The 115,343-nt window shown below is 71.8% G+C and carries 98 protein-coding genes and 2 riboswitches (2 of these 100 cut by a window edge); of the genes, 62 read left to right on the forward strand and 36 right to left on the reverse strand.

What is annotated here, in order from left to right:
• Positions 1-1,344: the 3' portion of an aminotransferase class V-fold PLP-dependent enzyme gene (locus tag ABIA33_RS08395; protein WP_370078813.1), read on the forward strand. 30 nt of this gene lie to the left of the window's left edge; 1,344 of the gene's 1,374 nt are visible here — the last part of the coding sequence; the start codon falls outside the window, past its left edge; its stop codon occupies positions 1,342-1,344.
• A 33-nt stretch (positions 1,345-1,377) separates the two neighbouring features.
• On the opposite strand, the gene ABIA33_RS08400 is transcribed toward ABIA33_RS08395, so the two are convergent.
• Positions 1,378-1,659 carry an Lrp/AsnC family transcriptional regulator gene (locus ABIA33_RS08400; protein ID WP_370078815.1) on the reverse strand — a complete coding sequence of 94 codons (282 nt, stop codon included), beginning with the start codon at positions 1,657-1,659 and terminating at the stop codon, positions 1,378-1,380.
• Entirely contained in the window at positions 1,656-2,459 is an 804-nt protein-coding gene (locus tag ABIA33_RS08405) for a rhomboid family intramembrane serine protease (protein WP_370078817.1), read from the reverse strand. The genes ABIA33_RS08400 and ABIA33_RS08405 overlap by 4 nt, the downstream gene beginning before the upstream one ends.
• A 188-nt stretch (positions 2,460-2,647) precedes the next feature.
• Here ABIA33_RS08405 and ABIA33_RS08410 point away from each other — a divergent pair, with 188 nt between their 5' ends.
• From ABIA33_RS08410 to ABIA33_RS08435, 6 genes are all read left to right on the forward strand, one after another.
• Positions 2,648-2,920 carry a hypothetical protein gene (locus ABIA33_RS08410; RefSeq protein ID WP_370078819.1) on the forward strand — a complete coding sequence of 91 codons (273 nt, stop codon included), beginning with the start codon at positions 2,648-2,650 and terminating at the stop codon, positions 2,918-2,920.
• Between the two features lie 770 nt (positions 2,921-3,690).
• The gene (locus ABIA33_RS08415) at positions 3,691-4,923 is read left to right on the forward strand and encodes an NYN domain-containing protein (protein WP_370078821.1); all 1,233 of its coding nucleotides are present in this window, start codon (positions 3,691-3,693) and stop codon (positions 4,921-4,923) included.
• A 282-nt stretch (positions 4,924-5,205) separates the two neighbouring features.
• Positions 5,206-6,219, forward strand: coding sequence for an NlpC/P60 family protein (locus tag ABIA33_RS08420; RefSeq protein ID WP_370078823.1), 1,014 nt, complete (start codon positions 5,206-5,208; stop codon positions 6,217-6,219).
• 311 nt (positions 6,220-6,530) lie between these two features.
• Positions 6,531-6,676, forward strand: a riboswitch (cyclic di-AMP (ydaO/yuaA leader).
• A 10-nt stretch (positions 6,677-6,686) separates the two neighbouring features.
• Positions 6,687-7,748: an NlpC/P60 family protein gene (locus ABIA33_RS08425; RefSeq protein ID WP_370078824.1), complete on the forward strand. Its 1,062-nt coding sequence runs from the start codon at positions 6,687-6,689 to the stop codon at positions 7,746-7,748.
• A gap of 314 nt (positions 7,749-8,062) precedes the next feature.
• On the forward strand, positions 8,063-9,142 hold the full coding sequence (locus ABIA33_RS08430; RefSeq protein WP_370078826.1) for an NlpC/P60 family protein: 1,080 nt from the start codon (positions 8,063-8,065) through the stop codon (positions 9,140-9,142).
• An 82-nt stretch (positions 9,143-9,224) separates the two neighbouring features.
• A complete protein-coding gene (locus ABIA33_RS08435; protein WP_370078828.1) occupies positions 9,225-10,523 on the forward strand; it encodes a hypothetical protein in 1,299 nt (432 codons plus the stop codon).
• On the opposite strand, the gene ABIA33_RS08440 is transcribed toward ABIA33_RS08435, so the two are convergent.
• Positions 10,507-11,757 carry a glycosyltransferase 87 family protein gene (locus tag ABIA33_RS08440; RefSeq protein ID WP_370078830.1) on the reverse strand — a complete coding sequence of 417 codons (1,251 nt, stop codon included), beginning with the start codon at positions 11,755-11,757 and terminating at the stop codon, positions 10,507-10,509. The two genes, ABIA33_RS08435 and ABIA33_RS08440, sit on opposite strands and share 17 nt — an antisense overlap.
• Before the next feature lie 237 nt (positions 11,758-11,994).
• Between ABIA33_RS08440 and ABIA33_RS08445 the strand changes: the two genes are divergently transcribed.
• Entirely contained in the window at positions 11,995-13,125 is a 1,131-nt protein-coding gene (locus tag ABIA33_RS08445; RefSeq protein WP_370078832.1) for a glycosyltransferase family 4 protein, read from the forward strand.
• A 116-nt stretch (positions 13,126-13,241) separates the two neighbouring features.
• Here the strand turns inward: ABIA33_RS08445 and ABIA33_RS08450 are convergent, their stop codons facing one another.
• On the reverse strand, positions 13,242-15,038 hold the full coding sequence (locus tag ABIA33_RS08450) for a long-chain fatty acid--CoA ligase (RefSeq protein WP_370078834.1): 1,797 nt from the start codon (positions 15,036-15,038) through the stop codon (positions 13,242-13,244).
• 241 nt (positions 15,039-15,279) lie between these two features.
• Between ABIA33_RS08450 and ABIA33_RS08455 the strand changes: the two genes are divergently transcribed.
• From ABIA33_RS08455 to ABIA33_RS08480, 6 genes are all read left to right on the forward strand, one after another.
• Positions 15,280-16,047, forward strand: a complete 768-nt coding sequence (locus ABIA33_RS08455; RefSeq protein ID WP_370078836.1) for a metallophosphoesterase — start codon at positions 15,280-15,282, stop codon at positions 16,045-16,047.
• 52 nt (positions 16,048-16,099) lie between these two features.
• A complete protein-coding gene (locus ABIA33_RS08460; protein ID WP_370078838.1) occupies positions 16,100-16,579 on the forward strand; it encodes an SRPBCC family protein in 480 nt (159 codons plus the stop codon).
• Positions 16,579-17,787 carry an ArsA family ATPase gene (locus tag ABIA33_RS08465; protein ID WP_370078840.1) on the forward strand — a complete coding sequence of 403 codons (1,209 nt, stop codon included), beginning with the start codon at positions 16,579-16,581 and terminating at the stop codon, positions 17,785-17,787. Before ABIA33_RS08460 ends, ABIA33_RS08465 begins: the two co-directional genes overlap by 1 nt.
• Before the next feature lie 98 nt (positions 17,788-17,885).
• Complete coding sequence (locus ABIA33_RS08470) at positions 17,886-18,287, forward strand: DUF5304 family protein (protein WP_370078842.1); 402 nt, start codon at positions 17,886-17,888, stop codon at positions 18,285-18,287.
• A gap of 135 nt (positions 18,288-18,422) precedes the next feature.
• Positions 18,423-19,364 carry an ROK family glucokinase gene (locus ABIA33_RS08475; RefSeq protein ID WP_370078844.1) on the forward strand — a complete coding sequence of 314 codons (942 nt, stop codon included), beginning with the start codon at positions 18,423-18,425 and terminating at the stop codon, positions 19,362-19,364.
• A 115-nt stretch (positions 19,365-19,479) separates the two neighbouring features.
• On the forward strand, positions 19,480-20,349 hold the full coding sequence (locus tag ABIA33_RS08480) for an endonuclease/exonuclease/phosphatase family protein (protein ID WP_370078846.1): 870 nt from the start codon (positions 19,480-19,482) through the stop codon (positions 20,347-20,349).
• Here the strand turns inward: ABIA33_RS08480 and ABIA33_RS08485 are convergent.
• Both ABIA33_RS08485 and ABIA33_RS08490 read right to left on the reverse strand, forming a co-directional pair.
• Positions 20,346-20,918, reverse strand: coding sequence for a hypothetical protein (locus ABIA33_RS08485; RefSeq protein WP_370078848.1), 573 nt, complete (start codon positions 20,916-20,918; stop codon positions 20,346-20,348). The two genes, ABIA33_RS08480 and ABIA33_RS08485, sit on opposite strands and share 4 nt — an antisense overlap.
• Positions 20,919-20,923: 5 nt before the next feature.
• Positions 20,924-21,682: an alpha/beta hydrolase gene (locus ABIA33_RS08490; RefSeq protein WP_370078850.1), complete on the reverse strand. Its 759-nt coding sequence runs from the start codon at positions 21,680-21,682 to the stop codon at positions 20,924-20,926.
• 167 nt (positions 21,683-21,849) lie between these two features.
• On the opposite strand from ABIA33_RS08490, the gene ABIA33_RS08495 reads away from it, so the two are divergent.
• The 4 genes from ABIA33_RS08495 to ABIA33_RS08510 all read left to right on the forward strand — a co-directional run bounded on the left by ABIA33_RS08495 (position 21,850) and on the right by ABIA33_RS08510 (position 25,685).
• Complete coding sequence (locus ABIA33_RS08495; RefSeq protein WP_370078852.1) at positions 21,850-22,644, forward strand: lysophospholipid acyltransferase family protein; 795 nt, start codon at positions 21,850-21,852, stop codon at positions 22,642-22,644.
• Between the two features lie 24 nt (positions 22,645-22,668).
• Entirely contained in the window at positions 22,669-23,868 is a 1,200-nt protein-coding gene (gene macS, locus ABIA33_RS08500) for a MacS family sensor histidine kinase (protein ID WP_370078854.1), read from the forward strand.
• Between the two features lie 6 nt (positions 23,869-23,874).
• Positions 23,875-24,573 carry a response regulator gene (locus ABIA33_RS08505; protein ID WP_370078856.1) on the forward strand — a complete coding sequence of 233 codons (699 nt, stop codon included), beginning with the start codon at positions 23,875-23,877 and terminating at the stop codon, positions 24,571-24,573.
• Positions 24,574-24,659: 86 nt separating this feature from the next.
• The gene (locus ABIA33_RS08510; protein WP_370078858.1) at positions 24,660-25,685 is read left to right on the forward strand and encodes a 6-phosphofructokinase; all 1,026 of its coding nucleotides are present in this window, start codon (positions 24,660-24,662) and stop codon (positions 25,683-25,685) included.
• Positions 25,686-25,781: 96 nt separating this feature from the next.
• Here ABIA33_RS08510 and ABIA33_RS08515 read toward each other — a convergent pair whose 3' ends face one another.
• Entirely contained in the window at positions 25,782-27,293 is a 1,512-nt protein-coding gene (locus tag ABIA33_RS08515) for a sensor histidine kinase (protein WP_370078860.1), read from the reverse strand.
• A 10-nt stretch (positions 27,294-27,303) separates the two neighbouring features.
• A complete protein-coding gene (locus tag ABIA33_RS08520) occupies positions 27,304-28,062 on the reverse strand; it encodes a response regulator transcription factor (RefSeq protein WP_370078862.1) in 759 nt (252 codons plus the stop codon).
• A 182-nt stretch (positions 28,063-28,244) separates the two neighbouring features.
• Here ABIA33_RS08520 and ABIA33_RS08525 point away from each other — a divergent pair, with 182 nt between their 5' ends.
• Positions 28,245-29,636, forward strand: a complete 1,392-nt coding sequence (locus ABIA33_RS08525) for a ferric reductase-like transmembrane domain-containing protein (RefSeq protein ID WP_370078864.1) — start codon at positions 28,245-28,247, stop codon at positions 29,634-29,636.
• Positions 29,637-29,650: 14 nt separating this feature from the next.
• Complete coding sequence (locus ABIA33_RS08530; RefSeq protein WP_370078866.1) at positions 29,651-30,109, forward strand: FMN-binding protein; 459 nt, start codon at positions 29,651-29,653, stop codon at positions 30,107-30,109.
• 164 nt (positions 30,110-30,273) lie between these two features.
• Here the strand turns inward: ABIA33_RS08530 and ABIA33_RS08535 are convergent, their stop codons facing one another.
• Entirely contained in the window at positions 30,274-32,202 is a 1,929-nt protein-coding gene (locus ABIA33_RS08535; RefSeq protein WP_370078868.1) for an anthranilate synthase family protein, read from the reverse strand.
• 338 nt (positions 32,203-32,540) lie between these two features.
• On the opposite strand from ABIA33_RS08535, the gene ABIA33_RS08540 reads away from it, so the two are divergent.
• Positions 32,541-33,881: a class II 3-deoxy-7-phosphoheptulonate synthase gene (locus tag ABIA33_RS08540; RefSeq protein WP_370079064.1), complete on the forward strand. Its 1,341-nt coding sequence runs from the start codon at positions 32,541-32,543 to the stop codon at positions 33,879-33,881.
• A gap of 156 nt (positions 33,882-34,037) precedes the next feature.
• On the forward strand, positions 34,038-34,256 hold the full coding sequence (locus ABIA33_RS08545) for a bacterioferritin-associated ferredoxin (RefSeq protein ID WP_370078870.1): 219 nt from the start codon (positions 34,038-34,040) through the stop codon (positions 34,254-34,256).
• 145 nt (positions 34,257-34,401) lie between these two features.
• Here ABIA33_RS08545 and bfr read toward each other — a convergent pair whose 3' ends face one another.
• The gene (gene bfr / locus ABIA33_RS08550; protein WP_370078872.1) at positions 34,402-34,881 is read right to left on the reverse strand and encodes a bacterioferritin; all 480 of its coding nucleotides are present in this window, start codon (positions 34,879-34,881) and stop codon (positions 34,402-34,404) included.
• A 158-nt stretch (positions 34,882-35,039) separates the two neighbouring features.
• On the opposite strand from bfr, the gene ABIA33_RS08555 reads away from it, so the two are divergent.
• A complete protein-coding gene (locus tag ABIA33_RS08555; protein ID WP_370078874.1) occupies positions 35,040-35,690 on the forward strand; it encodes a sulfite oxidase-like oxidoreductase in 651 nt (216 codons plus the stop codon).
• A 31-nt stretch (positions 35,691-35,721) separates the two neighbouring features.
• On the opposite strand, the gene ABIA33_RS08560 is transcribed toward ABIA33_RS08555, so the two are convergent.
• The 5 genes from ABIA33_RS08560 to thiO all read right to left on the reverse strand — a co-directional run bounded on the left by ABIA33_RS08560 (position 35,722) and on the right by thiO (position 40,740).
• Positions 35,722-36,426 carry a nitroreductase family protein gene (locus ABIA33_RS08560; protein ID WP_370078876.1) on the reverse strand — a complete coding sequence of 235 codons (705 nt, stop codon included), beginning with the start codon at positions 36,424-36,426 and terminating at the stop codon, positions 35,722-35,724.
• An 86-nt stretch (positions 36,427-36,512) separates the two neighbouring features.
• On the reverse strand, positions 36,513-38,450 hold the full coding sequence (gene pknB, locus ABIA33_RS08565; protein WP_370078878.1) for a Stk1 family PASTA domain-containing Ser/Thr kinase: 1,938 nt from the start codon (positions 38,448-38,450) through the stop codon (positions 36,513-36,515).
• A gap of 128 nt (positions 38,451-38,578) precedes the next feature.
• Complete coding sequence (locus ABIA33_RS08570) at positions 38,579-39,373, reverse strand: thiazole synthase (protein WP_370078880.1); 795 nt, start codon at positions 39,371-39,373, stop codon at positions 38,579-38,581.
• A gap of 9 nt (positions 39,374-39,382) precedes the next feature.
• Positions 39,383-39,595, reverse strand: coding sequence for a sulfur carrier protein ThiS (thiS, locus tag ABIA33_RS08575; RefSeq protein WP_370078882.1), 213 nt, complete (start codon positions 39,593-39,595; stop codon positions 39,383-39,385).
• Positions 39,592-40,740, reverse strand: a complete 1,149-nt coding sequence (thiO, locus tag ABIA33_RS08580; protein WP_370079066.1) for a glycine oxidase ThiO — start codon at positions 40,738-40,740, stop codon at positions 39,592-39,594. Before thiO ends, thiS begins: the two co-directional genes overlap by 4 nt.
• Positions 40,741-40,845: 105 nt before the next feature.
• Positions 40,846-40,931, reverse strand: a riboswitch (TPP riboswitch).
• Between the two features lie 252 nt (positions 40,932-41,183).
• Here thiO and ABIA33_RS08585 point away from each other — a divergent pair.
• The 3 genes from ABIA33_RS08585 to thiE all read left to right on the forward strand — a co-directional run bounded on the left by ABIA33_RS08585 (position 41,184) and on the right by thiE (position 43,559).
• The gene (locus ABIA33_RS08585; protein WP_370078884.1) at positions 41,184-42,458 is read left to right on the forward strand and encodes an NAD(P)/FAD-dependent oxidoreductase; all 1,275 of its coding nucleotides are present in this window, start codon (positions 41,184-41,186) and stop codon (positions 42,456-42,458) included.
• Between the two features lie 64 nt (positions 42,459-42,522).
• Positions 42,523-42,888: an Rv2175c family DNA-binding protein gene (locus ABIA33_RS08590; protein WP_370078886.1), complete on the forward strand. Its 366-nt coding sequence runs from the start codon at positions 42,523-42,525 to the stop codon at positions 42,886-42,888.
• Positions 42,885-43,559, forward strand: coding sequence for a thiamine phosphate synthase (gene thiE / locus ABIA33_RS08595; protein WP_370078888.1), 675 nt, complete (start codon positions 42,885-42,887; stop codon positions 43,557-43,559). The genes ABIA33_RS08590 and thiE overlap by 4 nt, the downstream gene beginning before the upstream one ends.
• A 55-nt stretch (positions 43,560-43,614) precedes the next feature.
• Here thiE and ABIA33_RS08600 read toward each other — a convergent pair whose 3' ends face one another.
• Positions 43,615-44,751, reverse strand: coding sequence for a polyprenyl synthetase family protein (locus ABIA33_RS08600; protein WP_370078890.1), 1,137 nt, complete (start codon positions 44,749-44,751; stop codon positions 43,615-43,617).
• Between the two features lie 140 nt (positions 44,752-44,891).
• On the opposite strand from ABIA33_RS08600, the gene metF reads away from it, so the two are divergent.
• Positions 44,892-45,809: a methylenetetrahydrofolate reductase [NAD(P)H] gene (gene metF / locus ABIA33_RS08605; protein ID WP_370078892.1), complete on the forward strand. Its 918-nt coding sequence runs from the start codon at positions 44,892-44,894 to the stop codon at positions 45,807-45,809.
• Positions 45,810-45,899: 90 nt separating this feature from the next.
• Positions 45,900-46,811 carry a hypothetical protein gene (locus ABIA33_RS08610; protein WP_370078894.1) on the forward strand — a complete coding sequence of 304 codons (912 nt, stop codon included), beginning with the start codon at positions 45,900-45,902 and terminating at the stop codon, positions 46,809-46,811.
• 48 nt (positions 46,812-46,859) lie between these two features.
• Here ABIA33_RS08610 and ABIA33_RS08615 read toward each other — a convergent pair whose 3' ends face one another.
• Both ABIA33_RS08615 and ABIA33_RS08620 read right to left on the reverse strand, forming a co-directional pair.
• Positions 46,860-48,356 carry a phytoene desaturase family protein gene (locus tag ABIA33_RS08615; RefSeq protein ID WP_370078896.1) on the reverse strand — a complete coding sequence of 499 codons (1,497 nt, stop codon included), beginning with the start codon at positions 48,354-48,356 and terminating at the stop codon, positions 46,860-46,862.
• A 27-nt stretch (positions 48,357-48,383) separates the two neighbouring features.
• Positions 48,384-48,974: a TetR/AcrR family transcriptional regulator gene (locus ABIA33_RS08620; RefSeq protein ID WP_370078898.1), complete on the reverse strand. Its 591-nt coding sequence runs from the start codon at positions 48,972-48,974 to the stop codon at positions 48,384-48,386.
• A 110-nt stretch (positions 48,975-49,084) separates the two neighbouring features.
• On the opposite strand from ABIA33_RS08620, the gene ABIA33_RS08625 reads away from it, so the two are divergent.
• Positions 49,085-50,578, forward strand: a complete 1,494-nt coding sequence (locus ABIA33_RS08625; protein WP_370078900.1) for an MFS transporter — start codon at positions 49,085-49,087, stop codon at positions 50,576-50,578.
• Here the strand turns inward: ABIA33_RS08625 and ABIA33_RS08630 are convergent.
• Positions 50,538-51,161 (reverse strand): DUF4126 domain-containing protein, encoded by a 624-nt coding sequence (locus tag ABIA33_RS08630; protein ID WP_370078902.1) that lies wholly within the window; start codon positions 51,159-51,161, stop codon positions 50,538-50,540. The genes ABIA33_RS08625 and ABIA33_RS08630 overlap by 41 nt on opposite strands.
• A 566-nt stretch (positions 51,162-51,727) precedes the next feature.
• Positions 51,728-53,182 (reverse strand): PLP-dependent aminotransferase family protein, encoded by a 1,455-nt coding sequence (locus tag ABIA33_RS08635; RefSeq protein ID WP_370078904.1) that lies wholly within the window; start codon positions 53,180-53,182, stop codon positions 51,728-51,730.
• A gap of 125 nt (positions 53,183-53,307) precedes the next feature.
• Between ABIA33_RS08635 and ABIA33_RS08640 the strand changes: the two genes are divergently transcribed.
• Entirely contained in the window at positions 53,308-54,030 is a 723-nt protein-coding gene (locus ABIA33_RS08640) for a YitT family protein (protein ID WP_370078906.1), read from the forward strand.
• Here ABIA33_RS08640 and ABIA33_RS08645 read toward each other — a convergent pair.
• From ABIA33_RS08645 to ABIA33_RS08660, 4 genes are all read right to left on the reverse strand, one after another.
• Complete coding sequence (locus tag ABIA33_RS08645; protein ID WP_370078908.1) at positions 53,996-54,583, reverse strand: TetR/AcrR family transcriptional regulator; 588 nt, start codon at positions 54,581-54,583, stop codon at positions 53,996-53,998. The two genes, ABIA33_RS08640 and ABIA33_RS08645, sit on opposite strands and share 35 nt — an antisense overlap.
• Before the next feature lie 41 nt (positions 54,584-54,624).
• Positions 54,625-56,856 (reverse strand): YhgE/Pip family protein, encoded by a 2,232-nt coding sequence (locus tag ABIA33_RS08650; protein ID WP_370078910.1) that lies wholly within the window; start codon positions 56,854-56,856, stop codon positions 54,625-54,627.
• On the reverse strand, positions 56,843-57,514 hold the full coding sequence (locus tag ABIA33_RS08655) for an ATP-binding cassette domain-containing protein (RefSeq protein ID WP_370078912.1): 672 nt from the start codon (positions 57,512-57,514) through the stop codon (positions 56,843-56,845). Before ABIA33_RS08655 ends, ABIA33_RS08650 begins: the two co-directional genes overlap by 14 nt.
• A 149-nt stretch (positions 57,515-57,663) precedes the next feature.
• Entirely contained in the window at positions 57,664-59,178 is a 1,515-nt protein-coding gene (locus tag ABIA33_RS08660) for an aminotransferase class I/II-fold pyridoxal phosphate-dependent enzyme (RefSeq protein ID WP_370078914.1), read from the reverse strand.
• A 78-nt stretch (positions 59,179-59,256) separates the two neighbouring features.
• On the opposite strand from ABIA33_RS08660, the gene ABIA33_RS08665 reads away from it, so the two are divergent.
• The 5 genes from ABIA33_RS08665 (at position 59,257) to ABIA33_RS08685 (ending at position 62,776) form a co-directional block, all read left to right on the forward strand.
• Positions 59,257-60,168: a LysR family transcriptional regulator gene (locus tag ABIA33_RS08665; RefSeq protein WP_370078917.1), complete on the forward strand. Its 912-nt coding sequence runs from the start codon at positions 59,257-59,259 to the stop codon at positions 60,166-60,168.
• Between the two features lie 164 nt (positions 60,169-60,332).
• Positions 60,333-60,638, forward strand: a complete 306-nt coding sequence (locus ABIA33_RS08670) for a DUF6504 family protein (RefSeq protein WP_370078919.1) — start codon at positions 60,333-60,335, stop codon at positions 60,636-60,638.
• A 32-nt stretch (positions 60,639-60,670) separates the two neighbouring features.
• Positions 60,671-61,237 carry an SAV_6107 family HEPN domain-containing protein gene (locus ABIA33_RS08675; RefSeq protein ID WP_370078921.1) on the forward strand — a complete coding sequence of 189 codons (567 nt, stop codon included), beginning with the start codon at positions 60,671-60,673 and terminating at the stop codon, positions 61,235-61,237.
• A 90-nt stretch (positions 61,238-61,327) separates the two neighbouring features.
• Positions 61,328-62,080, forward strand: coding sequence for a methyltransferase domain-containing protein (locus ABIA33_RS08680; RefSeq protein WP_370078923.1), 753 nt, complete (start codon positions 61,328-61,330; stop codon positions 62,078-62,080).
• Positions 62,081-62,389: 309 nt separating this feature from the next.
• Positions 62,390-62,776, forward strand: a complete 387-nt coding sequence (locus ABIA33_RS08685; protein ID WP_370078925.1) for a DUF3040 domain-containing protein — start codon at positions 62,390-62,392, stop codon at positions 62,774-62,776.
• A gap of 99 nt (positions 62,777-62,875) precedes the next feature.
• Here ABIA33_RS08685 and ABIA33_RS08690 read toward each other — a convergent pair whose 3' ends face one another.
• The 5 genes from ABIA33_RS08690 to ABIA33_RS08710 form a co-directional block, all read right to left on the reverse strand.
• Positions 62,876-65,254, reverse strand: a complete 2,379-nt coding sequence (locus tag ABIA33_RS08690) for a transglutaminaseTgpA domain-containing protein (protein WP_370078927.1) — start codon at positions 65,252-65,254, stop codon at positions 62,876-62,878.
• Positions 65,251-66,597, reverse strand: a complete 1,347-nt coding sequence (locus tag ABIA33_RS08695; protein ID WP_370078929.1) for a DUF58 domain-containing protein — start codon at positions 66,595-66,597, stop codon at positions 65,251-65,253. The genes ABIA33_RS08690 and ABIA33_RS08695 overlap by 4 nt, the downstream gene beginning before the upstream one ends.
• A gap of 1 nt (position 66,598) precedes the next feature.
• Positions 66,599-67,582 carry an AAA family ATPase gene (locus ABIA33_RS08700; RefSeq protein ID WP_370079068.1) on the reverse strand — a complete coding sequence of 328 codons (984 nt, stop codon included), beginning with the start codon at positions 67,580-67,582 and terminating at the stop codon, positions 66,599-66,601.
• 214 nt (positions 67,583-67,796) lie between these two features.
• Positions 67,797-68,396, reverse strand: a complete 600-nt coding sequence (locus ABIA33_RS08705) for a HutD family protein (RefSeq protein ID WP_370078931.1) — start codon at positions 68,394-68,396, stop codon at positions 67,797-67,799.
• Entirely contained in the window at positions 68,396-68,944 is a 549-nt protein-coding gene (locus ABIA33_RS08710) for a beta-class carbonic anhydrase (protein WP_370078933.1), read from the reverse strand. The genes ABIA33_RS08705 and ABIA33_RS08710 overlap by 1 nt, the downstream gene beginning before the upstream one ends.
• A 541-nt stretch (positions 68,945-69,485) precedes the next feature.
• On the opposite strand from ABIA33_RS08710, the gene rsmH reads away from it, so the two are divergent.
• The 16 genes from rsmH (at position 69,486) to ABIA33_RS08790 (ending at position 87,754) form a co-directional block, all read left to right on the forward strand.
• Complete coding sequence (rsmH, locus tag ABIA33_RS08715; protein WP_370078935.1) at positions 69,486-70,451, forward strand: 16S rRNA (cytosine(1402)-N(4))-methyltransferase RsmH; 966 nt, start codon at positions 69,486-69,488, stop codon at positions 70,449-70,451.
• 103 nt (positions 70,452-70,554) lie between these two features.
• The gene (locus tag ABIA33_RS08720) at positions 70,555-71,181 is read left to right on the forward strand and encodes a hypothetical protein (RefSeq protein ID WP_370078937.1); all 627 of its coding nucleotides are present in this window, start codon (positions 70,555-70,557) and stop codon (positions 71,179-71,181) included.
• 16 nt (positions 71,182-71,197) lie between these two features.
• Entirely contained in the window at positions 71,198-73,204 is a 2,007-nt protein-coding gene (locus ABIA33_RS08725; RefSeq protein WP_370078939.1) for a peptidoglycan D,D-transpeptidase FtsI family protein, read from the forward strand.
• 15 nt (positions 73,205-73,219) lie between these two features.
• Positions 73,220-74,929: a UDP-N-acetylmuramoyl-L-alanyl-D-glutamate--2,6-diaminopimelate ligase gene (locus ABIA33_RS08730; protein ID WP_370078941.1), complete on the forward strand. Its 1,710-nt coding sequence runs from the start codon at positions 73,220-73,222 to the stop codon at positions 74,927-74,929.
• A 7-nt stretch (positions 74,930-74,936) separates the two neighbouring features.
• Positions 74,937-76,361, forward strand: a complete 1,425-nt coding sequence (murF, locus tag ABIA33_RS08735; RefSeq protein WP_370078944.1) for a UDP-N-acetylmuramoyl-tripeptide--D-alanyl-D-alanine ligase — start codon at positions 74,937-74,939, stop codon at positions 76,359-76,361.
• Positions 76,362-76,420: 59 nt separating this feature from the next.
• Positions 76,421-77,482: a phospho-N-acetylmuramoyl-pentapeptide-transferase gene (gene mraY / locus ABIA33_RS08740; RefSeq protein WP_370079070.1), complete on the forward strand. Its 1,062-nt coding sequence runs from the start codon at positions 76,421-76,423 to the stop codon at positions 77,480-77,482.
• Positions 77,479-78,924: a UDP-N-acetylmuramoyl-L-alanine--D-glutamate ligase gene (gene murD, locus ABIA33_RS08745; protein WP_370078946.1), complete on the forward strand. Its 1,446-nt coding sequence runs from the start codon at positions 77,479-77,481 to the stop codon at positions 78,922-78,924. The genes mraY and murD overlap by 4 nt, the downstream gene beginning before the upstream one ends.
• Positions 78,925-78,949: 25 nt before the next feature.
• A complete protein-coding gene (gene ftsW, locus ABIA33_RS08750; protein WP_370078948.1) occupies positions 78,950-80,356 on the forward strand; it encodes a putative lipid II flippase FtsW in 1,407 nt (468 codons plus the stop codon).
• 6 nt (positions 80,357-80,362) lie between these two features.
• Entirely contained in the window at positions 80,363-81,457 is a 1,095-nt protein-coding gene (gene murG, locus ABIA33_RS08755; protein WP_370078950.1) for an undecaprenyldiphospho-muramoylpentapeptide beta-N-acetylglucosaminyltransferase, read from the forward strand.
• On the forward strand, positions 81,450-82,325 hold the full coding sequence (locus tag ABIA33_RS08760) for a cell division protein FtsQ/DivIB (protein ID WP_370078952.1): 876 nt from the start codon (positions 81,450-81,452) through the stop codon (positions 82,323-82,325). Before murG ends, ABIA33_RS08760 begins: the two co-directional genes overlap by 8 nt.
• 295 nt (positions 82,326-82,620) lie before the next feature.
• Complete coding sequence (gene ftsZ / locus ABIA33_RS08765) at positions 82,621-83,835, forward strand: cell division protein FtsZ (protein WP_370078954.1); 1,215 nt, start codon at positions 82,621-82,623, stop codon at positions 83,833-83,835.
• Between the two features lie 41 nt (positions 83,836-83,876).
• Complete coding sequence (gene pgeF / locus ABIA33_RS08770) at positions 83,877-84,620, forward strand: peptidoglycan editing factor PgeF (RefSeq protein WP_370078956.1); 744 nt, start codon at positions 83,877-83,879, stop codon at positions 84,618-84,620.
• The gene (locus ABIA33_RS08775; protein WP_370078958.1) at positions 84,617-85,381 is read left to right on the forward strand and encodes a YggS family pyridoxal phosphate-dependent enzyme; all 765 of its coding nucleotides are present in this window, start codon (positions 84,617-84,619) and stop codon (positions 85,379-85,381) included. The genes pgeF and ABIA33_RS08775 overlap by 4 nt, the downstream gene beginning before the upstream one ends.
• Before the next feature lie 155 nt (positions 85,382-85,536).
• Positions 85,537-86,115 (forward strand): cell division protein SepF, encoded by a 579-nt coding sequence (locus tag ABIA33_RS08780; protein WP_370078960.1) that lies wholly within the window; start codon positions 85,537-85,539, stop codon positions 86,113-86,115.
• A 96-nt stretch (positions 86,116-86,211) separates the two neighbouring features.
• Complete coding sequence (locus tag ABIA33_RS08785; RefSeq protein WP_370078962.1) at positions 86,212-86,496, forward strand: YggT family protein; 285 nt, start codon at positions 86,212-86,214, stop codon at positions 86,494-86,496.
• Positions 86,497-86,542: 46 nt separating this feature from the next.
• Positions 86,543-87,754 (forward strand): DivIVA domain-containing protein, encoded by a 1,212-nt coding sequence (locus ABIA33_RS08790; protein WP_370078964.1) that lies wholly within the window; start codon positions 86,543-86,545, stop codon positions 87,752-87,754.
• A gap of 387 nt (positions 87,755-88,141) precedes the next feature.
• Here ABIA33_RS08790 and ileS read toward each other — a convergent pair whose 3' ends face one another.
• The gene (gene ileS, locus ABIA33_RS08795) at positions 88,142-91,279 is read right to left on the reverse strand and encodes an isoleucine--tRNA ligase (RefSeq protein ID WP_370079072.1); all 3,138 of its coding nucleotides are present in this window, start codon (positions 91,277-91,279) and stop codon (positions 88,142-88,144) included.
• A gap of 576 nt (positions 91,280-91,855) precedes the next feature.
• Here ileS and ABIA33_RS08800 point away from each other — a divergent pair.
• The 8 genes from ABIA33_RS08800 to ABIA33_RS08835 all read left to right on the forward strand — a co-directional run bounded on the left by ABIA33_RS08800 (position 91,856) and on the right by ABIA33_RS08835 (position 103,218).
• Positions 91,856-92,410 (forward strand): TraR/DksA family transcriptional regulator, encoded by a 555-nt coding sequence (locus ABIA33_RS08800; RefSeq protein ID WP_370078966.1) that lies wholly within the window; start codon positions 91,856-91,858, stop codon positions 92,408-92,410.
• A gap of 191 nt (positions 92,411-92,601) precedes the next feature.
• On the forward strand, positions 92,602-93,231 hold the full coding sequence (gene lspA / locus ABIA33_RS08805) for a signal peptidase II (protein ID WP_370079074.1): 630 nt from the start codon (positions 92,602-92,604) through the stop codon (positions 93,229-93,231).
• Between the two features lie 38 nt (positions 93,232-93,269).
• Positions 93,270-94,208, forward strand: coding sequence for an RluA family pseudouridine synthase (locus ABIA33_RS08810; protein ID WP_370078968.1), 939 nt, complete (start codon positions 93,270-93,272; stop codon positions 94,206-94,208).
• Between the two features lie 40 nt (positions 94,209-94,248).
• Complete coding sequence (locus tag ABIA33_RS08815; RefSeq protein ID WP_370079076.1) at positions 94,249-94,674, forward strand: GNAT family N-acetyltransferase; 426 nt, start codon at positions 94,249-94,251, stop codon at positions 94,672-94,674.
• 75 nt (positions 94,675-94,749) lie between these two features.
• Positions 94,750-96,345: a Na+/H+ antiporter gene (locus ABIA33_RS08820; RefSeq protein ID WP_370078970.1), complete on the forward strand. Its 1,596-nt coding sequence runs from the start codon at positions 94,750-94,752 to the stop codon at positions 96,343-96,345.
• Between the two features lie 967 nt (positions 96,346-97,312).
• Complete coding sequence (locus ABIA33_RS08825; protein ID WP_370078972.1) at positions 97,313-101,302, forward strand: Pls/PosA family non-ribosomal peptide synthetase; 3,990 nt, start codon at positions 97,313-97,315, stop codon at positions 101,300-101,302.
• Positions 101,292-102,605 (forward strand): M1 family metallopeptidase, encoded by a 1,314-nt coding sequence (locus tag ABIA33_RS08830; protein ID WP_370078974.1) that lies wholly within the window; start codon positions 101,292-101,294, stop codon positions 102,603-102,605. Before ABIA33_RS08825 ends, ABIA33_RS08830 begins: the two co-directional genes overlap by 11 nt.
• A 49-nt stretch (positions 102,606-102,654) precedes the next feature.
• On the forward strand, positions 102,655-103,218 hold the full coding sequence (locus ABIA33_RS08835; RefSeq protein WP_370078976.1) for a Uma2 family endonuclease: 564 nt from the start codon (positions 102,655-102,657) through the stop codon (positions 103,216-103,218).
• A 55-nt stretch (positions 103,219-103,273) separates the two neighbouring features.
• On the opposite strand, the gene dnaE is transcribed toward ABIA33_RS08835, so the two are convergent.
• The 5 genes from dnaE to ABIA33_RS08860 form a co-directional block, all read right to left on the reverse strand.
• The gene (gene dnaE, locus ABIA33_RS08840) at positions 103,274-106,822 is read right to left on the reverse strand and encodes a DNA polymerase III subunit alpha (protein ID WP_370078978.1); all 3,549 of its coding nucleotides are present in this window, start codon (positions 106,820-106,822) and stop codon (positions 103,274-103,276) included.
• 59 nt (positions 106,823-106,881) lie between these two features.
• Complete coding sequence (locus ABIA33_RS08845; protein WP_370078980.1) at positions 106,882-107,484, reverse strand: hypothetical protein; 603 nt, start codon at positions 107,482-107,484, stop codon at positions 106,882-106,884.
• A 38-nt stretch (positions 107,485-107,522) separates the two neighbouring features.
• A complete protein-coding gene (locus tag ABIA33_RS08850; protein WP_370078982.1) occupies positions 107,523-108,311 on the reverse strand; it encodes an ABC transporter permease in 789 nt (262 codons plus the stop codon).
• Positions 108,308-109,246: an ABC transporter ATP-binding protein gene (locus tag ABIA33_RS08855; RefSeq protein WP_370079078.1), complete on the reverse strand. Its 939-nt coding sequence runs from the start codon at positions 109,244-109,246 to the stop codon at positions 108,308-108,310. The genes ABIA33_RS08850 and ABIA33_RS08855 overlap by 4 nt, the downstream gene beginning before the upstream one ends.
• Positions 109,247-109,858: 612 nt before the next feature.
• Entirely contained in the window at positions 109,859-111,028 is a 1,170-nt protein-coding gene (locus tag ABIA33_RS08860; protein ID WP_370078984.1) for an NYN domain-containing protein, read from the reverse strand.
• Positions 111,029-111,219: 191 nt separating this feature from the next.
• On the opposite strand from ABIA33_RS08860, the gene ABIA33_RS08865 reads away from it, so the two are divergent.
• Positions 111,220-111,978: a hypothetical protein gene (locus tag ABIA33_RS08865; RefSeq protein WP_370078986.1), complete on the forward strand. Its 759-nt coding sequence runs from the start codon at positions 111,220-111,222 to the stop codon at positions 111,976-111,978.
• A 47-nt stretch (positions 111,979-112,025) separates the two neighbouring features.
• On the opposite strand, the gene ABIA33_RS08870 is transcribed toward ABIA33_RS08865, so the two are convergent.
• Positions 112,026-112,736 (reverse strand): LON peptidase substrate-binding domain-containing protein, encoded by a 711-nt coding sequence (locus ABIA33_RS08870; protein ID WP_370078988.1) that lies wholly within the window; start codon positions 112,734-112,736, stop codon positions 112,026-112,028.
• A gap of 296 nt (positions 112,737-113,032) precedes the next feature.
• Between ABIA33_RS08870 and hisD the strand changes: the two genes are divergently transcribed.
• Both hisD and ABIA33_RS08880 read left to right on the forward strand, forming a co-directional pair.
• Entirely contained in the window at positions 113,033-114,340 is a 1,308-nt protein-coding gene (hisD, locus tag ABIA33_RS08875; RefSeq protein ID WP_370078990.1) for a histidinol dehydrogenase, read from the forward strand.
• A protein-coding gene (locus ABIA33_RS08880; protein ID WP_370078992.1) for a histidinol-phosphate transaminase crosses the window boundary here: on the forward strand, positions 114,337-115,343 show its 5' portion. It continues 106 nt past the right edge of the window; 1,007 of the gene's 1,113 nt are visible here — the first part of the coding sequence; it begins with the start codon at positions 114,337-114,339; its stop codon lies beyond the right edge, outside the window. Before hisD ends, ABIA33_RS08880 begins: the two co-directional genes overlap by 4 nt.

Below are 115,343 nucleotides of genomic sequence, written 5' to 3' on the forward strand. Positions count from 1 at the left end.
TGCCGACCGCTCGCGGTTCTCGGTCGTGACGTCGAGGTCCCCCTCGTCAGCGGGGCGAAGGTCAGCTACGCCGCGCTTGACTACGCCGCCAGCGCCCCCGCCCTGCAGCGCGTCTGGGACGACGTCGCCGCGTACGCCCCTTACTACGGCAGCGTGCACCGGGGCGCCGGGTACCTCTCGCAGCTCTCGACGGACCTGTTCGAGCAGAGCAGGGTCACCGTCGCCGAGTTTCTCGACCTGCGCGAGGGCGACCAGGTCGTCTTCACCCGCGCCACCACCGACTCGCTGAACCTGCTGGCGAGCGTGCTGCCGGCCGGCACCCGGGTGTACGCCTTCGAGACCGAGCACCACGCCTCGCTGCTGCCCTGGCGCCGCGAGGACCTGTCTGTCACCTACCTGCGGGCGCCGCGCTCCCCGCAGGAGGCCGTCGCGGCGCTGGAGTCGGCGCTGGCCGAGGGAACGGCGGGGCCGCGTCTGGTGTGCGTCACCGGCGCGTCCAACGTCACCGGGGAGATCTGGCCGGTCCGCGAGCTGGCCGAGGCCGCCCACCGCCACGGCGCCCGGATCGTCCTGGACGCGGCGCAGTTCGCCCCGCACCACCCGGTGTCGGTCCGCGAGTTGGACGTCGACTGGGTCGCTTTCTCCGGCCACAAGCTCTACGCGCCCTTCGGCGCGGGCGTCCTCGCCGGGCGCGCCGACTGGCTGGACGCCGCCGAGCCGTACCTCGCCGGCGGCGGCGCGAGCCGCACCGTGGCGCGGGAGACCGACGGCTCGGTCGCGGTGGAGTGGCACCAGGGTCCCTCGCGGCACGAGGCGGGGTCGCCCAACGTCATCGGCGCCTACGCGATCGCCTCCGCCTGCCGGGCCTTGGCCGAGGCCGGGTTCGAGCAGTTGGTCGCGCGCGAGCAGTATCTGATCGACCGGCTGCGCGCGGGGCTTGCCGAGATCCCGCAGGTGAAGGTGCTGACCCTGTTCGGCGAGGACCACCCGAGGGTGGGCGTGCTGTCCTTCGTGGTCCAGGACTGGAACAGCTCGCACTTCTCGGCCGCACTGTCCGCCGAGTACGGCATCGGTGTCCGCGACGGCCTGTTCTGTGCGCACCCGCTGGTGCGCACGCTGCTGGGCGGCCAGGAGACGACGCCGTCCGAGTGCGGGGCGCCGGAGGCGTCGCTGCCGGGGGAGCGGAGCCTCAACGCCATCCGGGTCAGTTTCGGCGCCGGCACCCCGGAGGAGCACGTGGACCGCTTCGTCGCGGCCGTGCGGGAGCTTGTCACCGAGGGCGCGCAGTGGGCCTACCGTACCGAGGGCGGCCGCTGCGTGCCGGACACCCGCCGGACCGGCTGAGACCGGTCGGTCCAGGCCTCCGAGCGACGGGTCCTACTCGTCCAGGCCGAGGGCGAAGGCGGCGTCCAGGTCGACCTTGGAGTAGGTGCGGAACGCGATGTGCGTCTCCGTGTGCTCCACCCCGGGCACCTTGTTGACCTGGCCGGGGATGACGTCGGCCAGGTCGTCGTGGGCGCGCACGCGGATCATCGCCACCAGGTCGAAGGCGCCGGAGACGGAGTACACCTCGCTGACGCCGTCCAGGGCCGCGATCGTCTCGGCGATCTCGGGGATCCGGTCGACGTTGGTCTTGATGAGCACGATCGCGGTGATCAAGGGAGGTCTCCTGGAAGGACAGCGGCACTGTTGCGGCCAGAGTATCCGCGCCTGCGGCAGTAGAGCAGCCAGGCGAAGAGGAAGCCGCCGAGGAAGCCGATGAGATGGGCCACGTACGCCACGCCGGTGACGGCGGCCGAGGCGGCGTGCACCGACCTCCACTGGATGGCGAACCACACCCCCAGCACCAGCCACGCGGGGAAGCGCAGCGGGAGGAACAGCAGGAAGGGGAGCAGGCTGGTCACCCGCGCCCGCGGGTACAGCCGCAGGTACGCGCCCAACACGCCTGCGATCGCGCCCGACGCCCCCACCAGGGTCTGGCCCGCGCTGTTGGCATGGGCCTCGAACAGCGCGTAGCCGTAGGTCGCGAAGTAGCCGAGGGCGACGTAGCTGAGCAGGAACGGCAACCGTCCCATGCGCTCCTCGACCATCGCGCCGAAGACATAGAGGAAGAGCATGTTGCCGAACAGGTGCAGCCAGCCGCCGTGCACGAACATCGCCGTGAGCACGGACAGCGCCGGGACCTTGGGGAAGTGGGCGGGCGCGGGGCAGCCGGCGGTCCGGAAGGACCGCAGCGGCTGGTTGTCCAGCAGTTCGCTCGGAATCACGCCCCAGTGCTGGTAGTACGTCAGTTCCGCGCAGGCGCGTCCGGCCCCGGTGCCGTACAGCGGGTCGAGGCCGGACACCGGGCCGACCAGGAAGACCACCACGCACGCGGCGATCAGCGTGAAGGTCACCACGGGGACGTATGGCAGCGAGACGTACGGATCTGGCTTATCGTCACGAACCAGGGTCACCATCTACCAAGCATTCCTTGGCGGGACAAATCTGACACTGCGGAGCTGGGACGGATGGGGACGGTGTCCCGGGATATCAGCGAGGCCATAGGGTTCTGGGGTAGGCGTAGCCGAGAACCGCGCTGCTCCGGGCGGCTCCGGGCTCCAGAGCCCGATGCCGGACCCGGTGCCCCGAGCCGAGAGGACCACCCATGTCTGTCCCCCTGCCCACCGAGGGGACCCGGTGGCGCTGCACCCAGTGCGGCAACCTGACCCGCTTCGACGTGACCCGTTCCTCGCGCGTGGTCGAGTTCGTCCACCTGGACCTGGCGGGGGAACCGCGCGTGGAGGAGCGTGAGGTGCTCAGCGAGACGGTGGAGTCCGTACGCTGCCGCTGGTGCAACGCCGTGGACCAGGTGGAGCTGGTCGACCGGCCCGGCGCTGAGGCCGAGGCGGCGGCGCAGGTGGGACGCGCCGACGGCTGACGGCTGGGGCGGTGTGTGTGGCGTAGTGACGAGTAGGGGGCGCAGCGGGCGAGAATGGTCTTCCGGGCGGTAGGGCCTGGGGCCGGATCGGAGCACAGGACGTGGTGGAGAGAGACAGGGCGGACGCCGCCGAGGACCCGCTGGGGTCCGACGACGCGGCGGTGTCCGCGGTGCCCGCTTCCACCGCGCCCGTCTCCCAGCCCGAGCCTTTCTCCCTGCGCGAGGCTGAGGCAGAGCCCGAGCCCGCCTCCGGGTCCGAGCCCGTTCCCGTTCCCGGGTCTGCGCCCGCCCCCGGGTCTGAGTCCGCCTCCAGGTCTGCGCCCGCCCCCGGGTCTGAGCCTGAGTCCGCCCCCGGGTCTGAGCCTGAGCTCGTTTCTGGGTCTGAGCCCGAGTCCGTTTCCGGGTCTGAGCCTGAGTCCGTTTCCGGGTCTGAGCCTGAGCTCGTTTCCGGGTCTGAGTCCGTCTCCGGGTCTGAGCCCGAGTCCGTTTCTGGGTCTGAGCCTGAGCTCGTTTCCGGGCCTGAGTCCGTCTCCGGGTCTGAGCCTGAGTCCGTCTCCGGGTCTGAGCCCGAGTCCGTCTCTGGGTCTGAGCCCGAGTCCGTCTCTGGGTCTGAGCCTGAGCTCGATTCTGGGCCTGAGCCTGAGTCCGTCTCCGGGCCTGAGCCCGGGTCCGGGCTCGTCGCGGAGGAGTCCGCCGAGTGGCTGGACCGGCCGCTGCCGGAAGGGGTCCGGCGGCGGGTCGTCGGCATCGCCGCCGACGCCCTGACTGCCATGCCCGCCGCCGAGCTCCCGCACCGGCTCCGCCCGTATGCCAAGTTCACCCCGGTCCAGCGGGCCCGGCGGGGTGCCACGGCCATCGCGGCCGCGCTGGAGACCGAGCCGGGTTTCCGGGCGCGGATAGCGGAGCGGGTCCGACAGGGCCAACCTGACCTGGTCAGCGCGCTGGAAGCCGGGCGGGTGCCGGCTGCCGCCGACCCCCAGGACGTCGCCGCGGTGGCGTACCTGCTGCGTCCCGCCGGCTGGAGCAAGCTGGTCGGCGACGCGGGCGAGGAGGTGGAGCGGGCCGAGTCCGAGGGCGCGGCCGCAGAGGCCACCAGGCTCGTCGAGAAGCTGCAGGTGGAGCTGGCCGCGCTACGCGACTCCACCCGGGCCGACGCCGAGCGGGGCCGGATCGAGCTGGACACGGTCAAGAAGGAGCGGGACTCGCTGCGCCGCAAGCTGCGCAGCCTGGAGGCCGACACCAAGCGCGCCGAGGCGGCCACCCGCAAGGTCGCCGCCGAACTCGAGGCGCTGCGCTCGACCGGGGCCACCGAGCGAGGTGCGGTCGACAGCGAGGTCCGCAGGCTGAAGCACCGGCTCGCCGAGGCCGAGTCCGCCGTGGAGGCGTCCAAGCGCGCCTCCCGGGAGGGGCGCAGTGCTGAGGAGATCCGGCTGCGGCTGCTGCTGGACGTGGTGGTCCAGGGGGCGCAGGGGCTGCAGCGGGAGCTTGGCCTGCCGCCGCTGTCGGGCCGTCCGGCCGACACCGTGGAGGCGGTCTCGCCGACCACCGCGTCGCCGCACGACGTGGCCAGGCGGGCGCTGGACGCCGACGACCCGGCGCTGCTGGACCAGCTGCTGGCGCTGCCGCAGGCGCATCTGGTGGTCGACGGCTACAACGTGACCAAGAGCGGCTATCCGACGCTGCCGTTGGAGAAGCAGCGAGCGCGGCTGCTGAACGGGCTGTCGATGCTGGCCGCGCACAGCGGCGCGGAGATCACCTGCGTCTTCGACGGCAAGGATCTGGACGCACCGGTGCCGATGGCCCCGCCGCGCGGGGTGCGGGTGCTGTTCAGCCGGTCGGGGGAGACCGCGGACGAGCTGATCCGCCGTCTGGTGCGGGCGGAGCCCGAGGGCCGTCCGGTGGTCGTGGTGTCGACGGACCGGGAGGTGGCGGAGGGCGTGCGGAAGGCGGGTGCGCGTCCGGTGCCGTCGGCGATGCTGCTGAAGCGGCTCATCCGCACTTGAGCGGCCACACCCGAGCATCCGCACCCGAGTTGAAGCGCAAACTCGACATTGCGCTCAAATCTGCTCGGACTTCTCCGCGAGGGCGACAAGTTCACATCACTCTCACTAGTCTCTGCCTTCGAACCTCTGTCCTGCTGATCGCCCGTCCGGGCGATACGGAGGTTTCCGCTGTCTCCAGGGCCGCGCAATTCGGGGGTGCCGCCTGTTGGACGGCGGCCGCCCGAAGGGAACTCAGCCCCTGTGGTCTCGCACCGTCGCCTCAAGCAGCCCAGCCGTGCCCGCGTGTCGATTCTCACCGCGGCCGCCGCGACGGCCGTCGCGCTCTCGGCGCAGTCCGCTGCCCACGCGGACCCCAAGCTGACCACCGATCAGGCCAAGTCCCAGGTGGACGCGGACCGCAAGGCGGCCGCCGCGGCGACGGAGCAGTACAACGGCGCGCAGCTCCAGCAGCAGGCGCTGCAGCGGAAGGTGAACCTCCTGCAGGACGAGATAGCCCGCCAGCAGGGCCAGGTCAACAAGGAGGTCTCGCAGCTCGGCGCCATGGCGAGCGCCCAGTACCGGGAGGGCGGGGTGGACCCGACGGTGGCCCTGATGCTTGCTTCCGACCCCACTGACTACCTCACCCAAGCGTCCACCCAGAGCGAGCTCAACAGCAGCGAGGCGACCGTTCTGGCGCAGCTCCAGGTGCAGGAGCAGACGCTGGCCCGGGAGAAGGCCCAGGCCGCACAGGAGCTCGGCGCCCAGCAGGCGCTGCTGACCCAGATGCAGAAGGCCAAGGCCTCAGCTCAGGCCCGGCTCAACCACGCGCAGTCCGTGCTGAACGCGCTGACCCCGGCCCAGCAGAAGCAGGTGAACGCCGGCGGCGGCGGGGGTAACAACTACGGCTCCGCCGGAACCGTCGACAACCACATGACCGTGAGTCAGATCAACCTGTCCGGCATCTCGTCGGCGGCCCGCACCGCGATGCTGGCGGCGATGAGCAAGGTCGGCATAGCCCCCTACTCGATGGGCGGAGCGGGCCCGAACGAGTTCGACTGCTCGGGCCTGGTGATGTGGTCCTACGCCCACGCGGGTGTGAGTCTGCCGCACTACTCGTACTCGGACGAGACGGTGGGCAGCCCGGTGGCGTCGCTGGCGGACGCGAAGGTCGGCGACATCATCGTGCTCGAGGGCGGTGCCCATGTGGGGCTCTACGCGGGCAACGGGATGCTGCTGAACGCTCCCCAGTACGGCTACACGGTCTCGATTCAGCCGCTGAGCTACTTCGGCTCGATCGTGGCCATCCGCAGGTTCTGACGAACCGAAGGGAAAGAGCTGACCTCGTGTTGTGACTCACGTCACTCGCGTCTCAGTCCTCCAGGGGCGATGACCGTTTTGACCGCCATGTCGTCGTCAGATGGTCATACTCCAACTACGTTCGGTTGATGTTCTGACACGGCATCGCAACCTTAGAGAGTTTTTACTTACAAGGATTTGAACGGATCACGGTTGGGTCACTAGTGTCAGCCACCGAACCACCGCGAAGTCGATCACCCAACCGGGTGGCAGCGGGGGTTTCCGCCGAGTCCGACCGCACGGCAGGACGTCCCCAACCGGGGGGCGCCCACAGGGGATAGCCGTCAGTCTCGGAGCCGGGGAACCATGTTCCTCGGGGTGAATCGACGCCAGGCCGGTCCGCCGGTGAAGCGTTGTAGGGCACGTCTTCCAGCCCGAACCCGTCAGCTCACCCGGTAGGCGGCCGTAGGAAGAAGGAGCTCGCCTTCGTGGCGTCCCATCGTCGTCCCAAAGCCCCCAGCCGCGCTCGGATATCCGTGCTGACCGCAGCTGCCGCCACCACCGTCGCACTCACCGCGACGGCGACCCAGTCGGCCCAGGCGGCGCCGCAGCAGACCACCGCTCAGCTCAAGGCGCAGATCGACCAGCTGAACCAGGACGCCGACACCGCCGTCCAGAAGTACGACGCCGCGCAGGCCCAGCAGCAGCAGCTGCAGAGGCAGACCAGCACCCTGCAGGACCAGGTGGCGCGCCAGCAGGCCGCGGTGAACGCCAAGGCGTCCGCCCTCGGCGCCATAGCCAGCGCCCAGTACCGCGCCGGCACGATCGACCCCACGGTCGCGCTGATGCTCGCGTCGAACCCCACGGACTACCTGAACAAGGCGTCCGCGGCGCAGCAGGTCGGCAGCAGCCAGGCGAGCCTGCTGGCTCAGCTGCAGAGCGAGCAGACCCAGCTCGGCAAGGAGAAGGCCGAGGCAGAGAGCAAGCTCCAGGCCCTCGACGCCACCAGCAAGCAGCTGGCCGCGTCCAAGAGCGCCGTGCAGCAGAAGCTCGCCGCCGCCAAGGCCAAGCTGGACTCCCTCACCGCCTCGCAGCAGGCAGCCCTCGCCGCCGCGAACAACGCCAGCTCGAACAGTGGTAGCGGCACTGCCAGCCGTGGCAGCAGCGGCCGGGTGAACCTCGGTTCGTCCAAGGCCGGCGACTCGGCCGAGGCGACCGCTTTCGCCGCCGCGCAGACCAAGCTCGGCGACACCTATGTCTACGGCGCCACCGGCCCCAACGAGTTCGACTGCTCGGGTCTGACCGAGTGGGCCTACGCGCAGGCCGGCATCTCGATCGGGCGTACCACCTACGACCAGATCAACGCGGGCACCGCGGTCGCCTCCACGGCCGACCTGCAGGTCGGCGACCTGGTCTTCTTCAACGGTGACTCGCACGTCGGCTTCTATGCCGGCAACAACATGATCCTGCACGCGCCGCACACCGGCACCGTGGTCAAGTACGAGCCCATGGGCCAGATCGGCTCGATCTACGCGATGCGCCACATCTGAGCCGCAGCTGACTCCCAGTGAGCCGCCGACAGCGGGCTGGGAACCGCTGAGGCCACCCGGACGGCCGTACGGGCCCGACCCCTAACGAGGGGTCGGGCCCTTCGCGTTGTCCGGGATGACCCCCGGCGACATGGCGTTTCATCAGCACATGCGTCATTCGATCGCATTTTCGCCATGCTGGGTGTTTGGACTCGATGTGTCCGACTCGCTAACGTCTGCTGCTCGGCCCTCCGCGTCGTCGACCGCCCTCCTGGGCGGCAACGGAGGACCGCCGGACCGCCGGGCCCGGCAACGGACGAATGGAGCTCGCCCACGTGGCGTCCCACCGACGAGCCCGACCCCTGGGCCAGTACTCCGCCATGGCGGCGCTCTCCCGGACGGCCGCGAGCGTCGCGGCCGCGACGGCTGCCGTCCTCGCGGCCGGAGGCAGCGCCCTCGCCGACCCCGGCGGGCCCGGCACCGGCGCCCCGGTCACCGCCGACGGCGTACGGCAGCAGCTCGACACCCTCTACGCGCAGGCGGAGGTCGCCGGACAGCAGTACGACGGCGCACGCGAGCAGGAGCGTGCGCTGCTGCACCAGGCCGCCCTGCTGCAGCAGCGGGTCGCGGACGAGCAGCAGCATGTCAACACGCTGGTCCAGTCGGTGGGTTCGCTCGCCGGGGCCGAGTACCGGCAGGGCGGCGGTCTCGACCCGCTGATGCAGATGCTGTTCAGCGCCCGCCCGGACCAGTACCTGGACCGGGCCACCACGCTCGACCAGGCGAACTCCTCGGCGGCCCTGACCCTGAACGAGATCCGGTCGGACCAGCGGCAGCTCACCCAGGACCGGGCCGAAGCCCTGTCGGAGCTGTCCCAGTTGGAGACCGTGCGACGGACCATCGCCGGCAGCAAGGCCCAGGTCCAGCAGCGCCTCGGCCACGCCCAGGCCCTGCTCGGCGGGCTCACCGCGCGGCAGCGCGACACGCTGAGCCGGGACGAGAGCGACGCCGCAGGTGCCGCGGCCCAGCTCGCGGACGCGGCGCTCCCGCCCGACCAGGGCCCCGCGTCGAGCCGGGCCGCCGCCGCGCTCGCCGCCGCCCGAAGCGTCCTGGGAAAGCCCTACGTCTACGGAGCGACCGGCCCGGGCGCGTTCGACTGCTCGGGCCTGATGTACTGGTCCTGGCGGCACGCCGGGGTCGACCTGCCCCGAACCTCGCAGGAGCAGGCGTACGCGGGGCGTCGGATCCCGCTCGGCGAGGCCAGGCCGGGGGATCTTGTGATCTACTACGGCGACATGCACCACGTCGGGATGTACGCGGGCAACGACATGGTCATCCACGCCCCCTACCCGGGGGCCAGGGTCCGCTACGAGCGGGTCGGTTCCATGCCCGTCGCCGAGGTGGTCCGGATCTGACGCCTAGGAGGGTGCGAGCCCGGCCTAGATCTTCAGCACCCTCCGGGTGCGGGATGTCTGACATGACGGTGGCTCTGAACTAATGGATGCGGGCAGAAGAGGTGTCCTCGCGGCCGGGGCCGCCCTGGTCGCGGCGGGCGGCCTCGGCGGCGCGGTCTGGCGCGGCGGTCACCACCACGCGCCGGGGACTGCCTCAGCCGGGGCTGACGCAGAGGTGCGGCGAGCGATCCAGGACGCCCTGGACCGCCGCGCCGCCGCTGTCCGCGCCCGCGACCAGGGCGCACTGGCGGCAACCCTGCTACCCGGCGCACAGGCCCTGCGCAGCAGCCAGTCCACCATGCTGCGGAACCTCGCCCAGGTACCGACAGCCGCCTGGGACTACCAACTGCAGGCCCTGGACGCTTTCCCGCTGCCGCCCACGCTCGACCCGGCCGAGCGCCGCGCGGTCCGGGTCCAGCTGGCCTACCGCCTCGCGGGCTTCGACACCCAGCCGGTCACGGCGACCCAGTACCTGACCTTCACCCGCCAGGGCGGCAGCTGGCTGCTCAGCTCGGACAGCGACCGCGCCGGGGATGCGGAGCTGTGGGACCTCGGCCCCGTGAACGCCGTGCACGGCCGCTACTGCCTGGTCCTCGGCCTGCGCGGGGCGGACGCGCTGCGGGCCTTCGCCGTCGAGGCCGACCGCGCCGTGCCCGCCGTGAGCGCCGTGTGGGGCGACTCCTGGGGACAGCGGACGGTCCTGCAGGTCCCGCTGGGCCTGGACCAGTTCGGCCGCCTGTTGGGCGCGGACCCGCTCGGCTACGCCTCCATCGCCGCCGTCACCACTGGTGAACTCGGCCCCGCCGAGGCCGGCCGCACCGAGCGGATCACCGTGAACCCGCAGGTCTGGGACGGGCTCAACGCCCTCGGCCGACGGGTTGTCACCACGCACGAGACCACCCATGTGGCCACCCGCGCGGTCACCGAGCAGTGGACGCCGCGCTGGCTGTCCGAGGGCGTCGCGAACTGGACCGGCTACCTGGGCACCGGTCGCTCGCCGCAGCAGATCGCGCCGGAGTTGATCGTCGACCTCGCGGCGGGGCGCGTCCCCGACCACCTGCCCGCCGACGACGCTTTCGACGGCTCGGCCCCCGGGCTGCCGCAGGCGTACGAGCAGGCATGGTTCGCGTGCCGCAGCGTCGTCCTCAGGCACGGCCAGCCCCGGCTGGTGGCGCTCTACCACGCGCTCGCCGCCACTGGCGGGCGCGGCGGGCCGGACGCCGCCGTCGACTCGGCTCTGCGGCAGACCATCGGCACCGGCCTGACTGCCTTCACCGCCCAGTGGCGGTCCGACCTGTCCGGAATGGTCAGGGCCGGGGCAGCCGTCACGGGCCCCGGCTGACCGTCTGCAGCCAGAGCCTGCGGCAGGAGACCACCGCTGCCGCCAGCAGCAGCAGGTTCCGGGCGAACAGCACGCAGACGCCCAGCGGCCGGAACGCCGCGAGGTCGCCGAAGCACAGCGGGAACTCCAGCACGGTGAACACGCTCGCTGCGGCTACCAGCCAGGCCACCGGCCGCTGCGTCGTCCGACGCGACGTCAGACACACCGCGGCCGTGCCGATCAGCCACACCAGGTACTGCGGGCTGATCACCCTGCTGGTCACCGTGAACAGCAGCAGCGCCGCCAGCGCCGCGTCGAACGGTGTCGCCGCGCTCCAGCGCCGCGACCGTACCCGCCACAGCAGCAGCCAGCCGAACGCGCCCAGCGACAGCGCCAGCAGCAGCCCGCCCGCGAGCCGGACACCCGAGCCCAGGAACTCCATCGAGCCGTAGTGCATCTCGGCGTGGCCGCCCCAGCCCAGCAGGTGCGCGAGGTAGAACGGCAGCGCCCCCAGCGACTCGACCTCCACCCCCCGGTTCTGCTGGAAGTCCAGGAAGGAGAAGGCCCCGACCATGGTCACGGCGCAGCAGAAGGACAGCGCCAGCGCCGAGAGCACCAGGGCGGTCCAGACGTCCCTGGTCCGGTGTCCGCGCGGCGTGCCGAGGACGGTCAGCACCGGCCACACCTTCAGCAGCGCACCCAGCCCGGCGAGCGCTCCGCCCAGCCTGGGCCTGGCCGTCGTCGCCAGCAGCCCGGTGACGGCGACGGTAGTGACCACCAGGTCGAAACGGCAGTAGACGGTCGGTCCGAGCAGCGGAACCGCGAGCACCCACAGCCAGGCGCCCGACCGGCTGCCGTCGCTTCGCCGCGAGGCCGCCCGCAACAGCAGGCCCAGCACCAGCGCGTCACCGCATGCGACGAGGACCAGGAAACCGGTGAAGTAGGACCACGGCAGCCAGCTCGGCAGCACCATCACCAGTGCGGCCAGGGGAGGATACTGCCAGGTCACGTCGTCGAGAGGGAACGTCCCGGTCTGCAGGACCTGCGCCCAGCCCTGGTAGATGACCTTCACGTCGCTGCTCACCGCCTGGCTGCCGAGCGGCACCAGGCCGAGCACTCCGAGCAGCAGGAGCGTGCGCGTCGCCGCCCAGCACAGTCCGAGGACCGCCGGCGCGCGCCAGGCTTCGCGCGACCCCGCCGCCCAGCCGCCGGACCGCAGGTCGGACCCCGGATCGGACCCCGGATCAGCCCCCACGTCGGACGGCCGGGCAGGCCGTACCGAGGATCGGGCGAGCGGGCTCGGCGGAGTGGTGATGGAATCCTCGCCCGTGAACTGAGAGGGAAACGGGACAGCGCGCGCCGGAACACACCATGGCCGTCCGGATGCCCGTGCCGTCGCAGCGCTGCCCTATCGTACGGATCAAGCACCGCCGTACCGAGGACGCCGTACCGAGGACGTCGCGCCGAACCTGGAAGGGCCAGTCGCAGGACCATGAACAAGACGCTCGTCGTCACCAACGACTTCCCGCCGCGCCCCGGCGGGATCCAGACCTTCGTCCACAACATGGCCGTTCGGATGCCCGCTGAGCAGATCGTCGTCTACGCCTCCACCTGGCGGGACGGCAGTGAGGTCGCCCGGTTCGACGCCGAGCAGCCGTTCCAGGTGATCCGTGACCGCACCACGATGCTGCTGCCCACGCCCAGGGTCAGCCGGCGGGCCGCCGAGATCCTCAAGGCCGAGGGCTGCGGCTCGGTCTGGTTCGGCGCGGCGGCCCCGCTGGGGCTGATGGCGCCCGCGCTTCGCAGGGCCGGGGCGTCCCGCCTGCTCGGCATGACGCACGGTCACGAGGCCGCGTGGGCCCAGCTCCCCGCCTCCCGGCAACTGCTGCGGCGCATCGGCGCGGGCACGGACACCCTCACCTACCTGGGCGAGTACACCCGCTCGCGGATCGCCGCCGCCGTCGGACCCGAGGCGGCGGCCCGGATGGCGCAGGTCCCTCCGGGCGTGGACGAGAAGACCTTCCACCCCGACTCGGGGGGCGCGGAGGTCCGCGCCCGGCTCGGACTCAGCTCGCGCCCGGTCATCGTCTGCGTCTCGCGGCTGGTGCGCCGCAAGGGCCAGGACACGCTGATCCGCGCGCTGCCCCGGATCCTCGCTGCGGAGCCGGACACCGTGCTGCTGATCGTCGGCGGCGGCCCGTACCGCGCGGACCTGGAGCGGCTGGCGGCCGACACCGGCGTCGCCGCCTCGGTCCGCTTCACCGGCGCCGTCCCCTGGGCCGAGCTCCCCGCCCACTACGGCGCGGGCGACGTCTACGCGATGCCCTGCCGGACCCGGCGCGGTGGCCTGGACGTGGAGGGGCTCGGCATCGTCTACCTGGAGGCCTCCGCCACCGGACTGCCTGTCGTCGCGGGCGACTCCGGCGGTGCCCCCGACGCCGTCCTGGAGGGCGAGACCGGCTTTGTTGTCCCAGGCCACGGCCTGGACGCCCTCACCGACCGTCTGCTGACGCTGCTCCAGGACCCGGCCCTGCGCGCCCGCCTGGGCGCGCGGGGCAGGGCCTGGGTCGAGCAGAGCTGGCGCTGGGACCTGCTGGCCGACCGCTTGGCCGCGCTGCTCTGAGGCTGCGCCGGCAAAGGAAGGGCGGAGGAACTGAGCTGCCGACCGTGCACCTCGTGGGCCGTTGGTCGCGCACGCGTTCAATCAAGCGGAGCCTCGCGCCCCTTGCTGTGGTGCCGCTAGCGGGAGGTGTAGAGGGCTTCTATCTCCGCCGAGAAGTCCTTGAGGACCATGGCGCGCTTGAGCTTCAGGGAGGGGGTGAGGTGGCCCGAGTCCTCGGAGAGGACGGTGTCGAGGATGTGGAACTTCTTCACGGCCTCGGCGTGGGAGACCGCCGCGTTGCCGTCGTCCACCGCGGACTGGACGGCGGCGATCAGGTCGGCGTCCCCGAGCAGGTCGGTCACGGTGGCCGAGTCCGGCTTGTTGTTGAGCTTCTTCCAGGTGGGGAAGAACTCCGGGTCGACGGTGATCAGACAGGCGATGAAGGGCTTGCGGTCGCCGACCACCATGCACTCGCCGATCAGCGGGTGGGCCCGGATCCGGTCCTCGATCACGGCCGGGGCGACGTTCTTGCCGCCGGCGGTGACGATGATCTCCTTCTTGCGGCCGGTGATGGTGAGGTAGCCGTCGGCATCCAGCTGGCCGATATCGCCGGTGGCGAACCAACCGTCCTTCAGGGCCTCGGCGGTGGCGTCGGGGTTCTGCCAGTAGCCGGTGAACACCTGCGGGCCCTTGAGCAGCACCTCGCCGTCGTCGGCGATGCGGATCGCGGAGCCGGGCAGGGGCTGGCCGACGCTGCCGATGCGCGGCTCGTCGTGCGGGTTGAAGGCGGTGGCCGCACAGGTCTCGGTGAGGCCGTAGCCCTCCAGGACGGTGAAGCCGATGCCGCGGTAGAAGTGCCCCAGGCGCTCGCCGAGCGGCGCGCCGCCGGAGATCGCGTGGGTGGCCCGGCCACCGAGGGCCGCGCGGAGCTTGCTGTAGACGAGGGCGTCGAACATCCTGTGCCGCAGCTTGAGGCCGATCGAGGCGCCTCCGTTGTCCAGGGCGCGGCTGTACGCGATGGCGGTGTCAGCGGCCCGGTCGAAGATCTTGACCTTGCCCTCGGCCTGGGCCTTGGCACGAGCCGAGTTGTAGACCTTCTCGAAGACCCGCGGGACGCCGAGGATCAGCGTCGGCTTGAACGCGCTGAGCTCGGCCACGACCTCCTTGATGTCCGGGAGGTGCCCGATCTTGATCGGCGCGAGCACGGCGGAGATCTCCGCGATCCGGCCCAGGACGTGCGCCTCCGGGAGGAAGAGCAGGACGGAGGAGTCGCCGGTGCGGAACAGCGGCTGCAGCCGGGCGACGATGTTGCCCAGCTCGCTCATGAAGTTGGAGTGGGTGAGCTGGCAGCCCTTGGGGCGTCCGGTGGTACCCGAGGTGTAGACGATGGTGGCGAGGGTGTCGGGGCCGAGGGCGGAGCGGCGCTCGTCCACGGTCTCGTCGGGGACGTCCTTGCCGGATCTCGCCAGGTCCCCAAGTGCTCCGGACTCGATCTGCCACACCTGCTTGAGCTCCGGGAGTCGCTCGCGCACCTCGCCGATCACCCGCTCGTGGCGGGGCAGCTCCGCGATGCACGCGACCGCGCCGGAGTTGCCGAGTATCCATTCGACCTGCTCGGCGGACGAGGTCTCGTAGACCGGGACGGTGACCGCTCCGGCGCACCAGATCGCGAAGTCGAGCAGCGTCCACTCGTAGCGGGTGCGGGACATCAGCCCGACCCGGTCGCCGGGGCCGACGCCGGAGGCGATCAGGCCCTTGGCGGCGGCGCGCACCTCGGCCAGGAACTCAACGGCCGTGAGGTCCTCCCACTGCCCGTCGACCTTGCGGCTCACCACGGCGACCGCCGGATGCCGCTCGGCGTTGCGGTGGATCAGGTCGGTGAGGTTTGCGCCGCTCGGCACCTCGTAAAGAGCCGGAAGGCTGAACTCGCGCAAGACTGCTCCTCGGTCTGCGACGCTGCGGGACGCCAGGACGTTACTGCTCAGTAGCAGGGGTCCGGTAGGGGCGGAGGCGAATATGTTTCCTGTGTCACATTCCCGTGAGCGGCAGGTTTCCGGATTGTGGCGTGTCGTCAGACCCGGATCGGCCGCACATTCCTCACGTATCCCTTCGGCCGAAGACTACGCCAGCGCAGGCATGACCCGCCGGTAACCAGCTGGTCGATAGGGTGACTGCATGCGGGTGCATGTGGTCAGTGACGTACACGGCAACGGCGAGGCGCTGGCTCGGGCCGGGGACGGGGCGGACGCCCTGCTCTGTCTCGGCGACCTCATCCTCTTCCTTGACTACGCGGACCACTCACGCGGAATCTTCCCGGACCTGTTCGGCGCCGAGAACGCGACGAAGATCGTCGCGCTGCGCAACGCCCGGCGCTTCCAGGAGGCGAAGGAGTTCTCCCGGACCCTGTGGGCGAACCTGGACGTCGACCGCGAGCAGGCCACCGAGCAGGCCGTGCGCCGCCAGTACGCGGAGCTCTTCGCGGCCTTCCCCACCCCCACCTACGCCACCTACGGCAATGTCGACATGCCGAGGCTGTGGCCGGAGTACGCGAGGGACGGTGTGAGCGTCCTCGACGGCCAGGTCGTCGAAATCGGCGGACGCACCTTCGGCTTCGTCGGCGGCGGGCTGCCCACTCCGATGCGCACCCCGTACGAGATCGACGAGGAGACCTACGCCGCCAAGGTCGCTGCCCTCGGCCGGGTCGACGTGCTGTGCAGCCACATCCCGCCCGCCGTCCCCGAGCTCACCTACGACACGGTGGCCCGGCGCTTCGAGCGCGGCAGCGAGGCGATCCTCGACGCGATCCACGCGACCAGGCCCGGACACGTCCTCTTCGGACACGTCCACCAGCCGCTCGCGCGGCGGATGCGGATCGGTCGCAGCGAGTGCGTCAACGTCGGTCACTTCCGTTCCACCGGGCGGCCCTGGGTGCTTGAGTGGTGAGGCGATAGCCTTCCTGCTGTCAGCTGCAAGTCGAGACGCGGAGGCCACCCCGATGGCGGAGCACACCAGGTCGAGCACCACGATCGAGGCGACCCCGACCCAGATCATGGCGGTGATCGCGGACTTCGCCGCCTATCCGGCGTGGACCGGCGAGGTCAAGGAGATCGAGGTGCTGGCGCCGGGCGTGGACGGCCGCGCCGAGCAGGTGCGCCTCCTCCTGGACGCGGGCGCCATCAAGGACGAGCACGTCCTCGCCTACACCTGGGACGGCGACCGGCAGGTCAGCTGGACCCTGGTGAAGAGCCAGATGCTGAAGGCCCTGGACGGCTCCTACACACTGGCCGCGACCAGCGGCGGAACCGAGGTCACCTACCAGCTGGCCGTGGACGTCAAGATCCCGATGCTCGGAATGATCAAGCGCAAGGCCGAGAAGGTCATCATCGACCGGGCCCTGGCCGGGCTGAAGAAGCGCGTCGAGTCCCAGCCGGAGGTCACCGGCGGGGCGCAGAGCGACTCCGGCGTAGAGGTCTGATGACCGTCGAGGCGCCGCGCGTCGTGCTGGTCAGTGGCAACGGCGGCGGTGGGCGCACCACGCTCGCCGCCGCGACCGCCCGGCACGCCGCCGCGACCGGCAGGCGCACCCTGCTGCTCGCAGCCGACGACCCGCACCGCACGCTCGACCGGCTGCTGGAGGCCGAGCTCGAACCCGCTCCGCAGGAGCTGCATCCCGGCCTCTCCGTCGCACGGCTCGACCAGCAGAGCGCGTTCAGGGACGCCGCCGCCCGCCTGCTCGGTCGCGCGAAGCCGCTGTTCGACCTGCTCGGCGTGGACCCGCTGGAGCGCGACGAGCTCAGCGCCCTGCCCGGCTCCGCCCACCTCGCCCTGCTGGACGCGCTGCGCACCTACGGGGCGTCGGGCCGCTGGGACGTGGTGGTGGTGGACGCGCCCCCGGTCGCCGAGCTGCTCGCCGCGCTCGCGCTGCCCGAACAGCTGGACCGTTACCTGGGACGGCTCGTCCCCGAAAATCGCCAGGCCGCCCGCGCGCTTCGCCCGGTGCTGGCGGCCGTCGCCGGAGTGCCGATGCCCGCCGACTGGATCTTCGAGGCGCGAGGCTGGGCCGCCGCCGAGCTCGCCGAGGTCCGCGCGATCACCGGTGCGCCCGGCACCACGGTTCGGCTGGTGGTCGACGCCCCGGCCGGACCGCTGGCCGTGGCCGCGCTGCGGCACGCCCGCGCCGGCCTGGCGCTGCACGGCCAGCGGGTGGAGTCCGTGCTGGTCAATCGCCTGGTTCCGGACGGTGCCACCCCCTTCCTCGCCTCGCTGCACCGGGAGCAGCGACACCAGCTCGCCGCCCTCCGCGCGGACTGGGACGCACCGGTGCACGGGGTGCCGCACGCCGGTCGGGAGCCGCACGGATACGCGGACCTGGCCGAGCTCGCCGACGGAGACGCGCTCACGGTGGGAGCGGCCGAGGCACCGTCCGCGGGCTGGGTCGTGGACGACCTGCTGGACACCGACGAGCGCGTGCTGGTGTGGCGGATCCCGCTGCCCGGAGCGCAGCGCCGCGATCTGGACCTGGTCCGGCGCGGCGACGACCTGGTGCTCGGCGTCGGCCCCTACCGGCGCACGCTGACCCTGCCCTCGGCCCTGCGCCGCTGCTCGGTCGCCGGCGCGGCGCTGCGCGAGGGCGTGCTCGCGGTGCGGTTCGCACCCGACCCGCAGCTCTGGCCCCGCCGTTAGGCACCCTCCTTAGCGCGTTGCGTCAGAACACCGACGTACCAGGCAGCTTCGGGTAGCGTCGGTGAAGTCCCCTCGGAGCTTGTAGAAGGAGCAGCACCATGACGACTGCCGACGATCGCCACGACGAGGACGTCTGGGCCGAGGCCGTGGCGGAGGACGCCAAGGAGCAGGCGAAGGGCGAGCAGGTCAAGGCCGAGCCGTCCTCGCCGGCGGACCTCTTCGGTCCCGAACTGACGCCCCTGGTCGAGGAGGTCCGCAAGTTCGCGACCAGCCTCGGTGAGAAGGTGACCGCGGCCTCCTCCGCGGTGAGCGGCGGCGACAGCCTCGGCGCGCTGCAGAACCTCGCCGCCCCGCTGCGCAGCAAGCACCCCGAGGTGTACGGGCACCTCATCGCGGCCGGCGGCGAGTTGCTCGCCGCGTACCGTGCGGCGGTGTCCGCCTCGGAGCGCCGATGGACGGCCGAGAAGCCGGCGTCCACGGAGCACATCGACCTCGACTGACTACGACTTCTGAAGGGTCGGCGCCCTCACTCAAACACCTTGTCTTCGGCTAATGTACGCACAGGTGTGTACCTGACCCTGCGCGGGCGGGTACGGTACCGGCCAACGGGGAAGCCAGCGGAGACTGAGGGACACATGGGACTGACCATCGGCGTCGACGTCGGGGGTACCAAGATCGCGGCCGGGGTCGTCGATGAGAACGGCGAGATCCTGGCCCGCACCCGGGTACCCACCCCCGCCGATCCGCAATGGGCGGTCGGCGCCATCGCGGACGCCATCAAGGAGTTGCAGGCGCAGCACGAGATCACGGCGGTGGGCGTGGGCGCGCCCGGCTACATCGACCGCGCTCGCTCCACCGTGCTCATGGCTCCCAACATCAACTGGGAGAACGAGCCGCTCAAGGCCCGGATCGAGGACCTGGTCCTGCTGCCCACGGTCATCGAGAACGACGCGAACGCCGCCGCCTGGGGCGAGTTCCGCTTCGGCGCGGCGGCCCCGCACAACGACATGATCATGATCACGGTGGGCACCGGCATCGGCGGCGGCATCGTCCTCGACGGCCGGATGTACCGGGGCAGCTTCGGCGTGGCCGGGGAGATCGGCCACCTCAATATGGTTCCGGACGGCCTTCCCTGCGGCTGCGGATCCAAGGGCTGCTGGGAGCAGTACGCCTCGGGCCGCGCGCTGCGCCGCTACGGCCGCGAGCGCGCCGCCGTCGAACCCGTCCTCGCCAAGCGCCTGCTGGAGCTCAACGAGGGCATCGCCGACACCATCACCGGCAGCCAGATCACCCAGGCGGCGGAGGAGGGCGACCCGCTCGCCCTGGAGGTCTACGACGAGCTCGCGGACTGGCTCGGACGCGGCATGAGCGACCTCGCCTCGCTGTTCGACCCGGCCGTGTTCGTGCTCGGCGGCGGGGTCTCCGACTCCGGCAGCCTGCTGCTCGACCCGGTGGCCAAGGCGTTCGAGAAGTTTCTGATCGGCGGGGTCCACCGGCCGCGCGCCGAGGTGGTACTCGCGTCGCTCGGATCGGCGGCCGGCATCGTCGGCGCGGGCGACCTGGCCCGCCAGGTCTGAGCCTGCGGGTTCGCGGAGTCGTCGGCCCGCTCGGGGCATGCCCATCACCCGCCACGTCGGGCCGGCCGGCCCCGGCATCCTGTCCGCGGCCGGGTCGCGATGCCAGACTCGGCCCATGGACGCCGACGATCTCCCCGCCTCAGGACCGCAGCCCGACGGCTCCGAAGTGGTCCGGTTGCTCAGCTACAACATCCGTTCACTCCGTGACGACCGTACGGCGCTGGTCCGCGTGATCCGCGCCTGTGCGCCCGACCTGGTGTGCGTGCAGGAGTCGCCGCGCTTCTGGTTCCCCCGGCAGCAGGCCGCCTGGTTGGCGCGGTCCACCGGACTGATGGTGCTCTCGGGGGGCCCGAGCGCCTCGGGTCCGCTGCTGCTCGGGCGGCTGCGGGTGATGCCGTTGTCGGTCCACGACGTGCTGCTGCCCCGGATGCCCGGACTGCACCAGCGGGGGTTCGCGACCGCGGTCGTGCGCATCGGCGGGGCCGCGCCGTTCTCGCTGACGAGTTGTCATCTCTCGCTGAAGGCGGAGGAGCGGTACCTGGAGTGCCGGCTGCTGCTGGAGCAGTTGGACGGGCTGGCCGAACACCCGGAGGCGAACGGCGGGGTGAAGGGCGGGGCGAACGGCGCAGCGGTCGGCGCGGTGGTCGGCGGGGACTTCAATGAGCACCCCGGCGATCCCGGCTGGGAACTGCTGGCCGGACGTCTCCAGGACGGCTGGGCCACCGCCCCCTGGGGGTCCCAGTTCACGGCGGGGCCCGGGAAGCCGTACCAGCGGATCGACGCGGTCTTCGCCACACCGAACGTGCAGGTGCTGGCCTGCGGGGTCCCGGACCGGCTGCCGGGCGTTCGGGAGGCCGACCTCGCCGTCGCGACGGACCATCTGCCGGTGCTCGCGGTGCTGCGGATTCCTCAGGCCGGAGGGCCCCGGACCGGTGGGTCCGGGATCGGTGGGTCCGGGATCGACGGCTCCCAGCCCCTCTCCTAGACCACCGCGCCGTTGTGCGGGTCGTCGTCGTCCTCCTCGTCGTCCCGCATTCGGGAGATCAGGGTGGCGACCCCGCCCACGAACAGGCCCACGCCCAGGAACGCGGCCATGCCCGGCAGTTGGCCGATGCCAGCTACCAGGGTCAGGATCACGCCGCCCACCACGGCGGCGACGGCCAGCCGGGTGGCGGTCTCGGTGCGGGGCAGCGGCGGTGGCGGCGGCGGGACGAAGTGGTCGTCGTCCGGGTCCTCCTCCGGTGTCCAGGCGCGCGGGTCCACCGGCGGGATGGCCCGCACCACCGGCAGCGGGTTGATCATCGGTCGCGGACGCGGCTGCGGCGCGAGATCGGCCACGTCCTCGGCCGCCGGCCAGGACCGCGAATCGGCGTCGACCGGAGTGTCGAAGTCCGCGACGAGCCGCGCGAACAGCTCGTCGTCGCTGGCACGCTCCATCGCCGGGCCGCTCTGGACCGTATCGGACTGCGCGGAGTCGGCCTGGGCGGGATCGCCCTGCCCCGGGCGCTCCTCGGGAACGTCCGGGCGCTCGGGGACCTCCGGCAGCTCGGGCACGGCGGTCACCCCTTCGCCGCGGGCGCGAGACGCCGAACGAAGTCGAGGCTGCCCTCGAAGATCATCTCGGCGTCGTGGTCCAGGGTCGCCACGTGGAAGCTCTGCTCGCACAACCGCTCCTCCACGTCCGTGGAGGAGACTCTGGAGAGCAGCAGCCGGGAGCTGTCCGGCGGGACCACATGGTCCTGCGGGCTGCGGAACAGCAGCAGTGGTTGGGTGACCTGCGGCAGTTCGGACTGGACCATGCGGGCCAGCTGCGCCATGGAGTGCGCCGCGTGCAGCGGCGTGCGGTCGTAGCCGCCCTCGCTGACCCCCGGCTTGGCGATGTCGTTGGCGATCCCCGGCAGGCTGGGCACCAGGTGCCGCGCCAGCGGCAGCGCGTGGTGCGAGCGTCCGGGCATCTTCACCAGCGGGTTCACCAGGACGAGGCCGGACACGGCCGTCCCCTTCTGTGCTGCGAGGTGCAGGCAGAGGGCGCCGCCCATCGAGAGGGCGAAGAGGAAGACCTGATCGCACTCCTTCGCCAGTAGATCGAACTCGCGCTCGACCGTGGCGTACCAGTCCTGCCAGCGGGTGATGTTGAGGTCACGCCACTGCGTACCGTGGCCGGGAAGCAGCGGCAGGGACACGCTGAGGCCCTCCGCGGCGGCGGCCTCGGCCCAGGGCCGCATCGAGACCGGTGAGCCGGTGAACCCGTGGCACACCAGGACTCCGACCGGTCCGCCGTGGTGGCGGTACGGCTCGGCACCGGGCATGAGCGGCATCGCGGCTCCTTCCGAACGGCAACGCAAGACAAGGGGGTGACCGGCATCGTCCCATGCGCCCCCGGCAGCCGTACAGTTTCGGGAGGTCGGGGTCGCCCCCTGGCAAGCACAGTAGTCGAGCACGAGCGGCTAAGGTTCTGGGTGGTTCGTGAATCTGGAGGCCAGGGTTGTTCTACCGACTGATGAAGATGATCGTCGCTCCACTGCTGAAGATCTTCTTCCGTCCGTGGGTCGAGGGGATGGACAACATCCCCGCAGACGGCCCTGCCATCCTGGCCAGCAACCACCTCTCCTTCTCCGACTCGTTCTTCCTGCCCGCGCTGATGAAGCGCCGGGTGACCTTCATCGCGAAGTCGGAGTACTTCACCGGCACGGGCGTGAAAGGCAAGTTGACGGCCGCGTTCTTCCGCGGCGTCGGCCAGCTCCCGGTGGACCGGTCCGGCGTGCGCGGCGCGGGTGAGGCGGCGATCCGCAGCGGTATCGAGGTGATCGAGCGGGGCGAGCTGTTCGGTGTGTACCCGGAGGGGACGCGCTCGCCCGACGGCAAGCTCTATCGCGGCAAGGTCGGCGGGCTGGCCCGGATCGCCCTGGCCACCGGCGCGCCGGTGATCCCGGTCGCCATGATCGACACCGAGAAGCTGCAGCCGCCCGGCCAGGTCAAGCCGAACTTCGGCGTCCGGCCCGGCATCCGCATCGGCACGCCGATGGACTTCTCCCGCTACCACGGCATGGAGAACGACCGCTTCATCCTGCGCTCGGTGACCGACGAGGTCATGTACGAGATCATGCGGCTCTCCGGCCAGGAGTACGTGGACATCTACGCGACGGCGGCCAAGCGCCAGATCCAGGACGCGAAGAAGCAGGCCGACGCCGAGCGCAGGGCTGCCGCGAGGCAGCTGGCGCAGAAGCAGGCCGAAGAGAAGAAGCAGGCCGAAGAGAAGAAGCAGAGCGAAGACAAGTAGACCGACCGGGGCAGGGGGGTCAGGGTGGGGACGAAGGAACGATCCGCCGCGGGGGTGTTCTCCGTGGAGCAGCCGCTGTGGCGGGCCGTGTCGGCGTTCCGCCTGCTCACCATGCTGTACGCGGTCGGCCGCTACGCCGGTGACGCGCACTACTACCGCTACCCGCTCGGGGCCTGGCTCTACATGGGCGTGCTCGCCGCGTGGACCCTGGCGACGATGCGGCAGTTCTCCACCAAGGCGCGTTGCGACTGGCGCTGGCTGTACGGCGACCTGGTGCTGATCGTCATCGGAATCCTGCTGACCAGGGCGTTCGACTCGACCGTGAACGTCGACTCGGGCGCCGTGACGCTGCCGACCATCCGCGCAGCCGCCACCGTGCTGGGTTTCGCCGTGATGGGCGGCTGGCGCCCCGCCGCCCTGTCGGGGCTCGTGGTCGGCCTCGCCAACATCGGCGAACGCGGCGCGGTCACCTCGGGCAACGTCCACAACATCGTGCTGCTGATGCTCGCCGGCATTGCCATCGGCTACGTCGTCGAGCTGGCCCGCGCCAGCGAGCAGGCCCTCGCCAGGGCTCTGGAGATCCAGGCCGCAACCCGCGAGCGGGAGCGGCTGGCCCGCGACATCCACGACGGGGTGCTGCAGGTCCTGGCGATGGTCCAGCGGCGCGGAACCGAACTCGGTGGGGAGGCGGAGGAGATCGGCCGGATGGCGGGGGAGCAGGAGATCGCGCTGCGGGCCCTGATCGCCGAAGGCCTGGTGCCCAACCCCTCCTACGAGGCCCCGCGTCGTGCCGTCAGCGCTCCCGAGCCGGGCACCCCGCAGGATCTGCGTTCGCTGCTGGCGCCGTTCGCCGGTTCCCGGGTGACGGTGTCCGCTCCGGGCACCCCGGTGCTGCTTCCCGGACGTGCCGCTTCCGAGCTGAGCGCCGCTGTCGGTGCCGCGTTGGACAATGTGCGCAAGCACGCGGGGGAGCAGGCGCAGACCTGGATCCTGGTCGAGGAGGAGCCGGACGCGGTGGTGGTGAGCGTCCGCGACGACGGTCCCGGGTTCGGGAAGGAGCGGTTGGGCGAGGCCGAGCGGGAGGGACGCCTCGGCGTGTCCCAGTCCATCCGGGGGCGGCTGCGGGATCTGGGCGGCAGTGCGGAGATCAGCTCGGCGGCGGGTCAGGGCACCGAGGTGGAACTGCGCGTGCCGAGGCTGCCCGGGCAACGAGAGGCCGGGTAGACGGAAATGGCGGAGAGGGAGCCGGATGTGACGGCCGATCAGCAGGTGATCAGAGTAATGGTGGTGGACGACCACCCGATGTGGCGGGAGGCCGTGGCCCGTGACCTCGCCGACGCGGGCTGCCATGTCGTCGCCACAGCCGGCGACGGCAGGGAGGCGGTGCGCCGCGCACCGGCGGCTGCCGCGCAGGTCGTGGTCCTGGACCTGAACCTGCCCGACCTGCCGGGCGTGGAGGTCTGCCGGCAGCTGATGGCGCACCAGCCCACGCCCCGGGTGCTGGTGCTCTCCGCGAGCGGCGAGCACGCGGACGTCCTGGAGGCGGTGAAGTCCGGCGCCACCGGCTACCTGGTCAAGTCCGCCAGCCGCGAGGAACTGCTGGACGCGGTGCGCCGGACCGCCGTCGGCGACCCGGTGTTCACGCCGGGACTGGCCGGACTGGTGCTCGGGGAGTACCGCCGCCTGGCGGCCGAGCCCGCGCCGACCGACGCGCGGACCCCGGCCGCCCCGCAGCTGACCGAGCGGGAGACGGAGGTGCTGCGGCTGGTGGCCAAGGGCCTGTCCTACAAGCAGATCGCCGACCGCCTGGTGCTGTCCCACCGCACCGTGCAGAACCACGTCCAGAACACTCTCGGCAAGCTCCAGCTGCACAACCGGGTGGAGCTGGTCCGCTACGCCATAGAGAGCGGGCTGGACGAGGAGCAGTAGGTCCCGCAACGCACGCCGGGGTGCAGCCGTCCCGCACGCCGCTACCGTGAACTGACAGTTCGTCACGCTCATGGGAGGGGACGGATATGCGGATCGGAGTGCTCACCGGCGGGGGAGACTGCCCCGGGCTCAACGCGGTGATCAGGGGGATCGTTCGCAAGGGAGTGCAGGTCTACGACTACGAGTTCACCGGCTTCAGGGACGGCTGGCGCGGGCCGCTCGAAGGAGCCACCAGCACCCTCGGCATTCCCGAGGTGCGTGGCATCCTGCCCCGCGGCGGCACCATCCTCGGCTCGTCGCGGACCAATCCGCTCAAGGTCGTCGACGGCATCCGCAAGGTCAAGGAGAACCTCGACAAGTACGAGGTGGACGCGCTCATCGCGATCGGCGGCGAGGACACCCTCGGCGTCGCGTCCACCCTGCACGAGCACGGCGTCAACATCGTCGGCGTACCCAAGACCATTGACAACGACCTCAACGCGACCGACTACACCTTCGGCTTCGACACCGCCGTCAACATCGCGACCGAGGCGATCGACCGCCTGCACACGACCGCCGAATCCCACCGCCGGGTCCTCGTCATCGAGGTGATGGGCCGCCATGCCGGGTGGATAGCACTGCACTCGGGCATCGCCGGCGGTGCCAACGTCATCCTCATCCCCGAGCAGCGCTTCGACATGGCCAAGGTCTGCGCCTGGGTCGAGCAGCGCTTTCGGATCAACTACGCCCCCATCGTCGTCGTCGCCGAGGGCGCGATGCCAATCGAGGGCCAGATGGTGGTCAAGGACGACTCCACCGACGCCTTCGGGCACGTGCGGCTGTCCGGCATCGGCGAGTGGCTGGCCCATGAGATCGAGGCCCGTACCGGCAAGGAGGCCAGGACCACGGTCCTCGGCCACATCCAGCGCGGCGGCACCCCCAGTGCCTTCGACCGCTGGCTGGCCACCCGTTTCGGCCTGCACGCCGTCGACGCTGTCCACGACGGCGCGTACGGGACGATGGTGGCCCTGCGCGGCACCGACATCGTGCGGGTGCCGTTGGCGGAGGCGACCGTCCGGATCAAGACCGTCCATCCCGGCCTCTACTCCGAGTTCGACGTCTTCTTCGGCTGAGCTGAGCTGAGCTGAACTGCGCCGGCGCGGGGGTGGGAGGTTGAACCGGTCCCCGCGCATGGCGTCGCGAGCCCGGCCTAGACCTTCAGCGCCCTCCTACGCCACCGGGTCCGTGTCCGCCACCTGGTCGGACTGCTCTGAGCGGGCCGGCACGCCGGACCGGCCTCCCGGTTCGGACGGCAGTTCCATGCTGAACTCGGTGTGGCCCGGGCGGCTCCGCACCGTCAGGCTCCCCGCGTGCGCGGAGACCACGGCGTGGGCGATGGCCAGTCCCAGGCCGCTGCCGCCGTCCGCCCGCGAGCGACCGCCGCCGCCGCGGGTGAAGCGCTCGAACAGCTCGCCGCGGAGCTGCTCGGGGATGCCCGGGCCGTCGTCGGTGACGGTCAGCCGGACCAGGTCCTGGGAGCTGGACAGACGCACCGTCACCGTGGTGCCTGCAGGAGTGTGGATGCGTGCGTTGGCGAGAAGGTTGCCCAGCACCTGGTGCAGCCGGTCCCGGTCGCCGGTGACGGTGACCGGGACCTCGGGCAGCTCCAGCGCCCACCGGTGGTCCGGCCCGGCGACCCGGGCGTCGGAGGCGGCGTCGATCACCAGCACGGTGAGGTCCACCTCCTGCCGGTCCAGCGGGCGGCCCGCGTCCAGCCGCGCCAGCAGCAGCAGGTCGTCCACGATCGCGCCCATCCGCACCGACTCCGCCTGCACCCGCTCCAGGGCCCGCGCCACCTCGGGGGCCTGCGGCTGCGGATGCAGCCGGGCCAGCTCGGCGTGGCCGCGGACCGCGGCCAGCGGGGTCCGCAGCTCGTGCCCGGCGTCGGCGGCGAAGCGCCGCAGCCGCTCCTCCGAGGCGTGGCGGCGGGCCAGAGCGTCCTCGACATGGCCCAGCATCCGGTTGAAAGCCGCGCCGACCTGGCCCACCTCGGTGCCCGGATCGGTGTCCGGCACCCGCGTCGGCAGGGCCACCGCTCCGCTCGCCAACGGCAGTTCGGTGACCCGTACGGCCGTGGCGGCCACCCGGTCGAGCGGGCGCAGTGCGAGCCGGACCCACAGCGCCCCGGCGACACCCGTGGCGACCATGGCCACCCCGAAGACCGTCAGCTCGACCATCACCAGGCGGTGGACCGCGTCCTCCACCCCGGCCAGCGGCATCCCCGTGACCAGGACGTCGCCGTCCAGGCCCGGCTCGGCCCGCACCCGGTAGCCACCGAATCCGCTCAGTTCGAGGTCGTGGACGCTACCGTCCACCGGCAGGGCCCTCAGCTTGCGCTGCTCGTCGGCGGAAAGGTGGACGGTGTCAGCGGTGCTGTTCACGTCGTCCGCGTCACCGTCGACGACGGCGGACTGGGTCACCACGCCGCCGGCCAGACGGGCACCGAAGGTTCCGACGGACTGGCCCCGGGTGTCCGCGGGCATGGCGCCCGACCCGCCGTGCTCCAGGCTCGCCGCGTAGCGGCTACCCGACTGCACCAGCTGCTGGTCCACCTTGGAGACCAGGAAGCCGTGCAACGCCACCGTCGTCGCCGTCCCCACCGCCGCGCACGCCAGCGCGAGCAGCAGGAGCAGCCCGGCGATCAACCGGGCCCGCAGAGTGCGGGGCAGGAACCGCCTCATCGGAACCGCCTCATCGCGGTTCCCGGATCACGTAGCCGACCCCGCGCACGGTGTGGATCAGCGGTGCCCGCCCGGCGTCGACCTTCTTCCGCAGATAGCTGATGTACAGCTCCACCACATGCGCCTGTACGCCGAAGTCGTAGGACCACACGGCCTCCAGGATCTGCGCCTTGCTCAGCACCCGGCGCGGGTTGCGCATCAGGTAGCGGAGCAGTTCGAACTCGGTCCGGCTGAGCTCCACCGGACTGCCCGCCCGGAGCACCTCCCGGCTGGCCTCGAACAGCTCCAGGTCGCCCAGCGCCAGCCGCGGGCCGCGCTCGGCATCGTCGTCGGCGGCCGGGCCCAGACCCGCCCGCCGCAGCAGCCCGCGCAGCCGGGCGGCGACCTCCTCCAGGCTGAAGGGCTTGGTCACGTAGTCGTCGCCGCCTGCGGTGATCCCTGCGATCCGGTCCTCGACCGCGTCCCTGGCTGTGAGGAAGAGCACACAGATGGTGGGTTGGTCAGCCCGGAGCAGCCGCAGCACCTCGAAGCCGTCGATGTCCGGCAGCATCACGTCCAGTACCACCGCGTCCGGGCGGAACTCGCGGGCCGTCGCGACCGCCGCCGCACCGTCCGCCGCCGTCCGTACCTCCCAACCGTCGTAGGTCAGGGCCTGCGCCAGCACCTCGGTCAGATCGGGTTCGTCGTCGACCACGAGCGCACGCGGAACGCCGCCGGGTGTCTCCGGCTGTGGGTCCTGGGGCGTGCCGCCGGGGTTCGCAGTAGGCATGGCTTCCCATGATGCACCAGGAGGTACGCCGCTCCGGCCGTTGATTCACAGGGAATCCACTGAGAGGCGACACATTCAGAGGGAACTCAGAGGAGCCGATGGCAGGGTGTGTGTGCGGGGCATTCCGCCCGTTGCCCAGAACCCGCCGGGACATCCCCCGCCGAGACATCCCGAGGAGACGCATGACGAGCACGGTCGGAGCGCGCCCCGGCGCCACCGCGCGCCATGGCGCGCCGCCTCCGGAAACCCGCAACGGCGCCCCGCTGCTCGCCGGAGCGCTGCTGGCCGCCATCGGCCTGGGGGCGGCCGTGGTGATGCTGCTGTGGTGGAACAACACCGGGTCCGTGGTCACCCAGGCCGCCTGGATCACCAACGCGGGACGGCTCTGCGGCCTGCTGGCCGGATACGCCGCCCCCGTACTGGTGCTGCTGATGGCCCGGATACCCGTCCTCGACCGCACCCTCGGCAGCGACCGCCTGGCCCGCTGGCACGCGATGGGCGGACGCTACATGGTCGGGCTGGTCATCGCGCACGTCCTGCTCATCATCTGGGGCTACGCCCTCACCGACCACAACGGCCTGGTCCACCAGACCGCCCAACTGGTCTTCCACTACCCGGACATGCTCAAGGCCACCATCGGCACGGTGCTGCTGCTCGGCGTCGGCGCGGTGTCCGCGCGCGCCGCGCGGCGCAGGCTCAGCTACGAGACCTGGTACTACCTGCACCTCGCCACCTATGTCGCGATCTTCCTCACCTTCTTCCACCAGCTCAGCAACGGCGCGGAGTTCGTCCTGGACAAGAAGGCCCAGCTGCTCTGGTACGGCCTCTACCTCGGTTCCGCGGCGCTGATCCTCTGGTTCCGCTTCCTGGTCCCGGCCCTGCTGGCGCTCCGGCACCGGCTGAAGGTCGTCGAGGTGCGGCCCGAGGGCCCGGGAGTCTTCTCGGTGTTCATCACCGGTCGGCGCCTGGACGAACTGGCGACGGCGACCGAGCCCGGCCAGTTCTTCCGCTGGCGCTTCCTGGAACGCGGACTGCTGCTCGCGGGCAACCCCTACTCGCTGTCCGCGCCGCCGAACTCCTCGTACCTCCGCATCACGGTCAAGGACCTGGGCGGCCACAGCAGGGCGCTCGCCCGGTTGCGTCCCGGCACCCGGGTGTTCGCCGAGGGCCCGTACGGCGCGTTCACCGCCGCGAGGCGCAGCCGGCGCAAGGTGCTGCTGCTCGCGGCAGGCGTCGGGATCACCCCGCTGCGCGCGCTGTTCGAGTCCCTTCCCGCCCGGCGGGGCGAGCTCACCCTGATGTACCGGGCCAGCCGCGCCGAGGACCTGATCTTCCGCAAGGAACTGGAGTCCATCGCGGCCCGGCGCGGCGCCAAGCTGTACTACCTGGTCGGATCGCGTGCGGAGGTCGGCGAGCCGCTGCAGGCCAGGACGCTTCTGGGGATGCTCCCCGATCTGCGCGAGCACGACGTCTACCTCTGCGGCCCCGACGGCATGACCCGCACCGCGCGCGAGGTACTGGAAGCGGTGGGTGTGCCGCGGAGCCGGGTCCACCACGAGTCCTTCGAGTTCTGAGAGAAGCTGCCCCGATGCGTCGCATAGCCCTGACCGCAGGAGGCACCGCCCTGGGTGTCGTGCTGCTGCTGGCCGCCAAACCGCACCACACGGTCTCGGTGGCGGTCCCGGTCGTCGCCGCGCCCAACCCGTCCGGGTCGGCTCCGGCGGCTTCCGGCTCGGGCGGCGGTTCGAGTTCCACACCGGCCAAGACCGGGGTCCGTTCGATCACCGGTGGCGCGGTGGACACCCGCTGGGGCCCGGTGCAGGTCAAGGTCACCTTCAACGGCTCGAAGATCACCGCCGTCGACGTGGTGCAGCAGCCCGACGGCAACCCCAGGGACCAGGAGATCAACTCCCAGGCCATCCCGATCCTGACGCAGGAGGCGCTGGCCGCGCAGAGCGCGAAGATCGACGCCGTCTCCGGTGCCAGCTACACCAGCGAGGGCTACATCAGCTCCCTCCAGAGCGCGCTGGACGCCGCCGCGAAGTGACCCCGGCGGCGTGGGTCCGTGGGCGGGCGTTGGTGGGCGGGGTCAGGCGTTCTGCGGGGTGAGGGCGCGGAGTGGGTCGGCGACGATGATGTGTCTGTTCCGGGGGCCACCCCCGGACCCCGGGTGCGTGGGGGTCCGTGGGGGGCTGGCGTTGGTGGGCGGGGTCAGGCGTTCTGGGGGGCGAGGGCGCGGAGTAGGTCGGCGACGATCGTGACGCCGTCGAGTGTCAGCACGGACTCCGGGTGGAACTGGACGCCGGCGAAGCCTGGGCCGGCGAGGGCGAAGACGTCGCCCGTCGCCGGGTCGCGGCTGACCTCGACGCCGCGGGCGGCGAGGCGCAGGGCGTCCGCGTCGTCGCAGACGGCGGTGAAGGTGTTGTAGAAGCCCACCGTCTCCGCGCGCCCGAACAGGTCGATCCGCTCCTGCGCGCCCTGGTACGGAGTGGCCTTGCGCCGCAGCGGCAACCCCAGCGCCGCACACAGGAACTGGTGGCTGAGGCACACCGCGAGCAGCCCGCCGGGCCGCCCGGTGGCCATCAGCTCGCCGACGACCCCCTGCATCCTGCGCATCTTCGGATCGGTCAGGTCGGCCGGGTCACCGGGGCCCGGGCCCAGCACCAGCGGGCCCTCGTGTCCGGCGACCGCCTCGGCCAGACCGGGGAGGTCGTAACGTCGGACGGTGACCCGGTGGCCGAGCGAGCGCAGCAGATGCGCCAGCATCGAGGTGAAGGTGTCCTCGCAGTCGATCACCAGGACGTGCGGCTGCTGCTCCGCCGCCGGCGTCTGCGCCGCCGTCTGCAGCCGCAGCCAGAACGGCGCGAGGTTGCTGCGGCGGGCGTCCAGGGCCGCCTGGACCCGGTGGTTCTCGGCGAGCCGCGGGCGCGCTTCGGGCCGCTCGGAGCGCGGGCGTGACGGCAGCGCGCCGATCGCGGTGAGCACCCCGGCAGCCTTGGCATGCGTCTCGGCCACCTCGGCGGCCGGATCGGAGTGGCGCACCAGCGTCGCGCCGACCCGGACCGCGAGCCGGCCGGTCGCCGGGTCGATGTCGGCGGTGCGGATCAGGATGGGGGAGTCGAGCGTCTGGCCGCCGCCCGCCGTGCGGCCGACCAGCGCCAGCGCGCCGGCGTAGTAGCCGCGCCCGCTGGCCTCGTAGCGGGAGATCACGCGGGTGGCGTTCTGCAGCGGGCTGCCGGTCACGGTCGCGGCGAACATGGTCTCCCGCAGCACCTCCCGTACGTCCATCGTGGTGCGCCCGCGCAGCTCGTACTCGGTGTGCGCGAGGTGCGCCATCTCCTTCAGCCGGGGCCCCAGCACTTGGCCGCCCAGATCTCCGACCGCGCACATCATCTTGAGCTCCTCGTCGACGACCATGGTGAGCTCCTCCAGCTCCTTGGGGTCGTTGAGGAACGCCAGCAGCGAGTCCAAGGTCGGACCGGACGCGGGATAGCGGTAAGTGCCCGAGATCGGGTTCATCACCACGGTTCCGCCGGTCTGCCGCACATGGACCTCGGGACTGGCCCCGACCAGCACCCTCTCCCCGGTGTGCACGAGGAAGGTCCAGTACGCGCCGCGCTCCTGCTCCAGCAGGCGGCGGAACAGCGTCAGCGCCAGCGCGGGGGAGAAGTCCCGCAGCGTCCCGGTGAAGTCGCGGCGGATCACGAAGTTGGCGCCCTCGCCACGGCCGATCTCGTCCTCGATCACCCGCCGGACGATCTCCGCGTACTGCTCGTCGTCGATGTCGAAGCTGCCGCCGTCGAGCCGCACCGGCAGCAGCGGCAGTGCCGCCCGCAGCTCGGCCAGTGGCAGCGCGTGCGACTCGCGCACCCGCAGCGCCTGCAGCGGGGTGCCGTCGTCGCGGGCGTCGAATCCCCGCTCGCGCAGCTGCCGGTACGGGACGAGCGCGAGCAGGTCGTGCACGGGCCGGCCCGCAGCGCCCTCCTGCACCGGCAGTTCGGCCAGCGTCTCGTACGTGCCGACCTCGCCGAAGAGCACCTCGACGGTGTCCGGGGCCAGGCGTGGGGCACGGCGGTGTAGCAGCGCGAAGGGCTCGCGGGCCTCGGCGAGCCGGGCGATCAGTGCGGTGGTGTCGGTCACAGCGGTGGACCTTCCAGGGAGCGGGGAGCGGAGCGGCGGGAGGGCGGTGCCGGTCGGCTCGGGGCGGTCTCCGCTGGAAACGCAGAACGGCCGCCCCGAGGGGCGGCCGTTGAGTCTGCGTGGGAACGCGCGATCAATGGGCCGCCTCGGGGACGGTCCACCACCAGGAGCTGGCGTGCTGCATGGTCTGCGGGTTCGGAGTCACGGGGCAGACCCTAGCGGATCCGCACGCCGCGTGGCGGCAGGTCCACCACGTGTCTCACCCACCGGGCGTCCGGGACATTTCGTTTGCGTGACCCCGTAGCCTTGGCTGCGTGACCGTGAACGTTGAAACCCCGATCGAGGGCAACTCCAGCCAGGAGTACTCCTGGCAGTCCCTTCCCGCGGCGCAGCAGCCCGAATGGCCGGACCCCGAGGCTCTGCGCAAGTCCCTTGCCGACCTCGCGTCGTATCCGCCTCTCGTCTTCGCCGGCGAGTGCGACCAGCTGCGTACCCGGCTTGCCGCCGTGGCCCGGGGTGAGGCGTTCCTGCTCCAGGGCGGCGACTGCGCCGAGGCGTTCGACGGCGTGTCCGCGGACCAGATCCGCAACAAGCTGAAGACGCTGCTGCAGATGGCCGTGGTGCTCACCTACGCGGCGTCCGTCCCCGTGGTCAAGATCGGCCGGATCGCCGGGCAGTACTCCAAGCCCCGCTCCAAGTCGACCGAGACCCGTGACGGTGTGACCCTGCCGGTCTACCGGGGCGACTCGGTGAACGGTTTCGCGTTCACGCCCGAGTCCCGCATCCCGGACCCGGAGCGGCTCAAGCGGATGTACAACGCGTCCGCGTCGACGCTCAACCTGGTCCGCGCCTTCACCACCGGTGGTTACGCCGACCTGCGCCAGGTCCACGCCTGGAACCAGGACTTCGTCCGCAACTCGCCCTCCGGCCAGCGCTACGAGCGACTCGCCAAGGAGATCGACAGTGCGCTGTCCTTCATGAACGCCTGCGGGGTGGACCCGGAGGAGTTCCGGACGGTCGAGTTCTACGCGTCGCACGAGGCGCTGGTGCTGGACTACGAGACGGCGATGACCCGCACCGACTCCCGTACCGGCCACCTGTACGACGTGTCGGGCCACATGGTCTGGATCGGCGAGCGCACGCGGCAGCTGGACCACGCGCACATCGAGTTCGCGTCCCAGATCCGCAACCCCATCGGGGTGAAGCTCGGCCCGACCACGACCGTGGACGAGGCGCTGACGCTGATCGACCGGCTGGACCCGGACCGCGAGCCCGGACGGCTCACCTTCATCACCCGGATGGGTGCAGGCAAGGTCCGCGACCGGCTGCCGGAGCTGGTGGAGAAGGTCACCGCGAGCGGTGCGAAGGTCGTGTGGATCTGCGACCCCATGCACGGCAACACCTACGAGGCGGAGACCGGGCACAAGACCCGTCGCTTCGACGATGTCCTGGACGAGGTCAAGGGCTTCTTCGAGGTGCACCGCGCGCTGGGCACCCACCCGGGCGGCATCCATGTGGAGCTGACCGGCGACGACGTCACCGAGTGCGTCGGCGGCGGCGACGAGGTCTTCGTGGACGACCTGCACCAGCGCTACGAGACGGCCTGCGACCCGCGGCTCAACCGCAGCCAGTCGCTGGACCTGGCGTTCCTGGTCGCAGAGATGTACCGAGGCGTGTGACTCGGGCAGTCTGACCCCGGCAGTGTGACGAACGCCCCTCTCGGATCCAGCAAACGGAACCGAGGGGGGCTTTTCGCGTTCGCCTGCGATTCGGTAAGGTTAGCCTTAGCTGAACCCGACCCCGCCGAACCGACCCCGAGGCCAGGAGCGACCGCCATGTACGTGTGTCTGTGCCATGCGGTCACCGAGGAGCGCGTCCGCGAGGAGATCGCCGCCGGCGCGACCACGCCCCGCCAGGTCGCGGGCGGCTGCAAGGCCGGCACCGACTGCGGGTCCTGCGTCCGCCGGATACAGGCGCTGCTCGGGCACGAGGGGGCGCGCCCGTGCCCGACCGCCCGCCTCGCCGCGCGGCTGGGCCTCGCCGACGCCGCTTAGGGGCGTTGAGCAACCACAAAGCAACCACAGCAGGGGCGCGGGGAACCGCGCTGCCAGCCGTATGCCTCCGTAGCTGGTTGGCAGCGCAGTTCCCCGCGCCCCTGGCTGTGCATGGTCGCTCGCTTGCCTCTGCTGCCGGCGCAGCCTAGCTCTCCGGCTGCTCGATCAGCTGCGCGATGTACAGCGGCTCCCCCAGCTTCGCCAGCAGTTCCAGCTGCGTGTCGAGGTAGTCGATGTGGTGCTCCTCGTCCTCCAGGATGTGCTCGAAGATGTTCGCCGAGGTGACGTCCCCCTTGGCGCGCATCACCACGATGCCGCGCCGCAGCCGGTCGATGGCCTCGACCTCGATCTGCCGGTCGGCCTGGAACATCTCCCCGACGGTCTGCCCGATCCGCAGGTGGAAGAGCCGCTGGTAGTTCGGCAGCCCGTCCAGGAAGAGGATGCGGTCGGTGAGGACTTCGGCGTGCTTCATCTCGTCGATGGACTCCGAGCGGGTGAACTTCGCCAGCTTCGTCCAGCCGAAGTTCTCCTGCATCTTGTAGTGCAGGAAATACTGGTTGATCGCGGTCAGCTCGGCGGTCAGCTGCTCGTTGAGGAACTCGAGGACCTCGGGGTCGCCCTGCATGAGTCGCGCCCTTTCTGTGCCGTTCAGTACGGTTTTGCGAATCGTTCCACCGGCGCCGAACGAGATCCAGTAAGGTCACACTCGCCTGCGCCCTCGGGCTGCGCTCCCCGAGATACCCCGTGCGCGCTGCTGCGGGGACGATCTGTCACCATGGACACATGGGTCAGTCCGAGAACGAGCAGGCCACGGCCCAGGCTGAAGCACCGGAGCCACAGTCAGGAGCCCTCCCGCCCGGCCAGCGACTGCAACGTGGATGGCCCGTGCTCCACTACGGCCCGGTCCCCCGGTTCAAGCCGCAGACCTGGGAGTTCCAGGTGTTCGGCGCAACCGCCTCCGGCGACAAGCAGAGCTGGGACCACCAGGGCTTCATGACCCTCCCGCGCACCACCGTCACGGCCGACCTGCACTGCGTCACCCGCTTCAGCATGCTCGGCAGCCGTTGGGGCGGAGTCGCCACCACCACCATCCTGGAACTGGCACCTCCCGCGCCCGAGGTCACCCATGTGATGGTCTGGGCCGAGTACGGCTTCAGCTCCAACCTCCGCCTCGCGGACTTCGCCGACCCCTCCTGCCTCTTCGCCACCGACCGCAACGGCGACCCGCTCACGGTCGAGCACGGCTTCCCGGTCCGCCTCGTCGTCCCCCACCTCTACGCCTGGAAGGGCCCCAAGTGGGTCCGCGGCGTCGAGTACATGACCGCCGACCGCCGTGGCTTCTGGGAGGAGCGCGGCTACCACAACGTCGGCGACCCCTGGTCCGAGCAGCGCTACTCCTACCAGGAACAGCCCGGCGACGGCCCCGAACTCTGACGACCGGGGAAGCGACCTGGGCGCGTGCCGCCTACCAGCGGTCGCGGTGGAGCACGTCGGCGACGGGTCGGCGGCGGACCGGGCCGAAGTTGCCGAGCGGCCAGCCGATCGGGATGACGGCGAAGGTGTGGACGTCCGAGGGGATGCCCAGGGCGGCCTTCCACTCGCGCTCCAGCATCAGGTGCCAGATCGTCAGATTGGCGCCCAGGCCGAGAGCTCGGGCGGCCAGCAGCAGGTTCTGGACGCCCGGGTAGACGCTGGACGCCTCTCCCAGGAGGCTGAACCGGCCGCCCCGAGCCGCGAGCCGTCCCAGCCCGGCGGTGCCCAGCTGGGCGACCATGCCGCGCAGGCCGTCCAGGTCCGCGTTGACCTTCGGGGCCCGGTAGCAGGGGATGACCAGCGCCGGGGTCTCGGCGAAGTGGTCCCGCTGGTACTCGATCGCGGCGCGCATCCGCTCGAACGCGGCGTCGTCCATCGCCGCCGGGGTGGTGCGGCCTGCCGAGGCCAGATAGGCGTCCACGCAGCGGGTCCACAGCGGCGCGAGCGTCGCGACCACCTGGCGGTCCGTCACCAGGACGTACTGGTAGTCCTGCGCGTTGGACCCGCTCGGCCCGTACACGGCGGCCTGGACGAGCCGTTCGAGCAGCTCGTCCGGCACCGGGTCGGCGCTGAGCCGCCGCATGGCCCGCATGGTGGCCATGGTGTCGAAAAGGTCCGCTGACACAGGTGGGGTCATGCGCAAGGAGTGTACGGAGCACTCCCTGAACGCACGGCGGCGGGTGCCTCCTGGAAGGGGGGCGCCCCGCTCCGGGCTGTCAGCTGTCAGAGCAGGGTGATGGTCACCGTGCTGCCCTGCGGGGCCTGCTGGCCGCCATTGGGGCTCTCGATGTGGACGGTGGGGTTGCCGAACGGATTGAGCTTGATCGCCTGCACCTTGAAGCCGGCAGCCTGCAGGATCTTCTTGGCCTCGCGTTCGTTCTTGCCCGTCACATCCGGCACGGACAGCAGTTGCTGGCCCTTGGACACGGTCAGCGTCACCGTCGATCCCTGCCCGGCCTTCGCCCCGTTGGGGCTCTGGTTGACCACGGAGCCGGCGTCGATGGTGGACGAGAACACCTGGTCGGGGTTCACCTGGACGGTGAAGCCCGCATCCCTCAGGTCCGAGGTGGCCTGGTCCACCGGCTCCCCGACGACGTTGGGCAGGTCGGTGGGCGCCTGACCGTTGCTGACGACCAGGTCGACCGGGGTGTTCGGCTGCTGCTGGGTGCCGCTGCCGGGGTTCGTGCTGATCACGTCGCCCTGCGGCACGGTGTCGCTGCCGGCCTGGGTGACCTGACCGATCGCCAGGCCCGCGTCCTTGATCGCCTGTTCGGCGTCCGCCTGCGACTTGCCCGACACGTCCGGCACGGTCGGCCGGTTCGGTCCCTTGGACACGTCCAGGGTGACCGTCGCGTCCTTGCGGATCCGCGCGCCCGCACCGGGATCACTGCTGATCACTTTGCCCTTGCCGACGGTCGCGCTGAAGTCCTGCTGCAGGGCGACGGTCAGACCGTCGCCCTGCAGTGTCTGCACCGCGGTGCCCTGCGGCTGGCCGAGCACACTCGGCATCTGCATGTACAGGCCGTTGAGCGCCCAGGTCGCGCCGGCGGCGACCAGGCCGATGACCAGCAGCACGGTGACCGGGAGCAGCCACCCCCGGCGGCGGCGACGCGGACGCCCGGCGGCGGTGCGCGGCTGCGGCTGGAACTGCCGCTCGTCGGGTTCCGCTCGGCGCGGCATGACCAGGTCGGGGGGCAACTGCATCACGCTGGTGCGCTCGACCGGCGGACCGGACGGCATCGCCGTCGTCGGGTCCGCGCCGGGGAACGCCGCCGACTGCGCGGCGGCGGCCGGCTCCGCGTCCAGTTGCGCGGGGGCCAGCCCCCGTCGGATCTGCTGGAGCGTCGCCAGCAGTTCGACGGCGTCCGCGGGGCGGCGGTTGGCGTCACGCGCGGTCGCGGCGACCGTTATGGCGTCGAGCTGCGGGGCCAGGCCCGGCACCAGCGTCGACGGCGGCGGCACGTCGGTGCTGAGGTGCTGGAAGATGACCTGCATCGGGCTCTCGCCGGTGTGCGGCTTGCGGCCGGTCAGCATCTCGAACATCAGGACGCCGCACGCGTACACGTCCGTGCGGGGGTCGGTCGCGCCCTGCTCGATCTGCTCCGGGGCCAAGTACGAGACCGTGCCCATGACCTGCCCGGTCGTCACCTGGCTCTCCCCGCTGACGGCCCGCACCAGGCCGAAGTCGGTGACCTTGACCCGGCCGTCCTCGGTGAGCAGGACGTTCTCCGGCTTCACGTCCCGGTGCACCAGACCGGCGCGGTGGGCGGCGCCCAGGCCGGCGAGGATCGGCTCCAGGATGTCCAGGACGGTGCGCGGGGTCAGCGCGCCCCGGTCCCGCATCAGGTCGCGCAGCGTCCAGCCGGGCACGTACTCCATGGCCAGGAAGACGGCGTCACCGTCCGCACCCTGGTCGAAGACGTTGACGACGTTGGGGTGCGACAACCGGGCGACGGCCTTGGCCTCGCGGATGAAGCGGGCGGTGAAGTCGGGGTCGCTCGCCAGCCCCGGATGCATGACCTTGAGTGCGACGACCCGGTCCAGGCGGGTGTCCAGGCCCCGGTAGACCGTGGCCATGCCGCCGACGGCGATGCGCTGCTCGACCCGGTAGCGGGCGTCGAGCATCCGCCCGAGAAGGGGGTCGTGCAGGGTCGTGTCCATCCAACGCAGTTTACGGTGCGGTGGCGGCCCTGCGGGTGCAGCGACGGCGCGGTCGTTGCGCGATGGTAAGAATCGTCACGCCGTCGTCACATCGTGCGCGCCCCGCGCGCCGTCAGCCCCGCGCGCCGTCAGAACGCCGGCGCCTCCGGATCGAACTGCGCCCGTCCGGCCATCGGTGAGGACGCCTCGGCGTGGAAGCGCCGCGGGATCCGCCCGGCCCGGTAGGCCAGCCGCCCCGCCTCGACGGCGTGCCGCATCGCCTCCGCCATGAGCGCGGGCTCCTGCGCGCGGGTCACCGCTGTGGCGAGCATCACGGCCGCGCAGCCGAGCTCCATCGCGAACGCCGCGTCGGAGGCGGTGCCCGCGCCCGCGTCCAGGATCACCGGGACGCCGGCCCGCTCGACGATCAGCTGGAAGTTGTGCGGATTGCGGATGCCCAGGCCGGAGCCGATGGGGGAGCCGAGCGGCATCACCGCCGCGCACCCGGCGTCCTCCAGCTTGCGGGCCAGGACCGGGTCGTCGTTGGTGTAGGGGAGGACGACGAAGCCGTCGTCGACGAGGGTCTCGGCGGCGTCAAGGAGTTCGATCGGGTCGGGGAGCAGGGTGCGCTCGTCCGCGACGACCTCGAGCTTCACCCAGTTCGTCCCCAACGCCTCGCGGGCCAGCCGGGCGGTGAGCACGGCCTCTCCGGCGGTGAAGCAGCCCGCGGTGTTGGGGAGTACCTGGATGTCGTTGCGCTGCAGGACCTCCAGCACGGAGCCGCGGGCGGAGGGGTTGATACGGCGCATGGCGACGGTGGTCAGCTCGGTGCCGGACAGGCGCAGCGCCTGCTCCAGCACGTCCAGGCTGGGTGCGCCGCCGGTTCCCATGATCAGACGGGAGCCGAAGCTGCGGTCGGCGATGGTGAGGATGTCGTCGGACATGGCTCCGGATCAGCCTCCTTGGACTGCGGTGAGGATCTCGACGCGGTCGTCGGCGGCGAGGGGGGTGGCGGACCAGGCGCTGCGGGGCACGACGGCCTCGTTGACGGCGGCCGCGACACCCGAGGGCGCGGCGCTGAGGCCGGCGACGACCTCGGCGAGCGTGGTGCCGGGCGGGACCTCGCGGGCGTCGCCGTTGACGCGGATGGGCAGAGTCGTCGTCATAGGGAGGCCTCCGAGAGGGCACTGTGCCGGTCGAAGCGGGTCGGGGCGAACGGGGCGGCCTCCGGCGGCAGGTTGCCGGTGGCCAGGTACGCGGCGACGGCGTCGGCCGTGACCGGGGTCAGCAGCACGCCGTTGCGATGGTGGCCGGTGGCGGCGACCAGCCCCGGCAGTGCGGTCGGGCCCAGCAGCGGGGCGTTGTCCGGAGTGCCGGGGCGCAGGCCCGCGCCGGTCTCGACCAGAGGGAGTTCGGTGATGCCGGGGACCAGCTCGTGAGCGTCCCTGAGCAGCTCGTACACGCCCCCTGCGGTGACGGTGGTGTCGAAGCCCTGCTCCTCCATGGTCGCGCCGACGACCAGCTCGCCGTCCTCGCGCGGGACCAGGTAGAGGTGGCAACCGCGCACGACGGCGCGGAGGTTGCGGGAGAGGAAGGGCACGCCGAAGGCCGAGGTCATCCGCAGACGCAGGATCTGGCCCTTGACCGGGCGAACCGGAAGCCGGGCCTCCGGCGGCAGGCCGGGTATCTCGCCGGACCAGCAGCCGGCGGCCAGCACGGTCTGATCGGCGGTGAGGACGGCGCCGCCCTCGGCGAGGGCGCCGGTGGCGCGGTCCTGGCGGGTCGTCACGCGAGCCGCGCGGGAACGGTGGATCCGGACGCCCGCGCGGAGGCAGGCCTCGACCAGGGCCGCGCCGAGGCGGCGGCCGTCCACCTGGTGGTCGCCGGTCACCAGCAGGCCGCCCTGTACGGACGGCGCGAGCATGGGTTCGAGCTTGCGGCACTCGCGGCCGGTCAGCCAGGACACGTCCAGGCCGAGGCGCTGCTGGAAGGCGTACAGCTCGCGCAGCTCGGCGCGGTCGTCGGCGTCGAGGGCGGTGGCGAGGGTGCCGCAGACCCGGTAGCCGGTGGACAGGCCGGTCGCCTCGGTGAGCTCGGCGGCGAAGGCGGCGTAGCGCTGGTTGGAGGCGATGCCGAGCCGCAGCAGCTCCTCCTCGCCGTACTGGAGCTCGGTGACGGGGGCGAGCATGCCGGCAGCGACCTGGTTGGCGCCCTGGCCCGGGGCCGGGTCGAGAACGGTGACCGAGAGCCCGCGTTGGGCGGTGCGCCAGGCGACGCCGAGACCGATGACGCCGCCGCCGACGACCAGCACGTCGGAGTGGCCGCCCGCGGTGTCGTCGCCGTCTGCTCGGCCGCCGTCTGTTCGACGGCTCTCTGTTCGACCGCTGTCGATATGGGCGCGTGACACGGTGCTGCGCTCCCTTCGCCGGCATGACCCGGATCAGGTTCGGACGGTCGGAGGCCTGCCGCCTCCCTCTCAGCCCGGTACGCCGGGCTCCCGTGGTTTCCCGTCCACTGTAGTCGCGCGCATGCGGCTTGGACCGACCGGCACATGGTGGCTGGCGTCACGGGGCGATGGCCGTCGCCTGGACGGCTTGTCGTCGGTCGACCGATGCTCCGCATCGACTCCCTCCTCCGCACCCCCGCCCGTCGCCCGACCACCACCCCCAAGGGAAGCGCTTCGCGCCCCGCTCTTGGCCCGCGCCCCGCTCCTTCATCCAGCCACCATGTGCCGGTCGGTCCTACAGTGGCGGGATGTCTGAGCGGGAGAGCGTGCGGCAGAACGTGCAGCGCATCGTCGTGGCGGGCGCGGGGATGGCCGGGGTGCAGACCGTCGTCGCGCTGCGCGAGCAGGGCTATCCGGGCGAACTCGTGCTGGTCGGGGCGGAGCACCACCCCCCGTACGACCGGCCGCCGCTGTCCAAGGACATCCTGCTGGGCCGGGCCGAGCACTCGCGCTTCGAGGTCGACTACACCGAGCTGGGCGTCGAACTGCTGCTCGGCCGTCGGGCCGTCGGCCTCGACACCGAACGGCGGCTGCTCCACATCGAGGGCGGAGACCTGCCCTACGACCGGCTGGTGCTCGCCACCGGCGCGACGCCGGTCGTCCTGCCCGGCCAGCCCGCGAGCGCCTACCTGCTGCGGACGCACGATGACGCCGTCGCACTCAAGGGCGTGCTGCGCCCCGGCGCGCGGATCGTCGTCGTCGGCGCGGGCTGGATCGGCGCGGAGGCCGCGACCGTGGCGCGGCTGCTGGGCTGCGAGGTGACCGTGCTGGAGGCGGCGCCGGTGCCGCTCGCCGGTGCGCTGCCCGCGGAGGTCGGCGAGCGGATGCGCGACTGGTACGCCGAGGCGGGCATCGAGCTGCGGACCAGCACCGGGGTGGGCGGCGTCGTGGCCGGGGACGAGCGACTGGAGGGCGACGCCCGCACCGCCGTCCTGCTGACCGACGGCAGCGAACTCGTGGCGGACGCCGTCGTGGTGGGGATCGGGGCCCGGCCGGACACCGGGTGGCTGGACGGATCCGGCATCGCCCTGGACGACACCGGCGCCGTCGCCGCCGACGCCTGGCTGCGGACCTCGGCCGAGGGCGTGTTCGCGGTCGGCGACTGCGCCTCGTTCCCTTCCGCGCGCTACCGGACGCGGCTGCGGGTGCACCACTGGGACAACGCCCTGCAGGGCGCGCGGGTGGCGGCGACCAACGCACTCCGGCTGGAGGAACTGGGCCCGGAGCAGGTGTACGACCCGGTGCCGTACTTCTGGTCGGAGCAGTTCGGCCGCATGGTCCAGTACGCGGGGCACCACGGCGCCGGCGACGAACTCCTCTGGCGCGGCGACCCGGCGGGCGGCGGAGGCTGGGGCGCGCTGTGGCTGCGCGGCGACGTGCCGGTGGCGTTGCTCGCCGTCGACCGGCCCCGCGACCTGGCCCAGGGACGGCGGCTGATCGAGCGCGGCAGGCCGGTCGACCGGGTGTCGGCGGCCGATCCCTCGGTCCAGTTGAAGGCGGCCGTTCGGCCCGAACTCTGCTGAGTTCGGGGGGCGTGCGGGGGCGTGGTGGTGCGCGGGGGCGGCCAGGGATGGCAGGCTGGGGGGCGTGAGCCAGATTGATCCCAAGATTGACGCCCTGATCCCCGCGTGGATGTACGTCCCCGACATCGCCGAGCAGTGGGGCCTGGTCGTGACCAAGGTCCGCCGGATGGTGGACGACGGCACGCTGATCGCCGTACGCCGAGGCGAGAACAACTCGCTGCAGGTCCCCGCCGCGTTCATCGGCCCCGACGGACCCGTGAAGGGTATCGTCGGCCTGCTGACGGTGCTCCGTGACAACGGGTACTCCGACGCCGAGGCGCTGGAGTGGCTGTTCACCGACGACCCCTCGCTGCCCGGCACCCCCGCGCAGGCACTGAACGAGAACCGCGGCACCGAGGTCAAGCGCCGGGCGCAGGCGCTGCTCCTGTGAGCGCCGCCGTGGGCGCGGGCGCACGGGCCCGTCTCGCCGACGCCCGGCTCTACCTGTGCACGGACGGGCGCCGGGAGCAGGGCGACCTCGCCGAGTTCCTCGACGCCGTGCTCGCGGGCGGTGTGGACGTCGTGCAGCTTCGTGACAAGGGCCTGGAGGCCCGGCAGGAGCTGGAGCAGCTGGAGGTGTTCGCCGACGCCTGCCGGCGCCACGGCAGGCTGCTGTCGGTGAACGACCGCGCCGACGTCGCCCATGCGGCACGGCCGGAGGTACTGCACCTCGGGCAGGACGACCTTCCGGTCCTGGCAGCCCGCGCGATCCTCGGCGACGACATGGTGATCGGCCGCTCCTGCCACGCCGAGTCGGAGGTGGACGCGGCGCTGGTCGAGCCGGGTGTCGACTACTTCTGCACCGGTCCGGTCTGGCCGACGCCGACCAAGCCGGGGCGCCATGCGCCCGGACTCGGCCTGGTCGAGTACGCGGCGAAGCGGCAGCCCGAGGTGGCCCCGGACCGGCCCTGGTTCGCCATCGGCGGCATCGACGCCGGGAACCTGGACCAGGTGCTGGACGCGGGCGCGCGGCGGATCGTCGTCGTCCGTGCCCTCACGGCTGCGGCCGACCCGCACGCCGCCGCCGCGGATCTCGCCCGAAGGGTGCGCGAGCGGGCCTGACGCCTCGCCGTTGCCGTCCGGACGGCGCGGCTCCCCAGGTCGTAAGACCTGGTCGTCAGTACCGCCGCGCCGTCGCCGCGTCCGCGAGGCGCCGCAGCACCCGGCGGGCCTGCGGCTCGACGATCGGCGCCGAGTCCAGTGCGGTCAGGGACTCGCGCATCAGCGACTCGATCCGGGCCTCGACCCGTTCCGGAGCGCCGCTGCGGGTGATCGCCCGGCGCAGCAGTTCGACCTCGGGCTCGGCGAGGCCCGGCGCGCCCAGCAGGTCGTCCAGCAGCCGGGCGTCCGCCCGGGAGCAGGTCGCCAGGGCCTCGGCGACGAGGAGGGTGCGCTTCCCCTCGCGCAGGTCGTCCCCGGCGGGCTTTCCGGTGAGGGAGGGGTCCCCGTAGACGCCGAGCAGGTCGTCGCGGAGCTGGAACGCCTCGCCCAGTGGCAGTCCATAGGCCCCGTAGGCGGTGGTCAGCGCCGGGTCGGCACCGGCGAGCAGACCGCCGATCTGCAGCGGGCGCTCGATGGTGTATTTCGCCGACTTGTAGTGGATCACGGTGCGAGCCCGTTCGATCGGGTCGCTGCCGTCGTCCTCGGCCCAGGCGGCGGCGGGCCCCAGCATGTCCAGGTACTGACCCGCCATCACCTCCGTCCGCATCAGGTCGAACAGCGGCTTGGCGCGTCGGACCGCGTCCCGATCCAGCCCGCAGTCCCAGAGCAGCTCGTCGCACCAGGCCAGCAGCAGGTCGCCGAGCAGCACGGCACCGGCCGCGCCGTACCGGGCACTGTCGCCGCGCCAGCCCCGGGCGGTGTGCTGGGCCTCGAAGCGGCGGTGCACGGAGGGCAGGCCCCGGCGGGTGTCGCTGCCGTCTATCAGGTCGTCGTGCACCAGCGCACTGGCCTGCAGCAGTTCCAACGCGGCGCAGGCCGCCACCGCGCCGCTGTCGCGGGCGCTGCCGCCCGCTCCGCGCCAGCCCCAGTAGCAGAAGGCCGGGCGCAGCCGCTTGCCGCCGCTCTGCAGAAAGTCCCGCAGGACGGCCGCGAGCGGCGTGAGTTGCGGGGAGATGGAGGCGAGGACGGCGTCCTGCCGGTCGAGGAACCGGGTCAGCGCATCGTTCACCCGCAGACGCAGCCGCTCCTCGTCGACGGGGTTGCCCGGCGGAAGGGCAGCGTCGAGTGGGGCGGCGGGGTGGGTGAGGGACACCGGTGAGCTCCGAGCGGTTTCGTGGACGGCCAGCCTAACGCGAGGGACCCGCGGGGCCGGAGAGCACGCCCCCGCGCGGCCCGTATCAGCAGGCGGACTGCGGTTTCAGAATCTGTCCGGATGGCGGATAACCTGCTGTCATGGCCCTCGGCACCCCCAGCACCCGGAACGACGGTGCGTTCTCCATCCGCGAGCTCCTGGCGGCGGGGACCCGCTCCTACTCGTTCGAGTTCATGCCGCCCCGCAGCGCAGAGGCGGAGGTCGGGCTGTGGAAGGCGATCCGCAGGCTGGAGTCGCTGTCGCCGACCTTCGTCTCGGTGACCTACGGCGCCGGCGGCTCCACACGTGGCCGCACCGTCAACATCACCGGCCGGATCACCCAGGAGACCACGCTCACTCCGGTGGCCCATCTCACTGCGGTGGACCACAGCATCGCCGAGCTGCGCAACATCCTCGGCCACTACGCCGACCAGGGCGTGCGCAATGTGCTGGCCCTGCGCGGCGACCCGCCCGGCGACCCGCTGGGCCCCTGGGTGAAGCACCCCCAGGGCGTGGCCTACGCCAGCGAACTGGTGCAGCTGATCAGGGAGTCGGGTGACTTCTGCGTCGGCGTCGCCGCCTTCCCCGAGATGCACCCCAGGTCGCCCGACTGGGACAGCGACATCCGGCACTTCGTCAACAAGTGCCGGGCCGGGGCCGACTACGCCATCACCCAGATGTTCTTCGACGTGGAGGACTACCTGCGGTTTCGCGACCGGGTCGCGGCGGCCGGCTGCGAGGTGCCGATCATCCCGGAGATCATGCCGGTCACCACGATCCGCTCGATGCGACGGATCGCCGAGCTGAGCACGGCCGTGTTCCCCGAGGAGCTGGCGGGGCGAATGCTCGCGGCCGAGGAGGACCCCAAGGCGGTGCGGGCGATCGGCATCGAGTTCGCCACCGAGATGTGCCGTCGGCTGATCGCCGAGGAGACCCCGGGGCTGCACTTCATGACGATGAACTTCTCCACGGTCACCTCGGAGATCTACCAGAACCTGGGGCTGCACCAGAGAGGCTGAGCTGCTTCACGGGTCGAGCCGGTACGGTGTCCGTCACGTGCGACGGGCCGTTCGCGCGGCCGGCACTACAGCACAGAGGTAGGTACGCCGATGAACGTCGGACTCGCGGTGCTGTACGCCGCGTTCGCGGTGGTGGCGTTGTGGCTGCTCGGAGAGGCGCTGTTGCAGCACAGGGCGGCGCCGCACTGGCGGGTGCTGGCGCTGGCCGGCTTCCTCGGCCTGGTGGCGGGCGTCGTGACGGGCTCGCTGCCGCTGGTCGTCGGTGGGGTGGCGGCTTTCGGGGCCGGGCAGTTCCTGGTGACCCGTGCGGTCAAGCGGGGCGACGGGCGGCACTGGTCGTTGCGTTCCGCCGACGGCGCGCTGCCGGGGCCGCTGGCGCGGGTGCCGCTGCTGGGCAGCGTCCTCGGGGCCGGAGCGGTGGCGGCAGGTGCGGTGGCGATGCCGGAACCGGTGCTGGTCGGCGAGGTCGGGCCGGTCGAGGAGGCGCCGGCGGCGCAGCCGGACTATCTGTCGCTGGACCCCGGCGGGCAGGAGTACGCGCAGGCCGAGTACGTGCAGTCGGAGTACGTTCAGCCCGAGTACGCGGAGACGCAGTACGCGGAGACCCAGTACGCGCAAGCCCAGTACGCGCAAGCCCAGTACGCGGAGCCCCCGTACGCCGAGGCTCAGTACGCGCCGTCGGGGTATTCGGCGTACGACGGGTACCAGGCGGGCGGCGAGTCGGCCGCGTACTACCAGCCGCAGGCCGACGGCGGGTACGACCCGTATGCGCAGACCGCCGGTTACGGCGGCTACGGATACGAGCAGCAGCAGCCGCAACAGCAGCAGACGCAACAGCAGCAGTCCTACGAGCAGTCCGGGCAGTACGTCCCGCAGCAGGCCTACGCCTATCCGCTGGAGTTCCCGCAGGCGGAGCCATACCAGGAGTACCAGTACCAGCCCGAACCGGCCGCCGAGCCCGAGCCCCACCAGGAGCCCGAGCCCTGGCAGCAGTACCGCTGACGTTCCGCCGGTCGGCCCGGCCGGGCCGGGCCGCTCACTCCGAGCCGTTCACGGAGTGCCGATGAGCTCCGCCGTGACCGCCGCGGACATGCCCACCCGGGCCAGCCCGCCGCCGGGGTGCGCCGCGCCACCGACCCGGTACAGGCCGGGAAACGCGGTCCGGTTGGGGATGCTCAGGTAGACGCCGTGCGCGCCGGCGAGGGCAGGGCCGGGGACGGAGCCGCTGTCGGCGCCGGTCTCCCGCGCGGTGTCGGCGGGGGTGCGCACCTCGCGCCACAGCACCCGGTTACGCAGCTCCGGCGCGGCATGGGCGAGCACCGCGTCGGCGTACGCTTCCGCCTCCCGGTCCGCCTGTCCGCTGGTGCTCCAGGGCACCCGGTCCGCGCCGGAGCCCGCCGCCGGAACGGTCACCGTGAGTACGGCGGCCTCGTGCCCGTCCGGGGCGAGTGTCGCGTCATCAGGCCGCAGCACCTGCACGGTCGGCCGGGCACACAGCCGCGCCGTGGGGGAGAACAACGCGTCCAGCTCGTCCTGCCGGTCTGCGGCATGGACGACGGTACGGTGCGGCGTACCGTCGGGGCGCCCGCCGCGCAGGGCGAGCAGCACCGTGAAGCGGCCCGGAGCACCCGTGCCGGCCGGGACGTGCTCCTGGCGTCCGTGCTCCTGGCGTCCGCCCGGGTCGAGCGCGGCCGCGTTCGGGACCGTGTCCGCGACCACCACGTCAGCGTCCAGCTTGCTGCCGTCCGCGAGCAGCACCCCGGTGACCCGGCCCTCGCCGAGCACCTCCTCGATCCGGGTGTCGAACCGCAGCTCCACCCGCCGCTGCTCACAACGCCGCAGCACGGCGTCGGCCAGGGCGCGTATCCCGCCGGTCACGTACCAGACGCCGAAGCTCTGCTCCATGTACGGCAGCGCGGTCAGCGATGCCGGTGCGCGGCGCGGGTCGAAGCCGAAGCGCAGGGCGTACTCGTCGAGCAGGGCGGTCAGGCCGGGGTGCCGCAGTTCGCGTGAGGCGACCTCGGCGAGGGTACGCGGGGCGCGCGAGAGGAGCCCGCGCTTCGCCGGGAGGTACGGGTCCTGGTGCAGGACGGACGGGTCGTCCGGCAGCGGCTCCTCCAGCAGCGGGCGCCTGGTCGCCTCCCAGACGCCACGCCCCCGCTCCAGCAGGTCGCCCCAGCGCCCGCCGGCTCCCGCCCCCAGGGCGGAGTCCAGCGACCGGACGACCTTGGCGAGGGAGGCGTTGGCGAGTTCCACCCGCGTCCCGCCCGGCAGCAGGTGCACGCTGCCGGGGTCGACCGGGCGCAGCTCGACCTCGTCCTCCAGGCGGGTGCGGCCGGTCTTCAGCATCAGGTCCCGGTAGACGGCGGGGAGCGTGAGCAGCGTCGGTCCGGTGTCGAAGCGGAAACCGTCGCGCTGGTACTGCCCGACCATGCCGCCGTGGGTGCCGCTCGCCTCGCACACGGTGACCTGGTGGCCCACCGTGGCCAGCCGTGCCGCTGCCGCGAGCCCGCCCATGCCTGCGCCGATGACGACGATTCGTGCCATGGGGAAAGATCCTATGCGGCCGGTGTCTCAGCCCTGCACCCGGAGACCGTCCATGATCAGGCCCACCAGCCGGTCGGTGTCGACCACCTTGCCGCTGTCGCTGGCCCAGGTGATGCCGCCGACCAGGATCAGCACGTCCTTGATGGTGATGTCGGTCCGGATCTGGCCGCTCTCCTGGGCGCGTGCCAGGAGTTCCCCGGCGGTGGTGTGCAGGACGCGGCCCGGGGACTCCTTCTTGGCCTCCTGCGGCAGCAGTGCTGCGGCCAGCCCGCGGAAGACGGCGACATGGGACACGAGCTTCCGCAGCCAGGTGCCCAGGGCCTCGGCCGGGTCGGGGGCGTCGCGCAGCGGCTCGGCGTCCGCGAGGACCGACTCGATCCACTGCTCCACGACCGCTTCGAGCAGGGCCTGGCGGGTCGGGAAGTGCCGGTAGAGGGTGCCCGGGCCGACCTCGGCGCGCTTGGCGATCTCGTCCAGGGAGGCGTTGGCGCCGTTCTCGATGAAGGACCGGGTGGCGACCACCAGCAGCCGCTCGTAGTTGCGGCGGGCGTCGGCGCGCATGGGGCGTGGAGGTCGCGGCGCCGGCGGGGGGGCGCTGCTGCGCGCGGACTCGGTCATGCGTCATCCCAGGGTTGATAAACGGAGACTATCTCCGTATCGTCGTTTGTGGAACCGGAGGATCTCTCCGCTTGCGTTCCACTCCTTCGTCATGACCCAGCAGGAGAGCCATGTCCGAGAACATCATCGCCCCGAGCCGCACCCGGAGCGAAGCCGCACGCACCGCTCAACGCGGCCGAGAACCGGTGCGACCGCCAGGGGCGCCACGCCCGCCGCGTGCCGGTGCCGCTCTCGCCGTGATCCTGGCCTGCCAGCTCATGGTGATCCTCGACGCCACCGTGGTCTCCATCGCCCTCCCGGGCATCCAGCACTCCCTGCACTTCTCCGCCGCGGGGCTCTCCTGGGTGCAGAACATCTACCTGCTCGCCTTCGGCGGTCTACTGCTGCTGGGCGGCCGGGCCGGCGACATCCTCGGCCGGCGCCGCCTGCTCGTCGCGGGCATCGCGCTGTTCACCCTCGCCTCGCTCCTCGGCGGTCTGGCCGACTCGCCCGGCCTGCTGCTCGCGTCCCGCGCCGCCCAGGGGATCGGTGCCGCCATCGCGGCGCCGAACACCCTCTCCCTCATCGTCAGCACCTACCAGGAGCCGACCCAACGGGCCCGCGCCATCGGCCTGTTCTCCAGCATGTCCGCCGGTGGGGCAGCCGTGGGCATGATTCTCGGCGGGGTCCTGACCTCGTACTTCTCCTGGCGCTCGGTGATGTTCATCAACGTCCCGTTCGGTCTGGCCGTGGTTCTGCTCGCTCCGCGGTTCATCCGCGAGCCCGAGCGGCACTCCAGTCGTCTCGACCTGGCCGGTGCGATCACGGCGACGCTCGGTACCGGCACCCTCGTCTACGCCTTCATCCGGGCCGCCACCGCAGGCTGGGGCGCCGGCTCCACCCTCGGCTGCTTCGCTGCGGCCGTCCTGCTGCTCGCGGGCTTCGTCGCGCTGGAGGCCCGCACCGCCCAGCCGCTGCTGCCGCTGCACCTCCTCACCCAGCGGGTGAGGGGTGGCGGCTACCTGGCCATGCTGCTGACGCCGGCCGCCATGTTCGGCATGTTCTTCTTCATCACCCAGTACCTGCAGAACGTCCTCGGCTACAGCCCGCTGCGCACCGGCTTCGCCTTCCTGCCGCTGGCGGTGCTGATCTTCGTCGGGGCCAGGCTCGCACCCCGGCTGGTCCCCAGGTACGGCACCAGGCCGTTCCTGTTCACCGGCCCGCTGTTCCTGCTGACGGGCCTGCTGCTGCTCACCCGGGTCGGCGCGAGCACCGCCTACGCCCCCGGCATCCTGGTACCGATGCTGCTCTTCGGTGTGGGCGCGGGATTCACCATGGTCCCGCTCAGCCTGACCATCCTCGCCGGGGTGCGCCCGCAGGAGGCCGGCGCGGCGTCAGGAACCCTGCAGACCATGCAGCAGGCCGGCGGGGCGCTGGGAACAGCCGTGCTGCTCACGGTCTTCAGCTCGGCGACCCGACACCCGGCGGGACGGACGCCGCACGAACTGTTCGCGCACGGGGTCTCCGCTGCGATGGGTGTCGCTGCGGTGTTCCTCCTCGCGGCCCTGCTGGTGATCGTCGCGGTCATCCGCCCACACGGGCGTCCACGCGCCGACCGGCCGTAGCCCGCAGGGCCCGTCGCTCGCGGCGACGGATCCAGAAGCGGCGGATGCGGGAGAGGGTGAAGCCCACCAGCAGTATGCCGATCAGCAGTAGCGTGCCCGCGATGATCGCGGCGGGCACCGGATGGAACAGAGCCAGGGTGACCAGACCGGCGACCGACAGGTCCTCCAGCAGGCTGACGATGATGTTGCTGAACGGTTCCGGCGAGGTGTTGACCCCCATCCGCAGGCTCGCCTTGACCAGATGGCTGGCCAGGGCGGTGGTGCCGCCCATCGCGCCCGCCGCCAGTGTGCCCAGCGAGTCGTGGGCGTGGCCCGCCAGCAGCGCGGCCACGACGGCTCCCGCGATCGGCCGGATCACCGTGTGGATCGCGTCCCACGCGGAGTCCACATAGGGGATCTTGTCGGCGACCGCCTCGACCAGGAACAGCGCCGCCGCCACGAGCAGCACGTCGGTGCGCTCCAGCGCCGGTGGCACCGAGCTGACGTGGTCGAAGCGGCCGAACAGTCCCAGCAGCAGGACCACGGCGTAGGAGTTCACGCCGCTCGCCCAGCCACTGGTGAAGATCAACGGAACGATGGACACGGTGGCCCCCCTCTGCCCCAGTGTGCGTACGGTGCGGCGCTCTGCGCCGCAGCACGGACACCGTAGCGGACACCACCGACAAGGGCCCCGCCGGTGCGGATGATCTCTGAGTACGGGTACTCAGACGTACCCATCCGAGTGGTTGAGTAGCAGTGCGGATACCCCGCCACCTGCACAAAGGGCAGAGTATGGGTCACCGGGAAGGGCCCGGGGCCGCAAGGCCCGCAGGGTCCGCCACTCGGAGAAGGCAAGCGGTCACCGGTTGCGGACGCACACGGGGGGCTCCTCCTGGGGAGCAACGAGTGCGCCCGACGGGGGCTGGCGACCGCGAGCCGTACGACTGGCCCGGCACTGCACCGCCGACACGGGGCGGCGGAGCAGGTGGCCGGCCAGGGCGGCACGAACACGCCGCCACGCAGGGGGATCTGGGGGGATCCGGGGGAACCGGGGGGCGCAAGGGGCGGTGCCTGCACGCCGGCGGAGGGGATCCGCCGGGACGCAGACGCCGTCCCTTGCGCGTTGTCCTCTGTCGCGGGCCCCGGCTCCTGCACGTCCCGGTCCGGCCTTCAGAGCAGCGAGAACTCCGCCGGAACGGCCGAGGCGGACCCTGCCGCCCGCGCGGCGGCCAGCCGTCGCACCGCCTCCCTCGACACGTCCGGCGGCTGCGCGAACGGCAGCCGCACGAAGCGCTCCAGCACACCGTCCACACCAAAGCGCGGGCCGGAACCGATCCACACCCCGAAGCCCTGCGCCGACGCGGCCAGCGCGCTGCCGCCCAGGCCGCCGTCCTCCGTCCGCACCCACAGCGACAGGCCGCCCTGCGGCACCCGGAACGTCCAGTCGGGCAGCTCCTCCCGTACCGCGGCCATCAGCACGTCCCGCTGCTCGCGCACCCGCCCGCGCTGGAAGGCCAGCACCTCGGGCAGGCACTCCACCAGCAGATGACGCACCGCCAGCTGTTCCATCACCGGCGAGCACACGTCCAGGCTGGCCCGGTCCGCGGCGATTCGCCGGATCAGCTCCGGCGCCGCCCGGATCCAGCCGATCCGCAGACCGCCCCAGAAGGTCTTCCCCGCCGAGCCGATGGTGATCACGCTGCCGCTCCGGTCGAACGCGGCGAGCGGAAGCGGAGCCGGCGCCGAGTCGTCCAGCGCCAGCTCCACCATTGTCTCGTCCACCACGAGCTGGGTGCCGGTGGCGCGAGCCAGGGCCACCAGCTCGCGACGCTGCTGGTCCGGCATCAGCAGGCCGGTCGGGTTCTGGAAGTCGGGGATGACGTACGCCAGGGACGGCGCCGCCTCGCGCAGCGCACGGGCCCAGGCGTCCAGCGACCAGCCGTCCTCGTCCAGTGGGACCGGCACCGCGCGGGCGCTGTGGAAGCGGATCGCCTGCAGGGCGTTCGCGTAGCTGGGGGACTCCACCGCGATCCGGTCCGCCGGCCCGACCAGGGCCCGCAGCAGCAGCGACAGTGCCCCGGCCGCGCCCGTGGTGATCATGATCTGCTCGGGTGCGGTCGGCAGGCCGCGCTGCGCGAAGCGCTCGGCGACCGCCTCGCGGAGCACCTGCAGCCCCGTCGGGAAGTCGCCGTGGGTGCGGGTGTAGGCAGGGAGTTCGGCGAGCGCCGCCGTCATCGCCGTGGTGATCCACGGCTCGGCCGCCGAGAGTGCGGCCACCCCGAGGTCAATCACACCGCCCCGGTCGGTGGGGAACGGCGACAGCCCCGCCACCGGCATCGGCCGACCCGCCGGAAGCGCCGTCCAGCTGCCCGAGCCCCGACGGCTCGCCAGGAAGCCCTCGTCGCGCAGGAGTTCGTACGCCGCGGCGACCGTGGTGCGGCTGACGCCGAGCACGGCGGACAGCTCCCGCTCGGCCGGCAGCCGGGTCTCCACCGGCACCCGGCCGTCCAGGACGAGGGTGCGCAGCGACCCGGCCAGCGACCGGTACGCGGCCTCCCGCCCCTGGTTCCAGCCGCCCAGCGCGCGGTCGAGCTGTGCCGCGCCGATCGAGGAGCGTGTGCTCACGACCAGTCCACCTTTCCTCGATTGGCTCTGGATGAGCAGTCCAATACTGTCCAGACTGGCATCAGGCTCCACCGAATCCAAGGGCCGACGACAATCGCCGACGACAACCAGGGGGGACCGCCTCGATGAACTCCGGCGCCGCAGTCATGACCCGCCGACTCGTTCAGCTCTATGTCGGCCTCACGCTGTACGGGGCCAGCATGGCGCTGCAGATCCGCGCCGCGCTGGGGCTCGACCCTTGGGACGTCTTCCACCAGGGCCTGACCCGGCATGTCGGGCTCTCCTTCGGCACCGTCACCATGATCGTCGGTGCGGCCGTGCTCCTGCTGTGGATACCGCTGCGGCAGCGCCCCGGGCTCGGCACCGTCAGCAACGTCTTCGTCATCGGACTGTCCGTGGACGCCGCGCTGTCGCTGATCCCCACCCTGCACGGGCTGCCGCTCCGGATCGCCGTGCTGGCCGCGGGCATCGTCCTCAACGGCATCGCGGGCGGCCTCTACATCGGCGCCCGGTTCGGTCCTGGCCCCCGGGACGGCCTGATGACCGGCTTCTGCCGTCGCACCGGGCGCTCGGTCCGGCTGGTCCGCACCACCATCGAGATCACCGTCCTGGTCGTGGGCCTGCTGATGGGCGGCAGCGTCGGCGTCGGCACGGTCGCGTACGCGCTGGCCATCGGCCCGCTGGTGCAGGTCTTCCTGCCGCTGTTCACCGTCGCGGAGCGCGGAGCCGCGGCCGAACCGGTCGCCCCCGCCCCGCAGGCCGCGCACGGCTCCCAGGCCGCGCACGGCTCCCAGGCCGAGCAGGCCCCGCAGGTCACGCAGGCATGCGAGCCCGCAGCAGCCGGCTGAGCCCGCCGTGGATGTCGTCCAGGCTGCGCTCCGGCTGGAATGCCAGCCAGTCCAGGGCGACGACCAGGACCATCCCGAACACCGCGGAGGCAGTCAGCTGCACGTCCAGGTCCGACGGCAGCTCCCCGGCCGCGACCGCCTCCGCCAGCACCGCCGCCACCACCGAGACCGTCTCCTCCCGCATCAGCCGCAGCGTGTCGTGCCAGGCCCGGTTGGTGCGCCAGGTCTCGGCGACGAAGAGCTGGGCGAAGGAGGGATAGGTCCGGATGAACTCCAGGCCCGCCCGGGCCATGGCGTCCAGGGATTCCAGACCGCTCAGTCCCTCCCCCGCCTCGCGCAGCGCCACCGTGAGCAGGCCGATGCCGTGCCGCAGCAGTTCCTCGAACAGGTCCGACTTGCTGGCGAAGTTGTAGTAGACGGTGCCCTTGGCGACCCCGGCCCGCTCGGCGATCTCGTCCACAGTGGTCGCGGAGAAGCCCTGCTCGGCGATGAGGGTCACCGCGGCCTCGTACAGCTTCTGGCGCGTCGCCGATCGGCGGGAACTGGTGGTCATGGCGACATTGTGCCGCGCGACCGGAGCCGGGGTATGGGCCGTCACAGCGTCAGCTCCGGGTGGAGCCGGCCGACCGTCCACAGCTGGCGGCGGTGAGCGGTGAGCGTGGTGAGCGCCAGTGCGCCGACCGTGAAGGCCAACAGCACGGCGCTGCCGGTCCACACCGCCGTCAGGTCGCCGCCGCTGACCAGCCGCCGCAGCCCGGCGACGACGTAGCTCATGGGCAGGTAGGGGTGGATCGCGCCGAAGAAACCGGGACTGGTCTCCACCGGGTAGGTCCCCCCGGCCGAGGTGAGCTGCAGCATCAGCAGGGCCAGCGCCAGCAGCCGTCCGGCCGGCCCGAAGCGGGCGTTCAGCCACTGGGTGACCGAGGAGAAGCAGAGCACGGTCAGCGCCAGGAAGCCGCACACCCCGGCCGCGTGCACCAGGTGCAGTCCGAGACCCCAGCACAACACCGCCATCAGCGCTGCCGCCTGGAGCAGCCCGATCCCGGCAACCGGCAGCCACCCCGCGAACGCCGCCCGCCAGGCGGGGGTGTTCGCGGACAGGGCGCGGTTGCTGAGCGGGCGCAGCAGCATGTAGCCGACCATCGCGCCGACCCAGAGCGCGAGCGGGATGAAGTACGGGGCGAAACCGGTGCCGTAGTCGGGCGTGGGGTTGAGCTTGTTGCGGGCGAGCTGCACCGGGTCGCTCATGGCGCCGGCGCGCGCGTCGCGCTGGGCCGCGGTGAAGTCCGGGATCTGCCCGGCACCGTCGTGCAGGCCGCCGGCGAGCCGCCCGGAGCCGCCTGCGAGGGTACCGAGGCCGGTGTCGAGCTGCTGCGCGCCGTCGGACAGCCGGTACAGGCCGCCGGCGAGGGTGCGTGCGCCGCCGTCGAGGGTGGTCAGGCCGCCGGCGAGGGTGTCCGCGCTGGTCATCGCCTGTCCGGCGCCCTGCTGCAGGGCGGCGGAACTGGTCGCGAGCCGGTGCACGCCGCTGTTCAGCTGGTCGATCCGGGCTACGGCCGCGTCGAACTTCGTGGCGAGGCCGGGCTGTTCGAGCGGCTTGGCGAGAGCGGCGACCCGCTGTGCGTCCCTGGCGAGCGAGTCCAGCTCGGGGGTGAGTTGGTGGACGGTCGTGTCGAGCCGCACGGCGACGGCGACGACCCGCTGGGCCGCCTGGTCGGCCTGGCGCAACCGGGTGCAGTCGAGCGTGTCGAGGTCGCTGCCGGTGCCGGTGCCTGCGCCTGTGCCGGTGCCGGTGCCGGTGCCGCACTGCTTGGCATAGAGGCTGTCGAGCTGTTGTGCGGCGTCCCGGGCGTCGGCGAGGGCCTGGTCGGTGGCAGCGGGCAGCTTGCCGAGGTTGTCCGCGATCTGCTGGGCGCTGGTCGCGACCAGGGTCGCGGAGGCACTGATCAGCTGCGGGTGCTCGTGCAGCAGTGGGGAGAGGTTCGCGGCCACCGGGTCGACGGCGTCCGCGAGTTGCTGGGTGCCGGAAGCGGCCTGCTGTGCACCGGAGGCCAGTTGGCCGGCGCCGTGGTCGAGTGTGCCGAGGCCCTTGGCGAGCTCGGCGCTGCCCTGGGCCGCCTGGTCGAGACCCGTGGCGAGCTGTTGGGCGCCGCTACGGGCGTTGTTCGTGCCGTCGGCCAGCTGCCCCGCGCTCCGCTCCGCCTGCTGGGTGCCGGAGGTGAGCTTGTCGGCTCCGTCCGCGGCTGTCACGGTCCGGTCGTGGATGCCGGAGAAGCCGACGAAGACCTGGTCGTAGAAGCCGTGCGAGGCCTGGGTGGAGGTGGCGGCGCGGATCTCGTCGAAGACGGAGCGGGAGATCTGGCCGACGATGTAGTTGTTGGAGTCGTTCGTCTCGACCTGGAGTTGGCCGTCAGCGGGGTGGTCACTGTCACTGCTGGCGATGTCCTGGCTGAAGGACGCGGGGATGGTGAGCGACAGGTAGTACTTCCCCGAGGCGACTCCCTTGGCGGCCTCGGCGGGGCTGACGGTGTCCCACCCGAAGATCCGGCGTTGGATCAGGTTGTCGCTGAGCTGCCTGCCCGCGTCGATGCGCCGGCCCTGGACGGTGACCGGCCGGTCCTCGTTGACCAGGGCGACGGGCAGCCGGTCCAGGTGGCCGTACGGATTCCAGAACGACCAGAGGTAGAGGGCGCCGTAGAGCAGCGGGAGCAGCAGCAGTGCCACCAGGGCGGCGCGGGGGAGCCTGCCCCGGTAGAACCGGCGCAGCTCCAGCCGGGCCAGGCCGAGGCTGTGCCCATGCAGTCGGCGGAGATCAGGCGTGCGCATCGGCGGACTCCAGTCGTACGGTCACGTCGGCATGGTCGGGGGCGTCGAGGGCGGTGGCCAGGACGGTGGTGCCGCTGTCGGCGACGGCGCGCAGCAGGATCCAGGCGGCCTCGCGGTCCTCGGCGGACAGCCGTTCCTCCGCGTCGTCCACACACAGCAGGCGCGGTCGGCCGAGCAGGGCGAGTGCGGTGGACAGCCGAAGCGCCTGCAACGGATCCAGGGTGCGGACGGGCGTGCCCAGTCCGCCGGGGAGACCGTCGGCGGCCAGCCCGGTCAGTCCGAGGACCTGGTCGACGCTGCGGCGCGGCGTGCGGCGGGAGAAGTGCAGCAGCCGCCGCTCGCGCAGGTGCTCGGCGACGGTGAGCGTGCCCTCCAGGTCGTTGACTCCGGGGACCGGCCCGAGGGCGGCCAACCTGCGTACGGCGGCGGCCTGCTGAGGCAGGCGCAGCCCGGCGATGGCGGCGTGGCCCTCGCCGGGCTTCATCCGTCCGCCGAGCGTGAGCAGCAGCGAGGTGCGGCCCGAGCCGGCCGGACCGGCGAGGACGGCCAGCGTTCCGGGCTCGGCCTCCAGCGCGACACCCCGGTACACCCACCCGCGCGGCCCGCGGAGCCCCAGGGCTTCGGCGGTGACGGCGGCTCCCTCGGTGAGGTCCCCCATGAGAACCTGCCCCCCTTTGGACTTTTAGACTGACTGGTCAGTTCAAATCCTAGCCCTCCTCAGAAGGGATGAAACCGGGCCTCGGATTGCCGGCGGTCGGCAGTTCGGGCAAACGCGCAGGCGAGCCGGTTCTGGGAGGTGACGACCCCTCAGCGCGTGTGGCGAAGGTCTCGCGGATCTCCTGCGCGGGGCGGGTCCTCGACCACCCGCATGGTCGTCACCTGCGGGTCGTTGGCGCCGCGGACGTGGCCGTGGGGTGCAGCGACGGTGCGCTGGAGGAAGTCGACCAGCTCGGCGGTGATCACCTCGCCGGGCAGCACGTTGGGGATGCCCGGCGGGTAGGCCGCGAGGGTGTCGGCGCTGACGCGGCCGATCGCCTCGTACGCGGGCACCGCCCGGCTCGGTGCCAGGAACGCCTCGCGGGTGGTCATCCGCATCGGTCCGGGTGTAGGCAGTCGCAGTCGGCTCGGCGCTGCCCGTTCGCCGAGCGGGGCCGGGAGTGCGTGCAGGGCCTCGACGAAGCGGTCGGACTGCGGTGCGGCGCCGGCGCCGACGACCGCGACGATCGCCGAGTCCGTGGCGACCTCGACCATGATCCGGTGGTCCTGCATCAGCCGCCGACGGGCTTCGTGGCCGGTGATGCCGCCGGCCCGGGTGTCGATCGGCACCCGCAGCGGGTCCGCGGCGACGATGTCAGGGAATCGCTCGAACCCGTCGCTGACCACGGCGAATCGGTCGCCGGAACGGACGGCGGAGCGCAGCTTGTCGGCCGAGTCGAGCGAGGCGGCGATCCGGTCGCGGCCGTTCACCAGTGTCTGCCGGGCCACATCCAGCGAGGCCAGCAGCAGCGCGCTGGCGCTGGTGGACTGGGTCAGGTGGAAGACCCGCTGGATCAGCGGTTCGAGCACCTCGCCGAACGGCCCCTCGCCGAGGTGCAGCATGGCGGACTGGGTGAGGCTCCCGGCCAGCTTGTGGGTGCTGGAGATCACCAGGTCGGCGCCCTGGGCGAGCGCGTTGCCGGGGAGCTCCGGATGGAAGCCGAAGTGCGACCCCCATGCCTCGTCGACGATGAGCGGGATTCCGGCGGCGTGGGCGACGTCGGCCAGGGCGCGGACGTCGGCGACCGCGCCGAAGTAACTGGGCGTCACCACGTAGGCGGCGGCCGCGTCCGGGTGCGCGGCGACGGTCTCGGCGAGATCGGCCGGTGTCACGCCGTGCGCGATGCCGAGGGCGGAGTCGACGGAGGGATGGACGAAGGCGGCACGCAGACCTGAGAGCACCAGTCCGTCGACCACGCTGGAGTGCACGCTGCGCTGGACGACCAGGGTGTCGCCCAGGGACCGGGCGACCAGGGTCGCCATGCGGTTCCCCTGGGAGGCTCCGTTGGTGAGGAACCAGGTCCGGCGGGCGCCCCAGGCCTGTGCGGCGAGGTCGAGCGCCTGGTCCATCGGGTTGTCCGCCCCGAGGTCGATCCCGTCCACCAGCGGGGGCACGTCCAGGCGCAGCGGCGCGTCGCCGACCAGTTCGGCGAGGGCGCCGAAGCGGGTCGGGTCGGCGGCGTGTCCGGGGACGTTCAGCCGCAGCCAGTCCTCCTCGGCGTAGGAGCTGAGGGCTTCGGCGTAGGGGGCACGCTGCTGGGGGGTGCGAGCGGTTCGGTTGGTCACGTCCAGCAGCGTCGCAAGCGGGGATGATAAGGGGAACGCTCTGTTTCTCTGGCTCTCTCAAGAGAATTTCTATATCCCATGCTCGAGCTGCGCCATCTCCAGGTCCTGCGCGCCATCGCCCGCGAGGGTTCTCTCGCGGGCGCGGCGCGTGCGCTCCGTCACACCCAGCCGACCATCACCTACCACCTCGCCACGCTCGAATCCCACTTCGGTGCGCCGCTGTTCCACCGGGGCCCGCGCGGGGCGACCCTGACCGAGGTCGGGGAGTCGCTGCTCCCGCACGCGGAGGCGGTGCTGGAACGCGTGCGGCTCGCCGAGCAGGAGGTGCGCGGCATGGTCAGCCGCGGCAGCGCGTCCCTTCGCGTCGGCACGTTTCCCACGGCCGGCGCCCTGCTGCTCCCGCCGGCCGTCCGGAGGCTGCACCAGCGAGGGGTCCATGTCAGCCTCCGTGAGGGCGAGCTCCCCACCCTGCTGGCCGGGCTCCGGTCCAGGGAGCTGCACGTCGCCCTGGTGTTCTCCCAGCCGGGAGACCGCTTGGACCTGGACGAGGAGTTCGCCGTCCACCCGCTGCTGGAGGATCCGCTGATGCTGGTGCTCCCCGCGGACCACCCGCAGGCGGGACTCGAACGGGTACCGCTCGGCGCCCTCCGGGAGGACGGCTGGATCATGGGAACCACCGACTGGGACCCCTGCGACCGCCTGCTCACCTGGGCCTGCGCACAGGAGGGTTTTGAACCGGTCCACGTCATGCGTACCGACGACTACGGCGTGCTGCAGGGCTTTGTCGCCGCGGGCATCGGAGTTGCGCTGGTGCCGCGGCTCGGCCTGGGCAACCCCAGGGAGGACCTCGTGATCCGCCCGGTCGACGGCCCGGCGCTGGCGAGGCAGATCGGTGTGGCCATGCTCAGGACCACCACGGCCGGCAGCGCCGCCCAGCTGCTCGCCGAACTGCGGGTGGAGGCGGACCGGCTCCGGGCTCGGCGGCAGTGACCGTCGAGGCCGTTGTCAGTGGTGGGGTGCAGCATGTCGGTGAGGGCTCCGACGCGGCTCATATGGCGTTGACGGGGGGTTGCGGTGGGGGGCTACTCTGAGGTTGTTCGAACATAAATTCGAACGCTTGCGAGCGGTGGAGAACGGAGACGGAGGTGGCCGCGATGAACACAAGGCATGCCGACCTGGTCGAGGTCCGGGGCGGGCAGGACCAGCCGACGCACTTCCTGTGGCGCGACCGGATCTACGCCGTGCGCGAGGTGCTGGGCCACTGGATCGAGAGCGGGGCGTGGCGGGGCGAGGCCCGCGCGGTCCCGGTCGCCCCGGCTGTCCCGGCCGCCGTCGACGCCGCCGAACGCGAGGTGTGGCGGGTGGAGGCCAGTCCCGGCCGCTGCTTCGCCGCAGGCGTCTACGACCTCAGCTTCGACCGCGCCGCCGGGCGCTGGACCCTCACGAGCACGACCGACTGAATCGGCCGGAATCGAACGGGAGGACTACAGCCATGAGCGAAAAGGTGATCTCCACGGCACAGGTGCTGCAGCTGCCGCTGCAGGCCGGAACCACGAACGGCGCTACCGCGAGCAGTACCACCGGCAGTGCGGCGAAGCCCTACCGGCCGCCGTCCGACATCCACCCCGTGCTGCGCCGGGCCGGCGCCCCGCCCGCCGCGCTCGACCTGCTGGCGCAGGCGTACCGGGGCCTCGACCAGGCCCGGACCATGGAGGGCGCGCTGGAACGCTACGCCAGCGCGCACCTCGCGGCGCTGCGCGCATCCGCCGCGGTGCTGGCCGTGCGCGGACGCCCCGAGGAGAACCCCCGGAAGCGACGGCGAATCCGCAGCGCCTGGGAGGTCCTGCCCGAGGTGGCCCCGGAACTCGCCGAGTGGTCCGTCTACTACGCGGCGGGGGCGTCCAAGCGGGCCGCGGCCGAGGCCGGGATCGCCTCCGCGGCGACCCTGCGCGAGGCCGACGACCTGATCCGCAACACCGCGCTGTTCCTGCGCATCGTGCAGCGGCTGATCGCGCTCAACCCCGCGCACGGCGAACCGCCCATGCCCAGGACGGGATGACAGCACCCGGTTACCATCCACCATGTGCCGGTCGGTCTAGGGTGGAGGCGTCCCGTCGCACTCCGTCGTACTCTGCCGAGGAGCCCACCCGTGTACCCGACGCGTCCCCGCAGTTCCCTCCGGACCGCCGTCGTGTGGGAGGTTCTGCGCGCCGCCCTCGGCAGCCGCGCCGAGGAACTGGGCCGACCCGTCCTCGACGTCCTCGACACCGGTGGCGGCACCGGCAACTTCGCCGTGCCCGTCGCCCGCCTCGGGCACCGGGTCACGGTCGTCGACCCCAGCCCCGACGCCCTGTTCGCGCTGGAGCGGCGGGCTGCCGAGGCCGGTGTCACCGACCTGGTCCAGGGCCTGCAGGGCGACACGCAGACCCTCGCCGACCTGATCGAGCCGGCCAGTGTCGACGCCGTGCTGTGCCACGGCGTGCTCGAGGTCGTCGACGACCCCGCCGAGGCCCTCGGCCAGCTCACCGCAGGGCTGCGCAAGGGCGGCCTGGTCAGCCTGCTCGCGGCCAACCGCAACGGCGCGGTGCTGGCCCGCGCCATCGCCGGACACTTCACCGACGCCCGGACCGCCCTGTTCGATCCGGACGGGCGCTGGGGCGGCCACGACCCCATGCCGCGCCGCTTCACGGTCGAGGAACTGCGGTCCCTCGCCGAGGGTGCCGGGCTCCAGGTCGCCTCGGTCCACGGCGTCCGGATCTTCGCCGACCTCGTCCCGGGCGTCCTGGTGGACACCGAGCCCGGGGCGCTGGAGTCCCTGCTCGCCCTGGAGCAGGCTGCGGCCGAGCAGCCCGCGTTCCACGCCGTCGCCACCCAGCTGCACGTCCTCGCCGAACTCAGGTAGCTCCCGTCCGGACACCCTGCGCAGCCCAGGAACCATCGCCGCCGCTCCGCCCGTTGTGGGGGTGTCGCGCATGCCGCACGGCACCCCGAAAACCCACGCTGAACCGTATGATTCGGGTAAAGCCAGCAAGGCATGACAGTCCTGCGGTCGGGGCATACGCAACACAAGCAGGAACCAGTGGCGGTGTGCGGTGGAGTGGGTATCCCGGAGGGGACTCCACACCTATCCTGACCTCACCTATCCTGGGAGGACTGTCTGTCCTGACGGGGACGGCGGTGGTCGCGAGAGCGACCAGAGTAGGAGGACGACGTGCCGCTCTCGGAGCACGAGCAGCGTCTGCTCGAGCAGATGGAGCGAGCGCTGTACGCCGAGGACCCCAAGTTCGCGACAGCGCTTGAAGGTACGGGCCTGCGGGCCCGCACCCGCCGGACGGTGTATCTGGCCGCAGTCGGCTTCGTCCTGGGCGTCGCCCTACTCATGGGGGGCATGGTCACCAAGCTCTGGTGGGTCGGCGTGGTGGGTTTTGTGGTGATGCTCGGCTGCGCCGTGCTCGCCATCACCGGGTGGCGCAGGGCTCCGCGCCTCGGCGTCGCCGATCCGCGCACCGGCGCCCCGCTGCGGCGGCGCAAGACCGGAGTGGTCGACCGCATGGAGCAGCGCTGGCAGCGCCGTCACGACGAGCAGCAGGGCGCGTAGCGCGCCGGTAGACCAGGACGGGACCAGGAACGACAGAGGAGGCGGTGGCCACCCCACTCGGGGTGGCCACCGCCTCCTCTGTCCGTGCTCTGTCCCTGCCTACTGCTGCTCGCGGTGCCAGGGCCGTCGGCTCAGCAGTCGCCGGATCGCCTGAGTGCCCGCGCGGGCGCTCTGGACCAGCCGCGCCGACGACGGCGGGAACAGCAGCGCGCGCGTACGCGTGCCGCGGCTGACCGAGGCGCGCAGACCGTCCCGCACCGCCCGGACGTCCTGTCGCAGCGCCACCTGGGTGTCCACCCTGGGGGCGTAGAGGACCTGCTCGGCGGCCAGAGCCAGCCGCCCGGCGGCAGCCCGTGGCAGTTCCTCCAACTCACCGAGCTCGACGATCCTCGCGGCGGTCCGGCGCGGCGTCTCCGCCTGGTCCGGTGGAATGCCGAGGTCCCAGGCCGAGTCGATCAACTCCTGCCAGGCGGCCAGCACCTGCCGGTCGCTCAGCTCGGACGGACCGCCGCTGCCCGGCGGCCTGCGCCGCAGCCGGCTCCGGCGGGCCCGCAGTCGCCACAGCATGGGGGTCAGCAGCAGGACCAGGACCAGCAACCCGATCACGATCCCGGCCAGTACCAGCGGGCCCGGCCACACCGACTGCCCCGAGGCGACGGTCTGCGCGGTGGCCCCCTCGGTACGGCAGCCGCCCGCGCGCCGCTCGGCCGCCGGGCAGCCGGCGTTGGCGTTGGCGCTGGTGGTGGGAGCGGTGCTGGCCTGCCCGGTGGCCGTTGACCTGGGAGCTGTGCCGCCGGCGGCGCTGGGCACGCTGTAGTCGGGGGCGACACCCCGGCTGGGAGTGGGCTCGAAGCGCAGCCAGCCGACGCCGGAGAAGTACAGCTCCGGCCAGGCGTGGGCGTCCTTGGTGCCGACGACCCAGCTGCCGTCGGATTGCTGGGTGCCGGGCGTGAACCCGATGGACACCCGGGCCGGAATGCCCAGCGATCGGGCCATGGCCGCCATGGTGGCGGCGAAGTGGACGCAGAAGCCCTGCCGGTTCCGCAGGAAGTCCACCATGGCGTTGGACCCGGTGTTGGCCGGGACCTGGGTGTTGTAGCTGAAGCCGCCGGTGGTGGTGAACCAGCGCTGCAGCGCCACCGCCTTGTCGTAGGGCGTGACCGCGGACTGGGTCACCGACTCGGCGTCGCTGCGGACCACGGCGGGGAAGTCCTTGGGCAGCCCCAGGTACGACTTGAGGATGTCGGCGGGGGGCGCCGCGGCGGAGCGCAGCTGGTCGGCGCCGGGCCGCAGGGCCAGGCTGTTCACGGTGTACTGGAGGCCGCCCGCGGTCTGTGCCTGGTCGGCGCCGACCAGGGTCCTGCCCTCCGGCTCGTACTTCCAGTCGCCGTTGGTGAGTACCGACACCGCCGGATAGGGCATCGGCAGCCACTGCTGGACGTAGTCGGGGGAGGTGGTGATCCGGGTCTGCACGGCGAGCTGCGGGGTGGTGGGGTCCAGGCCGTCCGGGTAGGGCAGCGGTGTGGGCACCGACTGCACCTGGTGCGAGCTGGTCGTCCAGGCCACCCCGTTGAAGGCGTCCAGGTCCACGATCCGCAGGTACTGGTCGCCCAGGGTGCTGGAGCTGGTGGTGTAGCTGATGACGTTCTGGTTCGCCGGGTTCTTCAGGCTGCTCGCCAGGGACGCCAGCGGGTTCACCGCGGTGATGATGCCGTTGCCGCCGAGCCCGGGCCCGCTGTTGCCGAACTTCCCGAGCAGTCCGGTGTCCAGCGAGGGCAGGCCGAGCGGCAGCAGCAGCCCGGCCGCTACCGCCAGCGCGGCGATGCGGTAGCCGGTGCCGCTGAGCGGGTTGCCGCCGCCGGTGCCGGCCAGGGTGGCGGGGGTGCCGTGGAAGACCCGGCCCCAGCGGGACAGGCGGTCCTTGCCCTCGGCCATCAGCAGGGCCAGGTAGCCGAAGGCCGCCAGCAGGAACCAGAACCACAGCGCCCCGTGGGTGTGCACCCCGGTGCCGACCGAGTACAGCGCCAGCAGGGGCAGCCCGGCGAGTGCGACCCGCTGGTACGTGGCGGCGAGGGCGTCCACGAGCAGGCCGATCAACGCGACCGCCCCGACGAGGATCAACTGCAGCCCCGGACGGGCCGGGGCAGGCGGCGCGTACTGGCCCATCTCGGTGATGCCGTCGCGGATCAGGCCGTTCAACGCCAGGACCGCCTTCGGCCCGGGCAGCACGTGCAGCACGGCCTGGTCGCTGACGTAGAACAGGGTCAGCAGCAGCACGACCACGAGCAGTTGCAGCAGCGGTGTCAGCGGCCGGGGCATGGGCAGCCGGCGGAGACCGAGGCCGACGCAGGTGACCACCAGGACCAGGAAACCGGCCTGCAGCAGCCAGCCGGCGGGGGTGATCAACGGCCACAGGCACAGCGCCGTCAGCAGTGTCGCCGAGGCGCCGGAGAACGCGATACGGGTACGGCCGTTCATGCCTGGTCCCTCCCTGCCCAGTACGACCCCGGGGCGGTGGCGCCCACGGACCGGTCGGCCTGCCGCCACAGGTCGGGGAGCGAATCCCCGGAGCGGGCCGCCAGCACTGTCCAGCCGGCCTCGCGCAGCAGCCGCACCTGCTCCTCGGTGCTGCTCGCCGGGGTGGACTGGAGACCGCCCGGTTCGGTGCCGATGCCGCGCAGCAGCGACCAGCTGGAGCTGTCCAGCAGGATCGCGACCGCGGCTGCCGTGCGCCGCCGCAGCCGCGACAGCTCCGCCAGTTTCTCGTCGTCCAGGGACCCGAGCAGGGCCACCACCAGACCCTCTCCGCCGAGCCGCAGGACCTCCTCGGCCCGGGCGAGGGTCTGTCCCTCCGAGAGCTGCACCATCGCCAGGGTGTCGAGCAGCAGTCCGGCAGCCTCGGAGGAGGCCCAGCCGGGACCGCTGGTCCCTGCGGCGACGACGGCGTCGCCGGTGTCGGTGAGCAGCCGTACCGCGTAGCCGCGTTCCAGCAGGTGCAGGCTGAGCGAGGCGGCGGCGCTGACGGCCCACTCGAAGGAGGATGCCGGGCCGCTGCCCCGGTGCCCGGCCGCGCGGGTGTCCAGCAGGACGGTGGCGCGGCTGCGCAGCGGCTGCTCCTCGCGGCGCACCATCAGCTCGCCGTACTTGGCGGTGGAGCGCCAGTGGACCCGGCGCAGGTCGTCGCCGTGCCGGTATTCGCGCGGCACCACGTCGTCCTCGCCGGCCAGCGCGACGGCGCGGGAGTGGCTGTCGCCGTAGCCGGTCCACTCGCCGCTGAGCTTGATCGCCGGCAGCGCCTGGACCAGCGGCACGACGGTGAGGGTGTCGGCGGCGGTGAAGGAGCGGGTCAGCTCGCACAGCCCGAACGGGTCGCCGAGGCGTAGCTGCAGCGGTCCCAGCGGATAGCGTCCGCGCAGGTCGGAGCGCACCCGGTAGGACACCTCGCGGTGCCCGCGCGGCTCGACCCGGTCCAGCACGAAGCGCGGCCGCGGGCCGAGCACGTACGGGACCTTGTCCTCGAGCATGAGCAGACCGGTGGGGACCCGGGAGACGTTGTCGACGCGGAGGTGCACCCGGGCCTCCTGGCCGGCCGGGGCGCGCGAGGGGTTGAGCCGCCGTCCGCTGGCGACCCGGTAGCGGGTGCGCAGCAGCATGGCGGCGCTGGCCAGCGGGAGCGCCGAGAGCAGCAGGGCGACCCGCAGCAGTGCGGGTTGCCCGAGCAGGTAGGCGCAGAGCGCCGCGGTGATTCCGGCCGCGAGGAAGGACCGTCCCCGGGTGGTCAGTCCGCCGAGGCCGGTACGGAGGGTGGATCTCGCCGCCACCTCAACGCACCGGGTGCGGGATCGGGAGCTGCAGCACCAGGTCGCGTACGACCTGCTCGGTGGTGCGGCGGCCCAACTGGGTCTCGGCGGTGGGCAGCAGGCGGTGCGCCAGCACCGGCACGGCCAGCGCCTGCAGGTCGTCGGGGATCACGTACTCGCGTCCGTCGAGGGCGGCGGCGGCGCGGGCGGCCCGCAGCAGGTGCAGGGTGGCCCGGGGCGAGGCGCCGAGGCGCAGCTCCGGGGAGGTCCGGGTGGCGGAGACCAGGGCGACGGCGTAGCGGCGCAGCTCGTCGGCCACGTGGACCCGGCGCACCACGTCGATCAGTTTGATCACGTCGTCGGCGTGCGCGACCGGCCGCAGATCGGCCAGCGGTGAGGCTCCGCCGTGGACGTCGAGCATCTGCAGTTCGGCGTCGGAGCTGGGGTAGCCGATGGAGATCCGCGCCATGAAGCGGTCGCGCTGGGCCTCGGGCAGCGGGTAGGTGCCCTCCATCTCCACCGGGTTCTGGGTGGCGACGACCATGAACGGCGACGGCAGCGGGTAGCTGGTGCCGTCGACCGTGACCTGGCCCTCCTCCATGGACTCCAGCAGCGCGGACTGGGTCTTCGGCGAGGCCCGGTTGATCTCGTCGCCCACGACGATCTGGGCGAAGATCGCGCCCGGCTTGAACTCGAAGTCGCGGCGGGTCTGGTCGAACACGCTGGTGCCGGTGATGTCGGAGGGCAACAGGTCCGGAGTGAACTGGATCCGGCGCACCGTGCAGTCCACGGAACGGGCGAGGGCCTTGGCGAGCAGCGTCTTGCCGACGCCCGGCACGTCCTCGATCAGCAGGTGCCCCTCGGCGAGCAGCACCGTCAGGGCAAGCCGTACCGCGTCCGGCTTGCCCTCGAGCACGCTTTCCACAGAGGAGCGGATCCGCTCCACCACGGCTCCGAGCTCGGCCAGTCCCGCACCCTGCGGCACTCTCGCCGCCGTGGGCGGCATCCCTCCGGCCTGGTGGTCGAGACTGGCGTGCTCGTTGAAGGTCGTCACCCGGCTACTCCTTGGCCCGTGTACGGGGCCGCGACCTCGTCCCCGGTCCAGGCCCCTCCGTGTGCGTCGACACGGCAGATGCATTGTTCCCTGTCGGAGCCGCCTTCGTCACTCGACCGGACGATTCGGACTCCACGGACTCCGTTATTCGCCCGTTATTCGTCCGTTATGCACGGGTTGCCTGGCGGAGAGTGACCACGGCGGCAAGCCCCGCACCACCGTTCAACACCAGGGATGTGCTCCCCGGGCCGTCGAGGAGCGCGGCGTCGTACTGGTCCAGGTCCGAATCGTCCAGCCGGGCACGGCCGTCCAGAAGGAGTACCAGCACCGTTCCCTCGGACGGCAGCGCGAGGTCGTCGCGGACGATGGCGACGGTCGCACGGACCCGGTCCCTGCGGGTCATCACGTTGAAGTCGACGATGGGCCCGTCGAGCAGGCGGCAGCCGGTGTCCGCGTCGCCGGCGAAGGCGAACGGCTGGTAGCGGCGGTCCACCGGGTGAGGTCGGCCGTCGACGGTCAGCTCCATGCCGTTGCCCTCGACCACCGTGATCACCCGGTCGACGCCGGGGAAGCGCGAGAACGGGCCGCCCTCGGCCACGTCGGCGAGGCTGACCCGCCAGTCGAAGTCGTCGAGACCGGCGCCGTCCGGCCCGGCGGCGACCTCGCGGGTGGTGCCGCCGCCGTTCTTCCAGGCGGAGGCTGCCCGGTCGGCGGCGGGCAGCACCCGGATCCGTCGTGCCGCCGGCACTCCTCCGCCTGCCGCCATCAGGGCTGGATCTCGCGGAGCAGCCCGGTGTGGACGTCGAAGACGAAGCCGCGGATGTCGTCGTGGTGCAGCAGGAAGGGGGAGGTGCGGACCCTGGCCATGGACTGGCGCACGTCCTGCTCCAGGTCGGTGAACGACTCCAGGGCCCAGGAGGGGCGGATGCCGACCTCGTCCTCCAGTTCGATCCGGAAGTTCTCGGTGAGGTTCAGCAGGCCGCAGCCGGTGTGGTGGATCAGCGCTATGGAGCGGGTGCCCAGGGCGCGCTGGCTGACCGTCAGCGAGCGGATGGTGTCGTCGGTGACGACGCCGCCGGCGTTGCGGATGACATGGCAGTCGCCCAGTTCCAGGCCGAGCGCGGCATGGACGTCGAGGCGCGCGTCCATGCAGGCGACCACGGCGACCCGCTGGACCGGGCGGGCGTCCATGCCTCCGTCGCGGTAGGCGGCGGCGTAGGCCCGGTTGCGGGCGACGAAGCTGTCGATGATGGAAGGAACAGCCTCGGCGGACGCAGCGGCCTGGGCGGACGGCAGGTCGGGGGTCATGGTCATGCTTTCGACGGTAGTGGGAATCGGGGCCTTCGGCCGCGTTCGACCGAGGCACGAGACGGCGCTGTGACGCATTGCATACGCGCAGGGCGGCGGTTCAGGCACCCTATGTGTCCGCCTGCTCGCTCTGCCTACTCCATTTGCCTGATCTTCGGCGTGCCGTGAGGCAGCCGATGTCGGGGCCGATGTCGGGGCCGAGGCCGCGGCGAGCGGCGCGCGGGCCTGGCGCGCGCCCGTGTCGCATCGTCAGATGTGCCCTGACCTGCAGCTTCATCGTACGACTCCAGGGGGCGTGCGCCGTCGCATCCGGTTGACCAGAGGGAGCCGTGGAGTAAAGTGACGCGACGTCGAGCGAGTGCCGCCCCGGGACAGGTGGGGGAGGGCACAGCTCGCCCGATTCATCTGCAGGCACGACACGCACGTACCGGCCCGGCCTCCACCCGCTCCGAACCCGCTGACGCCCCTTCCCCGGCGGCAGAGGGTCCCTTCCCCAAGGCGAGCGGGCGGGGACCAGGCGGTATGGGCGCCCTACGAGAGGCACCCGATGAGCACCGGACCCGAGACCAGGCACGTCCCGGTGATGCTCAGACGATGTCTGGACGTGCTGGCCCCCGCACTGACCGCGCCCGGCGCCGTGGTCGTGGACGGGACACTGGGCCTCGGCGGCCACAGCGAGGCCATGCTCTTCGCCTTCCCCGAGGCCAGGCTGGTCGCCGTGGACCGCGACCCGGTCGCACTGCGGCTCGCGGGGGAGCGCCTCGCCCGCTTCGGGGAGCGCGCCACGCTGGTGCACGCCGTCTACGACGAGATCCCCCGGGTGCTCGCCGACCTCGGCATCACCGAGATCCAGGGCGCGCTCTTTGACCTCGGCGTGTCGTCCATGCAACTGGACGAGACCGAGCGCGGCTTCGCCTACGCCCACGACGCGCCGCTCGACATGCGCATGGACCAGAGCACCGGCATCAGCGCCGCCGAGGTCCTCAACACCTACTCGCACGGCGACCTGGCCCGGATCCTCAAGGTCTACGGCGAGGAGCGCTTCGCCGGGAAGATCGCTTCGGCGATCCTGCGGGAGCGCGAGAGGGAACCGTTCAGCACCAGCGCGCGTCTGGTCGAACTGGTACGCAATGCCATTCCGGCCGCCACCCGCCGCACCGGCGGCAACCCGGCCAAGCGCACCTTCCAGGCCCTGCGGATCGAGGTCAACAGCGAGCTGTCGGTCCTGGAACGCGCCATCCCGGGTGCACTGGACGTGCTCGCGGTCGGCGGCCGGATCGCCGTGATGTCCTTCCAGTCGCTGGAGGACCGGATCGTCAAGCAGTATTTCGCGGCGGGTGCGGCCGCCACCGCGCCGCCGGGACTGCCCGTCGTCCCCGAGGAGCACCAGCCCCGGCTGAGGCTGCTCACCAGGGGCGCGGAGCAGGCGACCGAGGAGGAGATCGCCGAGAACCGCCGTGCCGCCTCGGTGCGGCTGCGCGCGGCGGAGAGAATCAGAGCCTCCGTCAGGTAGCCGGTGGCTCCGGTGGCCGGTGGCCCGGTCGGCCGGAACGCACGAGCGGTCGAAACGGACGAGCGGTCGAAACGGACGAGCGGCAGCGAAGGAGCGGATGCAGGTGGCTCTCGGAAGAGTCGCGGGGGGAACGTCCCCGGTACGCCGACGACCTCGGACCTCCGGTCGGACGGCGGCCAGGTCCGCCGGACGCGGCCCCTTCGCGGTCCTGGTCGTGCTGATACTCGCCGGCGGTCTGATCGCGCTGCTGATGCTCAACACGGCCCTGAACCAGGGCTCCTTCCAGCTGTCGCGCCTCCAGCAGCAGACCACCAGGCTCACCGACCAGCGCCAGGGCCTGCAGCAGCAGATCTCCGCCTGGTCCGCACCGGACGCCCTGGCCGGACGCGCCCGCCAGCTGGGTATGGAGCCGGGTGGAAACCCGGCGTTCCTGCAGGACAACGGCAGCGTCCTGGGCAAGCCCCAGCGGCTCGCCGCCGCCCCGTCAGCCACCGCCACGGCCGCGCCCGCCTCCGCTGCGGCCTCCGCGTCCGCCCCGTCCGCCACCACCGCCGGGCCCTCCACCACCGCCGGGCCGAGCACGCAGCCCACGGCCGGGGCGAGCGCCGGCAAGCCCACCGGCACAGCCACCGCCGCACTCATCGTCGCCAAACCCGGCACCGCGCCACGCACCGCACCGCCGTCGTCGGCGGCCACCGCCTCGCCGACGCCCACCGGCCTCGGTCACTGACGGGGAGACAGCACCCATGAGCACCCCCCGCCCCCCGCGTCCCCGCCCCGCTCCCCGCCCCGGCCCGCGCCCGGTCGCTCGTCCGGGCTCCCGACCCTCAGCCCGAGCCTCCGCGAGGCAGCCTGGCGGCCGCCCCTCACGTCCCCCCGCACCACTGCGCCTCGGCAACCCCAAGCGGCGACTGCGCCTGGTCACCGCGGCCCTCGCCGTCGCCTTCTCGCTCTTCGTCGGCCGCCTGGTCCAGCTCCAGTTCCTCGACTCCTCCGCGCTCGCCGCCGAGGCCACCGTGAACCTGTACCAGACCGTGCCCCTGCCGGCCCCGCGCGGCTCGATCACCGACGCCGACGGCCTCACCCTGGCCACCACCGTCGACGCCTACGACGTCACCGCCGATCCCTACCTCTTCACCCCGGGCCAGGCGCACATCGACGACGCCCCCGCGCAGGCCGCGCAGCTGCTCGCGCCGATGCTGAACGTCCCGGTGGACACGCTCACCCACGCGCTGACCTACACCGGCAAGTCCGACCGCTACGCCCTGCTGGCCAAGCAGCAGTCGCCGCAGACCTGGAACCAGATCACCGCGCTTGAGGCCACCCTGGTCAAGAAGGCGTGGAGCGGCCACTGCCGGACCGAGAACGGCCTGGCCCTGAAGGCGGGCGACAGCGGGCGGGTCGACGAGGCCTGCGCCAACCTGCTCAACGGCGTCTTCCACGCCAAGCACACCAAGCGGGTGTACCCGGACGGTGCCCTGGCCGCCAACGTCATCGGCTTCGTCAACTCCGACGGCGTCGGCAGCGGCGGTCTTGAGCAGCAGTTCGACGCGCTGCTCAAGGGCCGGGACGGCAAGGTCACCTACGCCCAGTCCGGCGGCCGCGAGGTGCCGACGGCGGGCCAGAGCGAGCAGCCGCCGGTCTCCGGTTCGGACCTGAGACTCACCCTGAACCGGGACATCCAGTGGGACGCCCAGCAGGCGATCACCGACGAGGTGCAGAAGGCCGGGGCGCAGCGCGGCTACGTGATCGTTCAGGACGTGACCAGCGGCAGGATCCTGGCGATGGCGGCGGCTCCGGGCTTCGACCCCAACGACCTCGCCCACGCCGAGGCCGCCAACCTGGGCAACGCCGCGCTGCAGGACGTCTACGAGCCGGGCAGCGTCAGCAAGCTGATGACCATGGCGGCCGTGCTCCAGCAGAACGTCGCCACTCCGCTGACGCATGTCACGGTCCCCGGCTCGCTGCCCCGCGCCGACCGGGTGTTCCACGACGACGTGGCGCACGGCACCGAGCAGCTGACCCTCAACGGGGTGCTCGCGCAGTCCTCCAACATCGGCACCATGCTCGCCGCCGAGCACCTGGGCTCGACCCAGAAGCAGGCCGACCAGGTGCTGTACGACTACCTGACGAAATTCGGCATCGGGCAGCCGACCGGTCTCGGCTTCCCCGGGGAGACCCGCGGCATCCTGGCGCCCCCGACCAAGTGGTCCGGATCGCAGCAGTACACCATCCCCTTCGGCCAGGGCCTGTCCGTGAACGCCCTGCAGACCACCTCCGTCTACTCGACCATCGCCAACGGCGGAGTCCGGATCGAGCCCAGCCTGGTCGCCGGAACCACCGGACCCGACGGCCGCTTCGTGCCCGCCGCCGCGCCCAAGCAGACCCGGGTCGTCAGCGAGGAGACCGCGAAGACCCTCGCCCAGATGCTCCAGTCGGTCGTGGCCAGCCAGGAGGGCACCGGCGCCGCCGCGCAGATCCCCGGCTACCTGGTCGCCGGCAAGACCGGTACGGCCAACCGGGTCGATCCGGCGACCGGCCGCTACAAGGGGTACACCTCCTCGTTCATCGGGTTCGCCCCGGCCGACCGGCCCCGGGTCACGGTTTCCTGCGTGATCCAGGACCCGGTGAACGGCCACTTCGGCGGTCAGCTCTGCGGGCCGGTGTTCAAGCAGGTGATGGAGTTCGCCCTGAAGACGCTCCAGGTTCCGCCGACCGGAGCCGCGCCGGCGGATCTGCCAGTGAACTGGTGAAAGGCAGGGATTGATGTGAGCTCCATCACGCCGAGTGACGGCGGAACGCCTACCTCCGGCCCGAATTGCCCCCGGCTTGGCCCCGGGCAGGGCGGTACCGGTAACCTCACGGCCGTGCGCCAAAGTGATCAGGAGCCCGCGACCCCGCCCATCGGGGCCGTCGCTCCGCCCCGCCCGCAGACCCCACGCCCGACCCCGCTCGCCGAGGTCGCGGCGCTGCTCGGCCTGGCGGCACCGGAGGCCGACGCCGCGGTGACGGGCATCACCCACGACTCCCGTGCGGTGCGCCCGGGCGACGTGTACGCGGCTCTGCCGGGGTCGCACGCCCACGGTGCGGACTTCGCCGCGCAGGCCGCCGCGAACGGCGCGGTGGCGCTGCTGACGGACCAGGACGGTGCCGTCCGCGCCGCCGACTGCGGGCTTCCGCTGCTCGTCGTGGACAGCCCCCGGGCCCGCATGGGCGCCCTCGCCGCCGCCCTCTACGGGCAGGCCGCCGAGAACCTGCTGACCATCGGCGTCACCGGAACCAACGGCAAGACCACCACCGCGTACCTGGTCGAGGGCGGGCTGCGCGGCGCGGGCCGCGTCACCGGCCTGATCGGCACGGTGGAGATGCGTGTCGCCGGGGAGCACTTCAAGAGCGAGCGCACCACCCCCGAGGCCACCGACCTGCACGCCGTCCTCGCCGTGATGCGCGAGCGCGGAGCCGACTCCGTGGTGATGGAGGTCTCCAGCCACGCCCTGGTCTACGGCCGGGTCGACGGCGTGGTTTACGACGTCGCCGTGTTCAACAACCTGACGCCGGAACACCTCGACTTCCACCCCGACATGGAGGACTACTACCGGGCCAAGGCCCGGTTGTTCACCCCCCAGCGGGCCCGGCTCGGCGTGGTCAACCTGGACGACCCCTACGGCCGCCGCCTGGCCGCGGAGGCGCAGATCCCGGTGGTCACCTACTCCGCGACCGGCGACCCCGCCGCCGACTGGCGCGCCCAGGCTGTCCACCTCGGCCCGGCCGGATCGACCTTCCACGTGGTCGGCCCCGACGGCGCGGCGACGGACGCCTCCGTCGCGCTGCCCGGGCCCTTCAACGTCGCCAACGCCCTCGCCGCGATCACCGGCCTGGCCTGCGCGGGCCTGCCGCTGGAGGACGGCGCCGCCGGGGTCGCCGCCGTGGTCGGCGTACCGGGCCGGATGGAGCGGGTGGACGTCGGACAGCCTTATGTCGCCGTCGTCGACTACGCCCACAAGCCCGACGCCCTGGAGGCCGCGCTGCGCTCGCTGCGCGAGGTCACCAAGGGCCGGCTGCACGTCGTCGTCGGCTGCGGTGGCGACCGCGACCCGTTCAAGCGCGGCCCGATGGGCGGCATCGCCGCCCGCCACGCCGACACCGCCGTACTGACCAGCGACAACCCCCGCTCGGAGGACCCGCTCGCGATCCTCACCGCCATGCTCGGCGGCGCGGCCGAGGTCCCCGAGGCCGAACGCGGCGCGGTGCTGGTCGAACCGGACCGCGCCCGCGCCATCGCCGCGGCCGTCGCCCTGGCCCACGCCGGGGACTGTGTCCTGGTCGCCGGCAAGGGGCACGAGCTGGGCCAGTACGTCCGCGGGGAGGTCCGACCCTTCGACGACCGCGCCGTGCTGCGCGAGGCGATCCTGGGCGGGCGGCCGAGCCCGACCCACGAGACAGAACCGTCGCATCACGACGGCCACGCCAAGGAGTAGAGCCAACGTGATCCCACTGACCCTCGCCGAGGTGGCCCAGGCCACCGGGGGGACGCTGCATGACGTGCCCGACCCGGAAGTCCGGATCACCGGTCCCGTGGTGCACGACTCCCGGCAGGTCGAGCCCGGCGCGCTGTTCGCCGCCGTCGTCGGCGAGCGGGTGGACGGCCACGACTTCGCGGTCCGCGCCGTCGGCGACGGGGCGGTCGCGGTGCTGGCCACCCGCCCGGTCGGCGTCCCCGCCGTCGTCGTCGACGACATCCTGCAGGCGCTCGGCATGCTCGCCCGCACCGTCACCGAGCGGCTGACCGGCACCACCGTGGTCGCCCTCACCGGCTCGGCCGGCAAGACCAGCACCAAGGACCTGATCGCCCAGCTGCTCCAGCGGCTCGGCGACACGGTGTTCACCGCGGAGTCCTACAACAACGAGCTGGGGATGCCCTCGACCGCGCTGCGGGCCGGGCCGGACACCCGCTACCTGGTCCTGGAGATGGGCGCCCGGCACAAGGGCGACATCGCCCACCTGACCGGGTTCACCCGGCCCGACATCGGCGTGGTCCTCAATGTCGGCACCGCCCACCTGGGCGAGTTCGGCAGCCGCGAGGGCATCGCCGAGGCCAAGGGCGAGCTGGTGGAGGCCCTGCCGGAGACCGGGGTGGCCGTGCTGAACGCGGACGATCCGCTGGTCCGCGCCATGGCGTCGCGCACCCGGGCCCGGGTGGTGCTCTTCGGCGAGTCCGCCGAGGCCCGGGTACGGGCCGAGGACGTCCGTCTGGACAGCGCGGGTCGCCCCACGTTCACCCTGGTCACACCCGCTGGTTCCGCGCCGGTCGCGCTCCGTCTCTACGGTGAGCACCACGTGTCCAACGCACTCGCCGCCGCCGCTGTGGCGATCGAGTGCGGTCTCGGCGTGGCGGACACCGCCGCCGCGCTGGGGGAGGCCGGGAGCCTGTCCCGCTGGCGGATGGAGCTGACGGACCGTCCGGACGGCGTCACCGTGATCAACGACGCCTACAACGCCAACCCCGAGTCGATGCGGGCCGCCCTGCGCGCGCTCGCGGCGATCGGCGGCAGAGGGCCCGAGGCCCGCCGTACCTGGGCGGTGCTGGGGGAGATGCGGGAACTCGGCGAGGACTCCCTCGACGAGCACGACGCGGTGGGTCGGCTGGCAGTCCGGCTGAACATCGCCACCCTGGTGGCAGTCGGCGGCCGGGAAGCGGCCTGCATGGAGCTGGGCGCGAGGAACGAAGGTTCGTGGGGTGAGGAGTCGGTGCTTGTGTCCGATGCGGATGCGGCGATCGAGTTGTTGCGCGAGCAGGTCAGGCCGGGGGACGTGGTGCTGGTGAAGGCGTCCCGGTCGGTCGGTCTCGAGCGTGTCGCGGCGGCGTTGCTCGCCGGTGCGGCCGCGCCTGCGAACGGAGAGGGCCCGTGAACCACAGTCAGGCAGTCGTTCAGCCCATGGTCCAGCTGGCGGCGTCCAGCAGCTCCCCGATGCGGCAGATCCTCTTCGCCGCCGCCATCGCCCTGGTCCTCTCGCTGGTGGGCACCCCGGTGCTGATCCGGATCCTGGCCCGGCACGGCTACGGCCAGATGATCCGCGACGACGGCCCCAAGGCGCACCACAGCAAGCGCGGCACGCCGACCATGGGCGGGATCGCCTTCATCCTGGCCACCCTGGTCGCCTACGCGCTGACCAAGCTCCTGGTGGGCACGCAGCCGACGGCCTCCGGGCTGCTGGTCCTGTTCCTGATGGCCGGCATGGGTCTGGTCGGCTTCCTGGACGACTACATCAAGATCGTCAAGCAGCGCTCGCTGGGCCTGCGCGCCAAGGCGAAACTGGCCGGGCAGCTGATCGTCGGCATCGTCTTCGCGGTCGGCTCGCTGCGCTTCCACGACTCCGCCGGGATCACCCCGGCCTCGCCGAAGCTCTCCTTCGTCACCGACTTCGGCTGGTCGCTCGGGCCGGTGCTGTTCGCGCTGTGGGCCATCTTCATGATCCTGGCCATGTCCAACGGCGTGAACCTGACCGACGGTCTGGACGGCCTCGCCACGGGTGCCTCGGTGATGGTCTTCGGCGCGTTCGTCTTCATCGGCATCTGGGAGTACGGCCAGACCTGCGGCTCCCCGAACAGCGCCGGACCCAGCTGCTACCAGGTCAGGGACCCGCTGGACCTCGCCGTGGTCGCCGCCGCGCTGATGGGGGCCTGCTTCGGGTTCCTCTGGTGGAACACCTCGCCGGCGAAGATCTTCATGGGCGACACCGGCTCGCTGGCTCTCGGCGGCGCGCTGGCCGGTCTCGCCATCTGCTCGCACACCGAGATGCTGCTGGCGATCCTGGGCGGCCTGTTCGTGCTGATCACCCTGTCGGTGATCATCCAGGTCGGCTCCTTCCGGATGACCGGCAGGCGCGTCTTCAAGATGGCCCCACTCCAGCACCACTTCGAGCTCAAGGGCTGGTCGGAAGTCCTGATCGTGGTCCGCTTCTGGATCATCCAGGGGCTGTGCGTCGCCGTCGGCCTCGGCCTGTTCTACGCCGGCTGGGTGACCCAGTGACCCAGGAGACGCCGACCCCGGAGTGGAAGGGCCTGCAGGTCACCGTCGCCGGTCTCGGCGTCTCCGGACTGCCCGCCGCCAGGGTGCTGCACGGTCTGGGCGCGGTCGTCACCGTCGTGGACGGCGGCGACGGGCCGCGCCAGCAGGCGCAGGCCGCCGAACTGCGCGAGCTGGGAGTCACCGTCCGCCTGGGCGACGGCGAGTCCCTGCCCGAGGGCACACGACTGGTCGTCACCTCGCCCGGATGGCCGCCGAGCAGCCCGCTGTTCCTGGCGGCTGACGAGGCGGGCGTCCCGATCTGGGGCGATGTGGAACTGGCCTGGCGGCTGCGGAAGCCCCATCCCGCTACAGGGGAGCCCGCCCCCTGGCTTGCTGTCACCGGAACCAACGGCAAGACCACCACGGTCCGGATGCTCGCGTCGATTCTGACGGCGGCCGGCAAGCGCACGGCGGCCGTCGGCAACGTCGGCGTCTCCGTCCTGGACGCCGTCCTTGCCGAGGAGCCCTACGACGTCCTCGCCGTAGAGCTCTCCAGCTACCAGTTGCACTGGTCCACTTCGCTGCGCCCTCACTCCGCGGTGGTGCTCAACATCGCACCTGACCACCTCGACTGGCACGGCGCAATGGCGGCGTACGCCGCCGACAAGGGCCGGATCTACGAGGGCAACGTCATCGCCTGCGTCTACAACACCGCGGACCCGGCCACCGAGGCGCTGGTGCGCGAGGCGGGCGTGGAGGAGGGCTGCCGCGCGATCGGCTTCACCCTCGGCCCGCCCGCCCTGTCCCAGCTCGGTGTGGTGGACGGCCTGCTGGTCGACCGCGCCTTCGTGGCCGATCGGCACCGGACCGCCGCCGAGCTGGCCTCGGTGGAGGACGTCCAGCCCGCCGCACCCCACAACGTCGCCGACGCCCTCGCCGCCGCCGCGCTCGCCCGTGCCTACGGCGTCGAGCCGCGCGCCGTACGGGACGGCCTGCGGGCCTTCCGCCCCGACGCGCACCGCATCGCCCATGTCGTCGACGTCGACGGCGTGAGCTACGTCGACGACTCCAAGGCCACCAACCCGCACGCCGCCGCCGCCTCCCTGGCCGCGTACCAGCCGGTCGTCTGGCTCGCCGGCGGCCTGGCCAAGGGCGCCGACATGGACGGCCTGGTCGCGGGGGCCGCGTCCAGGCTGCGGGCCGCGGTGCTGCTGGGCGCGGACCGGGCGGTGATCCGCGAGGCGCTGGCGCGACACGCCCCGCAGGTCCCGGTGATCGAGCTCCCCGACGGACAGACTGGTGCCCCGGCGATGGACGCGGCGGTACGCGCGGCGGCCGGGCTCGCCCAGTCGGGCGACACCGTACTGCTCGCCCCGGCCTGCGCCTCGATGGACATGTTCACCAACTACGGCGAGCGCGGCGACCTGTTCGCCGCCGCCGCCCGCGCGCTGGCGGGCGGCTAGCAGCACCAGGGGAGAGGGGGCCGCTGTGGCAAGGACACCTGACGGCCGCACCGCCGCGCCCGCACGCCCCGGCACGCGGCCCAGGGCGCAGGCGGGGGGACGGCCGGGGGCCCGCGCGGGTGCGCAGCCGCGCTCGGGCGCGACCTCGGTGGCGGTCTTCCGCTCGCACAGCCGCCTCACCGGACCCGACTCCGCCTGGGGGCGCTTCCAGCGGGGCCTGGACCGCCCCCTGACGCCCTACTACCTGATCCTGGGCTCCTCTGCGCTGATCCTGGTGCTCGGTCTGGTGATGGTCTTCTCCGCCTCCCAGATCGAGGCCAGGACGCTCGGGCTGCCCTTCGCGTACTTCTTCGAGAAGCAGCTCACCGCCGTACTCATCGGCAGCGTCCTGATGTACGTCGCCGCCCGGCTGCCGCTGAAGCTGCACCGCGCGCTGGCCTACCCGATGCTGCTCGGCGTGATCGCGCTGCTGCTGCTCGTCGCCGTGCCCGGGGTCGGCAAGGCCGTCAACGGCAACCAGAACTGGATCAGCCTCGGCGGCTCCTTCCAGATCCAGCCCTCGGAGTTCGCCAAGCTCGCCCTGGTCCTGTGGGGCGCCGACCTGCTGGCGCGCAAGCAGCAGATGAGGATGCTGGACCAGTGGAAGCACCTGCTGGTGCCGCTGGTCCCGATGGCGGTGCTGCTGCTGGCCCTGGTCCTGGTCGGCGGCGACATGGGCACCGCGATGATCATCTGTGCGCTGCTGTTCGGCCAGCTCTGGCTCTCCGGTGCGCCGATGCGGCTGTTCGGCGGGGCCGCCGCGATCGCCATCGGGCTCAGCGCCCTGCTGATCGCCCTGGTGCCGCACCGCCTGGGCCGGCTCCAGTGCATCGGCGCGACGCACATCCCCGCCGACGGCTCCTGTTGGCAGGCTGTTCACGGCGTGTACGCGCTCGCGTCGGGCGGCCTGTTCGGAACCGGACTCGGCGCCAGCGTCGAGAAATGGGGTCAACTCCCGGAGCCCCACACGGACTTCATCTTCGCTGTGACCGGCGAGGAACTGGGTCTGGCGGGGACGTTGTCAGTACTCGGCCTCTTCGCGGCACTAGGGTATGCGGGTATCCGCGTGGCCGGACGCACGAAGGACCCCTTCATCAGGTACGCAGCGGGAGGCGCCACCACCTGGATCATGGCCCAGGCCATGATCAACATTGGTGCGGTGCTCGGACTCCTTCCCATCGCGGGAGTCCCGCTCCCGATGTTCTCCTACGGGGGTTCGGCGCTGCTGCCGACCATGTTCGCGGTCGGGATGCTGCTCTGCTTCGCACGCAGCGAACCCTCCGCGAGGGCGGCACTCGCCGCCCGGAACAAGAGAACCCGAGGCAGACTCCTCGGTTTGCCCCAACGGACCATCGCGCGGCTCGGGAAGGCCCGGCAGCGCAGGGAGCGGTGAATTTCGGTGCATGTCGTACTCGCCGGCGGGGGGACCGCCGGTCACATCGAGCCCGCGCTCGCCCTTGCGGACGCACTGCGCAGGAACGACCCCACGATCGGGATCACGGCGCTGGGCACGGAGAGCGGTCTGGAGACCCGTCTGGTCCCCGAGCGCGGCTACGAACTGGCACTGATCCCGAAGGTGGCACTGCCGCGCAAGGCCACCCCTGAACTGATCACCCTGCCCGGCCGGCTCCGCGGCACGGTCAAGGCGGTCCAGGACGTCCTCGACCGCACCAAGGCCGACGCCGTGGTCGGATTCGGCGGCTACGTCGCCATGTCCGCCTACCTCGCAGCCAAGCGCTCCGGGGTGCCGATCGTGGTCCACGAGGCCAACGCCAGGCCCGGCGTGGCCAACAAGATCGGGTCCCGCTACAGCGACTTCGTCGCCGTCAGCACCCCCGACAGCAAGCTCCGGGACGCCCGCTACATCGGCATCCCGCTGCGCCGCACCATCGCCACCCTGGACCGCAACGCGGCCCGCCCCGAGGCCCGCGCCTACTTCGGCCTGGACCAGCGGCTGCCCACACTGCTGGTCTCCGGCGGCTCCCAGGGCGCGCGCCGCCTCAACGAGACGGTCCAGGCGATCGCCCCCCGCCTGCAGCAGTACGGCGTCCAGATCCTGCACGCCGTAGGCCCCAAGAACGAGCTGCCGCAGATCGACGACATCCCCGGGATGCCGCCGTACCGGGTCCTGCCCTACGTCGACCGGATGGATCTCGCCTACGCCGCAGCCGACATGATGCTCTGCCGGGCCGGTGCGATGACCGTCGCCGAACTCGCCGCGGTCGGGCTGCCGGGCGCCTTCGTGCCGCTGCCGATCGGCAACGGCGAGCAGCGGCTCAACGCCCAGCCCGTGGTCCGGGCCGGCGGCGGGCTGCTGGTGGACGACGCCGAGCTCACCCCGGAGTGGGTGCTCGCCCACCTGCTCCCGGTGCTGACGGACCCCCAGCGACTCTGGGACATGAGCCGGGCCGCCGCCGAGTTCGGCCGCCGCGACGCCGACGACCTGCTGGTCGGCATGGTGTACGAGGCCATCGCCGCGCACCGCCGTGCCTGACGACGTCGCTGCGCCGGACGGCGACCTGGACGGTGATCTCGACGGCGAGCCGGTCGGCCGTCCGGGCCGCGGGCCGGACGGCGCTCCGGACGGGGACCTGGACGGCGACCTGGACGGCGATCCGGGCTGGGAGGAGGAGCAGGCCGAGCCCCGGGTCCCGCTGCGGCTCTCCCGGCGCGGTTTCGCCGTGATCGGCGTCCTGGTCGCGGCGCTGCTGGGCACGGTCTGCTGGCTGGTGTACTTCTCCTCGGTCCTGGACGTGCGGAAGGTCACGGTCAGCGGCACCTCGGTGCTGACGGCCGATCAGGTGCTCGCGGCGGCGGCGGTCCCGCTCGGCGGGCCGCTGGAGCGGCTGGACACCGGCGCGGTGCAGGCGCGGGTGCTGCGGGCGCTGCCGCGCGTCGCCCGCGCCGAGGTCAGCACCTCCCTGCCGCACACCGTGCTGGTGCGCATCACCGAGCGGGTGCCGGTCGCGGCGGTCAAAGGCGCGGACGGCAGGTACACCCAGGTCGACGCCGGTGGCGTGCGCTTCGCGACCGGGAGCACCCCGCCGCCAGGTGTGCCGGTGGTCGAACTCGCGCTCTCCGAGGCGGGAAAGGCCGGCCTGCAGAACTTCCCGGAACAGGTCCTGGTGGCCTCGGCGGTGGATGTCGCCAAGGCACTTCCCGCCTCCGTCGCGAAGCAGACCCGGTCGGTCGTCGTCCATTCGTTCGACGATCTGGAACTGCAACTCGCAAGCGGTTCACGGGTGCTGTGGGGAAGTTCCGAGCGGGACTCCCGGAAAGCGGTCGTGCTGGCCGCGCTGCTCCGGCAGAAGGGATCGACCTACGACGTCAGCGCGCCGGACGATCCCGCCGTAAAGGAATGACCGCAGAACCTGGTGCCTACGCGGTGTTGACGAACCGCCAGATCTTCCCTGAATCTGGTGGGCCACCCCGGGTGAAAGTCCGGATGATTGATCACATAGGCTCACAAGAAAAAAACGCAGGCTCGGCGTGTCCGTTGAACGGGCCCGCTCGGAGACCTAGTGTCCTGTGGCAGTAGATGTTGGAGCAGCGGCACAGCATTAACCCTAAACCTCAGGGTCAGGGTTCGGGTCAGGGCCTCATACTCAGAGTTCCCGCCCCTTCGGCACCGTACATCCGAGGCGAGAGGCCTTCGACGTGGCAGCACCCCAGAACTACCTCGCAGTCATCAAAGTCGTCGGAATCGGCGGCGGTGGCGTGAACGCCATCAACCGGATGATCGAGGTCGGGCTCAAGGGCGTCGAGTTCATCGCGATCAACACCGATGCACAGGCCCTCCTGATGAGCGACGCCGACGTCAAGCTCGACGTCGGCCGAGAGCTCACCCGCGGCCTCGGCGCCGGAGCCAACCCCGACGTCGGTGCCAAGGCCGCCGAGGACCACCGCGAGGAGATCGAGGAGGTCCTCAAGGGGGCCGACATGGTCTTCGTCACCGCCGGCGAGGGCGGCGGCACCGGCACCGGCGGCGCGCCCGTCGTCGCCAACATCGCCCGCACCCTTGGCGCGCTCACCATCGGCGTCGTCACCAGGCCCTTCACCTTCGAGGGCCGCCGCCGCGCCAACCAGGCCGAGGACGGCATCGCGCAGCTCCGCGAAGAGGTCGACACCCTCATCGTGATCCCCAACGACCGGCTGCTGTCCATCTCCGACCGCCAGGTCAGCGTGCTGGACGCGTTCCGCTCCGCCGACCAGGTGCTGCTCTCCGGCGTCCAGGGCATCACCGACCTGATCACCACCCCCGGCCTGATCAATCTGGACTTCGCCGACGTCAAATCGGTCATGTCGGACGCGGGTTCGGCCCTGATGGGCATCGGCTCGGCCCGTGGCGAGGACCGCGCCAAGGCTGCCGCGATCATGGCGATCTCGTCGCCGCTGCTCGAAGCCTCGATCGACGGCGCGCGTGGCGTGCTGCTCTCCATCTCTGGCGGCTCCGACCTCGGCCTGTTCGAGATCAACGAGTCGGCGCAGCTGGTGGCCGAAGCGGCGCACCCCGAGGCCAACATCATCTTCGGCGCGGTCATCGACGACGCCCTGGGCGACGAGGTCCGGGTCACCGTCATCGCGGCGGGCTTCGACGGTGGTGCGCCGCCCACCATCGTCCGCGAGCCGGTGGTCCGCTCCACCAGCCCCGCCGCGCCGCAGCAGCAGGAGCGGGCCGGCGAGTTCAACCGGGCCGGCTCCACGGCCGCCGGGCGCAGCGTCCACACCATCGGCAGCGTCCCGCGCGCCGAGGAGCCGCAGCGCCACGCCGAGCCGGCCGCCCCGCAGATGCCGCCGCACGTCCCGCAGACCCGCCCGCCGTACGTGGACAGCCCTGCCGAGGAGCTGGACGTCCCGGACTTCCTGAAGTAGCCGGACCTACGTGGACCGACCGGCGGTTTAAGCTGATCATCATGATCGGCCAGCAGATCGACTTTGACGACGGTGCTCATTTCGCCTTCACCGACCGGTGGGGCGGGGTGAGCACCTCGCCGTATGGGGAGCTCAACCTGGGTGGGGCGGTCGGGGACGAGCCACCGCTCGTTCGCGACAACCGCCGTCTCGCCGCGGGCGCGCTCGGGCTCGACCCGGCGGACGTGGTGTGGATGCACCAGGTGCACGGCAACGGCGTCGCGGCGGTGACGGAACGCCAGGCCGACGGTGCGGCCCCGACCGTCGATGCTCTGGTGACCGGCCGTTCCGGCCTGGCCCTCGCCGTGCTCACCGCTGACTGCGTCCCGGTTCTTCTCGCCGATCCGGCCGCCGGGGTCACCGCCGCCGCGCACGCCGGACGTCCCGGCCTCGCGGCCGGGGTCGTCCCTGCCGCCGTAGCAGCGATGATCGAACTCGGCGCGGATCCCGCCCGGATCGTCGGTGCCATCGGCCCGTCCGTGTGCGGACGTTGTTACGAAGTGCCGGCACCGCTCCGCGACGAGATCGCCGCTCTCGAACCGGACACCTGGTCGCAGACGAGCTGGGGTACTCCCGCTCTCGACCTCCCCGCCGGCGTCCGCGCGCAACTCGCCCGGCTCGGGGTCTCGGTGCATGAGATGTCCCACATCTGCACCATGGAATCGTCCGACCACTTCTCCTACCGCCGCGAGCAGCGCACCGGCCGCCTCGCGAGCTATGTCTGGCTGGACGGTACCCACGCATGAACGATTCGCCCGACCTCCTCGCAGTCCTCTCCGCGTCCGGGCGAGCGCGCTACGAGACCCTCCGCGCCAACCTCACCTCGGTGGAGCAGCGCGTCACCGCCGCGTGCGCCGTCGCCGCGCGCGCGCGCGACGAGGTCACCCTCGTGGTGGTCACCAAGACCTATCCCGCCTCGGACACCAGAATCCTCTCCGCGCTGGGCGTCACCGACGTCGCCGAGAACCGTGACCAGGATGCTGCCCCAAAAGCCGAGGAATGCAGAGATCTTCCGCTCATCTGGCATTTTGTCGGCCAATTGCAAACCAATAAGGTCCGTTCCGTTCTGAGGTACGCCGACCGCGTGCATTCCGTTGACCGGCTTCGACTGATCACTGCTCTCTCCGCCGAGGTGCAGAAGTCGGAACGCCCCGAATTGGGCTGTCTCATCCAGGTCGCCCTGGAAGCCTCCCCCGGCTCCGGACTCCACCGAGGCGGAGCCGCGCCGGCGGACGTCCCGGCCCTGGCCGATGCCCTGGCGTCCGCGCCGGGCCTGCGACTTGACGGGGTGATGGCAGTCGCCCCGCTCACCGGGCCGGACGCCGGTTCGCCGCGCCGAGCTTTCGACCGTCTCGCGGAAATCTCATCTCACCTACGCCGGGCGCATCCTGCTGCCACGATGGTCTCCGCCGGCATGAGTGGCGACCTGGAAGAAGCCATCGCGGCCGGGGCGACACATGTGCGCGTCGGTACGGCGGTACTGGGTGTCCGGGCGCCCCTCGGGTAACGTCACCGGTTAGAAGATCAGATCGCAGAACAAATTAGGACAAGTAGGAATCTCCCCTGCATCGCGGGGTCAGACCGTGGATCGTAGAACCACCTCGCGACAGCGGGGGTGTGCCGGTGACGGACCCGATCCACCACAGAGCGGAGGACAGGAGTATGGCCAGCGCACTGCGCAGGATGGCGGAATACCTCGGCCTCGTGGAGGACGAACGCTACGACGTTCAGGGCTACGATCCTGACGACGAGGACTACGGCCCCGAGCCCGAGCCGATGCGAAACGCCGCGCGCACCGAGGAGGTGCCCCGTCCTGCCCCCGCGCCCGTCGCGCAGGCCGCGGTCGTGGCCCCGATGCGGTCGGAACCCAGGATGGCGCCAGTGTCGTCCATCACACCCGAACGCCGTCACGTGGAGAAGAGTGCCCCGGTGATCATGCCCAAGGCCGCCTCCGAGCGGGAGCCCTACCGCATCACCACACTTCACCCCCGAACCTACAACGAAGCCCGTACCATCGGGGAACACTTCCGTGAGAGCACGCCTGTGATCATGAATCTCACCGAGATGGACGACACGGACGCCAAGCGCCTCGTAGACTTCGCGGCTGGACTGGTCTTCGGTCTTCACGGAAGCATCGAGCGGGTGACACAGAAGGTGTTCCTACTGTCTCCTGCTAACGTCGATGTCACGGCGGAGGACAAGGCCAGGATTGCCGAGGGTGGGTTCTTCAACCAGAGCTGACCACAGCAGGACGTAACGTGTGGACAAGGTGACACCGGGTAGCGGGCCTTCCGCTCCCGGGGGACAGCAGGCAGGACGAGAGTGAGGGGAAGCGCAGTGAACGTTGTATGGCAGGTGCTGTACATCGTGCTGACGTGCTTTCTCATCGTGCTGCTGGCACGTCTGGTGATGGACTGGGTGCAACAACTAGCCCGCGAATGGCGGCCCGGCCGCGGGATGATCGTTGTGCTCGAGTGCATCTACACCGTCACTGATCCGCCGCTCAAGCTTTTGCGGCGGTTCATTCCGCCGCTGCGCTTCGGGGGCGTGGCTCTCGACCTGTCCTTCCTCGTACTGATCATCATTGTTTCGATCCTGATCTCCGTCGTGGGGGCCTTGTGAACCACGCAGGCCGCCGGTTGTCCGACGATCACGTTGAGGTGAAGAGATGCCATTGACCCCCGAGGACGTGCGGAACAAGCAGTTCACGACCGTCCGCCTCCGCGAAGGCTATGACGAGGACGAGGTCGATGCCTTCCTCGACGAGGTCGAAGGAGAGCTGACCCGACTGCTCCGCGAGAACGAGGATCTGCGCGCCAAGCTGGCCGCAGCGACTCGCGCGGCCGCCCAGAACCAGCAGAACATGCGGAAGGAACAGGACCAGCACCAGCGTCCTGGCCCGCCCGTTCCGGCGGCCATATCTGGTCCGCCGGTGCCCCAGCAGGGCATGCCGCCGCAGATGCAGCAGGCTCAGCAGCAGCAGATGGGCCACCCCGGCCCTCCGCAGCTGCCGAGTGCCCCGCAGCAGCTGTCCGGTGCCCCGCAGCTCCAGGGTCCGCCGCAGCTCCAGGGCGGAACCATGGGCGGGCAGCAGAGCTTCGGCGGCCAGCAGCAGATGGGCCAGCCCGGCCAGATGCAGCAGCACATGGGCGGCCTGCAGCAGATGCAGCAGCCGCACTTCCCGCAGCAGCAGCAGCCGAGCCAGGGCAACGACAGTGCCGCCCGCGTCCTCGCGCTCGCCCAGCAGACGGCCGACCAGGCCATTGCCGAGGCGCGCTCCGAGGCCAACAAGATCGTCGGTGAGGCCCGCAGCCGCGCCGAGGGTCTGGAGCGGGACGCCCGTGCCAAGGCAGACGCCCTGGAGCGGGACGCGCAGGAGAAGCACCGCGTCGCCATGGGCTCCCTGGAGTCCGCCCGCGCCACGCTGGAGCGCAAGGTCGAGGACCTGCGCGCCTTCGAGCGCGAGTACCGGACGCGACTGAAGTCCTACCTGGAGACCCAGCTGCGCCAGCTGGAGTCGCAGGCGGACGACTCGCTCGCTCCGCCGCGCCAGCCCGCGACCGCGTCGCTGCCGCCGTCCTCCATGTCCCAGCCCTCGATGTCGCAGCCGTCGATGGCTCCCGTCGGCGCCTCGCAGATGGGTGGCCAGACCTTCGGCGGCCAGCAGGGCTTCGGTGGTGGCCAGACCTTCGGTGGCCAGCAGAGCTTCGGCGGCAACAACTTCAGCGCCGGCGCTCAGCAGCACCAGAGCAATGGCGGTCAGCAGCAGATGGCTCCGGCCATGACGCAGCCGATGGCCGCGGTCCGCCCGCAGCCCCCGCTGCAGCAGGCCCCGCAGCCGATGCGCGGCTTCCTGATCGACCAGGACGACGAGGGCTGACCCCAGGCCTCCGCCGCCCGACCTGCAGTACCGCAGCAGCCGCCCTGTGCCGGAACGTTCCGGCGCGGGGCGGCTGCGTTGCGTAGCGGCGTCGGTCCTGGCGGGTCAGTGGGCCGGCTGCCGCCGGCGAGCCCCGCCCCCTTGCCGGCCGAGCTGTCCCGTTGCGGTGTGCGGTGTGCGGTGTGCGCGAATGCGGGCCCGGGCCCCTGGCGCCGGTTGCCCGGGCGAAGCCCCTTTGTGGCAGCCGGCCGGGAATCGCCGGCAAGGTCTCGGCCCCGGCACTGCCGTTGATCGCCGGCGAGCGTTCGGCCACCGCCGCAAACCGGTCGCGCCCACCACGGGTGATCCGTGGTGGGCGCGACCGCTCCGACGACTACCGACGTTTCGTCAGACCTTCCGCAGCCAGAACGTCAGCCCCAGGCTCTCGTCCGTGAACGCCACGGCGTCGCTCCAGTCCGCGTCGCCGGAGGCGAAGTCCGTGGCGAGGACCTCGTCGGCGATCAGGCCGGCATGCGTGGTCAGGGCCGTTGCCGTGTCCGGATCCGTCGCCGTGAAGCGGAGGACGATGCGGTCGGCGACGTCGAGGCCGCTGTTCTTTCGGGCCTCCTGCACCTGGCGGATGGCGTCGCGGGCGATGCCGGCGAGCCGCAGCTCCGGGGTGATGTGCAGGTCCAGGGCCACCGTCGCGCCGGACTCGTTGGCGACGGCCCAGCCCTCGCGCGGGGTCTCGGTGATGATGACCTCGTCGGGGGTGAGCTCGATCGGCGAGCCGTCCAGTTCCACGACGGCGGTGCCGTTGGCGCGCAGCGACGCGGAGAGCGCGGCCGCGTCGGCGGCGGCGACGACCTTGGCGACGTCCTGCACGCCCTTGCCGAAGCGCTTGCCCAGCGCACGGAAGTTCGCCTTGGCCGTGGTGTCCACCAGCGAGCCGCCGACCGCGGACAGCGACTCCAGGGTGCTGACGTTGAGCTCCTCGGCGATCTGCGCGAGCAGTTCCTCGGGCAGTTCCTCGTAGCCCTGGCCTGCGACCAGGGCGCGCGAGAGCGGCTGGCGGGTCTTGACTCCCGAGTCCGCGCGGGTCGCGCGGCCGAGCTCGACCAGGCGGCGGACCAGGGTCATGTGCCGGGAGAGCGCCGGGTCGATCAGGTTCGGGTCGGTGACGGGGAAGGTGGCGAGGTGGACCGAGGCCGGGGCGGCTGGATCCACGGTCACGACCAGGTCCTGCCAGACGCGCTCGGTGATGAACGGCGTCAGCGGGGCCATCAGGCGGGTGACCGTCTCCAGCGCCTCGTGCAGGGTGGCGAGGGCGGCGGGCTCGCCCTGCCAGAACCGGCGCCGGCCGCGCCGGACGTACCAGTTGGAGAGGTCGTCGACGAAAGCGGAGAGCAGCTTCCCCGCGCGCTGGGTGTCGTAGGTGTCAAGCGCGCCGTCCACGTCACGGACGAGGATGTTCAGCTCGGACAGCAGCCAGCGGTCCAGCAGCGGCCGGTCCGCCGGAGCCGGGTCCGCGTCCGAAGGGGCCCAGCCGGCGGTGCGGGCGTAGAGGGCCTGGAAGGCGACCGTGTTCCAGTACGTCAGGAGGGTCTTGCGGACCACCTCCTGGATCGTGTTGTGCCCGACCCGCCGCGCCGACCAGGGCGAGCCGCCGGCGGCCATGAACCAGCGGACGGCGTCGGCGCCGTGCTGGTCCATCAGCGAGATCGGCTCCAGGATGTTGCCGAGGTGCTTGGACATCTTGCGGCCGTCCTCGGCGAGGATGTGGCCGAGGCAGACCACGTTCTCGTACGAGGACTTGTCGAACACCAGGGTGCCGACGGCCATCAGCGTGTAGAACCACCCGCGGGTCTGGTCGATGGCCTCGGAGATGAACTGGGCCGGGTAGCGCTTCTCGAACAGGTCGGCGTTCTTGTAGGGGTAGCCGTACTGGGCGAAGGGCATGGAGCCCGAGTCGTACCAGGCGTCGATGACCTCGGGAACGCGGACCGCCTCCAGCGAGCAGCTTTCGGCGGAACAGCCGAAGGTGACCTCGTCGATGAAGGGCCGGTGCGGGTCGAGGTCGGACAGGTCGCGGCCGGTCAGCTCGCTGAGCTCGTCGAGGGAGCCGACGCAGGTGAGGTGGTCCTCGGCGCAGCGCCAGATCGGCAGCGGGGTGCCCCAGTACCGGTTGCGGGACAGCGCCCAGTCGATGTTGTTGTTCAGCCAGTCGCCGAAGCGCCCGTACTTGACGGTCTCCGGGAACCAGTTGGTGTTCTCGTTCTCGCGGAGCAGCGCGTCCTTGACGGCGGTGGTGCGCACGTACCAGGACGGCTGCGCGTAGTACAGCAGCGCGGTGTGGCAGCGCCAGCAGTGCGGGTAGCTGTGCTCGTAGGGGAGGTGACGGAAGAGCAGGCCACGGGCCTGCAGGTCGGCGACGAGGGCCTCGTCGGCCTTCTTGAAGAAGACGCCGCCGACGAGCGGCACGTCGGGCTCGAAGGTGCCGTCGGGCAGCACCGGGTTGACCATCGGCAGCCCGTAGGCGCGACAGGTGGCGAGGTCGTCCGCGCCGAAGGCGGGAGCCTGGTGGACCAGCCCGGAGCCGTCCTCGGTGGTGACGTACTCCGCGTTGACCACGAAGTGGGCGCCGTCGACGGGGACCAGCTCGAAGGGGCGCCGGTAGGTCCAGCGCTCCATCTCGGCGCCGGTGAAGCGGGCGCCGGTGGCGGTCCAGCCCTCGCCGAGGCACTTTTCCAGCAGCGGCTCGGCGACGATGAGCTGCTCGTTGCCGTCGGTGGCGACGACGTAGGTCACCGAGGGGTGGGCGGCGACGGCGACGTTGGAGACCAGCGTCCAGGGCGTGGTCGTCCAGACGACCAGCGACGCCTCGCCAGCGAGCGGTCCGGAGGTCAGCGGGAAGCGGACGTACACCGAGGGGTCGACGACCGTCTCGTAGCCCTGCGCGAGCTCGTGGTCGGACAGGCCGGTACCGCAGCGCGGGCACCAGGGCGCGACCCGGAAGTCCTGGACCAGGAGTCCCTTGTCGAAGATCTGCTTGAGCGACCACCACACCGACTGGATGTAGTCCGGGTCCATGGTCCGGTAGGCGTCGTCCAGGTCGACCCAGTAGCCCATCCGGTTGGTCAGGTTCGCGAACGCGTCGGTGTGCCGGGTCACGGACGCGCGGCACTTGGCGTTGAACTCGGCGATGCCGAACGCCTCGATGTCCTGCTTGCCGGAGAAGCCGAGCTCCTTCTCGACGGCGAGCTCGACCGGCAGGCCGTGGCAGTCCCAGCCGGCCTTGCGGGCGACGTGGTGGCCCTTCATCGTCTTGTAGCGCGGGAAGACGTCCTTGAAGACGCGGGCCTCGATGTGGTGCGCGCCCGGCATGCCGTTGGCGGTCGGCGGGCCCTCGTAGAACACCCACTCGGGACGGCCCTCGGACTGCTCCAGGCTGCGCTGGAAGATCTTGTTGTCCTGCCAGAAGGAGAGGATGCCGTGCTCGAGCGCGGGCAGGTCCACCTGGGCGGGGACGGGGTGGTACTGGGGCATCGGCGACTGGGTCATCGGCGATCGGTCCATCGGTGGGGCCTCCGGCGGGCGCGAGTACGGCATGCGGCTTCCGACGGAGGGACGAGGCGCGAACGGTTCTCCGGCCCCGCGGTACCACCCTCCTTGGCCGTGCGTGCGAGAGCACACGGCCCCCTCGTTAGGGGTTGCGGCCGGGTCTACTGGGCTCGGAGCGAGCCGTTCCTCCGGCGGCTCCGGGGTGATCTTCCCGTCGCGCACACCCCCGGGCTCACACCGTCCCCGGGTCGCTGCTGGCTGCGTTCGGCGGTACTCGTCCCCATCCACGCCTTGCGGCAGCAGTCTATAGGGCCGAGCAAGGAGTTTTTTCGGTGCGCACGCCGGTGACGCACCAGTAACGATGACGGATGGCGATTATCGGGTCACGTTCTGGGCACACATCCGTCGAGCCGGAAGAGCCGGCAGAAGCCGAGAGGCGTGCTGCGGTATGTCCCATTGTGGTGGGATTCGCCACGCATTATCGTTCCGGCACCACGTTAGTGTGACGCGGCCATTCGCAAAGGGGTCAGACGCATGGCGGACAAGGCAAGGAGCGGGGCTGTGGGTACGCACCGCGCGGGAACGTCCGTGGCAGACCTGGGGGAGGCGACCGTGACCCGACGCAAGACAGGGGCTGCCACCCGGTCGACTGCGGCCAGGCCCGCCGCGACCGCAGCGACCAGGGCGCGGGTCGCGCCAGTGGAGGCACCCGCCTTCACGCCGGCCGCGCTCCCGGTGCGGCCGGGCGAGGACCCCTGGACGGAGGCCGAGGTCGCCGAGCTCCAGCGGGAGCTGACGGTGGAGGCCGCCCAGCTGAGCGCCGAGATCGCGGCCTCGGAGGAGGCCGTGAGCGGTCTCATGCGCGACTCCGGCGACGGCGCCGGAGACGACCAGGTCGACGCCGGGACCAAGAACATCTCCCGGGAGCACGAGCTGTCACTGGCCGCGAATGCCCGCGACATGCTGGCGCAGACCGAGCGGGCGCTCGCCCGGCTCGCGGGCACCGGCTTCGGGCTGTGCGAGTCCTGCGGGGAGCCCATCGGCAAGGCCAGGGTCCAGGCGTTCCCCCGCGCCACCCTCTGCGTGCAGTGCAAGCAGAAGCAGGAGCGCCGGTAGCGCGGCGAGGAGCAGGGCCTGTAGCGGAGCTGGGCCTGCAGGAGCGGGCCCAGGGCCAGTACGGCAGGCCCTGGCAGGGACGAGCAGGGACGGAGAAGTCCGGTCCGGCGGCGTGGACCAGTCCGCGCCGCCCACCTCGCGTACCGTACGCTCGACGGCGGACGTCCACTCGACTCGGTGTAGCGGAGCGCATCATCAGTACCCCAGGTTTCCAGAAGGCCCCGGCGGCGGAGGAGGCGCAGTCGGCCGCGCCCGTGCGGCGCCGGCGCAGGATCGGTGTGCTGCTGTCCGTCGCTCTGATCGCGTACCTGCTCGACCTCGGCAGCAAGCTGCTGGTCGTCTCCAAGCTCGAGTACCACGAGCCGATCCGGCTCGCCGGGGACTGGGTGATGCTCCAGGCCACCCGCAACCCCGGCGCCGCCTTCGGCATGGGCGCGGCGATGACCATCGTCTTCACCGTCATCGCGACCACCGTGGTCGTGGTGATCTGCCGGCTCGCCCGCAAGCTCTACAGCCTGCCCTGGGCCATCGCACTCGGCCTGCTGCTCGGCGGTGCCTTCGGCAACCTGACCGACCGGATCTTCCGCTCGCCGTCGACGTTCCGCGGCGCGGTCGTCGACTTCATCTCGGTGAAGCACTTCGCGGTGTTCAACCTCGCCGACTCGGCGATCGTCTGCGGCGGCATCCTGGTGGTGCTGCTCTCCTTCCTCGGGACCAACCCGGACGGGACCGTGCTCCGGGACGGCAGGCCGGAGGCCGAACCCGAGGCGGACGAGCCGACCGGCACCGAGGAGTCCGAAGGTCCGGGCCCGACGTCCTGATGGTGGGCCGGACCCCTCGGTCCGGCATACTCGTGTCGGTGAGCACCGTTCCGCAGATCCGTAACCTTCCCGTACCCGACGGCCTTGAGGGCGAGCGTGTCGACGCCGCCATCGCCCGGATGTTCGGGTTCTCCCGCACCAAGGCCGCTGAGCTGGCCGCCGAGGGCAAGGTGACGCTGGACGGCTCCGTGGTCGGCAAGTCCGACCGGGTCATGGCCGGGTCCTGGATGGAGGTCGAGATCCCGGCCCCGCCCGCGCCGGTGCAGATCGTCGCCGAGCGCATCGACGCCATGAAGATCATCCACGACGACGAGCACCTGGTCGTCGTCGACAAGCCCGTCGGCGTCGCCGCGCACCCCAGCCCCGGCTGGACCGGCCCCACCGTGATCGGCGGACTGGCCGGTGCCGGCTACCGCATCTCGACCTCCGGTGCGGCCGAGCGCCAGGGTGTGGTGCACCGCCTGGACGTCGGGACCTCCGGACTGATGGTCGTCGCCAAGTCCGAGCTCGCCTACACCCTGCTCAAGCAGCAGTTCCGCGACCGGGTCGTCGAGAAGAAGTACAACGCCCTCGTGCAGGGACACCCCGACCCGATGTCCGGCACGGTGGACGCTCCCATCGACCGCCACCCCAGCAGCGACTGGAAGTGGGCCGTCGTCGCCGACGGCAAGCCGTCGGTCACCCACTACGACCTGATCGAGGCGTACCGGGCGGCATCGCTGCTCGACATCAAGCTGGAGACCGGCCGCACCCACCAGATCCGGGTGCACATGTCCGCGCTGCGCCACCCCTGCGTGGGCGACCTGACCTACGGCGCCGACCCGACGCTGTCCAAGCGGCTCGGCCTGGCCCGGCAGTGGCTGCACGCCGTGGAGCTGGGATTCGAGCACCCCTCGGACGGCCGGTGGGTACAGTTCCGGAGCGAGTACCCGGAGGACCTGACCCGCGCCCTGGAGATCATCAGTGCAGAGAGCTGACCCGCAGCAGGCTGATGTCCGCGTCGCCCTGGAATCCGACATGGACACGGTGCACGCGATCCGGCGTGAGGTCTTCATCGTCGAGCAGGGCATTCCCGAGGAGGACGAGTGGGACGACCTCGACGCCACCTCGGTGCATGTGCTGGCATGTGACGCGGACGGTACGCCGGTCGGCACCGGACGACTGATCCACGGTGAGCAGGCGCTCCGGGTCAGCGGCCGCGGGGGCGTCGTCCTGCTCGGCCGTCTCGCCGTGCTCGAGAAGGCGCGCGGCACGGGCCTGGGCGTGGCGCTGGTCCGTGCCATCGAGGCCGAGGGCCGCGCCCGGGGCGCGGCGGAGCTGGAGCTCCACGCGCAGGTCGACGCGCTGGGCTTCTACGAGCGGCTCGGCTACGTCGCCGAGGGTCCCGAGTACCTGGACGGCGGTATCCCGCACCGCACCATGACCCGCTCGCTGGCAGGCTGACCACAGGCGCCCCGACGGGCGCGGCACGGTCGGCGTCCCCGCGCGGGACCCCGGGGGAGAGGGGCGGTCGGCGGCATGGCGCAGCTGATGCTCCTCTTCTTCGTGCTGCTGGCCGCCATCGTCACCACCCCGCTCGCGGAGCGCATCGGGCTGCCGCAGCCGGTGCTGATGACGGTGATCGGCATCGTGCTGGCGCTGGTGCCGGCGGTGCCGAACATCTCCCTGGAGCCGGGCCTCATCCTGCCCCTGGTGCTGCCGCCGCTGATCTACGCGGCGGCGCAGCGCTCCACGGCCCGGTACTTCCGCGCGAACGTCCGGGTCATCCTGCTGCTCGCGGTCGCGCTGGTTGTGGTGACCACGGCGGTGGTGGCCGTCGCGGCGCACTGGATCGTGCCCGCGCTGCCGCTGGGCGCGGCCATCGCCCTGGGGGCGATCATCTCCCCGCCGGACCCGATCGCGGCGGCTGCGGTCGCAGGCAGCGTGGGCCTGCCGCGCCGGCTGATGGGCATCCTGGAGACCGAGGGCCTCTTCAACGACGTGACGGCACTGGTCGTCTACGGGCTGGCGGTCGACGCCGTCGTCAGCGGGGAGTTCTCGACGCTGCAGGCGGTCGAGCGGCTGGTGCTGTCGGCGGTGCTGGCGCTGGTATTCGGCGTCGGTCTCGGCTGGCTGAGCGGGCGGGTCATGTCGGTCCTGGACGACCCTACGCTCCAGGTAGCGCTGAGCCTGCTGGTGCCGTTCGCGGCGTACTCGCTGGCGGAGGGGCTGCACGGGTCCGGCGTGCTCGCGGTGCTGGTCTGCTCACTGTGGATCAACGACCGCACGGTGGGCGCGGACGACGTGGCCTACCGGCTGGTGGGCAGCGCCTTCTGGGACGTCGTGGAACTGCTGATCTCCGGCATGGCTTTCGGCCTGATCGGTCTCGAGCTGGCGAGCGTGCTGGCGGAGACGGGCCGTCACAACTGGCGGAGCATGCTGGTGGACGCGGGCCTGGTCATGGCGGTCGTCGCGGGTGTGCGGCTGCTGTGGCTGCTGCCCGGGGCGTGGGTGACCTACCGCTGGGACCGGCGCAGGGGGGTCAGGGAGGAGGCCGCGCCGATCGGCTGGCGCGAGTCGGTGGTGCTGTGGTGGTCGGGGATGCGGGGTGTGGCCTCGGTCGCGCTGGCGCTGGCCATCCCGTTCACGGTCAAGGGCGGTGGCACCTTTCCCGGGCGTGACGAGATCGTCTTCATCGCCTTCAGCGTCGTCCTGTTCACCCTGCTGGTGCAGGGGATGACGCTGTCCTGGGTGGTGCGGAAGCTCCACCTCAGCCGGGACGAGGACGCCGAGGACGCGGCGGAGCGGCTGCTCTGGTACCGGGTGTCCAAAGCGGGGCTGCGCCGGCTGAAGGCGCTCGCGGAGAGCGAGGACCTGCCGGACGAGCTGGTGGAGCGGCTGAGGCAGCGTCAGACGGACCGTCTCGCCCGCAACCGCCCGGACCTCTACGACGAGGAGCAGCGGCGCGAACTCAAGGAACGGGTGCGGCGGCTACGGCAGTTCCAGCAGGTCGAGCAGGAGATGCTGGCGGCGGGACGCGAGGAGATGCAGGTGGCACGGATGGAGCCGGGGGCCGACCCGGAGCTGGTCGACCGGGTCATCCGCAAGCTCGACATCCGCAGCGCCCCGCAGTAGGGCCCTACTGGGGCCGGTCCGGCCCCCCAGCACCCTCCGAGGCACCGGCGACGACGGGGGCGTACCAGTCGATCCGGTAGTCGTACTGCCAGGCGACTTCTCCGGCTTGACCAGCTTCATCGCCACCGGCAGCGCCAGGTCGCGGATCACCCGGCCGACCGGCCCTGTCGCCTTGTTGCTGTTGGTGCGCGCGGTGGCGGCGATGATCCGCTCCACCGGCGGCCTGCGCGGCTCCCCGCCGGCCCTGACCGTCCTCTCGCTGCTCCACTACCCGGCCGCTGCACCCGTACGGCGTCCAGCGGCCGATCAAGCAGTGGGGCAAGGACCAGGTCGTCAACGTCAGCCGGCGTGCGAGCCTCTACCGGACGATCGAGCGCCTGCTCGCCGCAGGCCTGATCGCAGTCAGGGAGACCGGGCTCGACCAGCAGTACCCCGAGCGCACCGTCTACGAGGTCACCGACGAGGGCCGCAGGGTCGCCCGGGTCTGGATGGACGAGATGCTCGCGGTGCCCAGGCAGGAGTTCCCCGAGTTCCCCGCCGCGCTGTCGTGGAGTGGGTGCGCTCGGTGCTGGACGACCTGCGGGCGGGCCGGCTCGCCTGGTCGGCGGAGGAGCTGCCGGCCTTCGCAGAGGGGCAGGAGCCCCCGCTCGACAGCTGACCGGTCCGGGTCGAGCCGAAGGTCGCGCTTTCTATGAGTTGAGCGATTTAGTAGGATGTGAGAGCTTTTGGGAACTATGCTCCGTCGGATCCAGGTTTCCGGCGTGTGTCATGGGTCTCCTTTCGAAATTTGTCGGACGGTCCGTCAGATGTGACTGACGGACCGTCAACTCGTATCGCAGGAGCTGCAAGCAGAAGCTGATGATGTGTCAGAAATCTTCCCCAAAAGGGATGTTGCGAGCCGATCGATGATTCCGGACGCCCCCGCACAGGGCTAGCATCGACCGGGTCGCAGACGAGAAGAGGACCCATGACCACGGCCGTGTACGACCAGCTGAAGGAAGACGCCTCCGCGCCCAGCGGGCTCGCGCTGTTCCCCGGACGCCCCGCACACGCTCCGCGGACCCTGCTCGACATCCTGGACGCCACCACCCTTGCCCACCCGCTGGAGCCCGCGCTCGACGACGGACGGACCGTTCTCAGCTACCGCGCGCTCGCCGCCGAGGTCGACGCCCTGCGGCGGACCCTGGCCGCCGCCGGGATCGGCGTCGGCGACCGCGTCGGCGTGCGGGTGCCCTCGGGGACGGCTGACCTGTACGTCTGCATCCTGGCGGTGCTCGCCGCCGGTGCCGCCTACGTCCCGGTCGACGCCGAGGACCCCGACGAGCGCGCCGAGCTGGTCTTCACCGAGGCCGGGGTCTGCGCCGTCCTCGGCGAGAACCGCCTGCTGACACGGAAGCAGGACCCGCACGGCAGCACCGGCCGCCCCACCCTGACCGACGACGCCTGGATCATCTTCACCTCCGGCTCCACCGGGAAGCCCAAGGGCGTCGCGGTCACCCACCGCAGCGCCGCGGCATTCGTCGACGCCGAAGCCGCCCTGTTCCAGCAGGACGAGCCGCTCGGCCCCGGCGACCGGGTGATGGCCGGTCTCTCGGTCGCCTTCGACGCCTCCTGCGAGGAGATGTGGCTGGCCTGGCGCTACGGCGCCTGCCTGGTCACCGTCCCGCGCGCGCAGGTCCGCAGCGGCGCGGACCTGGGCCCGTGGCTGGTCGACCAGGAGATCTCGGTCGTCTCCACCGTGCCCACCCTGGCCGCCCTGTGGCCCGCCGACGCCCTCGGCGACGTCCGACTGCTGATCTTCGGCGGTGAGGCCTGCCCGCCCGAGCTGGCCGAACGCCTCACCACCGAGGGCCGCGAGGTCTGGAACACCTATGGCCCCACCGAGGCCACCGTCGTCGCCTGCGCCGCCCAGCTCACCGGCCGGGCACCGGTCAGGATCGGCCTGCCGCTGGACGGCTGGGAGCTCGCCGTCGTCGACGAGCAGGGGCAGGTCGTCGGCATGGGAGAGAGCGGCCAGCTCGTCATCGGCGGCGTCGGCCTCGCCCGCTACCTCGACCCGGTCAAGGACGCCGCGACCTACGCCCCGCTGGAGTCGGTCGGCTGGGACCGCGCCTACCGCAGCGGCGACCTGGTCCTGGCCGAGCCCGACGGCCTGGTCTTCCTCGGCCGCGCGGACGAGCAGATCAAGCTCGGCGGACGCCGGATCGAGCTCGGTGAGGTCGACGCCGTACTGCAGTCCCTCCCCGGCGTCACCGGCGCGGCTGCCGCCGTCCGGACCGCCCGGGGCGGCAACCAGCTGCTCGTCGGCTATCTGGTCACCGACCAGGACCCCGGTCAGCCCTTTGACCACGACGAGGCCGTGCGCCGGCTGCGCGCGGCGCTGCCGGCCGCGATGGTGCCGCTGCTCGCCCGGGTCGACGACCTGCCCGCCCGCACCTCCGGCAAGGTCGACCGCGACGCCCTCCCCTGGCCACTGCCCTCGATGCAGCAGCCCGGCAGCGCCGAACCGCTCTACGGCACCGAAGCCTGGCTCGCCGAGCAGTGGACGGAGGTCCTCGGCGTCCCGGTCGGCACGGCCAAGGCCGACTTCTTCGCGAGCGGCGGCAGCAGTCTGGGCGCGGCCCAGCTCGTCACCCTGATCCGCACCCGCTACCCCTCGGTGGCGGTCAGCGACGTCTACCAGCAGCCCGTCCTCCGCGACCTCGCCCGCAGGCTCGAAGCCTCCACCCAGGCCACTGCCGCCACCCGCACGGTCGAGCCCACCCCCCGGCGCGCCGGCATCCTGCAGATCCTGCTGACCATCCCCCTGCTCACCGTCGTCGGCCTGCGCTGGACCGTCGCCCTCGCCGCGCTCGCCGACCTCACCCACCTGCTGGGTCCCGGACCCGCGGTCTCCTGGTGGTGGATCGCCGCCGGAGCCGTCCTGCTCTGGACCCCGTTCGGACGCATCGCCCTCGCCGCAGGCGGCGCGCGGCTGCTGCTGCGCGGCGTGCAGCCCGGCAGCCACCCGCGCGGCGGCGGCGTCCACCTGCGGCTGTGGACGGCCGAACGCTTGGCCGAGCTCAGCGGCGCCACCGAGCTGAACGGCGCGTGGCTGGTCCGCTACGCCCGGGCCCTCGGCGCGAAGATCGGCTCCGACGTCGACCTGCACACCCTCCCGCCGGTCACCGGCCTGCTCAAACTCGGCAAGGGCTGCGCGGTCGAGGCCGAGGTCGACCTCAGCGGCTGGTGGCTGGACGGCGACCTGCTCCACCTCGGCCCGGTCCGGGTCGGCGCAGGCGCCACCGTCGGCACCCGCAGCATCCTCTTCCCCGGCGCCCGCGTCGGCAAGCGCGCCGAGATCGTCGCCGGATCGGCCGTGACCGGGCAGGTCCCCACCGGGCAGCGCTGGGCCGGGGCCCCCGCTGCCAAGACCGGCCGCGCCAACCACGCCTGGCCCAAGGACCGCCCCCCGCGCAAGGCCCGCTGGGCCGCGATGTACGGGGCCAGCGGCGTCGGCCTGAGCCTGCTGCCGCTCGCCGCCGCGGTCCCTGCGGTGCTGGTCCTCGCGGCGTTCGTGCACCCCGCCTCCGGGCAGCCCGCACCCCTTCCGCAGCTGCTCGGCCACGCCCTGCTCGGCGTCCCGCTCGCGACCCTCACCGGGGCCCTCGCCTACGCCCTGCTGATCCTGGTCGCCGTGCGCCTGCTCAGCCTCGGCCTGCGCACCGGACACCATCCCCTGCACAGCCGCACCGCCTGGCAGGCCTGGACCGTCACCCAGTTGATGGACCTGGCCCGGGGCAGCCTGTTCCCGCTCTACGCCAGCCTGTTCACACCGGCCTGGCTGCGGGCCCTCGGCATGAAGGTCGGCCAGGGCGTCGAGGCGTCCACCGTTCTCGCCCTGCCCAGCATGACCACCGTCGGCGACGGCGCGTTCCTCGCCGACGACACCCTGATCGCCCCCTACGAGCTCGGCGGCGGCTGGCTCCGCGTGGACGAGGCCGAGATCGGCAACCGCGCCTTCCTCGGCAACTCCGGGATGACCGCCCCCGGCCGCTCCGTGCCCGACCGGGGACTGGTCGGGGTGCTTTCCGCCACTCCCAAGAAGGCCAAGAAGGGCAGCTCCTACCTCGGCATGCCGCCGATGAAGCTGCCGCGCCGGGTCGAGCGCGGAGACCAGAGCCTCACCTACGCCCCCTCCGCGCGGTTGCGCTGGACCCGGGGCGCGGTCGAGACCCTCAGGATGGTTCCGGTGATGGCGTCGGCGGCCCTCGCCCTGTGCGTCCTCGCCGCCCTCGCCGGCCTGGCCGAGGCCGGCGGTCCCGTCCTGGCCGCGCTCGGCTCCGGCCTGGTCCTGCTCGCCGCCGGACTGCTCGCCTGCGGGCTCTCGGTCGCCGCGAAGTGGGTGCTCGTCGGCCGCTTCCGGGCCGTCGAGCACCCGCTCTGGAGCAGCCACGTCTGGCGTAACGAGCTCGCCGACACCTTCGTCGAGGTCCTCGCCGCGCCCTGGCTGATCAACTCCGTCCCCGGTACTCCGCTGATGAACCTCTGGCTGCGCGGTCTCGGCGCCCGGATCGGGCGCGGCGTGTGGTGTGAGAGCTACTGGCTGCCCGAAGCCGACCTGGTCACTCTCGGCGACGGAGTCAGCGTCAATCGCGGCTGCGTGCTGCAGACCCACCTGTTCCACGACCGGATCATGCGGATGGACGCGGTGATCCTCCAGGAGGGTGCGACCCTGGGCCCGCAGGGTATCGTCCTGCCCGGGGCCACGATCGGCGCCCGCACCACCCTCGGCCCCGCGTCGCTGGTGATGCGCGGCGAGTCCGTTCCGGCGGACAGCCGCTGGTTGGGCAACCCGATCGCGCCCTGGCCGTCGGCAGGGAAGCCCGCAGTCCAGCAGACCCACTCAGTGGAGCAGAACAGCGTTGAGCCCCAAGCAGTCGTCGCCGCAGCCCCGCACCCAGCCTGTGCCAACTGATCCGTACTTCCCGACCCACGGCGACTCCCGCTACCACGTCCACCGCTACGAGCTGACCCTCGACTACCGGCCGGCTCCCAACCGGCTCTCCGGCAGCGCCCGGCTCACCTGCCTCGGTGGCGCCGAACCGCTGACCGAAGTCGTGCTCGACTTCTCCGAGTTCCGGGTCAACCGGGTGCTGCTGGACGGCCGGGTCGCGCGCTGGAGTCACCGTGCGGGCAAGCTGCGGCTGCGCCCGGCCCGGCCGCTGCCCGCCGGAGGCGCGTTCACCGTCGAGGTGCACTACAGCGGCAACCCGCGCCCGGTCCGCAGCGAGTGGGGCGACCTGGGGTGGGAGGAGCTGGAGGACGGCTCGCTGGTCGCCAGCCAGCCGGTCGGCGCGCCCTCCTGGTACCCGTGCAACGACCGGCCCGCCGACAAGGCCGCCTACCTGGTCTCGCTCACCGCCCCGAGCCCCTACGCCGTCGTCGCCAACGGCCGCCTGCTCGCCCGCACTGTCAGGGCCGGCAGCACCACCTGGGTGTACGAGCAACCCGCGCCCACGGCCAGCTATCTGGCGACGGTTCAGATCGGGCACTACCAGCAACTGGTGCTGGCCGCCGGCTCGGTGCCGCAGGTCGTCCACATGCCGGCCCGGCTCGCCGCCGCCTGCGTCGCCGACTTCACCCGCCAGCCCGCCATGATGGACCTCTTCACGGAGCTCTTCGGTCCCTACCCCTTCGGCGAGTACGCCGTCGTCGTCACCGACGAGGAGCTCGACGTCCCGGTGGAGGCGCAGGGACTCTCCACCTTCGGCGCCAACCACGTCGACGGCCGCCGCAGCTCCGAGCGCCTGATCGCCCACGAGCTGGCGCACCAGTGGTTCGGCAACAGCGTCACCATCGCCGACTGGCGGCACATCTGGCTCAACGAGGGCTTCGCCAAGTACGCGGAGTGGCTCTGGTCCGAGCACTCCGGCGGCCGCACCGCTGCGCAGCACGCCGCCTTCGCCCACGTGCGGCTCGGCAGGCTCCCGCAGGACCTGGTCCTGGCCAACCCCGGCCGCAGCCTGATGTTCGACGACCGCCTCTACCAGCGCGGCGGCCTGGTGATGCACGCGCTGCGCGGCGTCATCGGCGACGCCGCCTTCTTCGCGCTGCTGAAGGAGTGGACCGCCGAACACCGCTACGGCGTCGTCACCACCGCCGACTTCACCACCCTCGCCCAGCGCCACACCCACCACCCGCTGCACGCCTTCTTCACGGAATGGCTCTACGGCACGGCGCTGCCCCCGCTGGGGTCCGAGTTCCCGCGAGCGGGCTGACCCGAATCGGGGACGTCCACGGGTCCGCAGCGCCGCTATCGTGGCTTCCATGGACTACGCACGGATGCTGGAGATCGCTGACGAGCTCGCCAAGCTGCCCGAGTCCTGGGCAGTGGAGATCTCCGGGGACAGCGTCATCGTGATAATGGCTCCGAGCAACCCGCACGAGCTCAACGTCCGTCGCGCCCGCCAGCAGCTCGACCCGCAGGTTCAGTCGTCCCGACCGGGCTGGGTGGCGGAGAACGGACCCGAGGTTGCCGTCCCGGGTGTGAAGCGGAAGCGCCGCCCGGATCTGGTGGTCTGCCGGGAGAGCGCCCTCGAACACGGAACCGCGCTTGACGTCGCCGATGTCGCACTTGTGCTGGAGGTCGTCTCGCCGGGGAATCCGGAGAGCGACTACGCGGACAAGGCGGCTGACTACCCCGCAATGGGTATCCCCGAGTATGTGATCCTCGACCCCCGCAAGGGAACCGTGACCCGGTTCCACGTCCCGACCGAGGACGAGGACGGTCCCCGATACGAGTTCTCCAGCAAGGTCCCTTTCGGGGAGCCCCTGCACCTCGGCGAGTGGGTGCTCGACACCGGCACGTTCCTGCGCTACACCGAGGACTGAGTCCTCCCGGCGTGGGCCCGGATCCAGGCCCCCGCCGGGCCCCGGCGGGTAGCGGCTACACGCTCCAGGCGCCCTGCCCCAGCAGCGTCTTGATCTCGCTCGCGAAGCCGTTGTCGGGGTTCACCAGGAAGCCCAGCTCGAACACCGTGCTCTTCCGCCGCCCCTCCATCCGCAGCCGGACCGGGACGTCCCCCGGGTGGGCCTTCAGAGACCGCTTGAGCTCGGCCACCAGCGGTGCGGTGATCTTCGGCTCGGGGACGGTGAGCACGACCGGCGGCTTGCCGCCGTTCTCGGCCGACGAGATGTCCAGCGGGGCCAGTTCGGAACCGAAGATGGACAGCGCGCCGTCGCGGTCGTTGAGCCGGCCCCGGACCGAGACGACGTTGTCCTCGATCAGCTCCTGCTGGATCAGCATGTAGTTCTTGGGGAAGAACAGCACCTCGACCGAGCCGTCGCGGTCGGCGATGGTCACGATCGCCCAGGCGTTGCCCGCCTTGTTGATGCGGCGGTCCACCCCGGTGATCAGCCCGGCGAGCTTGACCTCGCCCTCGATGCGGCCGGAGCCGAGCAGTTCGGCGATCGAGACGTCCCGGTTGCGGGAGAGGATGTGCTCGGCGCCGTCCAGCGGGTGGCTGGAGACGTACAGGCCCAGCATCTCCCGCTCCAGGCTGAGCAGGTGCTTGCGCGGCCACTCCCGGTCGGAGAGCTCGAAGTCCAGGCCGATGGACTGGGCCTCGCCGCCGGTGTCCATCGCACCGAACAGGTCGTCCTGCCCGATCGCCTGCTGCTTCTTCAGACTGGTGACCGAGTCGATGGCGTTCTCGTGCACGGAGACCAGGCTCTGGCGGGTATGACCGAGCGAGTCGAAGGCCCCGGCCTTGATCAGGGAGTCGACGGTGCGCTTGTTGCACACCACCAGTTCGACCTTGTCGAGGAAGTCCGCGAAGGAGGTGTACTTACCTTTCTCGGTGCGGGACTTGACCAGGGACTCGATGACGGGGACGCCGACGTTGCGGACGGCCTTCAGGCCGAAGCGGACGTCGTCGCCGACGGCGGTGAAGTCGACGACGGACTCGTTCACGTCCGGGGACAGGATCTTGATGCCCAGGCGGCGGCACTCGGCGAGGTAGATCGCCATCTTGTCCTTGTCGTCGGACACCGACGTGAGCAGCGCCGCCATGTACTCGGCGGGGTAGTTCGCCTTGAGGTAGGCGGTCCAGTAGGAGACGAGCCCGTACGCGGCGGAGTGCGACTTGTTGAAGGCGTATCCGGCGAACGGGACCAGGACGTCCCACACCGCCTGGATGGCCTCGTCCGAGTAGCCGCGCTCCTTGCAGCCCGCGTGGAAGGGGACGAACTCCTGCTCCAGGACCTCCTTCTTCTTCTTGCCCATGGCGCGGCGGAGCAGGTCGGCCTGTCCGAGGCTGTAGCCGGCCAGTACCTGCGCGGCTCGCTGCACCTGCTCCTGATAGACGATCAGGCCGTAGGTGGGGCCGAGCACCTCCTGCAGCGGCTTCTCCAGCTCGGGGTGGATCGGGGTGATCTCCTGTTGGGCGTTCTTCCGCAGCGCGTAGTTGGTGTGCGAGTTCATGCCCATGGGGCCGGGGCGGTACAGGGCCGAGACGGCGGAGATGTCGGCGAACTCGGTCGGCTTCATCAGCTTCAGGAGGGCCCGCATGGGGCCGCCGTCGAGCTGGAACACGCCCAGGGTGTCACCGCGAGCGAGCAGGTCGTAGGTCGTGGGGTCGTCGATCGGCAGCTTCTCGGTGTCGACGTCCACCCCCCGGTTCGCTTTGATGATTTTGATGGCGTGGTCGATGATGCCCAGATTTCGCAGCCCCAGGAAATCCATCTTGATCAGACCCATGTCTTCACACGACGGATAGTCGAACCCGGTGATGATCACGCCGTCCTTGTCGCGGCGGTGCAGCGGGATCAGCTCGAGCAGCGGGGTCGAGGAGAGGATGACGGCGGCGGCGTGGACGCCCGTGCCGCGGGTCAGGCCCTCGATACCCTTGCCGGTGTCGATGATCTTCTTGACGTCGGGCTCGTTCTCGTACATCGCCCGGATCTCGCCACCCTCGGAGTACCGGGGGTGGGACTCGTCGAAGAGTGCGTAGAGCGGGACGCCCTTGCCCATCACGTCCGGCGGCATGGCCTTGGTGATCCGGTCGCCCATGGAGAAGGGGTAGCCGAGGATGCGGTTGGCGTCCTTGACGGCGGCCTTGGCCTTGATCGTGCCGAAAGTGTTGACCTGGGCGGTGTAGGCCTCGCCGTACTTGTCGGTGACGTAACGGACCATCTGGTCGCGCTGGCGGTCGTCGAAGTCGATGTCGACGTCGGGCGGGTTGATGCGCTCGGGGTTGAGGAACCGCTCGAACAACAGGTCGTGCTCGAGCGGGTCGAGCTCGGTGATCCGGGTCAGGTACGACACCATCGAACCGGCCGCCGATCCACGGCCGGGGCCGACCGGGATGCCGTTGTCGCGTGCGTGCTGGCAGATGTCCGCGACCACGAGGAAGTAGGCGTCGAAGCCCATCGGGGAGATGACGCTCATCTCCAACTCGACCCGGTCCAGGACCTCCTGGCTGGGGCTGTCACCGTAGCGGACCTTCAGCCCCGCCTCGATCTTCTTGCGCAGGTACGACGCCTGCGTCTCGCCTTCGGGGACATCGAACTGCGGCATCCGGTCGACGTAGGTGAAGACTTCGTCGTAGGGCTGGATGCGCTCGCCGATGGCGATCGTGTTGTCGCAGGCTTCGGGGAGTTCGCTGAACAGCGCCCGCATCTCCTCCGGGGTCTTGATGTAGTAGCCCGACCCGTTGAACCTGAACCGGTTCGGGTCGTCCTTGTTCTTGCCCACGCCCACGCAGAGCAGGTTGTCGTGCGCGTCCGCCTGGTCCTCGGTGACGTAGTGCGAGTCGTTGGTCGCCAGCAGCGGGATGTTCAGGTGCTTGGCCACCCGCAGCAGGTCCTCGCGGACGCTGCGCTCGATGTCCAGGCCGTGGTCCATCAGCTCCAGGAAGTAGTTCTCCTTGCCGAAGATGTCCTGGTAGGCGCTGGCGGCCTTGACGGCCTCGTCGTACTGGCCGAGCCGCAGCCGGGTCTGCACCTCGCCGGAGGGGCAGCCGGTCGTCGCGATGATCCCGGATGCGTTCGCGGCGATCAGCTCGCGGTCCATCCGGGGCTTCATGTAATAGCCCTCCATGGACGCCAGCGAGGAGAGCTTGAACAGGTTTCGCAGGCCCTCGGGGTTCTCCGCCCACATCGTCATGTGGGTGTAGCGACCGCCACCCGATACGTCCTTGCCGCCTTCGCCGTCGGCGTTGGCGCTGCGCTGCCCGCCCGGCGCCCAGAACACCTGCTTCTTGTGGAATCGGGACTCAGGCGCGACATAGGCCTCGATCCCGATGATGGGCTTGACTGCGCTCTTCTTGGCGATCTTCTGGAACTCGTAGGCCCCGAACATGTTTCCGTGGTCCGACATGGCCACTGCGGGCATGCCGAGCCGCTCGACCTCGGTGATCAGCTTGCCGTTCTTCGCGGCCCCGTCCAGCATCGAGTACTCGGTGTGAACATGCAGGTGAACGAAGCTGTCGGCCACGGTAAGGGCGCTCCTCATGCAAGGGTCCGGACGGGGTAGGCACCCACCCTAGCGCGGCCCTACGGCGTGTCGGGACCGTCCTGCGGAGGTGTCTCCTCGTGGGCCGGCGCCGGCGCCGGCCGGGGTGTGAAGAGGGCTGTGAGGCCGACCAGCACGGCCAGCGCGGCGATCGGCCAGGCGACCAGAACGCCCTGCGCGGTGAGCTTCAGCGGGCCGTAGAAGGTCTGCCCGGTCGGCACGGACCTGGCCAGTGCGACCACGTCGCTGCCGGGCCCGAGCGCCGCCCCCAGCTTCACGGCGACGTACCCGCCGAGCAGTCCGCCGGCGGTCAGCCCGACGGCGACCGTGATCCCGCCCTGGCGGGCGCGGGTGGTCCAGTAGGCGGCCGCCCCCGCAAGCAGGCCGATGCCGAGGCCGATCAGCGCGAAGGTGCCGTCGGCGCCGACCGCCTGCTCGCCCTCCGGGTCCTTGAGGTAGACCGCACTGGTGTCCGCGTACAGCGGCACCCTGGGTGCCAGCCAATGCCAGAGCGCGCCCATCAGCACGCCGAGCAGGGCGGATCCCGCCACCAGGGCGGCGGCGATCACCAGCTCGGCGCGCAGGTTGCGCGGGGGGCGCGCCGGTAGCGGTGGGGCGTCCTGGAAGGTGTGGGGTGCGGTCACGGCGTCATCGTCGCACGCCCGCGTGTGCGGACGCACGCTCACATCCTGGTCGCGGCGCGCCGGTAGGCCCGGGTCGCCAGGGCCAGTGACAGCACGCCGACGACCGCGCAGACGGCCAGGTCCGCGGCCACGGCCGCCCAGTCGGGGTGCGTCGCGAAGGTACGGGCCAGCGCCTCCACACCGTAGGTCGACGGCAGCAGGTCCCGCAGCCACTGGATCGGCGTCGGCATGTGGCTGGGCGGCAGCACCCCCAGCAGCAGCGCCGCCGACATGCCGAGCTGGCCCAGCAGCGTCGCGATCTCCTGACGGCTCGCCAGCAGTCCGCAGGCCGCGCCCACCCCGGCGAGGGCCGCGCCCGCCAGCGGGACCACCAGCGCGAGCACCCACAGGTGCACCCAGCTGAGCTGGAACAGCGCACAGCCGACGACCGCCGTCAGCAGTGTCCCCGGCACGGTGAAGGAGGCGTACGCCGCGGCCGTCCCGAGCACCACCGAAGCGGCGGGCACCGGCAGCGTCGCGTAGTGGTCGAGGCCGCCGGTGGCGCGCAGCCTCCCGAAGTACTGGGCGAGCAGGTTCAGCGCGACGAAGGCCACCACCAGCACGGTCGAACCGGCGACCACGGCCCGGGCCGCCTCCAGGTCGCGGGCCGAGCCGCCGGAGCCGGTGCTCACCACCCCGCGCAACATCACCATGATCCCCAGGGACTGGAACGTGGCGACGAACAGCAGCGGGATCCGGGCGACCCGGGCCCGCGAGAGCTGGGCCCGGTAGACGGCGCCGAGCGAGGGCAGCAGCGCCGAGCGGGGTGCGAGGACGGCGGCGCTCATCTGGCCAGCCCCTCGTGCCGGCCGCCCAGCAGCAGGTACACGTCCTCGAGGCTCGGTGTGGTCAGCGAGAAGTCGTCCAGGGCGGCGAAGGCCGGCCCCGAGGTCACCTCGGCGACCAGGTCGCGGGCCTCGTCCGGGGTGGCCCGCACGGTCCAGCGGCGGCCGTTCCGCACCGCCCGCGCTCCGAGCGCGGCGATCAGCGGCAGCCCGAGCGGCGCCTCCTCGCGCCACACCAGGTCGAGCCGGACGTCCCCGTCCACCAGGGCCTTCAGCCCGCCGGGCGTGTCACAGGCGATGACCCGGCCCTCGTCGACGACGGCGACCCGGTCGAGGACCGTCTCCGCCTCGATCACGTTGTGGGTGACCAGCAGGACAGTGACGCCCTGCTCGGCGCGACGGCGGTCCACGGCGGCCCAGACCGCGCGGCGCGCGACCGGGTCCATGCCCGTCGTGGGCTCGTCCAGGACCAGCAGCGGGCGCTCGCCGACCAGAGCGGTGGCGAAGCAGGCGAGGCGGCGCTGGCCGCCGGAGAGCTTCGCCAGCGGCCGGCCGGCGAGGGGTTCCAGCGCGAGTTCGGCGAGCACGGCGTCCCGGGCGGCGCGGGCCGCGGCGGCGGACAGGCCGCGCAGCCGGGCGGTGGTCTCGACGGCGAGGGAGACGGTCAGCTCGTCCAGCGCCGTCGACTCCTGGCCGAGGTAGGCGAGCAGGCGCGAGGCGCGTTCCGGCCGGCGGACGATGTCGTGGCCGAGGATGTCGATCCGGCCGCTGTCGGGGCGCAGCAGCCCGGTGAGCTGGCGCACCAGCGTGGACTTGCCCGCGCCGTTCGGGCCGAGCAGACCGAACACCTCGCCGCGCCTGATGTCGAGGGAGATCCCGGCGTTCGCCCGGACGGTGATCGCCTTCGCGCCGCGCCCGCTGCGGTACTCCTTGGTCAGTTCCCTGACCGTGCAGCAGTTGTCCGGCGGCGCGGACGTCGCCGCCGCCGTGGGTCCAGCTGTACGACCTGGGGGCCGATGGCCGTCGGGCGCGCCCCGTCTGGCACCACCGCTTGCCGCGTTGCCGGCCGTACCATCAGCGGCTGGCGCCGCGGGTCCCAGTAGCTCCGCTACAAGGGCGTCCCGGCGCCTTGCAATCGGAGGCGCCAGACGGCCGGCGCCCGCGCGGCGGAGCCGCTCAAGTCTCCGCCGACGGCCATCGGCCCCCAGGTCGTTCGTTTCCACGTGCTCCCTGCCAGTCCGTACCGACAGGCGACGACTGTACGCCGCGCAGGTGCGTACAAAGGGCGCGGGGTGCCCCGCGGTCGCCGGGGCTGCCCGGAAGAGTGACCAGCTTAGACCGACCGGCAAATGGTGGCTGGATGAAGGAGCGGGGCGAGGGTCGGGAGGGGGCGCGAAGCGCTTCCCTTGGGGGTGGTGGTCGGGCGACGGGCGGGGGGTGCCGAGGAGGGAGTCGATGCGGAGCATCGGTCGACTGACGAGAAGCCGTCCAGGCGAGAGCCATCGCCCCGCGACGCCAGCCACCATTTGCCGGTCGGTCTTACCTGCGGGTCAGTCCAGCGTGAGGGCTTCGCCGCCGGGGACGCGGGTGGCGAGCTCGCGCCAGAAGCCGGCCCTGATGGCGTAGCGGTCGTGCTCGTCGATCTGGTCGTCCTTGTGGGCGAGCAGCCCGAAGCGCGCGGCGTAGCGCAGCAGCTCGCCGTCGATCCGGTGCGGCACGCGGGGGTAGTCGGTCCACAGGCCGACGAGCCGTCCGGGGTCGCCCAGCCGCTCGGTCCAGCGACGGGCGAAGACCTGGCCGACCTCGGTGGGGTCGCCGCCGACGGTGGTGATGTCCTCCTCGCGGTCGGCCCACTTCTGCTCGGCGGTGGTGAGCTGGGTGAGGGTGGGGATGGTGTCGGAGGGGCTGCTGCCCTCGCCCTGGCGCTCCACCAGGCCGCGGTCGGAGGACCAGCGCAGCAGCGAGGGCGCGGGCGGTACGGCGGCCGGGCGGGCGGAGGCGATCCCGGCGGCGATCTCCTTGGGGGTGGGCACCTTCGACGCGGGTTTGGCCGCGGCCACCGACGCGGTGACCAGTTCCTCGGGCGTGTCGGGAACGGTGGCGGGCTGGGAGGCGGAGAGGATCTTGGCGAACTCGGGGTGGGTCTCGGTGGGCGGGCAGGGCAGCGGAGCCTCGCGCACCTGCACCGAACGGGTGATCCACTCGCGGTCCAGCACCCGCCGCTCGTCGGCCTCCGCGACCAGGTCCTCGGACTGGTTGAAGTCACCGTCGGCAGCCTGGACCGCCCAGAGGTGCACGGCCACGCCGTAGTCCTTGGCGGCCATCATGCCCGGCAGCAGGTCGCCGTCGCCGGTGACCAGGACCACGTCGGCGCAGGCCCGGTTGCGGGCCAGCTCGGACAGCTCGGCGTGCATCGCCGCGTCCACGCCCTTCTGCACCAGGCGGCCCTCGGCGCGGGTCAGCGCGCCCAGGCGTACGGTCACCCTCGGCATCACCCGCAGGCGCCGGTGCTCCGGCATGGGCCTGCGGTCGGGCGCGGCGTCGAACCAGTAGATGCGGAGCAGCGGCAGCCCGGTCTCCGCCTCGGCGCGTTCGCGCAGCTGCCGGATCAGCTCGCTGTGCTCGATCGTGATCCGGGATCGGGAGCTCTCCCCGGCGAGCAGGCTCGCGGCGGCTCCGAGCAGGTATCCGGCATCCACCAGGACGACACAGCGGTCCACGTCCAACACCTCTTCCTCAGCCCGACCGGCGTTTGGGCGGCAGTGGAGGAGTGACCGGCCGCGCTGTTCCGGAGCCCATACCCAACCGGAACGCAGCGTATCCGAGTATCCGACCAGTCGGTCGGTACCTCGCGCTGGACGCGCGGGTGACAATGGGGTCTGTCCGCGAGCCGAGCAGGTGCTGGGAGATCATGCGTAGAAGGTCAGTGCTCCTGCTGGTGTCCGGGGTTCTCGCGGTCGGCGGCATCCTGCTTCCGTCGATCCAGGAGCAGCAGTCCACCGGTGACACCAGGATCACCGGCGTCGTGGTCAACGGCGGTCACCCGATCGTGCTCGGGCCCTCCGACAGTGCCGCCTTCTCCTTCAGCGTGACCGCCGAGGACAACTCGGGGATCAGTTCGGTGGACTCGGTCGGCCTGTGGGGTTCCAACTACGCGGTGCGACCGGCCAGCCCGACGCAGTGCACGGCGAAGTCCGCGACGGTGTCCGTGTGCACCGGCACGGCCTCCGTCGACGTCGCCAAGAAGCAGATCTTCGACAACATGGCCGGCGTCTGGTACCTGCAGGCCACCGCGCACGGCCGCGACGGCGATCGGCGCCAGGAGGACAAGGCGGGTACCTTCTCGGTGCTCAAAGCCGGGCAGCTGGCCAACTTCGGCTCCCCGCAGACCGCGACGAAGGGCGAGCTGATCACCATCAACGGTGCGCTGCAGCAGCCCGACTGGCGCTCGCAGACCTGGGTGCCCAACCCGGGCCAGAAGGTCACCCTGGAGTTCTGCGCGAAGGGCTGCAGGACCCCGAAAGCCGTGGCTCAGGTCTCCTCGGACGGGCAGGGCCAGCTCACCGCCGAGGTGCGGGCGACGGGCACCGGCACCTACTCCTGGGTCTATCCGGGGACGTACTGGGCGGCTCCGGTCCAGTCCTCGCCGGCCCAGGTCACGGTCTCCTGACCGGAGCCGTTCCGCCGGAGGCTGTTCGGTGGCGCAGGTCAGTCAGGTCAGTTGGGGTTGAAGGCCTGCCGGGTCAGTTCCACGGCCGGCAGCGAGGGCAGCTTCGCCAGCACCGCGTTCTCGCGGCGCAGCAGGGCGAGCTCGGCCGTGAGCCGTTCGACGGCCGTGTCCGCCGCGAGCAGCCGCTGCTTGTCGGTGGTGTCGAACACGGACGCGGCGGCGACCAGGTACGAGAGCACCATCGGGTCGTCCGGGAGGTCCTGCAGCCCGGTCACTGTGCTCTCGCGGGCGCCGGCGAGGCGCTTCTGGTAGGCGCGGAACACCCGCTCGACGGCGGCGGCCAGCATCGTGGCCTCCGCCCCCAACTCCTCGGGCACGCGCTCGACCTCGGCGGTGAGGTAGGGGCCGGTGGCGTCGAAGGACTGCACCCGGAAGCGGGTGGTGCCGGTCGCGATCAGGTCGTAGCCGCCGTCCTTGCGCGACTCGACGGAGGCGATCTCCGCGACGCAGCCCAGGTCGAACAGCGAGTGCGCCGCGTCGGAGCCCAGCCCGGCGAGAGCCTGGTTCCCCCCGTCCTGTCCGGTCGGGGCGACGTCGCGGCCGTCGCGGATCGCGACGACGCCGAAGCGGTAGGGCTCGGGTCCCGACACGAGGTCGGCGACGAGACGGCGGTAGCGCTCCTCGAAGACGTTCAAGGGCAGCACCAGGCCGGGATAGAGCACTGTGCCCAGGGGAAAGAGGGGGAGCCGTTCCGTCACGAGCGCAAGAGTACGGGTCGGCGGCGTCCGCGTGTCCAGCGCTATACCGGCCACCACTGGGGGGTGCCCGTACCGGGTCGCGCTCGTGGCAGCTTGCCGATACGGGCGAACAGGGGGTGCGGCGTGAGGGGGGCACCCCCGGACGAAGTCCGGGGGTGCCGAACTCGCGAGTGGGCCTCCGGGGGTCAGCGTGTCAGTGCTGCGGGTCCGGGGCCAGCCGGCGGGCGCCGAACGGGGGCGTCCCAAGACTTGGTACAGCGGGACGGTGGTTTCGGCTGCTCCGTAGACTGGGCCGTGTGATTTCGCGAATCGACCTCAGAGGCTCCACCGACGACCCGCGCGCCGTTCTGCCCCGCGCCGAGCTCGACGTCGAGGCCGCACTCGAGCGGGTGCGGCCGATCTGCGAGGACGTGCGCCATCGTGGCGTCGAGGCGCTGATAGAGATCACCGAGCGTTTCGACGGGGTGCGGATCACCGACATCCGGGTGCCCAGGGCGGCCGTCGACGCCGCACTGGAGCAGCTGGACCCGGAGGTCCGAGCCGCGCTGGAGGAGTCGATCCGCCGCGCCCGCCTGGTCCACCGCGACCAGCGCCGCACCGACCACACCACCCAGGTCGTCCCCGGCGGCAGCGTCACCGAGCGCTGGGTGCCGGTCGACCGGGTCGGCCTCTACGTGCCGGGCGGTCTCGCGCCGCTGGCCTCGTCCGTGGTCATGAACGTCGTCCCGGCGCAGGAGGCCGGAGTGCCCAGCCTGGCGCTGGCCTCCCCGCCGCAGAAAGAGCACGGCGGCCTCCCGCACCCGACCATCCTGGCCGCCTGCGCGCTGCTCGGCGTGTACGAGGTCTATGCCGTGGGCGGTGCCCAGGCCATCGCCATGTTCGCCTACGGCGCGGGGGAGTGTGCCCAGGTCAACCTGGTCACCGGACCCGGCAACATCTATGTCGCCGCCGCCAAGCGCCTGCTCAAGGGCCGGATCGGGATCGACGCCGAGGCCGGAACCACCGAGATCGCGGTCCTCGCCGACGACACCGCCGACCCGCGCCACGTCGCCGCCGACCTGATCAGCCAGGCCGAGCACGACCCCAACGCCGCCTCGATCCTGGTCACCGACTCCCTCGCGCTCGCCGAGGCGGTCGAGGGCGAGCTGAAGACGCAGGTCGCCGCGACCCGGCACGAGGCCCGGGTCCGCGAGGCACTGGCCGGCAAGCAGTCAGGGATCATCCTGGTCGACTCTGTCGACCAGGGCCTGGACGTGGTGAACGCCTACGCCGCCGAGCACCTGGAGATCCAGACCGCCGACGCCGCCGCCGTCGCCGCCCGGGTCCGCAACGCGGGCGCGATCTTCGTCGGCGCCTACGCCCCGGTGTCGCTCGGCGACTACGTGGCGGGCTCCAACCACGTGCTGCCGACCGGTGGTTGCGCCTGCCACTCCTCCGGCCTGAGCGTGCAGACCTTCCTCCGCGGCATCCACGTCGTCGACTACACCCGCGACGCCCTCGCCGACGTGGCCAAACACGTCGTCACCTTCGCCAACGCCGAGGACCTGCCCGGACACGGCGACGCCGTGCGCGCGCGATTCGATTGGACGGTTCCCAACGGATGAGGATCGACGACCTTCCCGTCCGCGACGAGCTCAGGGGCAAGTCACCGTACGGAGCGCCGCAGCTCGACGTGCCGGTCCTGCTCAACACCAACGAGAACCCCTACCCGCTGCCCGAGCCGCTGGTGCGGCGGATCGCCGAGCGCGTCGCCGAGGCGGCCCGGAACCTCAACCGCTACCCGGACCGGGACGCGGTCGAGCTGCGCGACGGCCTGGCCGGGTACCTGACCCGGGCCACCGGGCACACCGTCGGCCGCGCCAACGTGTGGGCCGCCAACGGCTCCAACGAGATCCTGCAGCAGCTGCTGCAGACCTTCGGCGGTCCCGGCCGCAGTGCGCTCGGCTTCGCGCCGACGTACCAGATGCACGACCTGATCGCCCGGGGCACCGGCACCGCGTGGATCTCCGGGCCGCGCAACGACGACTTCACCATCGACCTGGACGCGGCCCGTGCCGTCATCGCCGCGGAACGCCCGGACGTGCTGTTCGTCTGCTCGCCCAACAACCCCACCGGCACCGCCGTCGACCGCGACACCGTCCTCGCCCTGTACCAGGCCGCGCAGGCGGTCAAGCCGACCGTGGTGATCATCGACGAGGCGTACGGCGAGTTCTCGCACCAGCCTTCGCTGCTGCCGCTCACCGAGGGCCGTCCGCTGCTGGTGGTCACCCGCACCATGTCCAAGGCGTTCGGCGCCGCGGGCCTGCGGCTCGGCTACCTGGCCGCGGACCCGGCGGTGGTGGACGCGGTCCAGCTGGTCCGGCTGCCGTACCACCTCTCGTCCGTCACCCAGGCCACCGCGCTGGCCGCGCTGGAGTTCACCGACACCCTGCTCGGCTACGTCGACATCCTCAAGGCCGAGCGCGACCGCCTGGTCACCGAGCTGCGGGCGATGGGCCTGCGGGTCACCGACTCCGACGCCAACTTCGTCCAGTTCGGGCACTTCGACGACGCCCACGCGGTGTGGCAGTCGATCCTTGACCACGGGGTGCTGGTCCGTGACAACGG

Origin of the sequence: Streptacidiphilus sp. MAP12-16, assembly GCF_041262165.1 — a bacterium.
GTDB lineage: Bacteria > Actinomycetota > Actinomycetes > Streptomycetales > Streptomycetaceae > Streptacidiphilus.

Bases quoted from the DNA above. Each gene is read 5' to 3' on its own strand.
- ABIA33_RS08405 (WP_370078817.1), bottom strand. From the start codon at position 2,459: ATGGTGACCCTGGTTCGTGACGATAAGCCAGATCCGTACGTCTCGCTG.
- ABIA33_RS08410 (WP_370078819.1), top strand. From the start codon at position 2,648: ATGTCTGTCCCCCTGCCCACCGAGGGGACCCGGTGGCGCTGCACCCAG.
- ABIA33_RS08415 (WP_370078821.1), top strand. From the start codon at position 3,691: ATGCCCGCCGCCGAGCTCCCGCACCGGCTCCGCCCGTATGCCAAGTTC.
- ABIA33_RS08435 (WP_370078828.1), top strand. From the start codon at position 9,225: ATGGATGCGGGCAGAAGAGGTGTCCTCGCGGCCGGGGCCGCCCTGGTC.
- ABIA33_RS08445 (WP_370078832.1), top strand. From the start codon at position 11,995: ATGAACAAGACGCTCGTCGTCACCAACGACTTCCCGCCGCGCCCCGGC.
- ABIA33_RS08455 (WP_370078836.1), top strand. From the start codon at position 15,280: ATGCGGGTGCATGTGGTCAGTGACGTACACGGCAACGGCGAGGCGCTG.
- ABIA33_RS08460 (WP_370078838.1), top strand. From the start codon at position 16,100: ATGGCGGAGCACACCAGGTCGAGCACCACGATCGAGGCGACCCCGACC.
- ABIA33_RS08465 (WP_370078840.1), top strand. From the start codon at position 16,579: ATGACCGTCGAGGCGCCGCGCGTCGTGCTGGTCAGTGGCAACGGCGGC.
- ABIA33_RS08470 (WP_370078842.1), top strand. From the start codon at position 17,886: ATGACGACTGCCGACGATCGCCACGACGAGGACGTCTGGGCCGAGGCC.
- ABIA33_RS08475 (WP_370078844.1), top strand. From the start codon at position 18,423: ATGGGACTGACCATCGGCGTCGACGTCGGGGGTACCAAGATCGCGGCC.
- ABIA33_RS08480 (WP_370078846.1), top strand. From the start codon at position 19,480: ATGGACGCCGACGATCTCCCCGCCTCAGGACCGCAGCCCGACGGCTCC.
- ABIA33_RS08490 (WP_370078850.1), bottom strand. From the start codon at position 21,682: ATGCCGCTCATGCCCGGTGCCGAGCCGTACCGCCACCACGGCGGACCG.
- ABIA33_RS08505 (WP_370078856.1), top strand. From the start codon at position 23,875: ATGGCGGAGAGGGAGCCGGATGTGACGGCCGATCAGCAGGTGATCAGA.
- ABIA33_RS08510 (WP_370078858.1), top strand. From the start codon at position 24,660: ATGCGGATCGGAGTGCTCACCGGCGGGGGAGACTGCCCCGGGCTCAAC.
- ABIA33_RS08515 (WP_370078860.1), bottom strand. From the start codon at position 27,293: ATGAGGCGGTTCCTGCCCCGCACTCTGCGGGCCCGGTTGATCGCCGGG.
- ABIA33_RS08520 (WP_370078862.1), bottom strand. From the start codon at position 28,062: ATGCCTACTGCGAACCCCGGCGGCACGCCCCAGGACCCACAGCCGGAG.
- ABIA33_RS08525 (WP_370078864.1), top strand. From the start codon at position 28,245: ATGACGAGCACGGTCGGAGCGCGCCCCGGCGCCACCGCGCGCCATGGC.
- ABIA33_RS08530 (WP_370078866.1), top strand. From the start codon at position 29,651: ATGCGTCGCATAGCCCTGACCGCAGGAGGCACCGCCCTGGGTGTCGTG.
- ABIA33_RS08545 (WP_370078870.1), top strand. From the start codon at position 34,038: ATGTACGTGTGTCTGTGCCATGCGGTCACCGAGGAGCGCGTCCGCGAG.
- bfr (WP_370078872.1), bottom strand. From the start codon at position 34,881: ATGCAGGGCGACCCCGAGGTCCTCGAGTTCCTCAACGAGCAGCTGACC.
- ABIA33_RS08555 (WP_370078874.1), top strand. From the start codon at position 35,040: ATGGGTCAGTCCGAGAACGAGCAGGCCACGGCCCAGGCTGAAGCACCG.
- ABIA33_RS08560 (WP_370078876.1), bottom strand. From the start codon at position 36,426: ATGACCCCACCTGTGTCAGCGGACCTTTTCGACACCATGGCCACCATG.
- pknB (WP_370078878.1), bottom strand. From the start codon at position 38,450: ATGGACACGACCCTGCACGACCCCCTTCTCGGGCGGATGCTCGACGCC.
- ABIA33_RS08570 (WP_370078880.1), bottom strand. From the start codon at position 39,373: ATGTCCGACGACATCCTCACCATCGCCGACCGCAGCTTCGGCTCCCGT.
- thiS (WP_370078882.1), bottom strand. From the start codon at position 39,595: ATGACGACGACTCTGCCCATCCGCGTCAACGGCGACGCCCGCGAGGTC.
- ABIA33_RS08585 (WP_370078884.1), top strand. From the start codon at position 41,184: ATGTCTGAGCGGGAGAGCGTGCGGCAGAACGTGCAGCGCATCGTCGTG.
- metF (WP_370078892.1), top strand. From the start codon at position 44,892: ATGGCCCTCGGCACCCCCAGCACCCGGAACGACGGTGCGTTCTCCATC.
- ABIA33_RS08610 (WP_370078894.1), top strand. From the start codon at position 45,900: ATGAACGTCGGACTCGCGGTGCTGTACGCCGCGTTCGCGGTGGTGGCG.
- ABIA33_RS08615 (WP_370078896.1), bottom strand. From the start codon at position 48,356: ATGGCACGAATCGTCGTCATCGGCGCAGGCATGGGCGGGCTCGCGGCA.
- ABIA33_RS08620 (WP_370078898.1), bottom strand. From the start codon at position 48,974: ATGACCGAGTCCGCGCGCAGCAGCGCCCCCCCGCCGGCGCCGCGACCT.
- ABIA33_RS08625 (WP_370078900.1), top strand. From the start codon at position 49,085: ATGTCCGAGAACATCATCGCCCCGAGCCGCACCCGGAGCGAAGCCGCA.
- ABIA33_RS08640 (WP_370078906.1), top strand. From the start codon at position 53,308: ATGAACTCCGGCGCCGCAGTCATGACCCGCCGACTCGTTCAGCTCTAT.
- ABIA33_RS08645 (WP_370078908.1), bottom strand. From the start codon at position 54,583: ATGACCACCAGTTCCCGCCGATCGGCGACGCGCCAGAAGCTGTACGAG.
- ABIA33_RS08650 (WP_370078910.1), bottom strand. From the start codon at position 56,856: ATGCGCACGCCTGATCTCCGCCGACTGCATGGGCACAGCCTCGGCCTG.
- ABIA33_RS08655 (WP_370078912.1), bottom strand. From the start codon at position 57,514: ATGGGGGACCTCACCGAGGGAGCCGCCGTCACCGCCGAAGCCCTGGGG.
- ABIA33_RS08665 (WP_370078917.1), top strand. From the start codon at position 59,257: ATGCTCGAGCTGCGCCATCTCCAGGTCCTGCGCGCCATCGCCCGCGAG.
- ABIA33_RS08670 (WP_370078919.1), top strand. From the start codon at position 60,333: ATGAACACAAGGCATGCCGACCTGGTCGAGGTCCGGGGCGGGCAGGAC.
- ABIA33_RS08675 (WP_370078921.1), top strand. From the start codon at position 60,671: ATGAGCGAAAAGGTGATCTCCACGGCACAGGTGCTGCAGCTGCCGCTG.
- ABIA33_RS08690 (WP_370078927.1), bottom strand. From the start codon at position 65,254: ATGAACGGCCGTACCCGTATCGCGTTCTCCGGCGCCTCGGCGACACTG.
- ABIA33_RS08700 (WP_370079068.1), bottom strand. From the start codon at position 67,582: ATGCCGCCCACGGCGGCGAGAGTGCCGCAGGGTGCGGGACTGGCCGAG.
- ABIA33_RS08705 (WP_370078931.1), bottom strand. From the start codon at position 68,396: ATGGCGGCAGGCGGAGGAGTGCCGGCGGCACGACGGATCCGGGTGCTG.
- ABIA33_RS08710 (WP_370078933.1), bottom strand. From the start codon at position 68,944: ATGACCATGACCCCCGACCTGCCGTCCGCCCAGGCCGCTGCGTCCGCC.
- rsmH (WP_370078935.1), top strand. From the start codon at position 69,486: ATGAGCACCGGACCCGAGACCAGGCACGTCCCGGTGATGCTCAGACGA.
- ABIA33_RS08725 (WP_370078939.1), top strand. From the start codon at position 71,198: ATGAGCACCCCCCGCCCCCCGCGTCCCCGCCCCGCTCCCCGCCCCGGC.
- mraY (WP_370079070.1), top strand. From the start codon at position 76,421: ATGCGGCAGATCCTCTTCGCCGCCGCCATCGCCCTGGTCCTCTCGCTG.
- pgeF (WP_370078956.1), top strand. From the start codon at position 83,877: ATGATCGGCCAGCAGATCGACTTTGACGACGGTGCTCATTTCGCCTTC.
- ABIA33_RS08775 (WP_370078958.1), top strand. From the start codon at position 84,617: ATGAACGATTCGCCCGACCTCCTCGCAGTCCTCTCCGCGTCCGGGCGA.
- ABIA33_RS08780 (WP_370078960.1), top strand. From the start codon at position 85,537: ATGGCCAGCGCACTGCGCAGGATGGCGGAATACCTCGGCCTCGTGGAG.
- ABIA33_RS08790 (WP_370078964.1), top strand. From the start codon at position 86,543: ATGCCATTGACCCCCGAGGACGTGCGGAACAAGCAGTTCACGACCGTC.
- ileS (WP_370079072.1), bottom strand. From the start codon at position 91,279: ATGCCCCAGTACCACCCCGTCCCCGCCCAGGTGGACCTGCCCGCGCTC.
- ABIA33_RS08815 (WP_370079076.1), top strand. From the start codon at position 94,249: ATGGACACGGTGCACGCGATCCGGCGTGAGGTCTTCATCGTCGAGCAG.
- ABIA33_RS08820 (WP_370078970.1), top strand. From the start codon at position 94,750: ATGGCGCAGCTGATGCTCCTCTTCTTCGTGCTGCTGGCCGCCATCGTC.
- ABIA33_RS08825 (WP_370078972.1), top strand. From the start codon at position 97,313: ATGACCACGGCCGTGTACGACCAGCTGAAGGAAGACGCCTCCGCGCCC.
- ABIA33_RS08835 (WP_370078976.1), top strand. From the start codon at position 102,655: ATGGACTACGCACGGATGCTGGAGATCGCTGACGAGCTCGCCAAGCTG.
- ABIA33_RS08850 (WP_370078982.1), bottom strand. From the start codon at position 108,311: ATGAGCGCCGCCGTCCTCGCACCCCGCTCGGCGCTGCTGCCCTCGCTC.
- ABIA33_RS08865 (WP_370078986.1), top strand. From the start codon at position 111,220: ATGCGTAGAAGGTCAGTGCTCCTGCTGGTGTCCGGGGTTCTCGCGGTC.